At 72.3% G+C, this 109,899-nt stretch carries 113 protein-coding genes (2 of these 113 only partly in view); 49 read left to right on the forward strand and 64 right to left on the reverse strand.

The window, feature by feature from the left end; all coding sequences use genetic code 11:
• On the forward strand, window positions 1-232 hold the end of the coding sequence (locus tag SHK17_RS16980; protein WP_322920087.1) for an ABC transporter permease. Its footprint begins 461 nt before the window's first position; only the last 232 of its 693 coding nucleotides appear in the window; its start codon lies off the left edge, out of view; the stop codon is at window positions 230-232.
• Here SHK17_RS16980 and SHK17_RS16985 read toward each other — a convergent pair.
• The 6 genes from SHK17_RS16985 to SHK17_RS17010 form a co-directional block, all read right to left on the reverse strand.
• Window positions 229-1,227, reverse strand: a complete 999-nt coding sequence (locus SHK17_RS16985; RefSeq protein WP_322920088.1) for an IS481 family transposase — start codon at window positions 1,225-1,227, stop codon at window positions 229-231. The two genes, SHK17_RS16980 and SHK17_RS16985, sit on opposite strands and share 4 nt — an antisense overlap.
• 124 nt (window positions 1,228-1,351) lie before the next feature.
• Complete coding sequence (locus SHK17_RS16990; RefSeq protein ID WP_322920089.1) at window positions 1,352-1,741, reverse strand: hypothetical protein; 390 nt, start codon at window positions 1,739-1,741, stop codon at window positions 1,352-1,354.
• Complete coding sequence (locus SHK17_RS16995; protein WP_322423065.1) at window positions 1,729-2,997, reverse strand: hypothetical protein; 1,269 nt, start codon at window positions 2,995-2,997, stop codon at window positions 1,729-1,731. Before SHK17_RS16995 ends, SHK17_RS16990 begins: the two co-directional genes overlap by 13 nt.
• Window positions 2,994-3,290 (reverse strand): hypothetical protein, encoded by a 297-nt coding sequence (locus tag SHK17_RS17000; RefSeq protein WP_172266284.1) that lies wholly within the window; start codon window positions 3,288-3,290, stop codon window positions 2,994-2,996. The genes SHK17_RS16995 and SHK17_RS17000 overlap by 4 nt, the downstream gene beginning before the upstream one ends.
• Window positions 3,287-3,637 (reverse strand): SAV_915 family protein, encoded by a 351-nt coding sequence (locus SHK17_RS17005; protein ID WP_172266287.1) that lies wholly within the window; start codon window positions 3,635-3,637, stop codon window positions 3,287-3,289. The genes SHK17_RS17000 and SHK17_RS17005 overlap by 4 nt, the downstream gene beginning before the upstream one ends.
• The gene (locus tag SHK17_RS17010) at window positions 3,612-4,460 is read right to left on the reverse strand and encodes a hypothetical protein (RefSeq protein ID WP_322423066.1); all 849 of its coding nucleotides are present in this window, start codon (window positions 4,458-4,460) and stop codon (window positions 3,612-3,614) included. The genes SHK17_RS17005 and SHK17_RS17010 overlap by 26 nt, the downstream gene beginning before the upstream one ends.
• 40 nt (window positions 4,461-4,500) lie before the next feature.
• Here SHK17_RS17010 and SHK17_RS17015 point away from each other — a divergent pair, with 40 nt between their 5' ends.
• Complete coding sequence (locus tag SHK17_RS17015; protein ID WP_322423067.1) at window positions 4,501-5,622, forward strand: ATP-dependent DNA ligase; 1,122 nt, start codon at window positions 4,501-4,503, stop codon at window positions 5,620-5,622.
• Window positions 5,619-6,221: a hypothetical protein gene (locus SHK17_RS17020; protein ID WP_253943014.1), complete on the forward strand. Its 603-nt coding sequence runs from the start codon at window positions 5,619-5,621 to the stop codon at window positions 6,219-6,221. Before SHK17_RS17015 ends, SHK17_RS17020 begins: the two co-directional genes overlap by 4 nt.
• 39 nt (window positions 6,222-6,260) lie before the next feature.
• Here SHK17_RS17020 and SHK17_RS17025 read toward each other — a convergent pair whose 3' ends face one another.
• Window positions 6,261-7,373, reverse strand: coding sequence for a sulfotransferase family protein (locus tag SHK17_RS17025; RefSeq protein ID WP_322423068.1), 1,113 nt, complete (start codon window positions 7,371-7,373; stop codon window positions 6,261-6,263).
• A gap of 87 nt (window positions 7,374-7,460) precedes the next feature.
• On the opposite strand from SHK17_RS17025, the gene SHK17_RS17030 reads away from it, so the two are divergent.
• Window positions 7,461-10,214 (forward strand): stealth conserved region 3 domain-containing protein, encoded by a 2,754-nt coding sequence (locus tag SHK17_RS17030; protein WP_322920093.1) that lies wholly within the window; start codon window positions 7,461-7,463, stop codon window positions 10,212-10,214.
• Window positions 10,215-10,236: 22 nt separating this feature from the next.
• Here SHK17_RS17030 and SHK17_RS17035 read toward each other — a convergent pair whose 3' ends face one another.
• Complete coding sequence (locus SHK17_RS17035) at window positions 10,237-11,319, reverse strand: DNA polymerase domain-containing protein (protein ID WP_322920094.1); 1,083 nt, start codon at window positions 11,317-11,319, stop codon at window positions 10,237-10,239.
• Window positions 11,320-11,370: 51 nt separating this feature from the next.
• Between SHK17_RS17035 and msrB the strand changes: the two genes are divergently transcribed.
• The gene (gene msrB, locus SHK17_RS17040; protein WP_172266305.1) at window positions 11,371-11,766 is read left to right on the forward strand and encodes a peptide-methionine (R)-S-oxide reductase MsrB; all 396 of its coding nucleotides are present in this window, start codon (window positions 11,371-11,373) and stop codon (window positions 11,764-11,766) included.
• Here msrB and SHK17_RS17045 read toward each other — a convergent pair whose 3' ends face one another.
• The 5 genes from SHK17_RS17045 to hemG form a co-directional block, all read right to left on the reverse strand.
• Window positions 11,767-12,624 carry a hypothetical protein gene (locus SHK17_RS17045; protein WP_322920095.1) on the reverse strand — a complete coding sequence of 286 codons (858 nt, stop codon included), beginning with the start codon at window positions 12,622-12,624 and terminating at the stop codon, window positions 11,767-11,769. It abuts the gene before it with no gap.
• A 38-nt stretch (window positions 12,625-12,662) separates the two neighbouring features.
• A complete protein-coding gene (locus SHK17_RS17050) occupies window positions 12,663-13,094 on the reverse strand; it encodes a rhodanese-like domain-containing protein (RefSeq protein WP_322920096.1) in 432 nt (143 codons plus the stop codon).
• Window positions 13,091-13,615 carry a cysteine dioxygenase gene (locus SHK17_RS17055; protein WP_322920097.1) on the reverse strand — a complete coding sequence of 175 codons (525 nt, stop codon included), beginning with the start codon at window positions 13,613-13,615 and terminating at the stop codon, window positions 13,091-13,093. Before SHK17_RS17055 ends, SHK17_RS17050 begins: the two co-directional genes overlap by 4 nt.
• Before the next feature lie 151 nt (window positions 13,616-13,766).
• Window positions 13,767-14,474, reverse strand: coding sequence for a hydrogen peroxide-dependent heme synthase (hemQ, locus tag SHK17_RS17060; RefSeq protein WP_172266313.1), 708 nt, complete (start codon window positions 14,472-14,474; stop codon window positions 13,767-13,769).
• A 5-nt stretch (window positions 14,475-14,479) separates the two neighbouring features.
• Window positions 14,480-15,829: a protoporphyrinogen oxidase gene (gene hemG / locus SHK17_RS17065; RefSeq protein ID WP_322920098.1), complete on the reverse strand. Its 1,350-nt coding sequence runs from the start codon at window positions 15,827-15,829 to the stop codon at window positions 14,480-14,482.
• 55 nt (window positions 15,830-15,884) lie between these two features.
• Here hemG and SHK17_RS17070 point away from each other — a divergent pair, with 55 nt between their 5' ends.
• Together SHK17_RS17070 and SHK17_RS17075 are read left to right on the forward strand one after the other, a co-directional pair.
• Window positions 15,885-16,811: an NYN domain-containing protein gene (locus SHK17_RS17070; RefSeq protein ID WP_322920099.1), complete on the forward strand. Its 927-nt coding sequence runs from the start codon at window positions 15,885-15,887 to the stop codon at window positions 16,809-16,811.
• Between the two features lie 57 nt (window positions 16,812-16,868).
• Complete coding sequence (locus SHK17_RS17075; protein WP_322920100.1) at window positions 16,869-17,858, forward strand: DUF4349 domain-containing protein; 990 nt, start codon at window positions 16,869-16,871, stop codon at window positions 17,856-17,858.
• A gap of 84 nt (window positions 17,859-17,942) precedes the next feature.
• Here the strand turns inward: SHK17_RS17075 and SHK17_RS17080 are convergent, their stop codons facing one another.
• The 4 genes from SHK17_RS17080 to SHK17_RS17095 are packed head-to-tail and all read right to left on the reverse strand — an operon-like array spanning window position 17,943 to window position 21,608.
• Window positions 17,943-19,286 carry an MFS transporter gene (locus tag SHK17_RS17080; RefSeq protein WP_172266321.1) on the reverse strand — a complete coding sequence of 448 codons (1,344 nt, stop codon included), beginning with the start codon at window positions 19,284-19,286 and terminating at the stop codon, window positions 17,943-17,945.
• Window positions 19,283-19,942: a flavin reductase family protein gene (locus SHK17_RS17085; protein ID WP_322920101.1), complete on the reverse strand. Its 660-nt coding sequence runs from the start codon at window positions 19,940-19,942 to the stop codon at window positions 19,283-19,285. Before SHK17_RS17085 ends, SHK17_RS17080 begins: the two co-directional genes overlap by 4 nt.
• Window positions 19,939-20,469, reverse strand: a complete 531-nt coding sequence (locus SHK17_RS17090) for an NADPH-dependent FMN reductase (protein ID WP_322920102.1) — start codon at window positions 20,467-20,469, stop codon at window positions 19,939-19,941. Before SHK17_RS17090 ends, SHK17_RS17085 begins: the two co-directional genes overlap by 4 nt.
• The gene (locus SHK17_RS17095; protein WP_322920103.1) at window positions 20,466-21,608 is read right to left on the reverse strand and encodes an LLM class flavin-dependent oxidoreductase; all 1,143 of its coding nucleotides are present in this window, start codon (window positions 21,606-21,608) and stop codon (window positions 20,466-20,468) included. The genes SHK17_RS17090 and SHK17_RS17095 overlap by 4 nt, the downstream gene beginning before the upstream one ends.
• Window positions 21,609-21,933: 325 nt before the next feature.
• Between SHK17_RS17095 and SHK17_RS17100 the strand changes: the two genes are divergently transcribed.
• A complete protein-coding gene (locus tag SHK17_RS17100; protein ID WP_172266330.1) occupies window positions 21,934-22,920 on the forward strand; it encodes a LysR substrate-binding domain-containing protein in 987 nt (328 codons plus the stop codon).
• Here SHK17_RS17100 and hemE read toward each other — a convergent pair.
• A complete protein-coding gene (gene hemE, locus SHK17_RS17105) occupies window positions 22,895-23,941 on the reverse strand; it encodes a uroporphyrinogen decarboxylase (protein WP_322920104.1) in 1,047 nt (348 codons plus the stop codon). The genes SHK17_RS17100 and hemE overlap by 26 nt on opposite strands.
• A gap of 71 nt (window positions 23,942-24,012) precedes the next feature.
• Between hemE and SHK17_RS17110 the strand changes: the two genes are divergently transcribed.
• Window positions 24,013-24,633: a DUF3000 domain-containing protein gene (locus SHK17_RS17110; protein ID WP_172266333.1), complete on the forward strand. Its 621-nt coding sequence runs from the start codon at window positions 24,013-24,015 to the stop codon at window positions 24,631-24,633.
• Between the two features lie 3 nt (window positions 24,634-24,636).
• Entirely contained in the window at window positions 24,637-26,007 is a 1,371-nt protein-coding gene (locus SHK17_RS17115; RefSeq protein WP_322920105.1) for an HRDC domain-containing protein, read from the forward strand.
• Window positions 26,008-26,010: 3 nt separating this feature from the next.
• Here SHK17_RS17115 and SHK17_RS17120 read toward each other — a convergent pair whose 3' ends face one another.
• The 5 genes from SHK17_RS17120 to SHK17_RS17140 all read right to left on the reverse strand — a co-directional run bounded on the left by SHK17_RS17120 (window position 26,011) and on the right by SHK17_RS17140 (window position 33,001).
• Window positions 26,011-27,426 (reverse strand): extracellular solute-binding protein, encoded by a 1,416-nt coding sequence (locus SHK17_RS17120; protein WP_172266339.1) that lies wholly within the window; start codon window positions 27,424-27,426, stop codon window positions 26,011-26,013.
• Between the two features lie 10 nt (window positions 27,427-27,436).
• Window positions 27,437-27,826 (reverse strand): type II toxin-antitoxin system PemK/MazF family toxin, encoded by a 390-nt coding sequence (locus SHK17_RS17125; RefSeq protein WP_172266342.1) that lies wholly within the window; start codon window positions 27,824-27,826, stop codon window positions 27,437-27,439.
• Window positions 27,827-28,030: 204 nt separating this feature from the next.
• On the reverse strand, window positions 28,031-28,627 hold the full coding sequence (locus SHK17_RS17130) for a hypothetical protein (protein ID WP_253943016.1): 597 nt from the start codon (window positions 28,625-28,627) through the stop codon (window positions 28,031-28,033).
• Window positions 28,628-28,647: 20 nt separating this feature from the next.
• Window positions 28,648-32,541 (reverse strand): ATP-dependent RNA helicase HrpA, encoded by a 3,894-nt coding sequence (gene hrpA, locus SHK17_RS17135; RefSeq protein ID WP_322920106.1) that lies wholly within the window; start codon window positions 32,539-32,541, stop codon window positions 28,648-28,650.
• Between the two features lie 28 nt (window positions 32,542-32,569).
• Window positions 32,570-33,001: a hypothetical protein gene (locus SHK17_RS17140; RefSeq protein WP_172266348.1), complete on the reverse strand. Its 432-nt coding sequence runs from the start codon at window positions 32,999-33,001 to the stop codon at window positions 32,570-32,572.
• Window positions 33,002-33,155: 154 nt separating this feature from the next.
• Here SHK17_RS17140 and SHK17_RS17145 point away from each other — a divergent pair, with 154 nt between their 5' ends.
• From SHK17_RS17145 to SHK17_RS17170, 6 genes are read left to right on the forward strand one after another with little or no spacing between them, the layout of a single operon-like run.
• Complete coding sequence (locus SHK17_RS17145) at window positions 33,156-33,563, forward strand: YciI family protein (protein WP_172266351.1); 408 nt, start codon at window positions 33,156-33,158, stop codon at window positions 33,561-33,563.
• Window positions 33,564-33,585: 22 nt separating this feature from the next.
• On the forward strand, window positions 33,586-34,806 hold the full coding sequence (locus SHK17_RS17150; protein WP_322920107.1) for an RNA polymerase sigma factor: 1,221 nt from the start codon (window positions 33,586-33,588) through the stop codon (window positions 34,804-34,806).
• 43 nt (window positions 34,807-34,849) lie between these two features.
• Entirely contained in the window at window positions 34,850-35,587 is a 738-nt protein-coding gene (locus SHK17_RS17155) for a response regulator transcription factor (protein WP_172266357.1), read from the forward strand.
• 14 nt (window positions 35,588-35,601) lie between these two features.
• Window positions 35,602-37,044 carry a sensor histidine kinase gene (locus tag SHK17_RS17160; protein WP_322920108.1) on the forward strand — a complete coding sequence of 481 codons (1,443 nt, stop codon included), beginning with the start codon at window positions 35,602-35,604 and terminating at the stop codon, window positions 37,042-37,044.
• A gap of 21 nt (window positions 37,045-37,065) precedes the next feature.
• Window positions 37,066-37,899, forward strand: coding sequence for an SDR family NAD(P)-dependent oxidoreductase (locus SHK17_RS17165; protein ID WP_322920109.1), 834 nt, complete (start codon window positions 37,066-37,068; stop codon window positions 37,897-37,899).
• Between the two features lie 43 nt (window positions 37,900-37,942).
• Window positions 37,943-38,521 carry a DUF402 domain-containing protein gene (locus tag SHK17_RS17170; protein WP_322920110.1) on the forward strand — a complete coding sequence of 193 codons (579 nt, stop codon included), beginning with the start codon at window positions 37,943-37,945 and terminating at the stop codon, window positions 38,519-38,521.
• Here the strand turns inward: SHK17_RS17170 and SHK17_RS17175 are convergent.
• The gene (locus SHK17_RS17175) at window positions 38,499-39,908 is read right to left on the reverse strand and encodes a threonine/serine exporter family protein (protein WP_322920111.1); all 1,410 of its coding nucleotides are present in this window, start codon (window positions 39,906-39,908) and stop codon (window positions 38,499-38,501) included. The two genes, SHK17_RS17170 and SHK17_RS17175, sit on opposite strands and share 23 nt — an antisense overlap.
• 79 nt (window positions 39,909-39,987) lie before the next feature.
• Between SHK17_RS17175 and SHK17_RS17180 the strand changes: the two genes are divergently transcribed.
• Entirely contained in the window at window positions 39,988-41,121 is a 1,134-nt protein-coding gene (locus SHK17_RS17180; protein WP_172266369.1) for a glutamate--cysteine ligase, read from the forward strand.
• Window positions 41,122-41,245: 124 nt separating this feature from the next.
• A complete protein-coding gene (locus tag SHK17_RS17185) occupies window positions 41,246-42,646 on the forward strand; it encodes a WS/DGAT/MGAT family O-acyltransferase (protein WP_322920112.1) in 1,401 nt (466 codons plus the stop codon).
• 21 nt (window positions 42,647-42,667) lie between these two features.
• Here SHK17_RS17185 and SHK17_RS17190 read toward each other — a convergent pair whose 3' ends face one another.
• Window positions 42,668-43,882 (reverse strand): site-specific DNA-methyltransferase, encoded by a 1,215-nt coding sequence (locus SHK17_RS17190; RefSeq protein WP_322920113.1) that lies wholly within the window; start codon window positions 43,880-43,882, stop codon window positions 42,668-42,670.
• Window positions 43,883-44,018: 136 nt separating this feature from the next.
• Here SHK17_RS17190 and SHK17_RS17195 point away from each other — a divergent pair, with 136 nt between their 5' ends.
• The gene (locus SHK17_RS17195; protein ID WP_322423089.1) at window positions 44,019-45,431 is read left to right on the forward strand and encodes a phosphodiester glycosidase family protein; all 1,413 of its coding nucleotides are present in this window, start codon (window positions 44,019-44,021) and stop codon (window positions 45,429-45,431) included.
• A 6-nt stretch (window positions 45,432-45,437) separates the two neighbouring features.
• Here the strand turns inward: SHK17_RS17195 and SHK17_RS17200 are convergent, their stop codons facing one another.
• Complete coding sequence (locus tag SHK17_RS17200; protein WP_322920114.1) at window positions 45,438-46,055, reverse strand: hypothetical protein; 618 nt, start codon at window positions 46,053-46,055, stop codon at window positions 45,438-45,440.
• A gap of 107 nt (window positions 46,056-46,162) precedes the next feature.
• On the opposite strand from SHK17_RS17200, the gene SHK17_RS17205 reads away from it, so the two are divergent.
• A complete protein-coding gene (locus SHK17_RS17205; RefSeq protein WP_172266382.1) occupies window positions 46,163-47,197 on the forward strand; it encodes a GTP pyrophosphokinase in 1,035 nt (344 codons plus the stop codon).
• 34 nt (window positions 47,198-47,231) lie between these two features.
• Window positions 47,232-48,368 carry a calcium:proton antiporter gene (locus tag SHK17_RS17210; protein ID WP_322423091.1) on the forward strand — a complete coding sequence of 379 codons (1,137 nt, stop codon included), beginning with the start codon at window positions 47,232-47,234 and terminating at the stop codon, window positions 48,366-48,368.
• Window positions 48,369-48,436: 68 nt separating this feature from the next.
• On the opposite strand, the gene SHK17_RS17215 is transcribed toward SHK17_RS17210, so the two are convergent.
• From SHK17_RS17215 to SHK17_RS17235, 5 genes are read right to left on the reverse strand one after another with little or no spacing between them, the layout of a single operon-like run.
• The gene (locus tag SHK17_RS17215) at window positions 48,437-49,252 is read right to left on the reverse strand and encodes an ABC transporter substrate-binding protein (RefSeq protein WP_322423092.1); all 816 of its coding nucleotides are present in this window, start codon (window positions 49,250-49,252) and stop codon (window positions 48,437-48,439) included.
• A gap of 4 nt (window positions 49,253-49,256) precedes the next feature.
• Window positions 49,257-49,853, reverse strand: coding sequence for a GTP-binding protein (locus tag SHK17_RS17220; RefSeq protein ID WP_322423093.1), 597 nt, complete (start codon window positions 49,851-49,853; stop codon window positions 49,257-49,259).
• The gene (locus SHK17_RS17225; RefSeq protein ID WP_172266394.1) at window positions 49,834-50,202 is read right to left on the reverse strand and encodes a DUF742 domain-containing protein; all 369 of its coding nucleotides are present in this window, start codon (window positions 50,200-50,202) and stop codon (window positions 49,834-49,836) included. Before SHK17_RS17225 ends, SHK17_RS17220 begins: the two co-directional genes overlap by 20 nt.
• Before the next feature lie 14 nt (window positions 50,203-50,216).
• Window positions 50,217-50,651 (reverse strand): roadblock/LC7 domain-containing protein, encoded by a 435-nt coding sequence (locus tag SHK17_RS17230; RefSeq protein ID WP_172266397.1) that lies wholly within the window; start codon window positions 50,649-50,651, stop codon window positions 50,217-50,219.
• Window positions 50,648-53,917 (reverse strand): sensor histidine kinase, encoded by a 3,270-nt coding sequence (locus SHK17_RS17235; protein WP_322920115.1) that lies wholly within the window; start codon window positions 53,915-53,917, stop codon window positions 50,648-50,650. Before SHK17_RS17235 ends, SHK17_RS17230 begins: the two co-directional genes overlap by 4 nt.
• Window positions 53,918-54,245: 328 nt before the next feature.
• On the opposite strand from SHK17_RS17235, the gene SHK17_RS17240 reads away from it, so the two are divergent.
• A complete protein-coding gene (locus SHK17_RS17240) occupies window positions 54,246-55,178 on the forward strand; it encodes an acyl-ACP desaturase (protein ID WP_172266403.1) in 933 nt (310 codons plus the stop codon).
• Here the strand turns inward: SHK17_RS17240 and SHK17_RS17245 are convergent.
• From SHK17_RS17245 to SHK17_RS17255, 3 genes are read right to left on the reverse strand one after another with little or no spacing between them, the layout of a single operon-like run.
• The gene (locus SHK17_RS17245; RefSeq protein WP_322920116.1) at window positions 55,175-56,677 is read right to left on the reverse strand and encodes a cryptochrome/photolyase family protein; all 1,503 of its coding nucleotides are present in this window, start codon (window positions 56,675-56,677) and stop codon (window positions 55,175-55,177) included. The two genes, SHK17_RS17240 and SHK17_RS17245, sit on opposite strands and share 4 nt — an antisense overlap.
• A gap of 40 nt (window positions 56,678-56,717) precedes the next feature.
• Entirely contained in the window at window positions 56,718-56,930 is a 213-nt protein-coding gene (locus SHK17_RS17250) for a hypervirulence associated TUDOR domain-containing protein (RefSeq protein WP_172266409.1), read from the reverse strand.
• Between the two features lie 41 nt (window positions 56,931-56,971).
• Window positions 56,972-57,532, reverse strand: a complete 561-nt coding sequence (locus SHK17_RS17255; RefSeq protein WP_172266412.1) for a helix-turn-helix domain-containing protein — start codon at window positions 57,530-57,532, stop codon at window positions 56,972-56,974.
• Between the two features lie 79 nt (window positions 57,533-57,611).
• Here SHK17_RS17255 and SHK17_RS17260 point away from each other — a divergent pair, with 79 nt between their 5' ends.
• Window positions 57,612-59,222 (forward strand): bifunctional NAD(P)/FAD-dependent oxidoreductase/class I SAM-dependent methyltransferase, encoded by a 1,611-nt coding sequence (locus SHK17_RS17260; RefSeq protein ID WP_322920117.1) that lies wholly within the window; start codon window positions 57,612-57,614, stop codon window positions 59,220-59,222.
• Window positions 59,219-59,707: a TspO/MBR family protein gene (locus SHK17_RS17265; protein WP_253943017.1), complete on the forward strand. Its 489-nt coding sequence runs from the start codon at window positions 59,219-59,221 to the stop codon at window positions 59,705-59,707. The genes SHK17_RS17260 and SHK17_RS17265 overlap by 4 nt, the downstream gene beginning before the upstream one ends.
• A 59-nt stretch (window positions 59,708-59,766) precedes the next feature.
• Here SHK17_RS17265 and SHK17_RS17270 read toward each other — a convergent pair whose 3' ends face one another.
• From SHK17_RS17270 to SHK17_RS17280, 3 genes are all read right to left on the reverse strand, one after another.
• Window positions 59,767-60,315 (reverse strand): gluconokinase, encoded by a 549-nt coding sequence (locus SHK17_RS17270; RefSeq protein ID WP_322920118.1) that lies wholly within the window; start codon window positions 60,313-60,315, stop codon window positions 59,767-59,769.
• On the reverse strand, window positions 60,312-61,679 hold the full coding sequence (locus SHK17_RS17275) for a GntP family permease (RefSeq protein ID WP_253943134.1): 1,368 nt from the start codon (window positions 61,677-61,679) through the stop codon (window positions 60,312-60,314). The genes SHK17_RS17270 and SHK17_RS17275 overlap by 4 nt, the downstream gene beginning before the upstream one ends.
• A gap of 81 nt (window positions 61,680-61,760) precedes the next feature.
• Window positions 61,761-62,276 carry a hypothetical protein gene (locus SHK17_RS17280; RefSeq protein WP_322920119.1) on the reverse strand — a complete coding sequence of 172 codons (516 nt, stop codon included), beginning with the start codon at window positions 62,274-62,276 and terminating at the stop codon, window positions 61,761-61,763.
• A 153-nt stretch (window positions 62,277-62,429) separates the two neighbouring features.
• Here SHK17_RS17280 and SHK17_RS17285 point away from each other — a divergent pair, with 153 nt between their 5' ends.
• Both SHK17_RS17285 and SHK17_RS17290 read left to right on the forward strand, forming a co-directional pair.
• Entirely contained in the window at window positions 62,430-62,747 is a 318-nt protein-coding gene (locus SHK17_RS17285; RefSeq protein WP_172266427.1) for a WXG100 family type VII secretion target, read from the forward strand.
• Window positions 62,744-63,043 carry a WXG100 family type VII secretion target gene (locus SHK17_RS17290; protein WP_322920120.1) on the forward strand — a complete coding sequence of 100 codons (300 nt, stop codon included), beginning with the start codon at window positions 62,744-62,746 and terminating at the stop codon, window positions 63,041-63,043. The genes SHK17_RS17285 and SHK17_RS17290 overlap by 4 nt, the downstream gene beginning before the upstream one ends.
• A 44-nt stretch (window positions 63,044-63,087) precedes the next feature.
• Here SHK17_RS17290 and SHK17_RS17295 read toward each other — a convergent pair whose 3' ends face one another.
• A complete protein-coding gene (locus SHK17_RS17295; protein WP_322920121.1) occupies window positions 63,088-64,320 on the reverse strand; it encodes an HNH endonuclease signature motif containing protein in 1,233 nt (410 codons plus the stop codon).
• 319 nt (window positions 64,321-64,639) lie between these two features.
• Here SHK17_RS17295 and SHK17_RS17300 point away from each other — a divergent pair, with 319 nt between their 5' ends.
• The 4 genes from SHK17_RS17300 (at window position 64,640) to SHK17_RS17315 (ending at window position 67,100) form a co-directional block, all read left to right on the forward strand.
• Window positions 64,640-66,019 (forward strand): RNase A-like domain-containing protein, encoded by a 1,380-nt coding sequence (locus SHK17_RS17300; RefSeq protein WP_322920122.1) that lies wholly within the window; start codon window positions 64,640-64,642, stop codon window positions 66,017-66,019.
• An 8-nt stretch (window positions 66,020-66,027) separates the two neighbouring features.
• Complete coding sequence (locus SHK17_RS17305; RefSeq protein WP_322920123.1) at window positions 66,028-66,309, forward strand: contact-dependent growth inhibition system immunity protein; 282 nt, start codon at window positions 66,028-66,030, stop codon at window positions 66,307-66,309.
• A 144-nt stretch (window positions 66,310-66,453) separates the two neighbouring features.
• Window positions 66,454-66,738, forward strand: a complete 285-nt coding sequence (locus SHK17_RS17310) for a contact-dependent growth inhibition system immunity protein (RefSeq protein WP_322920124.1) — start codon at window positions 66,454-66,456, stop codon at window positions 66,736-66,738.
• Entirely contained in the window at window positions 66,738-67,100 is a 363-nt protein-coding gene (locus SHK17_RS17315) for a DUF7674 family protein (RefSeq protein ID WP_449867039.1), read from the forward strand. Before SHK17_RS17310 ends, SHK17_RS17315 begins: the two co-directional genes overlap by 1 nt.
• Here SHK17_RS17315 and SHK17_RS17320 read toward each other — a convergent pair.
• Genes SHK17_RS17320 through SHK17_RS17330 form a run of 3 tightly spaced genes read right to left on the reverse strand, consistent with a single transcriptional unit; the run spans window position 67,078 to window position 70,603 of the window.
• On the reverse strand, window positions 67,078-68,619 hold the full coding sequence (locus tag SHK17_RS17320; RefSeq protein ID WP_322920126.1) for an acyl-CoA synthetase: 1,542 nt from the start codon (window positions 68,617-68,619) through the stop codon (window positions 67,078-67,080). The genes SHK17_RS17315 and SHK17_RS17320 overlap by 23 nt on opposite strands.
• Before the next feature lie 9 nt (window positions 68,620-68,628).
• Complete coding sequence (locus SHK17_RS17325) at window positions 68,629-69,756, reverse strand: DUF5938 domain-containing protein (protein WP_322920127.1); 1,128 nt, start codon at window positions 69,754-69,756, stop codon at window positions 68,629-68,631.
• A 55-nt stretch (window positions 69,757-69,811) separates the two neighbouring features.
• Window positions 69,812-70,603, reverse strand: a complete 792-nt coding sequence (locus tag SHK17_RS17330; RefSeq protein WP_322920128.1) for an SDR family NAD(P)-dependent oxidoreductase — start codon at window positions 70,601-70,603, stop codon at window positions 69,812-69,814.
• Window positions 70,604-70,723: 120 nt separating this feature from the next.
• On the opposite strand from SHK17_RS17330, the gene SHK17_RS17335 reads away from it, so the two are divergent.
• Both SHK17_RS17335 and SHK17_RS17340 read left to right on the forward strand, forming a co-directional pair.
• A complete protein-coding gene (locus tag SHK17_RS17335; protein ID WP_322920129.1) occupies window positions 70,724-71,374 on the forward strand; it encodes a TetR/AcrR family transcriptional regulator in 651 nt (216 codons plus the stop codon).
• Between the two features lie 46 nt (window positions 71,375-71,420).
• Complete coding sequence (locus SHK17_RS17340) at window positions 71,421-72,158, forward strand: hypothetical protein (RefSeq protein ID WP_322423109.1); 738 nt, start codon at window positions 71,421-71,423, stop codon at window positions 72,156-72,158.
• 62 nt (window positions 72,159-72,220) lie between these two features.
• Here SHK17_RS17340 and SHK17_RS17345 read toward each other — a convergent pair whose 3' ends face one another.
• The 10 genes from SHK17_RS17345 to SHK17_RS17390 all read right to left on the reverse strand — a co-directional run bounded on the left by SHK17_RS17345 (window position 72,221) and on the right by SHK17_RS17390 (window position 78,538).
• Window positions 72,221-72,751, reverse strand: a complete 531-nt coding sequence (locus tag SHK17_RS17345) for a Dps family protein (RefSeq protein ID WP_322920130.1) — start codon at window positions 72,749-72,751, stop codon at window positions 72,221-72,223.
• 127 nt (window positions 72,752-72,878) lie between these two features.
• Window positions 72,879-73,649 carry an MOSC domain-containing protein gene (locus SHK17_RS17350; RefSeq protein ID WP_322920131.1) on the reverse strand — a complete coding sequence of 257 codons (771 nt, stop codon included), beginning with the start codon at window positions 73,647-73,649 and terminating at the stop codon, window positions 72,879-72,881.
• 22 nt (window positions 73,650-73,671) lie between these two features.
• Complete coding sequence (locus SHK17_RS17355; RefSeq protein WP_322920132.1) at window positions 73,672-74,313, reverse strand: PepSY domain-containing protein; 642 nt, start codon at window positions 74,311-74,313, stop codon at window positions 73,672-73,674.
• Window positions 74,314-74,326: 13 nt separating this feature from the next.
• Complete coding sequence (locus SHK17_RS17360) at window positions 74,327-74,827, reverse strand: mycothiol transferase (protein ID WP_322920133.1); 501 nt, start codon at window positions 74,825-74,827, stop codon at window positions 74,327-74,329.
• A 7-nt stretch (window positions 74,828-74,834) separates the two neighbouring features.
• A complete protein-coding gene (locus tag SHK17_RS17365; RefSeq protein WP_322920134.1) occupies window positions 74,835-75,074 on the reverse strand; it encodes a hypothetical protein in 240 nt (79 codons plus the stop codon).
• A gap of 74 nt (window positions 75,075-75,148) precedes the next feature.
• Window positions 75,149-76,285 (reverse strand): serine hydrolase domain-containing protein, encoded by a 1,137-nt coding sequence (locus SHK17_RS17370; protein WP_322920135.1) that lies wholly within the window; start codon window positions 76,283-76,285, stop codon window positions 75,149-75,151.
• Between the two features lie 18 nt (window positions 76,286-76,303).
• Window positions 76,304-76,924, reverse strand: a complete 621-nt coding sequence (locus SHK17_RS17375) for a VC0807 family protein (RefSeq protein WP_322920136.1) — start codon at window positions 76,922-76,924, stop codon at window positions 76,304-76,306.
• The gene (locus tag SHK17_RS17380; protein ID WP_172266477.1) at window positions 76,921-77,511 is read right to left on the reverse strand and encodes a TetR family transcriptional regulator; all 591 of its coding nucleotides are present in this window, start codon (window positions 77,509-77,511) and stop codon (window positions 76,921-76,923) included. Before SHK17_RS17380 ends, SHK17_RS17375 begins: the two co-directional genes overlap by 4 nt.
• A 94-nt stretch (window positions 77,512-77,605) precedes the next feature.
• Window positions 77,606-77,827, reverse strand: a complete 222-nt coding sequence (locus SHK17_RS17385; RefSeq protein ID WP_216652038.1) for a hypothetical protein — start codon at window positions 77,825-77,827, stop codon at window positions 77,606-77,608.
• Window positions 77,828-77,872: 45 nt separating this feature from the next.
• Window positions 77,873-78,538 (reverse strand): hypothetical protein, encoded by a 666-nt coding sequence (locus SHK17_RS17390; protein WP_322920137.1) that lies wholly within the window; start codon window positions 78,536-78,538, stop codon window positions 77,873-77,875.
• A 58-nt stretch (window positions 78,539-78,596) separates the two neighbouring features.
• On the opposite strand from SHK17_RS17390, the gene SHK17_RS17395 reads away from it, so the two are divergent.
• Complete coding sequence (locus SHK17_RS17395; protein WP_322920138.1) at window positions 78,597-79,436, forward strand: oxidoreductase; 840 nt, start codon at window positions 78,597-78,599, stop codon at window positions 79,434-79,436.
• Window positions 79,437-79,451: 15 nt separating this feature from the next.
• Entirely contained in the window at window positions 79,452-80,096 is a 645-nt protein-coding gene (locus tag SHK17_RS17400) for a nucleoside/nucleotide kinase family protein (RefSeq protein WP_322920139.1), read from the forward strand.
• 31 nt (window positions 80,097-80,127) lie between these two features.
• Here the strand turns inward: SHK17_RS17400 and SHK17_RS17405 are convergent, their stop codons facing one another.
• On the reverse strand, window positions 80,128-80,790 hold the full coding sequence (locus SHK17_RS17405) for a response regulator transcription factor (RefSeq protein ID WP_322920140.1): 663 nt from the start codon (window positions 80,788-80,790) through the stop codon (window positions 80,128-80,130).
• Window positions 80,787-81,932: a sensor histidine kinase gene (locus SHK17_RS17410; RefSeq protein ID WP_322920141.1), complete on the reverse strand. Its 1,146-nt coding sequence runs from the start codon at window positions 81,930-81,932 to the stop codon at window positions 80,787-80,789. The genes SHK17_RS17405 and SHK17_RS17410 overlap by 4 nt, the downstream gene beginning before the upstream one ends.
• Window positions 81,933-82,067: 135 nt before the next feature.
• Between SHK17_RS17410 and SHK17_RS17415 the strand changes: the two genes are divergently transcribed.
• The 6 genes from SHK17_RS17415 (at window position 82,068) to SHK17_RS17440 (ending at window position 86,668) form a co-directional block, all read left to right on the forward strand.
• Complete coding sequence (locus SHK17_RS17415; RefSeq protein ID WP_322920142.1) at window positions 82,068-82,772, forward strand: hypothetical protein; 705 nt, start codon at window positions 82,068-82,070, stop codon at window positions 82,770-82,772.
• Window positions 82,773-82,862: 90 nt separating this feature from the next.
• The gene (locus tag SHK17_RS17420) at window positions 82,863-83,435 is read left to right on the forward strand and encodes an RNA polymerase sigma factor (RefSeq protein WP_322920143.1); all 573 of its coding nucleotides are present in this window, start codon (window positions 82,863-82,865) and stop codon (window positions 83,433-83,435) included.
• Complete coding sequence (locus SHK17_RS17425) at window positions 83,432-84,256, forward strand: zf-HC2 domain-containing protein (RefSeq protein WP_322920144.1); 825 nt, start codon at window positions 83,432-83,434, stop codon at window positions 84,254-84,256. Before SHK17_RS17420 ends, SHK17_RS17425 begins: the two co-directional genes overlap by 4 nt.
• Complete coding sequence (locus SHK17_RS17430; protein WP_322920145.1) at window positions 84,253-85,122, forward strand: ATP-binding cassette domain-containing protein; 870 nt, start codon at window positions 84,253-84,255, stop codon at window positions 85,120-85,122. Before SHK17_RS17425 ends, SHK17_RS17430 begins: the two co-directional genes overlap by 4 nt.
• A 59-nt stretch (window positions 85,123-85,181) precedes the next feature.
• Window positions 85,182-86,078 (forward strand): hypothetical protein, encoded by an 897-nt coding sequence (locus tag SHK17_RS17435; protein ID WP_322920146.1) that lies wholly within the window; start codon window positions 85,182-85,184, stop codon window positions 86,076-86,078.
• A complete protein-coding gene (locus tag SHK17_RS17440) occupies window positions 86,078-86,668 on the forward strand; it encodes a hypothetical protein (protein ID WP_322920147.1) in 591 nt (196 codons plus the stop codon). Before SHK17_RS17435 ends, SHK17_RS17440 begins: the two co-directional genes overlap by 1 nt.
• Window positions 86,669-86,675: 7 nt before the next feature.
• Here SHK17_RS17440 and SHK17_RS17445 read toward each other — a convergent pair whose 3' ends face one another.
• Both SHK17_RS17445 and SHK17_RS17450 read right to left on the reverse strand, forming a co-directional pair.
• The gene (locus tag SHK17_RS17445) at window positions 86,676-86,933 is read right to left on the reverse strand and encodes a toxin-antitoxin system HicB family antitoxin (RefSeq protein WP_322920148.1); all 258 of its coding nucleotides are present in this window, start codon (window positions 86,931-86,933) and stop codon (window positions 86,676-86,678) included.
• Window positions 86,934-86,946: 13 nt separating this feature from the next.
• On the reverse strand, window positions 86,947-87,927 hold the full coding sequence (locus SHK17_RS17450; RefSeq protein ID WP_172266505.1) for an SPFH domain-containing protein: 981 nt from the start codon (window positions 87,925-87,927) through the stop codon (window positions 86,947-86,949).
• Between the two features lie 100 nt (window positions 87,928-88,027).
• On the opposite strand from SHK17_RS17450, the gene SHK17_RS17455 reads away from it, so the two are divergent.
• The 5 genes from SHK17_RS17455 to SHK17_RS17475 all read left to right on the forward strand — a co-directional run bounded on the left by SHK17_RS17455 (window position 88,028) and on the right by SHK17_RS17475 (window position 93,137).
• Window positions 88,028-88,414 carry a DUF2237 family protein gene (locus SHK17_RS17455; protein ID WP_322920149.1) on the forward strand — a complete coding sequence of 129 codons (387 nt, stop codon included), beginning with the start codon at window positions 88,028-88,030 and terminating at the stop codon, window positions 88,412-88,414.
• Between the two features lie 4 nt (window positions 88,415-88,418).
• Entirely contained in the window at window positions 88,419-89,252 is an 834-nt protein-coding gene (locus tag SHK17_RS17460) for an alpha/beta hydrolase (RefSeq protein ID WP_322920150.1), read from the forward strand.
• Window positions 89,253-89,502: 250 nt separating this feature from the next.
• A complete protein-coding gene (locus SHK17_RS17465; protein ID WP_322920151.1) occupies window positions 89,503-89,973 on the forward strand; it encodes a (deoxy)nucleoside triphosphate pyrophosphohydrolase in 471 nt (156 codons plus the stop codon).
• A gap of 72 nt (window positions 89,974-90,045) precedes the next feature.
• Entirely contained in the window at window positions 90,046-91,296 is a 1,251-nt protein-coding gene (locus tag SHK17_RS17470; RefSeq protein WP_322920152.1) for a DEAD/DEAH box helicase family protein, read from the forward strand.
• Window positions 91,272-93,137: a DUF3427 domain-containing protein gene (locus SHK17_RS17475; protein ID WP_322920153.1), complete on the forward strand. Its 1,866-nt coding sequence runs from the start codon at window positions 91,272-91,274 to the stop codon at window positions 93,135-93,137. Before SHK17_RS17470 ends, SHK17_RS17475 begins: the two co-directional genes overlap by 25 nt.
• 113 nt (window positions 93,138-93,250) lie before the next feature.
• Here the strand turns inward: SHK17_RS17475 and SHK17_RS17480 are convergent, their stop codons facing one another.
• Together SHK17_RS17480 and nrdR are read right to left on the reverse strand one after the other, a co-directional pair.
• A complete protein-coding gene (locus SHK17_RS17480; protein ID WP_322920154.1) occupies window positions 93,251-96,160 on the reverse strand; it encodes a vitamin B12-dependent ribonucleotide reductase in 2,910 nt (969 codons plus the stop codon).
• Window positions 96,161-96,296: 136 nt separating this feature from the next.
• Window positions 96,297-96,773 carry a transcriptional regulator NrdR gene (gene nrdR, locus SHK17_RS17485; protein WP_172266526.1) on the reverse strand — a complete coding sequence of 159 codons (477 nt, stop codon included), beginning with the start codon at window positions 96,771-96,773 and terminating at the stop codon, window positions 96,297-96,299.
• Between the two features lie 347 nt (window positions 96,774-97,120).
• On the opposite strand from nrdR, the gene SHK17_RS17490 reads away from it, so the two are divergent.
• Complete coding sequence (locus SHK17_RS17490; protein ID WP_322920155.1) at window positions 97,121-97,453, forward strand: hypothetical protein; 333 nt, start codon at window positions 97,121-97,123, stop codon at window positions 97,451-97,453.
• Window positions 97,454-97,499: 46 nt separating this feature from the next.
• Here SHK17_RS17490 and SHK17_RS17495 read toward each other — a convergent pair whose 3' ends face one another.
• From SHK17_RS17495 to SHK17_RS17505, 3 genes are all read right to left on the reverse strand, one after another.
• Window positions 97,500-98,177, reverse strand: a complete 678-nt coding sequence (locus SHK17_RS17495) for a hypothetical protein (protein WP_322920156.1) — start codon at window positions 98,175-98,177, stop codon at window positions 97,500-97,502.
• Between the two features lie 95 nt (window positions 98,178-98,272).
• Window positions 98,273-98,854 (reverse strand): hypothetical protein, encoded by a 582-nt coding sequence (locus tag SHK17_RS17500; protein WP_322920157.1) that lies wholly within the window; start codon window positions 98,852-98,854, stop codon window positions 98,273-98,275.
• A 255-nt stretch (window positions 98,855-99,109) separates the two neighbouring features.
• Entirely contained in the window at window positions 99,110-99,463 is a 354-nt protein-coding gene (locus SHK17_RS17505; RefSeq protein ID WP_322920158.1) for a LysM peptidoglycan-binding domain-containing protein, read from the reverse strand.
• Between the two features lie 331 nt (window positions 99,464-99,794).
• Between SHK17_RS17505 and lexA the strand changes: the two genes are divergently transcribed.
• Both lexA and SHK17_RS17515 read left to right on the forward strand, forming a co-directional pair.
• Window positions 99,795-100,517, forward strand: a complete 723-nt coding sequence (lexA, locus tag SHK17_RS17510) for a transcriptional repressor LexA (protein WP_322920159.1) — start codon at window positions 99,795-99,797, stop codon at window positions 100,515-100,517.
• Window positions 100,518-100,554: 37 nt separating this feature from the next.
• On the forward strand, window positions 100,555-101,286 hold the full coding sequence (locus tag SHK17_RS17515) for a sulfotransferase family 2 domain-containing protein (protein ID WP_322920160.1): 732 nt from the start codon (window positions 100,555-100,557) through the stop codon (window positions 101,284-101,286).
• Window positions 101,287-101,467: 181 nt separating this feature from the next.
• On the opposite strand, the gene SHK17_RS17520 is transcribed toward SHK17_RS17515, so the two are convergent.
• The 3 genes from SHK17_RS17520 to secD all read right to left on the reverse strand — a co-directional run bounded on the left by SHK17_RS17520 (window position 101,468) and on the right by secD (window position 106,098).
• The gene (locus tag SHK17_RS17520; RefSeq protein ID WP_322920161.1) at window positions 101,468-103,474 is read right to left on the reverse strand and encodes an ATP-dependent DNA helicase; all 2,007 of its coding nucleotides are present in this window, start codon (window positions 103,472-103,474) and stop codon (window positions 101,468-101,470) included.
• 68 nt (window positions 103,475-103,542) lie between these two features.
• A complete protein-coding gene (locus SHK17_RS17525) occupies window positions 103,543-103,674 on the reverse strand; it encodes a hypothetical protein (protein WP_301539399.1) in 132 nt (43 codons plus the stop codon).
• A 138-nt stretch (window positions 103,675-103,812) separates the two neighbouring features.
• Complete coding sequence (gene secD, locus SHK17_RS17530) at window positions 103,813-106,098, reverse strand: protein translocase subunit SecD (RefSeq protein WP_322920162.1); 2,286 nt, start codon at window positions 106,096-106,098, stop codon at window positions 103,813-103,815.
• A gap of 190 nt (window positions 106,099-106,288) precedes the next feature.
• On the opposite strand from secD, the gene SHK17_RS17535 reads away from it, so the two are divergent.
• Entirely contained in the window at window positions 106,289-108,439 is a 2,151-nt protein-coding gene (locus tag SHK17_RS17535; RefSeq protein ID WP_322920163.1) for a M14 family zinc carboxypeptidase, read from the forward strand.
• A gap of 24 nt (window positions 108,440-108,463) precedes the next feature.
• Here the strand turns inward: SHK17_RS17535 and hflX are convergent, their stop codons facing one another.
• A protein-coding gene (hflX, locus tag SHK17_RS17540) for a GTPase HflX (RefSeq protein WP_322423137.1) crosses the window boundary here: on the reverse strand, window positions 108,464-109,899 show its 3' portion. Its footprint extends 91 nt past the window's final position; only the last 1,436 of its 1,527 coding nucleotides appear in the window; the start codon falls outside the window, past its right edge; the stop codon is at window positions 108,464-108,466.

The raw sequence follows: 109,899 nt of genomic DNA on the forward strand, positions 1-109,899 counted from the left end.
GTCGCTGATGTTCGTGCTGATCTGGGAGAGCCTGCTCGGCAACCTCTTCTCCGGCATCGCCTGGCTGAGCATCGGCCAGTGGGGCCTGCGGGTCGGCCACGAGATCTCCGACCAGCTGCCCGACCCCGCCAACCTCCCCTACGCGATCATCGCCAGCCTCGTCGTCACGGTGGTCGGCGTGTGGTTCGCGGGCGACCGGCTGCGCTCGTTCTCCCTCCGCGGCGAGGACTAGCTGTACTGATCGGTGAGGTTGGTCAACCTGGTGATGGGGGCTGACCCGCCGATCGCGGTGTGGGGCCGGTGGTGGTTGTACTCGTGGAGCCATGCTGGCAGAGCTGCTCTGCGGGCTGACTCGGAGTTGTAGAACTTCTTGAAGGCCCAGCCGTCGGCCATGGTGCGGTGGAAGCGTTCGATCTTGCCGTTGGTCTGTGGTCGGTAGGGACGCGTCTTCTTTGCGGTGATGGCGAGATCGGCGCAGGTCTCGCGCCACAAGTGGCTGCGATAGGCGCTGCCGTTGTCGGACAGGACGCGTTCGACCACGACGCCGCGCGCGGCGAACCAGGCGACGGCTCGGCAGAGCACCCCGGCCGCGGTGGCGGCCGTCTCGTCGTCGTGGACTTCGGCGTAGGCGATGCGGGAGTGGTCGTCGATGACGGTGTGCACGAACGCGGTTCCGACCTTCGGCTGCCGGTAGGCGTTGCTGATCCCGGTGCGGTTGCGGGTCGCGATCCGGTTCTGATCGCCTTGGTGTCGTCCCAGGTAGCGCCAGCCGCCGCCGTCGGGGATGTTGCCGAGCTTCTTCACGTCGACGTGGATCAGCGATCCGGGGTGATCGTGCTCGTAGCGCCGGGTCGGTTCACCGGTCGCGCGGTCGACATGGGTGAGTCGGTTGAGTCGGCACCGGACCAGCACCTTGTGGACCGTTGACGGTGCCAGACCGACGCGGTCCGCGATCTGCACCGGCCCGAGCCGGTGCTTCCACCGCAGGTGCACGATCTTGCGCACCACCGGCTGCGGCACCTGGTTCGGGGAGCGGTGCGGGCGCGACGAGGCGTCGTTCATGCCAGCCGGCCCGAGCCGGCGATAGCGGTCGGCCCATCGCTTCGCGGTAGGCCATGACACGTCGTATCGCTCGGCGGCTCGAGCGATGGGCCAACTGTGATCGACGGCCAGGCGCGCGAGCCGAAGACGGGCGCGAGGGGTGAGTGCGGCGTTAGCGTGGGACACGAAGACCTCCAGGGTGGGGAGCGGTTCCTAGACAGCTCCACTCCACGCCCGGAGGTCTTCGCCTTCCAAGCTCATTCAGATCGTGTCGTCACACGATCTGGACCAACGTGCCCGATCAGTACAACTAGCGGGGCTGAGGGCCGCTGCGCGTCAGACGTACGGCGGCCCCGAAGAGGTACGCGGCCGCGGCGCCGAGGAGCACGCCCCACAGCCAGCTCTCCTCGACCGCGCCGACCACGGCGGTGACGGCTGCCCAGGTGCCGAGCAGCACGAAGGTGGCCAGCCCGACGGCCCGTCCCGTCGGCGATCCGGGCTCGGGGGGCCGGGTGCCGACGACGGCCCCGATGAGGGACACCACCCCGAACACGATGAACGCGGACGCCCACGCCCGACCGAACGCACTGTCGGCCTCGAGGACGAGTCCGACCCCCAGGGCGACGGCCAGCACCCCGGTGCCGCCCGCGAGCACGGCCGAGACGGTCCCGAGCCTGCGCCGCGCGGTCAGCTGAACCACCCACCGATCGTGTCGCCGACGCTCGAGACGCCGTCAGCGATGGCCTCGCCGGTGTCCTCCAGCGCGTCGACACCTTCGTCCCAGGCCTTGCCGACGTCGGGACCGTTCTCGAAGAAGGAGTCGATGGCGCCGTCGGCGAAGATGGCGATGCCGGCGCCGACCACGGTCCCGACCACGGCACCGACCGCGGTGCCCACCCCGGGCACCACGGAGCCGGCGGTGGCGCCGATGAGCGCCGCGGTGCCGACGCTGGCGCCGAAGCCTGCTGCCGCACCGAGGCCCGCGGAGACCCCTTGCGAGACGATGATCTGCTCGGTCGTCTCCCCCTCCTGCCAGTCGTTGTAGGCGCCGAGGCCCAGGCCGAGCGGCCCCAGGATCTTGCCGGCACGCCCGAGGTAGCGCAGGGTTCGGGACTCTGCCAGCTCGCCCGACTGGCGCAGCAGGTCCTCGGCCTCGTCGAGCTTGCCCTGGATGGCGAGCCGGTCCGCCTCCAGCCGAGCCTCGTCCAGGGTCTGGAAGAAGAACCACTTGCGCTTCATGTAGCGCTCGGGGTGGGCCTGGAGGTCGTCGATGGCGCGGGTGGCCTCGTCGACGAGGTCCTCGGCGGACGTCAGCAGCTTGGACTGGTTCAGCGAGATGCTGACGCCGATGACACCGGCCGCCGCGTCGCCGACGATGTCGCCCAGCGTGAGGATCCAGGCCGCGTGCGTGCCGGGGAGGTAGTCGTCCTGCAGCTCGCGGCACGCGGCGGCGTAGTAGCGGTCGATGCGCGCCGCCTCGGTCTCGGCGTCGTAGTAGGCCTGCAGCAGCTCCTGGTGGGCGTTGTAGGCCTCCACCCGCGTGTTGTGCTCCGCGACCTCCTCGGGTGTCCCCTCGAAGCCGACCGGGGGCCGCGCGGGACCCGCGCCGGGGTGCTCCACCACGAAGCCCGCCACGGTGAGCCCCTTGCCGCGCGCGGTGGACCGGACGTCGCCCATCTGGTCCTGGGCACGGCGGAGCTTCTCGGCGAAGTCGTCGAGGTCACCGGCCATCTTCTTCGTCGCCGCCGCCAGGTCGTCGGACTTGTCGCGGATGCGTCGGGCGATGTCCGCGAACTCCTCGCCGGCCACGGAGTCCCACCCCGCCTCGGCGTCGCGGCGTGAGCCGTTGGCGGCATCGGCGGCCGCCGTGAGCTTCGGCTCCAGGCTGCCCCGGAGCCACGTGGCGGCCCCCTCGATGCCGCCGGGCGACCCGAGGATCTCCGTCTCGATGCTCACTGCTCCATCACCTGGCGGATCCGACCCATGCCGGCAGAGGCGTCGGCGTCGGCGCGCTGGTAGTAGCCGCGCGCGAGCCGGACGCCCTCGGCCGTCCCGGTGAGCCCCTGGGAGACGTTGCCCGCGCTGGTCACGACCTGGCTGAGCATGCTCGCCACCACGGCCGTCATCGGGCCCGCGTCGACCCCGCGCGGAACGCTCCCCGCCAGGCCCTCGAGCCCCTCGGCCGCACCTTCGAGGTCGCCCGCGATCGTGTCGAGGGTGGCGAGGTCGACATCGATGCCGCCGCTCATCCGTGCACCTCCCGCAGCTCGTCGCCGCTCGCGGCCGGGTCGTCGCGCAGGCCCGGGTCGACGTCGAGGAACAGCAGGTCGTAGGGCGTCTGGTCGTGGATGCGCTGGAGCGCGGCGACATCGCAGAGCAGCCAGGGGGTGTCCGGGAGGTACCACCGGTGGAGCCGGTCGATGGCCGAGTAGGTGTAGAGGGCGGTGCGGCCGTCGGCGACGTGGTGGAGAAGGACGCGGCGCGAGGCCACCTCCGCCTCCGCGGTCGTGGGCACGTAGACCACCGGCGGCAGCTGCGGCCGCTGCGGCCGGTCGTCGGTCCGGTCCCTGTCAGGGGTGGTCGGGAGGTCGGTCACGGAAGCAGTCACTCCTGGACGTGGTGATGATGGGGGGACGGGGCGTGGCCCGCTGTCCACCTTCCCCCGTACGGCTCGTCCCAATCCTGCCGATCCGGTCGGCGAGGTCGAGCTCCGACCGTAGCCAGTCCGCGACCTCGGCGGGGCGGTGGCCGACGTCCTTGGCATCGAGCACGAGCACACGGACGCTGGGCGCCCGCCGCCGCCACGGGCGGGGGCAGGCGATCCACGTGGCGTCGTCGTCGAGGTCGACGACGACCCGCCGGCCGCTGCTGCGGACCCGGCGCACGGACCCGCGGGCGGCGCGGGCGCGCCCGACGGGCGAGTCGACCACCACCTCGTCGGGGGTGAGCCACAGCGCCGGCCGACGGCGCCTGCCGAGCACGACCAGCGCGACGCGCGCCGCGAACCAGAGCCCGACCAGGCCCGGGACCGCTCCGACCACGGCCCACGACCCGCCCTCGGCGAGACCCGCCGCGAGCAGCGCCAGTCCCGTGGCGGCGAGGCCCAGGTCGAGGGCGTTCGCGTGCCACCACGGTGCCGCCCACGACCGCAGGCCGGCCGCCGGGCGGCCCGCCACGGTGCCCTCGCCGATCGTCGGCAGCCGCGAGGTGGTGGCGACCACCACCGCGAGCAGCACGGTCGCCGCGACGGCGAAGGCGGTGTAGAGCACGACCAGCCAGAGGGCGAGAGGTGCGCCTGCTGACGGCTCGGGTGCGGCGACCGCGACGAGCAGTCCACCGAGCCCGGCGAGCACCAGGTCGACGAGGACCTCCCCCCACTTCTCGCGGCCGGCGAAGCCGACGACGGCAGGGCGTGTCATGCGGGCAGTCTAGGAGGGCGACCAGCACTAGGCTTGAGCCGTGGACCTCCCCGTGATGCCGCCCGTGCAGCCGATGCTCGCCAAGAGCGTGAGCGGCGTGCCGGACCCGGCCAAGCACGGCGGACTCAGCTTCGAGCCCAAGTGGGACGGCTTCCGCTGCCTGGTCTTCAAGGACGGCGACGAGGTCGAGCTGGCCAGCCGCAACACCAAGCCGCTGACCCGCTACTTCCCCGAGGTCGTCGAGGCCGTACGACGCCAGCTGCCGGACCGCATCGTGCTGGACGGCGAGATCTTCGTGGGGCTGCAGGGTGCCGAGGGCTGGCGCCTGGAGTTCGAGACGCTGCAGGAGCGCATCCACCCCGCGGCCAGCCGCGTCGACAAGCTGGCCGTCGAGACGCCCGCGGGCTTCGTCGCCTTCGACCTGCTCGCGCTGGGCGACGAGTCCTACCTCCACCGTCCGCTGTCCGAGCGCCGCGCCGCGCTGGTCGAGGCGCTCGCGCACCTCGACGGCGAGGGGCCGTGCTTCCTCACCCGCACCACCGAGGACGCCGCCGAGGCCGAGCGGTGGTTCGAGGAGTTCGAGGGCGCCGGCCTGGACGGCGTCGTCGCCAAGCCGCTCGGCTCGCCCTACGAGCCCAACAAGCGCACCATGCTCAAGATCAAGCACGAACGCACCGCCGACGTCGTCCTGGCCGGCTACCGCGAGCACAAGACCTCGACCCCGGAGCAGCCGCTCATCGGGTCGCTGCTGCTCGGGCTCTACGACGACGACGGCGAGCTGCAGCACATCGGCGTCTCGGCCAGCTTCACCGCGGCGCGGCGGGCCGAGCTGTGGCAGGAGCTCCAGCCGCTCGTGTGCGACATCGCCGACCACCCGTGGGGCAGGTGGAACGAGTTCCTCACCGCCAACCCCGACCGCGTCCCCGGCACGCAGAGCCGCTGGAGCGCGGGCAAGGACCTCGGCTTCACGGCGCTGCGCCCCGAGCGGGTGCTCGAGGTGAAGTACGACCACATGGAGGGCCGGCGCTTCCGGCACACCGCCCACTTCAAGCGCTGGCGCACCGACCGCGACCCGGAGAGCTGCGGCTACGCCCAGCTCGACGAGCCGGCCGGCTACGACCTCAGCAGGATCCTCAGCACCGAACCCGGAGGCGAGTCATGACCGAGACGACCGACAACATCCCCGACGACGGCACCACCGGCGACTCCATCCACGACGGGCGGGGCACCTACGACGTCGTGCTGCTCGTCGAGCAGGCGCTCACCGCCGCCGACGCCCAGCAGGTCCGGTCCCTCCACACCGAGATCGCGGACCCGGTGGTCTACCACGTCCTCCTGCCGCTCGAGGACGCCGCGGCCCGGATCGAGGCGTCCCTCGGGACGATCGGCGCCGGGGACCTCATGGCGGCACCAGCCATGGCGATGAACGACGTCGACATCGAGGCCTTGCGGCGCGAGTGCGAGGAGAGCTCCTCCTCCGACCTCCACAAGACCCTCGCCGCGATCCATGCCGCCGGGGGCCAGGCCACCGGCAAGGTGACGTCCGAGCCGCCGGTCGACGCCCTCGCCGCGCTGGTCACGGCCGTCGACGCCCGCGAGGCGATCATCCTCACCCGCCCGCACGTCGTGGCTGAGTTCTTCCACATCGACTGGACCTCGCGGGCGCGCCGCAAGCTCGGCGTGCCGGTGCTGCACCTCATCGAGCACGAGAACTTCGACGAGCAGGCCTCCGGGTCCGGCGAGGGCATCAGCGGCGTCTGAGCCCCGGGGTCGAGGGCCCGACCCCGGCGCAGCGGCAGCTCAGCCCCGGCGGGTGACCCTGCGCACGACCGCCTTGCGCAGGATCGCCGCGGCCTCACGACCGCCGACCGCCGGCGGCTGGGCACGACGGGCGCGCTCGAGGTCGCGTCGCAGCTGGTGCACGGTCGCCCGCTGCGCCTCACGCGCCTCGCGTCCGGCGAGCGTCGCCTCGGCCCGGGTGTGGTCGAACGTCAGCGCCACCGCGTCGGCGTACCGCGCGGTGTAGTCCGCGTGGATCTCGTCGAGGCGCTGCTGGGTCGCCGCGTCGTGGGGCTTGTCGGTGAGCACGCCGAGGAGCTGCCAGACCTCCTCGGCCATCTCGCGCAGCCAGTCGGGCGTGCGGACGTCGTCCCAGGTGAGCTGTGACTTGCGCATCGTCGGCTCGATGAAGTCGTCGACCGGGTGGTGGGCCGTCGAGGACAGGTCGGCGTCGAGGTCGAGGTCCAGCTGCTCCTGCACCGGCGTCAGGGCGGAGCGCCAGTCGGCGAGCAGGTCGGCGTAGCGCACGAAGGCGCGCCGGGTGTCGCGTCCGGCGAGCTCGGTCAGCAGCGCCGCGTGGACCCAGCCGGCGACGTTGGAGGTCTCCTTGGTCAGCCGCAGGTCCTCGGACTGGCTGGAGAGGTAGGCGATGTCGCGCGAGCCGACGACCTCGGCGGGGTGGCGCAGCGCGGTCAGCCACCGCAGGTCGGCCCCGACCTCGGCGCTGACCCGCTCCCACACCTCGGCGAACCAGAAGGCGTGCGGGTCCTTGACGACGATCTGGTCGCCCCCCGACCGCGGCAGGGCAAGCTGGCCCGCGAGCCACTCGCGCAGCTCGGCGGTCGGCACCCCGGACGCGACGTGCGCGGCCACGAGGTCGACGGCGGCGGGCCGGCTGTCGATGTTGAAGAGCGCGAGCTCCTTGAGGTGCCGCTTGTGGAAGTCGATGACCCACTGCGGCTCGTAGAACCCGCGCGGGTTGGTCTCCGACGCCTCGACCTCCGGCTGCGGCACGTGCAGGCCGAGCCGCTTCAGCGTGCCGGCCAGGGAGCTCGTGCCACTGCGACCGGAACCGGAGACCAGGACGAGCGGGGTGCCCGGCTGCACATCCGGTCGGGAGGAGGACGTCGGCATGCCGGTCACCCTATCCGCCGACGCCCGGCATCTAGGATCGTGGCGATCCGATCGGGGACCGCTCACACGGACAGGACTGAGGCACACGTGGCACTCACCGACAGGCTCGGGGGGAAGGTGCGCTCGGCGATGCGCCGCACGCGCCGCGACGGCCCGCTCGACATCGTCTTTGTCCTCTTCAACGCCGACGGGATGGGCGGCACCGCCCGGTCCGGCATCGAGCAGGCCAACGCCCTGGTCCGGCTGGGCGAGGGCCACCGCGTGCGCATCCTCAGCGTGACGCGCAGCGGCGCCACGACCCACTACCCGCTGGCCGACGGGGTCGAGGTCACCTACCTCGTCGACGTGCGCGGCGAGCGGCCCGCCGCGGTCAGCGGTCGCCACCCGGCGGAGCTCGCGCAGCGCGAGTCGGTCATCGTCCCGCGCAGCTGGGACGCCCTCTACAACGGCCTCACCGACGCCACGATGCGGGAGGCGCTGGGCAGCGTCGAGGCCGACGTGCTCGTCACCACCACGCCCGAGCTGCTGGCCGTGGTGGCCCAGCTCGCCCCCGCCGACGTGGCGCTCGTCCACCAGGAGCACCGCGCGTCCTCGAGCCGCGTCAACGACCTCGGCGCCCTGCTGGAGTTCGCGCCCCGCGCCGACGTCGTCGTCTCGCTGACCGAGTCGATGTCGCGGTGGCTGGCCGGGCGGCTCGGTGGGGCCGCCCCGGAGCTCCTCGTCATCCCCAACCCGCTGCCGTCCCACCCCCAGCCCCGCTCGGCGCTGGACCAGAGGGCGTTCGTGACCGCCGGCCGGCTGGCCCCGGAGAAGCAGTTCGAGCACGTCGTCGACGCCTTCTGGCGCATCCACGAGCAGGTGCCGGGCTGGACGCTGCGGATCTGGGGCGACGGACCGCGTGCGGAGAACCTCGCGGCCCAGGTGCGCAAGCTCGGCCTCGAGGACCGCGTCGAGCTGCCCGGCGCCACCGACGACCTCGCGGCGGAGTGGGCACGGGCCAGCGTGGCCGTGCTCGCCTCGCGCGGCGAGGGCTACCCCCTCGTGCTGCAGGAGGCCATGTCGGCCGGCGTCCCACCGGTGTCGTACGACTGCCCGTCCGGGCCGCGCGAGATGATCACCCACGACGTCGACGGCCTGCTCGTGCCGCCCGGCTCCAAGGCCGCGCTCGCCGCCGCGATGCTGAGGGTCGCCACCGACGACGACCTCCGCAGCCGCCTCGGCGCGGCCGCACTCGAGCGGTCGGCCGGCTGGGACGGCCCGACCCTCGCCCGCCGGTGGGTGGAGACGTTCCGCGGCGCGGTGGCCCGCCGGGCCGATCCGCTCGCGCCGCGACGGGTGCTGCACGGGCTGCGGCCGGGCCCGCTGGGCGACCTGCCCGAGACCACCGGGGCCGCGGGCACCACACCCGCCCAGGCGCGTACGACGGCCCTGCGGGCGCTCACCTCCGCCGCCGCGGCGACCGGGGACGGCTGGTTCGTGGTGCCCGCCCACGGCCTCGACCCGCACCCGGTCGTGGTCGTGCCCGCCTCGCGACGCGGCGCCTTCCTCGCCGCCCTCGCCGCCGCCCCGGTCCCCGACTGGCTCTCGGTGCGCGACCCCGCTGAGCGCGGCTGGCACGAGCGCCGCGGCACCGTCGCGGCGATGACCGAGGACCTCGCGCGCACCCGCACCGCCTCGCTCTTCCTCGAGCCGTGGCCGATGCGCGGTGGGCACGGCGGCCTGCTCGGCGAGGGCGTCGAGGTCGGCGTGCAGTTCTGGGAGGAGTCGCCGGACGGCGACCTGCTGGCGCCCGGCCCGAACCGCTACGGCGACCGCGTCCCGGCGGGCACCCCGCGCACCACCGTCACGGTCGAGGACGTCAGCGTGCCGACGCTCGAGCTGATGGCGCTGCCGACGCTCGACGACTGCCGCTTCGACGTCGACGTCGTCTACACCTGGGTCGACGGCGACGACGAGGAGTGGCTGGCCGCCCGGGACGCCCGGATCACCGCCCTCGGCGGCACCCCGAGCGCGCGGGCCGGCGGCGCCTCGCGCTACCGCAGCCGCGACGAGCTGCGCTGGTCGATGCGCAGCATCCACCTCTTCGCGCCCTGGGTGCGCCGGATCCACCTCGTCACCGCCGGCCAGGTGCCGTCGTGGCTCGACACCGGCCACGCGTCGGTGCGGGTCGTCGACCACCGGGAGATCCTGCCGGAGTCGGCGCTGCCGACGTTCAGCTCGCACGCCATCGAGACTCGGCTGCACTGCGTCCCCGACCTCGCCGACCACTTCGTCTACGTCAACGACGACGTCTTCCTCGGACTGCCCCGGCGTCCCGAGCACTTCTTCTCCCCCGGCGGTCAGTACGCCGCCTTCGTGGCCGACCACCGCGCCGTCGGCCTCCCGGGCACCGACGACCGGCCCTACCTGACCGCCGCGCAGAACAACCGCCGCGTGCTGGCCGACGCCTTCGGCGTCGCGCTGACCCACACGATGATGCACAGCCCGCACCCGCAGCGGCGTACGGTCCTGGAGGAGATCGCGGCCCGCTTCCCCGACGAGGTCGCGGCCACCACCGAGGCGCCCTTCCGCTCGGCGACCGACCTGTCGCTGCTGTCGTCCTTCGCGCAGGGCTACGGCCTCATCACCGGGCAGGCGTTCCGGGCCGGCGCGCACCACGGCTACGTCGACCTCGGCCACCAGCAGCTGCCCGCCCAGCTGCGGGCGATGCTGCGGCGCGACCGCGACTTCTTCTGCATCGCCGACAACCTGCTCTCGGCCTTCGACGAGGAGCGGGCCGACGCGCTGCTGCACGACTTCCTCGAGGAGTACTTCCCGGTCCCGGCGCCCTGGGAGAAGTGAGGACGACGCAGCCCGGACGTCCTCAGTCGGGGATCCGGTTGCCCTCCGCGTCCCAGTGGGACTCGACCTTCTTCGACGGCTGCACCCGGGGCGGCTCGCCGGGCATCTTGGGGTGGTCGGGCGGGAAGTTGAGCTCGACGGGGTGCTCGTCCCACAGGTCGAGGAGCGGCTGGAGCGAGTGGTGCTCGTCGTCGATGGCCGCCCAGGGGTCGCCGTCGGCGGCGAGGCGCTCCGGCACGGTGAAGAGGTTGAACGCGGCGGGCGAGGCGAGCGAGGCCAGCTCGTCCCACGACACCGGCGTGGAGACCGGCGCCCCGGCGATCGGGCGCAGCGAGTAGGCGGAGGCGATGGTGCGGTCCCGGGTGTTCTGGTTGTAGTCGACGAAGATCCGCTCGCCGCGCTCCTCCTTCCACCACGCCGTCGTGACCCCGTCGTCGCGCTTCTCAAGCTCGCGCCCGAAGGCGATCGCCGCGTGGCGGACCGCCGCGAAGTCCCACTGCGGTGCGATCCGGACGTAGATGTGGATCCCGCGGTTGCCCGAGGTCTTCGCGAAGCCCGTCATCCCGAGGTCGGCGAGCAGCTCCCGCGCGACCCCGGCGACCCGGACCGCGTCCGCGAACGTCGTACCGGGCTGCGGGTCGAGGTCGATGCGCAGCTCGTCGGGGTGGTCCACGTCGTCGCGGCGCACCGGCCACGGGTGGAAGGTCAGCGTGCCCATGTGGGCGCACCAGACCGGCACGGCGATCTCGGTCGGGCAGATCTCGTCGGCGGTCCGGCCGGAGGGGAAGGTGATCTCGACCGACTCGAGGTAGTCGGGAGCGCCCTTGGGGACCCGCTTCTGGTAGAACGCGTCGGCGTTGCGGTCCTGCGGACCGGTCGCCAGCTTCATGCCCTCCCGGACCCCCGACGTCCAGCGCTCCAGCGCCGTCGGCCGGTCGCGCAGCGCGCGCATCAGGCCGTCCTCGACGCTGGCGACGTACTCCGCCACCATCAGCTTGGTGACCTCGGGCGTCGTGTCGGTCGCCTCGTAGATCACCCGCTCCGGCGAGGAGATGCGCACCTCGCGCTCCCCCGCCCGGACGTACGCCTCCGACGCCTTCGCCATGACCCGACCCTAGCCGGGAGTCCGGCTGGCGTGCCGCCGTAAACTCGGGGCATGGCCTACGACGTGCAGAAGACCGATGAGCAGTGGCGCGAGGAGCTCACCCCCGAGGAGTACGCCGTGCTCCGGCAGGCCGGCACCGAGCGTGCCTTCACCGGCGAGTACACCGACACCGAGACCGAGGGCACCTACTCGTGCAAGGCCTGCGGCTCGGAGCTGTTCACCAGCGACACCAAGTTCCACTCCGGCTGCGGCTGGCCGAGCTTCTACCAGCCGATGACCGACACGGTGGAGTACATCGAGGACGTCTCCCACGGCATGAAGCGGGTGGAGGTCCGCTGCGCCACGTGCGGCTCGCACCTCGGCCACGTCTTCCCCGACGGCTTTGGCACCCCCACCGGCGACCGCTACTGCATCAACTCGATCAGCATCACGCTCAACGAGAAGTAGTCACTCCACGGGCGTCAGGGCCGAGCTGACCCGCACCAGCCCGGCGCCGTACGTCGCGTCGGCCCACTCCTGGATCGAGCCGTCGTCGAAGACGACCTGGGCGTCGAGCGAGTCGGGCGCGAACGAGCCGCTGGTCAGCAGCTGCTCGCCGAGCGCGGCCTGGAGCTCTTGGTTGACCTCGTTGAGGTCGGCGTCGGTCTTCTCCACCGTCGTGACGCACAGCGGACCGCCCCACGTCTCGCGGAGCGCCGCCTCGGCACCGGCCGCGTCCTCGGTGACGGCGACGTTGATCGTGCTGCCGCTCAACCAGGCCGTGGCGTAGCCGGGCAGCGCGGCGGCGGCGGCCAGCGTCGCGTCGAGGTCCTCCGGCGTGGCCTTCGCCGTGTCGGTCGTGCCGGGCGTCTCGCAGGCGGCACCGAGCGGCTGCTCCTCGGGCTCGGCCATGGCGTCGTAGAGCGCCGCGGGGACGGCGTCGGAGGCGGTGAACGCGGTGCCGTCGAAGGTGCCGGTCAGGGCGTACGACCCCCACCGCACCCCCGAGGCCTCCTCGAACCCGACCTCGCCCCACTCGAAGCCCTCGACGGCCGGCCCGCCGCACTGGGGCGGGTACGACGCGGCGACCGCGCCGAGGCACATCTGCGGCCCCTCGCCGGCGTCGAGGACGGTGACGAGGCCGTTGGTCCGGACCTCGCCCGCCGGGACGGGGGTCGGCACGGCGTCGGACGGAGCGCTACTCGCGGAGTCCTCCGCCACGGCCGGGTCGACGGCCTTCATCTCCTCCTCGGTCGAGCACGCGGTGAGGGCGGCGAGGCCGAGCAGCGATCCGGTGAGCGCGACGGCGGTGCGTGAGAACGTCATGGTGCTCTGACGCTACTGCGCCGCGCCCCGTTCCCGGCTCAGGACTCCCCTGCGGCGCAGGCGACGGGCAGCCGCGCCTCGCGCCACGCCCGGAAGCCGCCCACCACGTCCGTGGCGTCGAGGCCGAGGCTGCGCAGCGCGTCCGCGGCCAGGCTGGAGGTGTAGCCCTCCTGGCACAGCACCAGGATGCGCGCGTCGTACGCCGCCTCCGGCAGGCGGGCGTCCGAGCGCGGGTCGAGCCGCCACTCGAGCACGTTGCGCTCGATGACCAGGGTGCCCAGGGCGGGGTGGACCTCGCCCTCCACCCCGCGCTGCGCGACCGGGCGGATGTCGACGAGGAGCGCCCCGTCGAGCGCCTCCCGGTAGGCCGTCTCGACGTCGACGCGCTCGAGCCTCGAGCGTGCGTCGGCCAGCATCGCGTCGATGCCGTCGTGCCGCGGCGCGGCGGTCGTCGCGGCCGGCCCGGTCACCACATCTCCCCGCGCTGCTCGACGCCGGCCACCTGGAGCCGACCGCGGACCAGCTCGTAGCGGGTCATGGCGGCGAGCGACGGGGCGTAGGCGTGCAGCGACACCGCCGTCGCCGTGCCGTGGTTGACCACGTCGTGGATGTGGCTGCCGCCGAACTCCCGCACGGACGCCGAGGGCAGGGTGCTCGCGGTGACGACGCCGGTCCAGACGTACTCGGTGAGCGAGCCCTGCAGGACGACGAACGCCCCGCCGGCCGAGCCGTGGTCGTGCCAGCCGGTGCTGGACCCGGGCGGCCAGGTGATGAGCCAGAGGTCGGCACCGGCGCGGGCCCCGACGTGCACCCACGTCCGCTCCGGGACGGTCAGGTCGACGGACCGCAGCGGGTCGTGGGAACCGAGGTGCTCGGCCAGCGCGGCGCGCGCGACCTGCTGGCGGCTGGCGGGCGCGGGGACGGTGGGCGTCGGCCGGGTCGGCGTGGACGAGGTGCGCTGCTGGGTCGGCGAGGGGAAGGTGGCGGTCACGGGCTGCTCCTTTGAACAATGTCGAGTGACTTACTCTACATTGACCGACCGCCGAACACTCCCGTTCCGCCGCGGTCCCGCGAACGGGATCTCCGTCAGGGCCGGAAGGTCAGGCCAGCCGGCTCAGGGCAGAGGGCTCAGGGCCGCCGGCTCAAGGCAGCCGGGCGAGCAGCTCGGTGGGCGAGACCCGGGCGCCGGTGTAGAACGGCACCTCCTCGCGCACGTGGCGGCGGGCGTCGGAGGCGCGCAGGTCGCGCATCAGGTCGACGATGCGGTGCAGCTCGTCGGCCTCGAAGGCCAGCATCCACTCGTAGTCGCCGAGCGCGAACGACGCGACCGTGTTGGCGCGCACGTCGGCGTAGCCGCGGGCCTGCTGCCCGTGCTGGGCGAGCATGCGGCGGCGCTCGGCGTCGTCGAGGAGGTACCACTCGTAGGACCGGACGAAGGGGTAGACGCAGATGTGGGCGCGGGGCTCCTCGTCGGCCAGGAACGCCGGGATGTGCGACTTGTTGAACTCGGCGGGGCGGTGCAGCGCCATCTGCGACCAGACCGGGTCGAGCCGCCGGCCGAACGCGGTGCGGCGGAAGGCGTTGTAGGCGGCCTGCAGCTGCTCGGAGTCGGCGGCGTGCCACCAGACCATGAGGTCGGCGTCGGCGCGGAGGCCGCTGACGTCGTAGAGGCCGCGGACCACCACGTCCTGCTCGGCGAGCACCTCGAAGAGCGCCTCGACGTCGGTGGCCTCGGCGTCGCGGTCGGCGTCGCCGATGAGGTCGCGGAGCCGGAAGACCGACCACATGGTGTAGCGGATGGTGTCGTTGAGCTCCCTGGTCCGCGCCGCGTTGGTCTTCTCGCTCGTCATGCTCCTCATTCTGCCCGGGTGACCGAGGCCACAGCACGCCGGGCGGACCCGATGACGGCGGGGACGCCGACCCCGTCGAACGCCGCCCCGCAGACCGCGAGGCCGGGCAGCGCCTCGACCTCGGCGCGGACCCGCGCGACCCGGTCGAGGTGGCCGACGGCGTACTGCGGCAGCGCACCGCCCCACCGCTGCACGTGCGTGTCGACCGGGCGTGCCGTGACGCCTGCCATCGCCGTCAGGTCGGCGAGCGAGACCCGCACCAGTCCTTCGTCGCCGGCCTGCAGGGTCGTCTCCTCGCGGTGGCGGCCCAGGGAGGTGCGCAGCACGACCAGGTCGGGGTCGAGGGCCCGCACCCAGTCCCACTTGGCGAAGGAGAAGGTGGAGGCCTTGATGGTGCGCTGCTCGACCGGCGGCACGAGGAAGCCGGACCGCTCGAAGAGCGCGTCCGGCACGTCCTGCGCCCGGAGGGCGAGCGTCACCACGGCGACGCTGGCGGTCTCGACCGCCGCGAGGTCGGCGGCGGCCGCGGGCGCGACGTCGCCGAGCAGCCGCGCGGCGGGTGCGGCGGGGGTGGCGAGGACGACCGCGGCCGCCTCGACGGTCTCGGGCCGGGTGGTCGGTCCGACGGTCAGCGCCCACCCCGACGTCGTACGTCGCAGGGCGCGCACCGTGGCCGAGGTCCGGACCTCGAAGCCACCGGTCGACGCGAGCAGGCCCGGCATCCGTCCCATGCCGCCGGGCAGGGAGGCGAAGACGGGACCGGCGGACACCGGGACACCGGCGGCCAGCTCGAGGAGGCTGCCGCGGCGCGCCATGGCGAGCAGCTGCGGCACGGCGGCCGCGGCCGAGAGCTGCCGGGCGTGGCCGGCGTACACGCCGCCGAGCAGGGGCTCGACGAGCCGGTCGACGACCTCGTCGCCGAGGCGGGCGCCCACCAGGTCACCGACGGAGACGTCGCCGTCGACCGGGGTGCTCGTCTCGGTGCTCGCGCGGGCCAGGCCCTCGGCGCTGAGCACCCCGCTGGCGGCGAGCTGGTCGAGGTCGAGGGGCACACCCATGAGCGACCGCGGGAGCGCGCGCAGCGCCCCGCGCGACCACACGCCGGACGTGGCGCTGGTGGGGTGGACCAGCTCGGCGCCCAGCTCGGCCGCCAGGGCGACGCCCTCGGGGCGGCGGGCCAGCATCGCCTCCGCGCCGACGTCGACGACCACACCGGCCACCTCGGCGCTGCGCAGCTTGCCGCCGACCTGCGGCGACCCCTCGAGCAGGAGCACGTCCCGCCCGGTGGCGGCCAGGTCCCGAGCGGCCACCAGCCCGGCGATGCCGCCGCCCACGACCACCACGTCACGCCTCACCCCTCCAGCGTGCCAGAGGCGGGGAACCGGCCCGGCGCCGCTCTAGGGTGGGCACGTGGACGCCAACACGAGCACGGCCCGGATCGCGGTGCTGATCGACGCCGACAACACCTCGCACCGCTACGCGGAGGCGCTGCTCGACGAGATCGCGAAGTACGGCGACCCGACGATCAAGCGTGCCTACGGGGACTGGTCGTCGCCACGGCTGGGCGGCTGGACCACCGAGCTCAACACACGCGCGATCCGCGGGATGCACCAGGGGGCGTTCACCCGCGGCAAGAACTCCACCGACTCGGCCCTGATTATCGACGCCATGGACCTGCTCTACGCCGGCAACGTCGAGGCCTTCGCCCTGGTGACGAGCGACAGCGACTTCACCAGCCTGGCGCTGCGGCTGCGCGAGTCGGGCAAGGTCGTCTACGGCCTCGGCGGCGCCAGGACGCCCGCCTCCCTGCAGAACGCCTGCAACAAGTTCATCCGGCTCGAGTCGCTGGGCGAGCCGGACGCGGAGCCGGACGCGGAGCCCGAGCCGGAGTCGGAGCGGGAGGCCCCCGAGCCGGAGGTCCGCGAGGCGGCCGGGACCGCGCCGGCGGTCGCCGAGCCGGACCCGGTGCCGGAGGTCAACCTGCCCAGCGCGCTGACGAAGGCCGTCAACGCCGTCGCGGGCGACGACGGCTGGGCGGCGCCCGGTGCGATCGGCCAGCACCTGAGCCGCACCCATCCCTCCCTCGACCCGCGCAACTACGGGCACCGCGGGCTGCAGGGCCTGCTGGCCGCCCAGCCCTACCTCGAGACCAGCAGCGACGAGGCGCCGATGCGGGTCCGGGTGAAGGGCGGGGCGACGCCCACCGCGACGCCGACGCGCAGGCGGTCCACGACCAAGAAGGCCGCAGCCCAGCAGCCCACGGCCCAGAAGGCAGCGAGCACGAAGACAGCGAGCACGAAGGCAGCGAGCAAGAAGACTGCCGGCACGACGTCCTGACGGTCACGGTTGCATCACGGCCGGAACCGGCAGCGGTCACACCGGCGTCGGACCCGCATGACCACTCGTACCCGCGCCGCCGGCGTCCTCACCGCCCTCACCATGTCGGTCCTGATGGCCGCCTGCTCGACCAGCGACGGAGGCGGCGACGCCCTGGGCGAGTCGTCGTCCGGGGCCGACCGGTCGACCGGACAGGACCTCGCCGGGTCGGACGGGGCCGGGGGCGGGACGAGCCGGGAGCTCGCCGCGGCTGAGGACGCCACCTCCTCCGAGTCCTCCGGCTCGTCCGGGCCCGCGCGGCCCTCCGGCTCCGGCTCGCAGGTGGCCACCACTCCCGAGCTGGAGCGGGCGGTCATCTCCACCGGCACGGTCTCGTTGTCGAGCAAGGACGTCGCGGGGGCCCGGCAGGACGTGCAGCGGATCGTCGACGCCCAGGGCGGTGACGTGACCGAGGAGAGCACGGAGACCGACGAGGACGGCGAGGCGTCGTACGCACGCCTCGTGGTCCGGGTGCCGAGCGGGAGGTTCAGCGAGGCCATGGCGGCGCTCGAGGGAGTCGACGGCGTCGTCGCCTCCAACCGCGGGTCCGAGGACGTCACCACGCAGGTCATCGACAACGACGTCCGGGTGCGGGCGCAGGAGGCCAGCCTGAAGCGGGTCGAGCGGCTGCTGGCGGAGGCGACGTCCCTGCGCAACCTCATCTGGATCGAGTCCCAGCTCACCACCCGCCAGGCCGAGCTCGACTCGCTGAAGTCGCAGCAGTCGTGGCTCACCGACCAGACCTCCCTGTCCACCATCACCATCGACATCTCCGCCGACAGGGCGAAGCCGGTGAAGAAGGACGAGGCCGACGAGCCCGCCGGGTTCGTGGCCGGCCTGTCCGGCGGCATGGACGCGCTGACGAGCGTGCTCGGCGCCGCCGCCACGGTCATCGGCGCGCTGCTGCCGTTCGCGGTCCTCGGCCTCGTCGTCGGCGTGCCGGTCTGGGTCGTCGTACGCCGCCGGCGTGCGACCACGCCCGCCGCGGCCGAGACGCCGGCCGCGTAGACGCGCGGACAGAGCTCCCGTCACCCGGCGCGGCCCGGCGTGGGCCGACCGCCAGGACGAAGGTTCTGTCCGCGCGTCCTCGGGTCAGACGGTGACGCGCTCCCGGGCGTCCGGCTCGTCGGCGTCCTCGCGGTCGAGGGAACGGCCGCGCGTCTCGGGCAGGAAGTGGGCGCACACCAGCGAGATGACCCCCACCGCGACGTTGTAGGCCGCGACCCACCAGAGCGTCCCCTCGCCCCGGGTGACCAGCCAGGCCGCGATCAGCGGCGTGAGGCCGGAGGCGAGGATGCCGGAGACCTGGTAGAGCGTGCTCAGCGCGGTGTAGCGGTAGCGGGTGTCGAACAGCTCCGACCAGAACGCCGCCAGGGGGCCGTAGACGGTGCCGTAGACGACGCCCAGCCCGACCACGAAGACCAGCGAGATCGCCCACCGCTCCTCGGTGTGGACGAGCGCGGCGGCCGGGAAGGCGAACAGCAGGCCGATCCAGGCGCCGACCCGGTAGACCGGCTTGCGCCCGACGCGGTCGGACAGGGCGCCGGCGATCGGCACCAGCACGACTCCGAGCGCGGCGCCGACCATGATCGCGTCGAGCGCCCAGCTGCGCGGCAGCTCGAGGTTGGTCGCGACGTAGGCGAGCAGGTAGACCGAGAACAGGTTGAAGGTGAAGCCCTCGATGAAGCGGGTGCCCATGCCGAGGAGCAGCGGCCGCGGCTGCTGCGCCAGCAGGTCGCGCAGCGGGAGCTGGGAGATCTCCTTGCGCTCCTGGACCTTGGCGAACTCCGGCGTCTCCATCACCGAGAGCCGGATGTAGGCGCCGATGCCGAGCAGGAGGATGCTCACGAGGAAGCAGGCGCGCCAGCCCCAGGCGAGGAACGACTCCTCGGGCAGCAGGCCTGCGAGCGAGAACGCACCCGCCGCGAGGACCAGCCCGCCCGGCACGCCGATGTGGGCGAAGCTGCCGTAGAAGCCGCGGCGCCCGGCCGGGGCGTACTCGACGGCCAGCAGCACCGCGCCGCCGTACTCGCCTCCCACGCCGATGCCCTGCAGCACCCGCAGCAGCACCAGTGCGACCGGTGCCCAGACGCCGATCTGGTCGTAGGTCGGCAGCAGGCCGATGAGGGCGGTGCCGACGCCCATGATGACGAGCGTCAGCAGCAGCATCTGCTTGCGACCGATCCGGTCGCCGAAGTGGCCGAAGACCAGGCCGCCGACGGGCCGGGCGAAGAACCCGACCGCGAAGGTGGCGAATGCCGCGAACTGGGCGGCGGGCCCGTCGAGGCCGTTGAAGTAGAGCTTGTCGAACACCACGGCGGCGGCCGTGCCGTAGAGGAAGAAGTCGTACCACTCGATGGTGGCGCCGACGGCCGAGGCGAGGGCGACGCGGCGCGCGGTCGGCGGGGTCGTCGAGGTCGGTGCCGTCTGCGTCATGCCGCGTCCTCCGTCCCGGCGCTGTCGAGGTCCTCGTCGGCCGGACCGGCGGCCGCGGTCGCGGCGCCCCGGTCGACGTCGGCGCCGTTGATGCGGCCGTCGAGACGCGAGGGGTCGAGGTCGTCGCGGTGCAGCTTGGCGAAGGCCGAGCGGTGGAAGACGAGCGGGTGCTGGCCGTCGCCGGCGCCGACCTCGTGGACCTTGAGCAGCACGATGACGTGGTCGCCGGCGACGACCTCCTCGTGCACCGAGCAGTCGTAGGTCGCGAGGGCCTCGTCGAGGAGGACGGCACCGTTGCCGGTGACCCGGAACGGGAGGCCGGAGAACCGCTCCTCGCGCGGCCCGGCGAGCTGCCGGCACACGGCGTCGTGGTGGTCGGCCAGCACGCTGATGCCGAGGCGGTCGGCCTCGCGCAGCAGCGGCCAGGTCGAGCTGGTCGCGGCGATGGAGAACGACACCAGCGGCGGGTCGATGCTCACCGAGGTGAACGAGGACGCGGCGATGCCGGTGAGCTGGCCCTTCACGGACGCCGCCACGGCGACGACGCCCGACGGGAACGCGCCGAAGGCGTCGCGGAGGGTGCGCTGGTCGATGGAACCTGACGGGGACGCCGGGGAGGCCGAGGAGGCCGGTGAGCTGGGGGTCGTGAGGGTCATGCGGGCACCGCCTGACTGGTCGGGGAGGAGGGCGTGGACGGGGCGGGCAGCGCGGGGAGGGCGTGCTGCGCGGTGGCGAACCAGGCGTCGTAGGGCTCCGGGTCCGAGTGCTGGGCGTCGACGACGTAGAGGCCCTTCGTGGGCACCGAGGCCCCCAGCTCGACGAGCAGCGGCCGCAGGCCGTGGTCCACGGCGAGGGTGTGGGCGGGCGAGGCGCCCAGCATCAGCGGGATCGCGGTCACGCCGCCGAGACCCTGGTGCGGGAACCGGTCGAGGAACGCCTTGAGCAGGCCGGTGTAGGTGCCCTTGTAGGTCGGGCTGGCGACGATGACGACGAGGCTGGAGGCGACGTCCTCGACGAGGCCGCCCACCGTCTCGGAGCCCCAGTCGAAGAGCTCGCCGGCGTGGTCCGCGAGGTCGACGACGAGGTCCGCGCCGCCGAGCCGGTCGGCGAGGGTGAGGGCGGCCTCGTAGGTCCGCGAGCGTGGCTTGGGGTTGCCGACCACGACGGCGACGCGGGTGCTCACGAGGCGGCCTTCGACGAGCCGAACGGGACGGACGCGCGGGCCGCCGTGGGCGCCGGGTGCGTCCAGAGGCCGCGCTGCTCGAGCACGGGCAGGACGCCCTCGCCGAAGTGGTACGCACCCTCGAGGTGGGGGTAGGCCGAGAGGACGAACTCCTCGATGCCCACCGCGACGTACTGCTCGATCAGGTCGGCCACCTCCTCGTGGCTGCCCACGAGCGCGGTGCCGGCACCGCCGCGCACCAGGCCGACACCGGCCCACAGGTTGGGGTGGATCTCGAGGCCGTCGCGGTTGCCCTGGTTGAGCGCGAGCATGTTGTGCTGGCCCACCGACTCCGAGCGCTTGAGCCCCTCCTGGACCCGCCGGATGTCCTCGTCGGAGATCCCGGCCAGCAGCCGGTCCGCCTCGGCCCACGCCTCCTCGGAGGTGTCGCGGGTGATGGTGTGCACGCGGAGCCCGAAGGTCATCTCGCGACCCTGCTTCTCGGCGAGCTCACGGATCCAGGCGACCTTCTTCGCCACGGCCGACGGCGGCTCGCCCCAGGTCAGGTAGACGTCGGCGTGCTCGGCCGCGACCAGGCCGGCCGCGGGCGAGGAGCCGCCGAAGTAGATCTGCGGGATCGGGTCGGGCAGCTGCTGCAGCCGCGCCTGGTCGACGCGCAGGTGGCGCCCGGCGAAGGTGACCTCCTCCCCCGCCCAGAGCCGGCGCACGATGCTCAGGAACTCGCCGCAGCGCTCGTAGCGGGCGTCCTTGTCGAGGAAGTCGCCGTAGGCGCGCTGCTCGTGCGACTCACCGCCGGTGACGACGTTGAGCAGCAGCCGTCCGCCCGAGAGGTTCTGGAAGGTGGCGGCCATCTGCGCGGCCAGCGTCGGGGACGTGAGCCCGGGACGGAAGGCGACCAGGAACTGCAGCCGCTCGGACAGCGGGGCGAGCATCGCCGTGGTCAGCCACGCGTCCTCGCACCAGGCACCGGTCGGCGTGAGGGCGGCCTCGAAGCCGAGCTGCTCGGCGCTGCGGGCGATCTGGCCGAGGTAGGGGACGCTGGCCGGCCGGCCGGCCGCGCCGTGCTCGACGCCGTGCCCCCCGCTCACGACCTGTCGGCCGTCGCCTCCGTTGGTGGGCAGGAACCAGTGGAACTTCATCTCAGTCCTCTCGCTGTCGGTCCGGGTCGGCCAGGGAGCCGCCCGGCGGGGACGACCGCCGCGCACCGGGCGTACATCGCTATCTCTATCGATCTTGTAGACAAAGGTAGCAGCCGGATGCTCCGCTGCTGCGGCACCGGCCGGGCGGGGATGTCGAGGGGGTGGCAGGCGTCGCCTTGCAGGCAGAACGGACCACCGCGGGGCCCCGCCCACGCACGGCGCGCCGTGCACCGTTTTGTATAGTTTGTCAGTAGACTTTGGAAACCGAGGCGCCACCCCGGGTCGGGACTTGCCAGGGCACCACCATCGAGAGCAGGAGCACCGCGTGCGGATCGAACAGCTGGAGTACCTCGCGGCCGTGACGGAGCACGGGTCGCTGCGCCGCGCGAGCGAGGCCATGCACATCTCCCAGCCGGCGCTCAGCGAGGCCGTGACCAAGCTGGAGAAGGAGCTCGGCGCGACACTGCTCGACCGTCGGCGCACCGGCTCCCGGATCAGCCGGCAGGGCCTCGACCTGTTGCAGAACATGACCGAGGTCCTCGAGGCGGTCGACCGGCTGCGCCAGGCCGCCGGCCAGCAGTCCGTACGCCGCCGCGACCTGCGCATCGGCACCGTCAACACCGCCTCGTCCAGCCTGCTCGCGCCCGCCCTGCGCGACCTCCACGCACGCCACGGGTCGGGCGGCGTCGAGGTGGTCCACGGGCGGCAGGCCGACATCCAGCAGGGCCTCGCCGAGGGGACGCTCGACCTCGGGCTCGTCAACGTGCTGCCCGGCGACGAGGTGCCGCCGACGCTCGTGGCCGACCGGCTGATCGAGGGGACCCCGGTCGCCTGCCTGCCCGCCGACCACCCGCTGGCCGCGAAGGAGCGGGTGAGCGTCGACGACCTCCGCGCCGAGCCGCACGTGCTCATGCGCCCGGGCTTCGTGATGCACCGCTACGCCCACCGCGTCTTCGCCGGGGTGCTGCCCGGGACGACCTACGCCACCGACGGGGCGGAGATGGGCAAGGCGATGGTGGCGGCGGGGCTCGGGCTCTCGATCCTGCCGGACTTCTCGATCACCGCCGACCCGCTCGTGAGCGCCGGGGTGCTCACCACCCGGCCGATCCAGACCGACCAGACCACCGTGACGCTGCTGATGCTGCGCCGCCGGGCCGAGCGGACCTCGGAGCCGCTGCGCGACCTGCAGGCCGCGCTGGTGCGCCAGGCGCGGGCCTACCTCGCCTCGCTCGAGCTGCCGCCCACCGCTTCCGACGCCGCGCCGGAGCTCACACCGGTGACGCCGATCAGTAGTCGTGCACGAACTCCGTGAGCGCCTTGAGCTGATCGGGGTCCGTCGAGGGGATCACGCCGTGGCCGAGGTTGAAGATGTGGCCCTTGGCCGCGCGCCCGGCATCGATGATCTCGGCCGCCCGCTGCGTCATCACCTCGGTGGGAGCGAAGACCAGGGTGGGGTCGAGGTTGCCCTGCACCGCGCGGTCGCCGACGAGCGGGATGGCCTGCTCGAGGGGCGTACGCCAGTCCACGCCGACCACGTCCGCGCCGGCCTCCCCCATCAGCCCGAGGAGGTTGGAGGTCCCGACGCCGAAGTGGATCCGCGGCACGCCGAGCTCCCCCGCCGCCGCGAGCACCCGCTCCGAGTGGGGCATCACCGACGCGCGGTAGTCGGCCGGGGTCAGCGCACCCGCCCACGAGTCGAAGAGCTGGACGGCCGACGCGCCGGCCTCGACCTGGATGCGGAGGTAGGCCGCGGCGATGCCGGCGATCTTGCGCATCAGCGCGTCCCACACGTCCGGGGCGCCGAACATCATCGCCTTGGTGCGGGCGTGCTCCTTGGACGGACCGCCCTCGACGAGGTAGGACGCGACCGTGAACGGGGCGCCGGCGAAGCCGATCAGCGGCGTCGCGCCGAGCTCGGCGACGAGCTGGTGCACCGCCCGGGAGATGAAGGGCACGTGGTCGGGCGTGAGGTCGGGGATCGCCTCGACGTCGGCCAAGGTCCGCACCGGTGACGCGACGACGGGGCCGACGCCCGGCTTGATGTCGAGGTCGACGCCGACCGCCTTGAGCGGCAGCACGATGTCGGAGAAGAAGATCGCCGCGTCGACGCCGTAGCGGCGCACGGGCTGCAGGGTGATCTCGGTGACCAGGTCGGCGTCCATGCAGGACTCGAGCATGCCGATGCCCTCGCGCACCTTGAGGTACTCCGGCAGCGAGCGCCCGGCCTGGCGCATGAACCACACCGGGGTGTGCGACGGCTGCTCGCCCCGCGCGGCCCGCAGGAACGGGCTCTCGGCCAGACCGGGGTGGGGCGTGCGTACGGCGTGGTTCACCCCCGAATCTTCGCAGGTCAGGCGGCGTGGCGGCACATCGGCGAGGCGGATGGCTGGCCTACTCTGGCCACATGGTGGCCCGTCACGAGACCCACCCCGGCAGCGCTGCCGCGGCTGGGCCCGCGGAGTTCCGCGCGGCTGTGGAGTCCATGCGTCGGGCCTCGCTGCGCCCGGAGGTCCTCTGCGAGGAGATGCCGGCGCCCCAGCGCATCGCGCCGTGGTCGTCCGCGCTGAGCGGCGACGTGACGGTCGACGACGAGGACCTCGGCACCGGCCGGTTGATCCTGCTGCACGACCCGGCGGGCAACGACGCCTGGGACGGCACCTTCCGCTGCGTGGCCTACGCCCGCGCCGACCTCGACCCCGAGCTCGGCGCCGACCCGATGCTGGCCGCCGTCGGCTGGTCGTGGCTCACCGAGGCGCTCGAGGCGCACCGCGCCGACTTCCACGCCGCGTCGGGCACGGTCACCTGCGTGACCACCGAGAGCTTCGGCGGGATGGCCGACGAGCCCGGCACGGCCCAGGTCGAGATCCGCGCGTCGTGGACGCCGGGCGTCGACGAGGACGGCCGCCTCGACATGACGCCGCACGTCGAGGCGTGGGGCGAGCTGATGTGCACCGCCGTCGGGCTGCCGCCGGTGCCCGAGGGCGTCACGGCCATGCCGAGCCGGCGCGGACAGCGCGGCACCTGAGCGATGTCCGAGACCGCCGAGACGCCCGACCTGGAGCCGGACCTGGAGCCCGACGTGCAGCCTGACGTCGAGTCCGACGTCGAGTCCGACGCCGAGCCGGACGCCGGGATCGACGCAGCTCCCGAGCCCGAGGCTCCCCCGGCGCCGCTGCTCGAGCTCCGTGACGGCCTGCCCGAGATCGTCGAGACCGACGAGCGGCTGGCCGAGGCCTGCGCCGCCCTGGCGGCGGCGAGCGGTCCGGTCGCCATCGACGCCGAGCGCGCCTCCGGCTACCGCTACTCCAACCGCGCCTACCTCATCCAGCTGCGCCGCGAGGGCGCCGGCACCTGGCTCGTCGACCCGATCGCCGTGAGCACGCTCGCGCCGCTCCAGGAGGCGCTCGAGGGCGTCGAGTGGATCCTGCACGCGGCCACCCAGGACCTCCCGTGCCTCCGTGAGGTCGGCCTCACCCCCACCAGCCTCTTCGACACCGAGCTCGCGGGCCGCCTGCTGGGCTACCCGCGCGTCGGCCTGGCGACCCTCGTCGAGACGGTCCTCGGGCAGCGGATGCGCAAGGAGCACTCGGCCGCCGACTGGTCCACCCGCCCGCTGCCGAAGCCGTGGCTGGAGTACGCCGCGCTCGACGTGGAGGTGCTCGTCGAGCTGCGCGACCACATGGCCACCGAGCTCGAGAAGGCCGGCAAGGCCGAGTGGGCGCGCCAGGAGTTCGAGCACCTGCTGGACTTCGAGCCGGCCGTCCGCGTCGACGCGTGGCGGCGTACGTCCGGCGTGCACCGCCTCCGCGGACGCCGGGCCCTCGGCGCGGCGCGGGCCCTGTGGGAGGCGCGCGACCGGATCGCCGCCGAGCGCGACGTCACCCCCGGGCGGATCCTCCCCGACTCGGCCATCGTGGTGGCGGCCACCGTCATGCCGGCCGACCGCCGAGCCCTGCTGTCCACCTCGGGCTTCCACGGTCGCGGTGCCAGCCGCTACGCCTCCGCCTGGGTGGACGCGCTGGAGCAGGTCCGCGAGATGGGCGAGGACGAGCTGCCCACCCGGGCCCCGCGCGGCGACGGCCCCCCGCACCCGCGCACGTGGGCCGAGCGCGACGCGGTGGCCGACCGCCGCTTCAAGGCGGCGCGCGAGGCGATGCTCAACCTCGCCGAGGTGCACCACCTGCCCGTCGAGAACCTGCTCACCCCCGACTACCTCCGCCGGCTGATGTGGGCGCCCCCGGCGACCAGGGAGCCGGCCGCCCTCGCGGACGCCGTACGCACCCAGCTCGCGTCCTACGGCGCGCGGCCGTGGCAGGCCGGACTGGTCACCGGCGCCCTGGTGGGCGCGATCCTCGGCGCCGAGGCCGAGCCGGACCGGACCGAGCGGCCCGACGAGTAGGACCTACTCCGACGGCGTCTCGGTCGGCTCGTCCGTCGGCGACTCCGACTCCTCGGGGTCCTCGGTCTCCTCCGGCGACAGCACCGCCTGCGACGCGGTGTCGATCTCCTCGGTGACCTGGTCGAGGTCGAGCACGCCCGGCGCCGTCACCAGCCGCTCGAGCAGCGGCGTGACGGCGTCGACCAGCTCGTCACGCTGGTCGATGAACGGCGGCACGACCATGTAGCGGATGCCTTGGTTGAACACGTCGGACTGCGCGGGCTCCTCGCCGGGCGCCAGGAACGCGTCGGACGAGGCCACCTCGGTGTTGGCGGGCACGATGTAGCCCGTCGAGGCGACCGTGGCGATGGCGGCGTCGGAGACGGCGTAGGCGATGAAGTCCGCGGCGTCGCCGATGCTCTCGGAGTCGGCGGACAGGCACAGGCCGCTGATGTCGCCGACGGTCGCGCGGTCGTCGATGATCGGCATCGGGAGGACGTCGAACTCGAGGTCCTCGGCCTCGCGCAGCTCGGGCACGAGGTTGCGGAAGCCCGCGACCATCGCCAGCTCGCCGCGCTTGAAGAGCTGCACCGGCGTCGCACGCGCCAGCTGGGCGTTGGTCGGCGTCAGCGTCGGGTCGCGCAGGGTGAACAGGGTCTCGTTGAGCGCCTCGCGGGTGGAGTCGTCGGAGAAGGCCAGCGACGTGGGCTCGCGGTCGTCGTCGAAGACCTGGCCGCCGCCGGAGTAGATGAACGGCGCCAGCCCCTCGAGCGTCGGGTCGATCCACACCCCGCGCGGGTCGCCGCGCCGGGAGGCGAACCGCGCCGCGGCGTCGAACTCGGCGAGCGACCAGCGCTCGCGCACGCCCTCGGAGGTGAGCGTCGGGACGTCGAGGCCCCGGCGCTCCATCTTGTCGAAGTCGATGATGTCGGTGTTGTAGTAGATGACCATCGGGGAAACCGAGTAGGCCATGCACTGGAGCTCGTCGTCCATGGCGAAGGCGTCGACCGCGTCACGGGAGAACCGGTCGCCGAAGTCCACGCCGCGCTCGTCGAGGAGCAGGCTCACCGGCTGCAGCGCCTCGGCGTCGACCAGCTGGTCGAGGTCGATGCGGGAGGTGAGGAACGCGTCCGGGGCGTTGCCGGCGAGCACGTCCTCGAGCGCGGACTCGTGGTCGGGCCAAGACTTCAGCGTGACCTGCCGCGTGGTCGAGCTGGCGTTGAAGGAGTCGACCACGCGCTGGTAGGCCGCCACCTCCTCCTCGGTGCCGTAGACGCCGAAGACGAGCTCGCGCGGCTCGCTGGAGCCGGACGTCGTCGGCGACGGAGACGGCTCGGGGGTGGGCTCCGCGTCGTCGGTGCAGGCAGCGGTGGACAGCGCGACGGCCATGGCGCAGGCGGCCAGGGCGCCACGGCGCAGGGACGGGCGGCGGTGGAGCACGGGTCGAACCCTAACGGGACAGTCCACGGCGGGCCTCGACGACGGCGTGGAAGACCACGGCGTCGAGCACCGCACCCTCGCGTCGTACGCCGTCGCGCCTCAGGGGGACGAGCCGGTCGAGCCGCACCTCGCTGGGCCGGCCCTGGGCGTCCCAGCCGCCGGAGCCGACGTCCATCCAGTGCCGGCCGTGGCGCGCCTCGTCCTCCGCGTCGCGGTCGTGGTCCTGGCTGCTGAGCATCAGCCCCACCCAGCCGTCGCCGTCGGTGCCCAGCACGAGGACCGGCCGGTCCTTGCCCTGGGCTGGGTCGTCCTCGTAGGGCACCCACGCCCACACGACCTCGCCCGGGTCGGGCTCGCCGTCGAGCTCGGGTGCGTAGCGGGCGATCGGGTCGTCGGGCACGCGGCGAGCCTAGGGCCTCGCCACCGGGACCGCGCCCCGACGGAGCGGGGCCGGAGCGGGGCCGGAGCGGGGCCGGAGCGGGGCCGGGAGGAATGAGCGAGTGCGCCGGACCGGGAGCGCCTCACGGCGCGTGGCCGCTCGTAGCGGCTTATTTCGGGACCCGGGGCTGCCACAGCCCGACGCACTCAGGACCATTGTAAAACCTCAGCCCAGCGTGTGCCTGATTTCGGCGTGACCGGACGACTCCAGCTGCTCGGAGAGCGTCAGCATCCGGGTGATCTCGTCGTGCGACGACTCCCCGAGGCTCGCGCGACCGGCCGCGACGATGCGGGCGAAGGCGGCCGCCCGGAACAGCGTCACCGCGAAGTCCCCGCGGGCGATCCCGCGGAGCACGTCGTCGACCATCCGCCGGAGCTCGTCGGGCCCGGGCGGGTCGGCGACGCCGGCGACCACGCGGGCCACGTCGACGCGGCGCTGGCCGGCCTCGTACTCCGTGGCGACCCGCTCGGGGTCGGCGTAGACCCACGAGCGCAGCAGGAACAGCCGCCACAGGCTGCCGGCCAGGGTGTCGGCGGGCGCGCCGGACCACACCTCGGCGAGCGTCTCGAGCCCCTCGCTCTCGGCGAGGTGCACGACGCGCTCGGCGAGGGCCGGGTCCTGCGACTCGCGGGCTCCGCGCACGAGCACGGTGGCGGCGAGGTCGCCGGCCTCGCGCAGCATGGCCGGGTCCGCGCCCCCGGCGAGGTCGGCGAAGAACGCGTCGCCGGGGGTCATCGGGCGGTGGTGGGGGCGCTCCGTCATGCCACCCAGCGTAGGAGCCGTCAGGCGGCGCGGCCCAGCACCTTGCGGATCCGCTGGTCGCTCACCTTCACCGAGGTGCCGAGGTGCTGCGCGAACAGCGAGACGCGGTACTCCTCGAGCAGCCACCTGGCCTCGCGCAGGTGCTGGGGCAGCGGCAGGCCCGCGGGCAGCGCGGCGACCGCGTGCAGCCAGGACTCCTGCAGGTCCGAGACCTGGTCCATCAGCTGGCGGTCACGGGCCACCTGCCCGTCGAGGCGCTCGCGCCGGTGGGTGACGGCACCGAGGTAGCGCGGGTAGTCGCGCAGCCGCCCGGCGCCGGCCTCGCCGACGAAGCCGTCGACCATCAGCCGGCCGACCTGGGCGCGCATGTCGGTCATGGCCGGGAGCGTCATCAGGTCGGCGCGACCGGAGATGGCCTTGTCAGTGGCGCGCCAGGCCTCCAGCACCCGCATCACGTCGAGCACCGCGGCAGGAAGCCCGCCGGCGACGGCCTCGCGGGCTGCCGCCACCAGGGCGTCGTACGCCGCCTCGTCCCGCACGGTGGGCCGGGCGTCGACCACGTCGCCGACGAGGCCCGCGCGCAGGTCCTCGAGCAGCGCACCCACCGACGGGTACGGCGAGCCGACCAGCGCGAGCTTGGCGCGCTGGTCCAGCCCGGCGGCGGCCAGCACGTCGTCGACCGGCGTGGGCGGTCCGAGCGCGAGCAGGACCAGCCGCCGTACGCCGAGCCGGTGGTGGGCGGCGGCCTCCTCGGGCGTGGCGAGGACCTGCAGGCCCACCGACGAGCCCTCGTCGACCAGGGCGGGGAACCCGCGCACCTCGTGGCCGGCGCGGCGCTGGACGAAGGACTCCTCGACGGTGCCGAAGGTCCACGACGTCCGCCCGCTCGTGGTGACGCCGGAGTCGGCCGCGACGTCGGCCATCGCCTGCTCGAACGTCGGGCGCAGCGGCTCCTTGAGCGCGTCGAGGTCCTTGCCGCGCGCGGCCTCGGTGCCCTCCTCGGTCACGACGCGGTAGGTCGGTCGCAGGTGCGCGGGCACCTTGGACCAGTCCCACGCGTCGCGGTCGATCACCAGGCTGCGGGTGCTGCGGGCGAACCGCTCGAGCGCGTCGAGCAGCGGCTCCGCACCCGGCGGTGTCGCGGCGAGGAACTCCCGCGCGGTGTTGGGCGCCGGCACCATCGCCACGCGCAGGTTCTTGGGCAGCGAGCGGATCAGCTCGGTGACCAGCTCCTCGCGCAGGCCGGGGACCAGCCAGGAGAAGTCGTCGGCCTCGACCCGGTTGAGGGTGGCGACGGGCACGTCGATGGTGATGCCGTCGTCGGCGGCGCCCGGCTCGAAGTGGTAGCTGATCGGGAAGGTCAGCCCTGCCTCGTCGCTGTCGTGCCACTCGGTGGGGAAGTCGTGGGCGCGCACCTGCCCGGCGGTATCGTGGGTGAGCATCGCCGGGTCGAAGGTGAGCAGGTCGGGCTCCTTCTGGCGCGCCCGCTTCCACCACTGGTCGAAGTGCTGCCCGCTCACCACGTCCTCGCCGACGCGGGCGTCGTAGAACTCGAACAGGGTGTGCTCGTCGACGACGATGTCGCGACGCCGGGCGCGGTGCTCGAGCTCCTCGGCCTCCTCGAGGAGTCGCGCGTTCTCGGCCAGGAACCGGTGCCTCGAGTCCCACTCCCCCTGCACCAGCGCGTGGCGGATGAACAGCTCGCGGGCCAGCGGTGGGTCGACCTTGCCGTAGGACACCAGCCGGTCCGCGACCAGCGGCACGCCGTAGAGCGTCACCCGCTCGCGCGCCATCACCGACGCCCGCTTCCGGGACCAGTGCGGCTCGGAGTAGGTCCGCTTGACCAGGTGGGCGGCCAGCCGCTCGGCCCACTCGGGCTTGATGGCGGCGTTCTGCCGGGCCCAGAGCCGCGAGGTCTCGACGAGCTCGGCACTCATCACGAAGTCGGGGTTGCGGCCCTTGAGCACGCTGCCGGGGAAGATCGCGAAGCGCGCGTTGCGCGCGCCGACGTACTCCCGCATCGGGCGGCGCTCGCCGGGCCGCGCCTTCTCGCGCTCCTCCAGCGCCCCCACGTGGCTGAGGAGCCCGGAGAGCAGTGCCTGGTGGATGCCGTCCTCGTCGTACGGTGCTCCGCCGGCCGCGCCGTTCTCGGTGGTCGAGTGCGCGGTGAGGGACGAGCCGCGTGCATCGAGGCCCATCTCCTTCGCCACCTGTCGCAGCTGGGACTCGTAGTCCTGCCACTCGCGGATGCGCAGGTAGTTGAGGAACTCGCGCCTGCACATGCGGCGGAAGGCGCTGGAGGAGAGCTCGCGCTGCTGCTCCTTGACGTGGCGCCACAGGTTGAGCCAGGTGAGGAAGTCGCTCGACTCGTGCTTGAAGCGCGCGTGCAGCTGGTCGGCCTGCGCCCGCTGCTCCTCCGGGCGCTCGCGCGGGTCCTGGATGGACAGCGCGGCGGCGATGACCAGGACGTCGCGCAGGCAGCCGAGCCGCTCGGCCTCGAGGATCATCCGGCCGAGCCGCGGGTCGATGGGAAGCCGGGCCAGCCGCTTGCCGACGGCGGTCAGGCGTACGCCCGGCCGGGACGTCGTGGCCGGCGGTCGCCCGGACGACCGCTCCCCCTGACGTTGTCGCTCGGCCTCGGTCGTGAGGGCACCGAGCTCCTCGAGCAGGTCGGTGCCGGCCTTGATGTTGCGCCGGTCGGGGGGCTCCACGAACGGGAACCGGGCGATGTCGCCGAGCCGCAGCGAGGCCATCTGGAGGATGACGCTGGCGAGGTTGGTGCGCAGGATCTCGGGGTCGGTGAACTCCGGGCGGGCCTCGAAGTCCTCCTCGGAGTAGAGCCGGATGGCGATGCCCTCCGCGACGCGGCCGCACCGCCCGGAGCGCTGGTTGGCCGAGGCCTGGCTGATCGGCTCGATCGGCAGCCGCTGCACCTTGGTGCGCACGGAGTAGCGGCTGATCCGCGCCACGCCGGTGTCGACGACGTAGCGGATGCCGGGGACTGTCAGCGACGTCTCGGCGACGTTGGTGGCCAGCACGACGCGACGTACGACCGAGGAGTGCCTGGAGAAGACCTTGTGCTGGTCGGCCGCACTGAGCCGCGAGTAGAGCGGCACGATCTCGAGCCGGTCGCTCCCGAGGGCGTCGAACGCATCGGCGGTGTCGCGGATCTCGCGCTCGCCGGGCAGGAAGACCAGGACGTCACCCGGGCCCTCCGCCGAGAGCTCGCGCACGGCGTCGAGGATCGCCTCGGTCTGGTCGCGCTGGACGGCCTCGCCCTCCTCGTCGGACTCGGGCAGCTCGAGGAGCGGTCGGTAGCGGACCTCGACCGGGAACGTACGACCCGACACCTCGACGACGGGGGCGTCGAAGTGCGCGGCGAAGCGGTCGACGTCGATGGTGGCGCTGGTGATGACGACCTTGAGGTCCGGGCGGCGCGGCAGCAGCCGCTTGAGGTAGCCCAGGAGGAAGTCGATGTTGAGGCTCCGCTCATGGGCCTCGTCGATGATGATCGTGTCGTACTTGCGGAGGTCGCGGTCGCGCTGCAGCTCGGCGAGCAGGATGCCGTCGGTCATCAGCTTGACCCGGCTGGCGCGGCTGGTCCGGTCGGTGAACCGCACCTGGTAGCCGACGACGTCGCCGAGCTCGGTGCCGAGCTCGTCGGCGATCCGCTCGGCCACCGACCGCGCCGCGATCCGGCGGGGCTGGGTGTGCCCGATCAGCTTGCCGCCGCCCGCCGCGCCGGCGCCGCGGCCCAGCTCCAGGCAGATCTTGGGCAGCTGGGTGGTCTTCCCCGAGCCGGTCTCGCCCGCGACGATCACGACCTGGTGGTCGCGGATCGCCGCGGCGATGTCGTCGCGCCGAGCGGAGACCGGGAGCTCGGGCGGATAGATGATCTTCACAACGGGCGCCATTCTCGCCCACGGCAGCAACCGGGTTTGCTCAGGAGGTCGAGCCCTCGTCCTCCGGGGGCGTGGTCGGGGGGAGCTGACCCGGTACGCCGCGCGGGCCGCCGGGCATGCCACCGCGGCCGGGACCCCGGTCGTCCGCCTCGCGCTGCTGCATCCAGCCGCCACGGTCCCGGCCGCCGTCGTCGCCGATGGCGTGCACGGCCGCGAAGCCGAGGCCGCCGACGATGATGCCCGCCAGCGCCGAGGCGATCAGCGCGGCCAACCCGTAGGACCGGTCGCCGCCCTCGGTCCGACGCAGGCGGCCCAGCCGCTCGCGAAAGCCGCGGCGGGTCACGGGGTCGGTGGCGTGCGCCTCGGTCGCCGCCGGCGTGGGTGCGGGCGCGGCCGGGTCGGGGGGCGTGCGGAGGGGTGCCGCTCCCTCGGGGCGTACGGGCTGGGTCTCGTCGTTGCGGTCGTCGCTCATGGCACCGAGCCTCCCGCCGGTTGCTGTGCGGCACCTGTGCCGGGCCCGTGAGGAGCCTCCGGAGATCTCGCGGGCCATGTCGAGGACCCGCCGACGGCTCCGTCCCCGGGGTGGACGCGGCCACAATGGGCCGCGACGGACAAGGAGAACAGAGATGCCCCGATACCTGCTGCTCAAGCACTACCGCGGCGCCCCCGCCGCCGGCAACGACGTCCCGATGGACCAGTGGGCCCCCGAGGAGGTCGACGCGCACATGACGTTCATGGACGACTTCGCCAAGCACCTCGAGGAGAACGGCGAGTACGTCGACGGCCAGGCGCTCGCCCCCGAGGGCGCGTGGGTCCGGAGCGAGGGCCCCGGCAAGCCGCCGGTCACCGACGGTCCCTTCGCCGAGACCAAGGACCTCATCGCCGGCTGGTTCGTCATCGACGTCGACGGCTGGGACCGTGCTGTCGAGCTCGCCGGCGAGCTGTCCCTCGCGCCCGGCAAGGACGGCAAGCCGATCCACGAGTGGCTCGAGGTCCGGCCCTTCTACGGCTCACCCACGGCCACCGGCGACTGACCGCGCCGAGGACCCTCCCGCCATGGATGCCTTCGACGAGGCGACGCTGCGGCCGCTCGTGCCCGCGGTGATCGGTGTCCTCGTCCGCCGCGGAGCCGACTTCGCGGCGGCCGAGGACGCTGTCCAGGAGGCCCTGGTCGAGGCATGGCGCACCTTCGGGGGCGGGGACGACGGACCCGGCGGGGACGGCGGGGACGACGGAGCCGGTGCCACGGCCGGGCCGCGGGACCTCAAGGGCTGGCTGGTCACGGTCGCGTGGCGGCGGTTCCTCGACGCCGTGCGCTCCGAGTCCGCTCGCCAGCGGCGTGAGGTCGTCGTGGACGGGCGTCCCGGACCGGGACCCACCGAGGACGCCGACGACACGCTGCACGTGTTCTTCCTCTGCGCCCACCCTGCCCTCACGCCGGCCTCGGCGGTCGCGCTCACGCTGCGGGCGGTCGCGGGGCTGACGACGCGGCAGGTCGCGGAGGCCTACCTGGTCCCCGAGGCCACGATGGCGCAGCGCATCAGCCGCGCGAAGCGGACGGTGTCGGGCGAGTCGTTCGACCGGCCCGGCGACCTCGCGACCGTGCGGCGCGTGCTCTACCTCGTCTTCAACGAGGGCTACTCCGGCGACGTGGACCTCGCCGCCGAGGCGATCCGGCTCACCCGGCAGCTCGTCGAGCTCGCCGGCCCGCACGGCGAGGACCCCGAGACCGACGGCCTGCTCGCGCTGATGCTGCTGCACCATGCCCGGCGCCCGGCACGCACCCGCGCCGACGGGACCCTCGTGCCGCTGGCCGAGCAGGACCGCGGCCTGTGGGACACCACCCTGGTCGAGGAGGGCGTGACGGTGCTGCAGTCGGCCCTGTCGCGGCAGCGGCGCGGCGAGTACCAGCTGCAGGCGGCCATCGCCGCCCTGCACGCGGACGCCCCGACCACGGCCGAGACCGACTGGGTGCAGGTCGTGCAGTGGTACGACGAGCTGCTCGCGCTGACCGGGAGCCCGGTCGTCCGGCTCAACCGGGCGGTGGCCGTCGGCGAGGCCGACGGGCCCCGCGCGGGCCTCGCCGCCCTGGCCGAGGTCGACCCGGACGTGCCGCGGCACCGCGCCGCGTCGGCGTACCTGCACGAGAGGGCCGGCGACCTCGCGACGGCCGCCCGGCTCTACGCCGAGGCCGCGGGGCTGGCGACGAACGTCCCCGAGCGCACGCACCTCACCCGGCAGGCCGCGCGGCTCAACCAGGCCTCCGCCGCGGACTAGGCGACAGGCGCCTCACAGCAACCGCACAGGAACGGGCGGCAGGATGCTGTCCGTGCAGCAGCTCACCCGACCCGACGGCTCGCCGGTGCGGGTGCTCGTCGTCGACGACGAGGTCAACATCGCCGAGCTGCTCGCGATGGCGCTGCGCTACGAGGGCTGGGACCTCGCGATGGCCCACACCGGCACCGACGCCGTCTCGACCGCGCGCGACTTCCGGCCCGACGCGGTGGTGCTCGACATCATGCTGCCCGACTTCGACGGCCTCGAGGTGCTGCGGCGGATGCGGGCCGACGGCAGCGACGTGCCCGTCCTGTTCCTCACCGCCAAGGACGCGGTCGAGGACCGCATCGCGGGCCTCACCGCCGGTGGCGACGACTACGTCACCAAGCCGTTCTCGCTGGAGGAGGTGGTCGCCCGGCTGCGCGGCCTCATCCGCCGGGGCGGCACCGCCGCGCAGGCCGAGGCCGGCAACCTGCTCGCCGTCGGCGACCTCACCCTCGACGAGGACAGCCACGAGGTGCACCGCGGCGGCGACGAGCTCGCCCTGACGGCGACCGAGTTCGAGCTGCTGCGGTTCCTCATGCGCAACCCCCGCCGGGTGCTGAGCAAGGCGCAGATCCTCGACCGGGTCTGGCAGTACGACTTCGGTGGCCAGGCCAACGTCGTGGAGCTCTACATCTCCTACCTCCGCAAGAAGGTCGACGCCGGCCGCGAGCCGATGATCCACACCATGCGAGGCGCGGGCTACGTCCTCAAGCCGGCCGCCCGGGCGGGCCCGTGAGGCTCTCCGCCACGATGCCCCGCACCCTCACCGCCCGGCTCGTCGCCGTGGCGGTGCTGCTGGTCGCGGTGACGGCGCTCCTCATCGGCACCGCCACCACGCTGGCGATGAAGCGCAACCTCGACGCCCAGCTCGACGCCCAGGCGACCGAGTCGCTCGTGCGGACGGTCAATGCACCGCGCGGTGGGCCGGGCGACGACGGCGGGCCGGACGGTGACGGCGACGGCTTCGACCCCTTCCGCGACATCCTGCGCCAGGACGAGGGCGCCCTGGTCGCCGTGGTGCCCGAGGAGGGCGAGCTCACCGGCGCCGTGCGGTCGGAGGGCGACGGGGAGAGCTACGGCGTCGCCGAGCCGCTGTCCGAGCGCCAGCTGGAGTCCCTCCACGACGACATGCCCTACGCCGAGTACGAGCCGGCCACCGTCCGCATCCCCGAGCTGGGCAGCTACCGCGTGGTGTGCCACGAGGGCGAGGGCGGCTGGGTGGTCGTCGGGCTGCCCACGGCGGACGTCTCGCGGACGATCTCCGACCTGGTCCGGTTCGAGCTGCTGGCCACCCTCCTGGGCGTCGCCGCCGCCGCCGTCGCCGGCACGGTCGTCGTACGCCGCCAGCTCGCGCCGCTGCGCGAGGTCTCGGCCACCGCCCACCGGGTCGCCGAGCTCCCGCTGGCCTCCGGGGAGATCGACATGGCCGACCGGGTGCCCGAGCGGCTCACCGACGAGCGGACCGAGATCGGCCAGGTCGGGGCCGCGCTCAACACGATGCTCGACCACGTCGAGGCGGCGCTGGGCCAGCGCCACCGCAGCGAGCAGCAGGTCCGGCAGTTCGTCGCCGACGCCTCGCACGAGCTGCGTACGCCGCTGGCGACGATCGCGGGCTACACCGAGCTGGCCCGCCGCCGGCCCGAGGCCACCGGCACCGCACTGGCCAAGGTCGAGACCGAGTCGGCGCGGATGACGGCCCTCGTCGAGGACCTGCTCCTCCTCGCCCGGCTCGACGCCGGCCGGCCCCTGGCCCGCGAGCCGGTCGACCTGTCCCGGCTGCTGCTCGAGGCGGTCGACGACGCGCGCGTGGTGGACCCGGAGCGCTCCTGGCGGCTGGTCCTGCCCGACGCGCCGCTCACGGTGGTGGGTGACGGGGCGCGGCTGCACCAGGTGGTGAGCAACCTGCTGACCAACGCCCGCAAGTACACCCCTCCCGGCAGCACGGTCACCGTGACCGGCACGGCCGCGGGCTTCACCGTCCACGACGACGGCCCGGGGTTCCCGCCGGACCTCGCGCCGCGCGCCTTCGAGCGGTTCGTCCGGGGCGACGCCGCACGCCACCGCGCCGGCGGGGCCGGGCTCGGGCTGTCGTTGGTCGAGGCGATCGTCGCCTCGCACGGCGGCTCGGTCGCGCTGTCCAGCCGGCCAGGTGGCACGACCCTGACCGTCCGGCTCCCCTCCCCGAGCGGGTAACCCCGAGTTACAGTTGCCGGCATGAGCCTGACCACCCTCACCGACAAGGTCGTCGTCATCACCGGAGCCGGCTCCGGCATCGGCCGCGCGCTGGCCACGCGGGCCGCTCGCGGCGGCGCACTGCTCGCGCTGTCCGACTGGAACGTCGACGGCCTCGCCGAGACAGTGCGGCTGGCCGAGCAGGCCGGCGCCACCAAGGTGCGCCACGACGTGGTCGACGTCTCCGACCGCGCCGCCGTGCAGGCCTGGGCGGCCGGGGTGGTCGAGGAGTTCGGTCGGGTGAACCTGGTGGTCAACAACGCCGGCGTCACCCTCACCGGGGACTTCACCGACCTCGCCTACGAGGACCTCGACTGGATCCTCGGTGTGAACTTCCACGGCGTCGTCCACGGCTCCAAGGAGTTCCTGCCCCACCTCATCGCCAGCGGCAACGGCGCGCTGGTCAACATCTCCTCGCTCTTCGGGCTCGTCTCCGTGCCCGGCCAGTCGGCCTACAACGCCACCAAGTACGCCGTCCGCGGGCTCACCGAGGCGCTGCGCGAGGAGATGCTGGTGGCGGGCCACCCGGTCACCGTCACCTGCGTGCACCCCGGTGGCATCCGCACCGGGATCAGCCGCAACGGGCGCAAGGCCGCCGGCCTCGACGGCGCGTCCATCGACGACCTCTTCGACAAGAAGCTCGCCAAGATGACCCCCGACCGGGCGGCCGAGATCATCCTCGGCGGCGCGCTGGCCGGGAAGGCGCGGGTCCTCGTCGGCCTCGACGCCCACCTCATCCACCACTTCGCCAAGCTCGCGGGCTCGCGCTACCAGGACGTGGTGGCCCGGGTGACCTCCCGCATGCCCCTGCGCTGAGCCCTCACCGGGCACTTCGTGCCCGGTCACCTAGGGTCGGGACGTGAGCAGCCACGCCCCCGGGACCCCGATCCGCTGCGAGATGACCAAGTGGGGCGACCGCCCGCACTGGCGCTTCGACGGGGTCCACCTCGGCTCGGACGAGCACGGCGAGTGGATCGGCTTCCCGCGGGGCACGCACAACCAGCGCCCGGGCCACGAGTTCCGCGCCGCGGTCGACGCGGTGACGCTTGTGCGGTCGGACGCCTGGTACCTCGCGACGTTCCAGGCGCCGGGCATCTGGTGCGACCTCTACGTCGACGTCACCACCCCGCCCGTCTGGGACGGCGACGTGCTCCGGGCCGTCGACCTCGACCTCGACGTCATCCGGCTCTCCGACCCGCTCCCCTCCGGGGTCGTCGGCCAGCCCGGCTACGCCGGCCGCGCGCCGGGCGAGATCTTCGTCGACGACGAGGACGAGTTCGCCGAGCACCAGGTGTCGCTCGGCTACCCCTCCGACGTCGTCGCCGCGGCGCAGGCCAGCAGCGACGAGCTCGTCGCGGCGGTCCGCGCCGGCCTGCCGCCGTACGACGGCGCGCACCTGCGCTGGCTGGCCGAGCTCACTCGTCTGTCGATCGCCTGAGCGCCCGCCGCTCGGCGCGGGTCATGGCGCGGTAGGGCCCGACCAGGCGAGGCCCGGCGAGCCGGTTCTCCAGCCGACGCGCCTCGCGCTTGAGCGGCTGGGCGACGTACTCGCCCAGGATGACGCCGGAGGCCAGCGCGATCGCGACCGTGATCGCGGTCATCAGCGCGAAGATGCCCTGCGAGACGAAGTAGCCGCCGTCGGCCAGGAACGTCAGGCCGCGGTAGATCGAGAGCCCCGGCAGGAACGGCACGATCGCCGGCACGGCGACCACCAGCGGCGGCACCCGCACGCGGCCGGCGACGGCGTAGGCGACGAGTCCGATGAAGAAGGCGGCGGCGCCGGCCGCCGCCGCCCGCCCGAAGCCGCTCGCGGTGACCGCCTGCGAGACGAGGGCGGCCGCCGCGGTCGTCAGCCCGACGGGCAGCACCGCCCGGCGAGGGGCGTACGACGCGACGCTGAACGCGGCCGCCGACACGGCCGCCCCGCCGAGGACGGCCGGGAGGTCGGAGGCCCGGACCTTGCCGGGCACCAGCTGGCCGAGCTCGAGGCCGAGGCCCTCGGCGACGGAGATGCCGAGCGCGACGCCCGCGATGATCCCCGCGGTGGCCATCATCGCCTCGATCAGCCGCGCGCTCGCGGTGAGGTAGAAGCCGGTGAGCGCGTCCTGCACCGCACCCATCAGCCCGATGCCGGCGAGCAGCAGGATGATGTTGGCGGTCACGACGACCGAGGGGTCGACCTCCACCGGGGAGGCGGCGACGGCGGCGGCGAGGAGGGTCGCGATGGCCCCGCCGGCCACCTGGAGGTAGAAGAACGGCAGCCGCCGACGGGCCATCACCAGCTGGACCCGGTCGATGAGGACGGCGGCCACCGCGGCGACGACGGCGACCACCGCGCCGCCGCCGAGGAACACGCCGACCGCCGCCGCCATCACGGCCCACGCGATGGTCACCGCCCAGCGCGGGAACGCGTGGCCGAGGGAGACGATCGTCGCCATCCGGGACCGGGCGAGGTAGAGGTCGGCGCGGTCGGTGAGGATGTCGCGGACGAGGTGGTCGACCGCGGTCAGGTCCTCGTAGTCGATGTCGCGCTGCGTCACGTGGCGGATCATCAGCGTCGGTACGTCGTCGGGCGAGCGCTGGTGGCTCATCGACAGCGAGATGAAGGTGACGTCGATGTCGGCCGTGCGCAGGCCGAAGTGGTCGGCCACGGACCGCATGGTGGCCGTCACGTCGGCGGCACCGGCGCCCGAGGACAGCAGCATCTCGCCGATCCGCAGGCACAGGTCCATCGTCAGGTTGATCTCGCGGGCCCGCTCCGCGGCGGCGCGCGCCTCCTCCTGCTGGCTGCCCCCCTCGTGGGAGGGCCCGTCGTCGTCACGCACCGGGCCATGGTGGCACCGGCGGGTGTCGGGCCGTCGGAGGGGTGAGCCTCGCCGCGGCGAGGCTCCCTAGAGTGGAGGCATGCGCATCGACTTCCACGCGTCGGCGCGGCCGACGCTCGGGGTGGAGTGGGAGCTCGCGCTCGTCGACCGGGTCAGCCGCGACCTCGTGAGCGTCGCCTCCGACCTGCACGAGCTGGCCGGCGGCCGGCTCGACGAGCCCGAACGCCTGCACAAGGAGCTGCTGCGCAACACCATCGAGGTGGTGACCGGCATCTGCGACACCGTCGGGGAGGCCGTGACCGACCTGCGCGACACGCTGTCCGTGGTCGCACCGGCCGCCGGCGAGCTCGGCGTCGACCTGCTCGGCGCCGGCTCGCACCCGTTCGCCGACTGGTCCCACCAGCAGCTCACCGAGGGCCACCGCTACGCCGAGCTCATCAACCGCACCCAGTGGTGGGGCCGCCAGATGCTCATCTGGGGAGTCCACGTGCACGTCGGCATGCCCGAGCGTGACCGCGTGATGCCGGTCCTGGCGTCGATGCTGACGACGTACCCCCACCTCCTCGCCCTGTCGGCGAGCTCGCCGATCTGGGCCGGCCAGGACACCGGCTACGCCTCCAACCGGGCGCTGATGTTCCAGCAGCTGCCGACGGCGGGACTGCCGTTCGCGTTCGACACGTGGGCCGAGTTCGAGAAGTGCATCTCCGACCAGACCACCACCGGCATCATCGACTCGATGTCCGACGTCCGGTGGGACCTGCGGCCGGCCCCGCACCTGGGCACCCTCGAGCACCGCGTCTGCGACGGGATGTCGGACCTGCGCGAGCTGGCCGCCCTGACCGCGCTCGTGCACTGCCTCGTCGTCGACCTCGACACCCGGCTCGCCGCCGGCGAGGAGCTGCCGACGATGCCGCCGTGGCAGGTCCAGGAGAACAAGTGGCGCGCCGCGCGCTACGGCCTCGAGGCGATCGTCATCGTCGACGACCGCAACCGCGAGCGGCTCGTCACCGAGGACCTCGACGACCTGCTCGAGCGGCTGACCCCGGTCGCCAAGCGGCTGGGCTGCGAGGACGAGCTGCGCAGCGTCGCGGACATCCCGACCCGCGGGGCGTCCTACCAGCGCCAGCGCGCGGTCGCGCACGAGTCCGGCGGCGACCTGGTCGCGGTCGTCGACGCCCTGGTCGACGAGCTGGCCCACTCGCTCACCGACTGAGCCGCCTCCCCCGGCCGCCTTCAGCACAACGACGTACGGTCGGGGCGCGCCCTTGTGGCGCCCGTCACGGGGCGAGAGGATGCGCGGGCGCCCCACCTCGGGGTGAGGGGCAGAGGAGGACCGAGTGCTCGATCCGATCGACCCGACGGGGACCGGCTTCCTGCTCGCCGAGAACCGCAACATGCCGATGCACGTCGGCGGCCTCCAGCTCTTCGAGAAGCCGGCGGGCGCCGGGCGCGGCTACGCCCGCGAGATGTACGAGCAGATGCGCGCCGTCGAGCAGGTGTCGCCCCTCTTCCTCAAGCACCCGCACCGCTCCGTCCGCACGGCCGGGCAGCTGGTCTGGCAGCCCGACGAGCAGTTCGACATCGAGCACCACGTCCGCCACAGCGCCCTGCCCAAGCCCGGCCGCGTCCGCGAGCTGCTGGAGCTGTGCTCGCGCCTGCACAGCTCGCGGCTGGCCTGGGAGCGCCCGCTGTGGGAGGCCACCGTGATCGAGGGCCTGCGCGACGGACGGGTCGCGCTCTACACCAAGACCCACCACGCCCTCGTCGACGGCGTCTCGGCGATGCGGCTGCTGGCCAGCGTGCTCTCGACCGACCCCGACGAGCGCGACATGCCCGCCCCCTGGGCGCAGCGCCCGCGCCCGCCGCGCGAACGGCCGGCCACCGCCAGCGCCTCGCTGTCGGACGTCTCGGCCGCCACCGTGCGTACGGCGCTCGCGCTCGCGACCGAGGCCGCCGGGATGCCCGGCGCGCTGGTGCGCACGCTCAACCGGGGTGTGCGCAACGAGACCTCCGCGCTGTCGCTCTACGCCCCGCGCACGATCCTCAACCAGAGCATCACCGGCTCGCGCCGGTTCGCCGCCCAGGACTGGCCGGTCGAGCGGCTGCGCGCCGTCGGCCGGGCGAGCGGCACCACGATCAACGACGTCGTGCTGGCGATGGTCAGCGGCGCGATGCGGACCTACCTCGCCGAGCTCGACGCGCTGCCGGACACCACGCTGGTGTCGATGGTCCCGGTCGGGCTCAACGCCAAGCAGTCCCAGCTCGCCTCCACCGACGGCGGCAACGCCGTCGGCTCCGTCATGGTGCAGCTCGGCACCCACCTCGACGACCCGGCCGACCGCCTCGCCGCGATCCACCGCTCGATGAAGGACGGCAAGGAGGCGCTGTCGGCGATGACCCCGGCGCAGATCGTGGCGATGAGCGCGCTCGGCCAGGCGCCCGCCATCCTCGGCCCGGTGCTGCGGATGCAGGGCATCGTCCGACCGCCCTACAACCTCATCGTCAGCAACGTCCCGGGCCCGCGCACCACCCACTACTGGAACGGCGCCCGGCTGACCGGGATGTATCCGCTGTCCATCCCGATCAACGGGATGGCGCTCAACATCACCTGCACGTCCTACGACGGAAAGATGTGCTTCGGGCTCACCGGCTGTCGGCGCACGGTCCCGCACCTGCAGGTGCTGCTGCAGTACCTCGACGACGAGCTCGTCGCGCTCGAGCGGGCGGCGGGGGTGTAGGTGCGGAGGAAGCACCCGCCGCTACCCGATCACCGGGGCGATCTCGAGCCCCCCGCCCACCTGCTCCGCGACCGCCGCCAGCCGAGCGACGGTGATGTCGGCGACGGTCGCCAGCCCGGCGAGCTGGGCGTTGGACCCCGGCCGGGTCGGCTCGGCGGAGTTGATGCTGATGCAGCGGCGGGTGCCGCCGTCGGCGCGGTTGGCCAGCGCCACCGCGTGCCCGGTGGTGCCGCTCCCCGCGAAGGGGTCGAGGACCACGACGTCGTCCGGCAGGGTCGCGAGGATCCGGCGGACGAGCCCGGTCGGCTTGGGCGACTCGAAGACGTGGCCGACCAGGGCCTTGAGCTCGGCGACGGCGGTGTCGGTGGAGCCGATCTCCTCGGAGAGCCAGATGGTGCGCAGCTTCTTGCGGCGGCCGCCCTCGCGCTCGAGCCAGTCGCGCTGGAAGATGTCGACCCGCTCGCCGGCGCGGCCGCGGATCACCCGGCACTCGAGGTCGTCGGGCCGCTCGTCGACCCGGGGCCGCGACCAGCGCCACACCGCTGGCCGGCCGTCGCCGAAGACCGGGGTCAACGGCTGGCTGCCCGGGAACTCGGCGGTCGCCACGCGGCCGCTCACCGGGTCGCCGTGGAGCGCGAAGTGGAGGGTGGGCGCGGTGAGCGGGTTGAATTTCTTGTTGGTGTTGCGCAGCGGCAGGTAGCGGAACCGCCGGCCGTCGTCCGTGCGGAGCGGGAAGTCCGCCTCGTCCACCGACTCGGTCGTGCTGGCGTCCACCGCGCAGGCCGGCAGGTGCCGGGCGTACGCCAGGACGTACTCGTGGCTGGTCGCGAACCCGCGGCCGAGCTGGCGGCCCTTCGGGTTGAGGCTGACCACGACCTGCGCCAGGAAGTTGGCCTCCCCGAACACCTCGTCCATCAGCAGCCGGAGGTGGGCCACCTCGTTGTCGTCGATGCTGACGAACACGGCCCCGTGCTGGGCGAGGACCTCGCGGACGGCGAGGAGGCGCGGGCGCATCATGGCGGTCCACGCGGCGTGCCGGCCGGCGTACGGGTCGGCGTGCGAGCCGTCGCGGAAGCGGTCGGCGTAGGCGAAGTCGTTGCCGGTGTTGTAGGGCGGATCGGTGTAGACGACGTCGACGGACCCGGGCTCGAGCCGCGGCAGCACGTCGAGGTTGTCCCCGGCGTGGAAGGCGTTCCACGGGAGCGCCGGCACGGGAGGCACGGGCTCGTCGGGCACGAGGCGCAGCCTAGGCGTTCGGGACCGCTGCCAGCGGTGACCCGGCCGCGACCGGCGTACGCCGCCCGACCGCCCGCCGCGGACCGCTCGTCCCAATTTTCCCACCAGTCCCACGTCGTCCTTTACTCTGGATCGCGTGTCACTCTTCGCGCGCCGCCCCGTGCCCTCCGCCCCCGCCCGCACCCGTGTCCTGACGATCGCCACCGCCGGCGTCCTCGTCGCCGGTCTCGGCGTGGGCCTCGGCACCCCGTCGGTCGCCGACGACGGCCGCAGCGGCTCCGCCTCCGGCCGCGACGGCCTGTCCGGCGCGGCCAGCGGCTACCGCGGCCGCAACCAGACCTCGGACGGCAGGCCGGGCCTGGTCGTCGGCCCGGAGGTCAGCCGGCGTGGCCGCACGCCGGTGATCGCCAACGAGGCGACGTACGAGATCGCGCCCGGCGTGACGCTGCGTGAGTGGGACCAGATCGACGGTCGCCAGCCGATCGGCCAGGTGCGGATGAACCTCGTCACCGTCAACCTCGACGCCGCCAACATCAGCTTCGGCGCGCTCACCCCCAGCTTCGTCACCAGCCGCCGCACCGTGAGCCAGCTGGGCCGGTGGAGCTCCGCGCTGACGGCGGTCAACGGCGACTTCTTCGACATCGGCCAGACCGACGCGCCGCTCGGCGTGACGGTCGAGGACGGCGGCGTCCTCACCGGCTCGCGCGAGGGGTGGATCCCCGGGGTCAACTCCAGCCTGTGGTTCGACGCGTCGGGCCCCCACGTGAGCCCGCTGAGCGTGCAGTACTCCATCCGCCAGGCGCGCGACTGGGTCGTCAGCGGCTTCAACCACCCGCGGGTGCCGCAGGGCCAGATCGGCGTGTTCACCCACGCCTTCAACCGCACCAAGGGCTACACCGTCACCGACGGCAAGAAGTACGTCCGCGAGGTCGTGCTGCGCAAGAACCGCGTGGTGTCGAACCGCTCCACGCTCTCCCTCGGCCAGAAGATCCGCAAGAAGGACCGCGTGCTGATCGGCGTCGGCCGGGGCGCCAAGCAGCTCAAGACGCTCAAGCCCCGCCAGCGCGTGACGCTCGCGCAGCGCATCGAGGGCGGCCGCCCGACCGCCGCCATCAGCGGTGACCGGCCGCTGCTGGTCAACGGCGTGCGCACCGTCATCAACAACACGATCGCCCACCCGCGCACCGCGGTCGGCATCGACGCCGACGGACGTCGCCTGCACGTCCTCGTCGTCGACGGTCGCTCCGCCGCGAGCCGCGGCTACACGATGGTCGAGCTCGCAGACTTCATGACCGCCCTCGGCGCCGAGAACGCCATCAACCTCGACGGCGGCGGCTCCTCCGCGATGTACACCCGCAACGGCACCGGGGCGATGGCGGTCGTCAACGAGCCGTCCGACGGCAGCGAGCGCCGGGTGCCCAACGGCTTCGGCGTGTTCTACAACGCGCCCCTGCCGCCCGTCGTGCCGATCCTGCCGACCCCGACCACCACGCCGACCCCGACGCCGACCCCGACCGTCACCCCGACGGTCCCGCCGCCGCCGGGCTGACCCGCGTCAGGCGTCAGGCGCCGCGAACACCACGACGTACGTCACCGGCGCCAGGCACTGGACGGTCGCCTTGGGCAGCTGCGGGACGACCTCGAAGCCGGCCTCGCCCGCCTCGATCGTCACGCCCGTGGGCGCCTCGCACCCGACCGCGACGACCGCGCCGTAGGGCGTCGCGTCCGGCGTCTGCTGCGCGAGGTCGCGCACCGTGGCGGCCACGGTGTCGGGGAGCCCCGCCCCGAGCCCGGTGACGAAGTCCGCCACCGCCTGGTCGCCGTCCAGCGCGAACGCCATCGTCGACGTGGCGCCCCCGCCCTCCGTGGCGCTCACGAGCGAGGCCTCGGTCACCCCCGCCGAGCCGGTGGCGGGGATCGTGGCCGCGGCCCCACCGCCCGCGTCGGTCGGGGTGCTCTCGGTCGGCTCGTCGGTCGGGGACTCCGTCTGTGCGGGAGTCTCCGTGGGTGTCTCCGACGGCGTCGGGGAGCTCGACGACCCGGCCGGGTCGGTGGCCGTGTCGTCCCCCTCGGCCCCGCAGGCGGTGAGCCCGGCGGCCAGGGCCAGGCCGGCGAGCAGGGCGGCGGTCCGGCCGCTCGAGCGGTGGGACGAGGGCGACGTCAGGGTGGTCATGGTGCTTGGACGATAACCAACCCCGGACCGCTCCCCCGCCAGGCGCGACGCGGCTCCGGCCGGTGGCGACGTCGACGGCGTAGCCGTCCCACTGGCAGGCTGGCGCCATGACCAGCGGTATCCAGACCGAGCCGGTGCGCGAGGCCGTGCGCGCGTACGCCGCCCGCCAGCCGCAGCTGACGGCGGCCACGGCCGGCTACGTGACCCTGATCCGCACCCTGCTCGACGACGCGGGGATCGACTACCTGAGCGTCACCGGCCGGACCAAGAGCGTCGCGTCGTTCTCGGCCAAGGCCAACCGCACCGAGGCGGGGGTGCCGCTCTACCCCGAGCCGCTCGAGCAGATCACCGACCAGATCGGCGTGCGGGTCATCACCTACGTCCACAACGACGTGGCCGCGGTGGCCGAGCTCCTGGCCGACCAGCTCACCATCCTCGACGACCGCGACCTCGGCGAGGAGACGGCGCGGTCCGGTCGCTTCGGCTACGCCAGCCGCCACCTGCTCGTCCGGGTCGACGGCGACCACGACGCGGAGGACGCGGGGGACGACGCTGGCGACGAGGCGGACGACCTCGCCCTGGCCGGCGAGCGCGCGAGCGTCCAGGTGCGGACCGTGCTGCAGCACGCGTGGGCGGAGTTCGAGCACGACATCCGCTACAAGGGCAACGTGCCGGAGGACGCCGCCGCCGACCTCGACCGCCGCTTCACGCTGGCCGCTGGGCTCATCGAGCTCGCCGACCGCGAGTTCGCCACGATCCGCGAGCGCATCCAGGCGGCGGCGCCCGGCAGCACGACCGAGCCCGAGGCCGACCACATCGTCGGTCAGGACCTCGCCACCTTCCTCGCCGGCCACTACAGCGACGCGGGCTGGTCGCACACCGACCACTACGACTGGATCGCCGGGCTGCTCACCGAGCTCGGCATCGACACCGTCGACGACCTCGCCGACCTCCTGACGTCCGTGGACGCCGACGCGGTCATCCGGCGGATGGGCTACCGCTACCCCGCCGGCGCCGTACGCCGCCTCGACGACGCCCTGCTGGCGATCTTCGGCGAGCAGTACGTCACCCTCGCGGGCAACAGCCACCGCGTCCCGCTGCTGCGTGCGCGGCTGGAGAAGCTCAGCACTCCTGAGACCTGAGTGCCTGCTGGGGCGTCGCCCCTAGGGTGAAGGCATGCAGCGGCCATCCTGGACGACCCTCGCCCCCGTGTTGGCCGTCGTGGCGCTGGTGCCGGCCTGGCTCGCACACCCGAAGGGCCTCGTGCTGGGCGCCCTGGCCGTGCTGCTGGTCGCGGCCGTGCTCGCGGCGGTCCACCACGCCGAGGTGGTGGCGCACCGCGTGGGTGAGCCCTACGGCTCGCTCGTCCTCGCGGTGGCGGTCACGATCATCGAGGTCGGCCTGATCGTCACCCTGATGGTGACCGCCGACAAGGACGCATCCGGCCTGGCGCGCGACACCGTCTTCGCGGCGGTGATGATCACCCTCAACGGCATCGTCGGCATCTCGCTGCTCGTGGGGGCGCTCAAGCACCACCTCGCCGTCTTCAACCCCGAGGGCACGGGCGCCGCCCTCGGCACGGTGATCGCCCTGGCCGTGCTGTGCCTCGTGGTGCCGTCCGTCACGACGTCGGAGCCGGGACCGGAGTTCACCGGTGCGCAGCTCGCGTTCGCGGCGGTCGCGTCCCTGGCGCTCTACGGGATGTTCGTGTTCACCCAGACCATCCGGCACCGCGACTTCTTCCTGCCGGTGACCCAGGGCCAGCACTCGCCCGTGGTCACCTCCGCGGGCGGTGGTGACTCGTTCGAGCACGAGCGGCTCGACCTCGACGACGACGGCCACGCCGACCCGCCGACCAACCGTGCCTCCTTCGTCAGCCTCGGTCTGCTGGTCGTGTCGCTGGTCGCGGTCGTCGGGCTGGCGAAGATCGAGTCCCCCGCCATCGAGTCCGGGGTCGCGGCGCTGGGCTTCCCGCAGGCGGTCGTGGGTGTCGTGATCGCGCTGCTCGTGCTCGCTCCCGAGACGATCGCCGCGGTGCGGGCCGCGGCCCGCAACCGTGTCCAGGTGAGCCTCAACCTCGCGCTCGGCTCGGCGATGGCGTCCATCGGGCTGACGATCCCGGCCATCGCGGTCGCCAGCATCTGGCTCGACGGTCCGCTGGCGCTCGGCCTCAACCAGCTGCAGAGCGTCCTGCTGCTGCTCACCGCCGCGGTCGCGATCCTCACCGTGGTGCCCGGCCGGGCCAAGCCGCTCCAGGGCGGCGTCCACCTCGTCCTGCTGGCGTCGTTCCTGTTCCTGACGATCGCGCCCTGACGTCGTACGCCCCCGAGATGCCGACGACGCCGACCGGGCAGCAGCCCGGCCGGCGTCGCGGCTCGTGATCAGCCGAAGTACTGGTCGTAGATCTTGTCGTAGGTGCCGTCCTCGCGGAGGTCCGCGAGGGTGCCGTTGATCGTGCGGAGGAGCGGGATGTTGCCGTCCTTCTTCACCGCCATGCCGTACTGCTCACCGGTCTCGAACTCCCGCGACAGCTTCAGGTTGGGGTTCTCGGCGACGAACGCGCCGGACACGGTGTTGTCCAGCAGCGCCGCGTCGAGCTCACCGGCGCCCAGCGCAGCCTGCAGGGCCGCCGCGTCGTCGTAGGCCGTCACCTTGGTGGACTCAGGGGCGTAGTCGCTCACGTAGGTCTCGCCGGTGGTGTCCTTCTGGACGCCGACCCGCTGGCCGCCGAGCTCGGAGATCTCGTCCAGGCCCGAGCCACGCGGCACGACGAGCGCCTGCCTGGCGTCGAAGTAGGGGCTGGAGAAGTCGAGCACGCGCGCCCGCTCGCCGGTGATCGTCATGGCCGAGATGGCCACGTCGCACACGTCGTTGTTGAGCGAGTCGCCCGAGGTGATGTCGTCGAAGGCGACGTCGAGGACGTCGAGGTCGACCTTCAGCGCCTCGGCGATCTCCTTGCCGAGGTCGACGTCGAAGCCGACCAGCTTGCCCTTCTCCTCGTAGACGAACGGGGCGTACGGGCTGTCGGTGCACACCGTCAGCGCGCCGTTGAAGGCGAGCTGGACGTCGGTGAGCGCGTCGGCGGACTCGCCGCTGGCGGCACCACCGCAGGCGCCCAGCGTGGCCAGGAGGGCCACGGAGGAGAGGGCGGCTGCCGCGGTGCGGGCGGGACGGGAGCGTCGGATCGGCTGGGCCATGGGTCTAGTTCGCATTCGCGGTGAGCGACTCACGAAGTCGCATGAGGGAGTATTCGGTGATCTTCACGAGCGCACCCTTGGCCTGCTCGCGGTCGCGAGCGTCGAGGCTGATGATCGGCACGTCGGCGGGCAGGGCCAGCGCGGCGGCGATCTCCTCGGCGGGGTAGCGCGGCACGCCGTCGAACTCGTTGACGGCCACGATGAAGGGGATGCCCTTGGACTCGAAGTAGTCCAGGGGCGAGAACGACTCGTCGAGCCGCGCCACGTCGACCAGCACGATGGCGCCGATGGCGCCGCGGCACAGGTCGTCCCACATGAACCAGAACCGTCGCTGGCCCGGCGTACCGAAGAGGTACAGGACCAGGTCCTCGGCCAGGGTCAGTCGGCCGAAGTCCATCGCGACCGTGGTGGTCGCCTTGGTGGGCACGGCAGCGAGATCGTCGACGCCCTCGGACTCGTTGGTGACGAGTGCCTCGGTGCGCAGCGGATCGATCTCCGAGACGGCGCCGACGAGCGTCGACTTGCCGACGCCGAAGCCGCCAGCAATGACGATCTTCGTCGACGCAGCCGCTCGCTGTGCCTTAGTAGTTTCGAAGTCCACGGAGGGTCCTTTCGATGAGCTCGAGTCGCTCATCTGTCGACGTCTTCTCGGTGATGGTGGCCTGGATGCGGACCAGGCCCTGCTCGATCAGGTCACCCAGCAGCACCCGGGTGACGCCGATCGGCATCTTGGTCAGAGCCGACACCTCGGCCACGGATCGCCGGTCGCAGACCTCGAGAACCTGCGCGGCAGAGGGGGTGAGGACGGGCGCCTCAGCACCAGCCTGGAGACGAAGTGTCGCCTCCATGGCCAGATCGACCTTGGTGGCCGTCCGACCAGCGGTGATGGTGTAGGAGCGGATGAGGCGTGGGCGGTAGCCCTCGTCCTCCGGCTCGACAGGCGGCGTCATCGCACGGGGCCGGCTCAGCCGCCCGTACCGACGCGGGCCTGGGCCTCGACGGTACGTCCCACGCGGTCGACCAGCAGGGCCATCTCGTAGCCCACCTGGCCGATGTCGGCCTCCTCGGTCGTGAGGACCGTGAGGTTGGAGCCGTCGCCGACGCTCATGAGCATCAGGAAGCCCATCTCCATCTCCACGATGGTCTGCATGACAGACCCGCCCTCGAACAGGCGCGCGGCTCCCACCGCGAGGCTGGCGAGACCGGAGGAGACGGCGGCGACCTGCTCGGCGCGCTCACCGGGGATGCTGGTGCTCGAGGCCATGAGGAGGCCGTCGGCCGAGACGAGGATGGCGTGCGCGGCGTCGGGGACCTCCTCGACGAAGCGCGACATCACCCAGTCGAGGTCGCGGTCGTCACCAGCGGAGCTGGCGGCGGGGGCGGCGGATTCGTACGTCATGCGGGGCCTGCTTCCGTGTGCTGAGGGGGACTTTGGGCTGCTCGTCGACCACGGGAGACTCCCGCGGTGTGTGCCTGGAGCCGGCGACGGATGGCCTCGGGGTCACGCGTCTTGGCTGCCGTGGGCGGGGTAACGCTACCGGGGACGAGACGCTCCCCGGGGGCGCGGCGCGGGAGTCCGGTGACGGTCGACTCCACGACCGGGGACTCCTCGGCGACCTGCTCGGCGATCTCCCAGCCGCGGTCGACCTCGGTCTCGTGGAACTCGCCGGCCTCACCGGTCAGCCAGCCCGAGCGCATCGACTTGAAGATCGGCGAGTCGCCACTGACGCGCGCCGGCTCGGCGCCGTCGTGGAGCAGGCCGTTGCCGTTCTGGGCCTCGAGGTGGCCGTCGAGCCCGTCGTGGCCGTTCAGCTCACCGTTGCGGTGACCGTTCAGGTGACCGTTGAGCGAGTCGCCGGCGAACGCGGCGGGCGCCTCGTACGGCGTCGGGAACGGCGCCTCGTACGCGGCCGGGGCGGGCTCGGGCTCGACCACGGGCTCGTGGACCGGCTGGGCCGGCTCGGCCTCCGGCTCAGCGACGGCCTGGACCGGCTCGGGCTCGCGGGCGGGAGTGCCCAGGCCCAGCGGGTCGCTGGCGTCGACGTGCAGGTCGTCCGCGGCGGCCGGCTCCTGGGAGGAGACGGGCTCGGGCTCGGGCTCGGTGACCGGCTCGGGCTCGGGCTCGGTCTCTGCCTCGGCAGCCGGGCGGTCGTCGCCCAAGGCGTCGACGGGCAGCGGGTCCGACAGGGGGTCGGAGAGCGGGTCGGACAGCGGGTCCGAGACGCGGGCGGGCTCCTCGGCGACCGGGGTCGGCTCGGACACCTGCTCCGCGACCGGCTCGGGCTCGACCACCGGCTCGGAGACCTGCTCGGGCTCGGGCTCGGCGACGGGCTCGGCGGCCCGGGCCTCCTCGACGGCCTGGCGCTGGCGCGAGGCGAGGGCGGTGATCGGGACGACCGGCGCGACCTTCTCGGGCGTGGTCGGCTCGGCCGGCTCGACGTCGGGCGTCAGGTCGGCGGCGGCGTCCGTCGAGGCGGCATCGGTCGTGGCAGCCGGGGTCGAGGCGGCGGGCGCGGCGGGCTCGCTGCGCTTGCCGAAGAGCGGACCGGTGGCCCCGGATGTCTCCGGAGGCAGGAACGCCTCGGCGCCGGTGCGCGGCATGTTGGCGCCGGGCTCGCGCCGCGGGAGCAGGCTCTCGAGGGAGGGCCGGTCCGGGGTGACGGCAGGAGCAGCGGCGGCCGCGGCTGCAGCGGGCTGCGGCTCGAGCTCGGCCTCCTTCTCGGCCTCCCTCTTCGCGGCCTTCGCCTCGGCGGCGGCGGCGCGCTCCGCGGCCTTGGCCTCGGCCTTCTGGGCGCGGGAGCGGGAGCGGGACTCGCGCTTGGACTCGGCAGCGGCGGCGGGGGCGGCGACCGAGGCGGTCTCGAGGACCTCCGGGGTCGTCGCGGCAGCGGCGGCCGGGGCGGCGGGAGCCGCGACCTGCGGGAGGTCGGGCAGCACCGACGGCGGGAGCAGCACGGTGGCCGTCATGCCGCCACCGGGGTTGCGCGCCAGGCGGGCCTGGATGTCGTGGCGCTCGGCGAGGCGGGAGACCACGAACAGGCCCATCCGTCGGGCGGTGTCGGGCGTCGCCTCGGCACCGTGCTGGAGGTCGCTGTTGAGCTGCTCCAGCTCGGCCTGCGGCACGCCGAGGCCCGAGTCGGTGATCGTGATGGTGACGCCGTCGGGGCCGAGCTTGGCGGCGAGGCGGACCGGCTCGACGGGCGGGGAGTAGGTCAGGGCGTTGTCGACCAGCTCGGTGAGCAGGTGGACCACGTCGGCCGCGGCCTCGTCGCCCACCCGGGTGTTGAGGTGCGAGAGGATCTGCACGCGCTGGTAGTCCTGCACGCCGGAGGTCGCGGCCTGGAGGGCCTCGCCCACGGTGAGGCTGAACTGGCCGGCCGCGCGGTTCGGGGCGTCGGCGAGGATCAGCAGCGAGTCGGCCGTACGACGCATCCGCGAGGCGAGGTGGTCGAGGCGGAAGAGCGACTCCAGGCGCTTCGGGTCCTCCTCGTCGTGCTCGAGGCGCTCGATCTGCGCGAGCTGCTGGTTGACCAGCGAGGTGGAGCGGCGCGACAGCGTCACGAACATCGCGTTCACGGTCTGGCGGAGCTGGGCCTCACCCGAGGCGAGGTGGATGGCCTGGCGGTGGAGGTCGTCGACCGCTCGCGCGACCTGGCCGATCTCCTCGTTGGTGTGGACGTCGATCGTCTTGATCGGCTCCGGCTCCTGGCCGGCACGGATCCGGGCGACCGCGTCGGGCAGCCGGTGACGGGCCACGGCGAGCGCGCCCTCACGGACCTTGCCGATGGGCTCGAGGAGGCTGCGGGCGATGAAGAGGGCGAGCAGGACGGCCGCGGTGAGCGCGAGCAGCGTGAAGAGCGCGCCGATGAGGGCGTTGCGCTGGGCGTCGGAGGCCGCCTCGTCGAGGGTGGCGGTCACGCCGCTGACCAGCGAGGACGTGATCTCGTCGTAGGGGGCGTACGCGTCGCGTCCGCCGAGGTCGGTGGCCGCGTCGTCGCGGATCTCCCCGGCGTGGCGGGTGTTCTGCGTACGCAGCAGGGCGGTCTGCTCGTCCGAGCCCTCGACGGAGCCGGCGAGACGGTCGATGGCGGCCGCCTCCACACCGATCTCCGAGAAGAGGTCCTGCGAGCTGGACTGCGCGAGCGTGGTGGCGATGAGGCCCTGCTGGAGGGCGAGGGAGAGCCGGCCGCTCATGGCCTGCGAGATCTGCTCGAGGCGGGGCTCGGGCGTCTCCTGCGCGGCGTTGACGCTGGTGACGAGCTGGGAGACGCTCGACTCGAGCTGGCGGACCAGGGCGATCCAGGTGGCGGGGCCGAGGTTCTCGGCACCCTCGGCGCGCATCGCCTGGCTGAGGTCGAGCAGTGCGTCGATCTGCTCGGACTGGCGGTCGTTGAGGTCGGCCTCGCCGCGCGACTGCACCAGCGCCTCGGAGGTGGTCGCGATGTCGTCGATGGCGTCGATCAGGTCGCCCTGGCTCGCCGCGTCGTCGGACTGCGCCGCGACCATCGCCGACTCGGCGGCGGTCAGGTAGTCGATCGCGGGGGCGATGACGGTGACCTGCTTGGCGCTGCTGGCGGCCTGGCGCGAGTCGGTGTAGTCGCCGACCACGCGCAGCGCACCGAGGACCGCCGCGAGCAGCAGCGGGATCGCCAGGGCCAGGGCCATCTTGCGGCCCAGTGGCCAACCGGCGACCGTGTTCCCAGCGCCCTTCCGGGGCCGGGCTGCATCCTGAGTCATGTGTGCCTCGCGTGTGGTGAGCGGCTCTGACGACGAAACCGCCCCGGTCGGGGGACCGGAGCGAGACTCAACCTAAAGAGTCGCGCGACATTCCGTGGCGTTTTCGCAGAACTGGGGTGGCGCCGGTGTAAGGGCGTCTGGACCACTTCCGCCTCAGGCTTGCTGCCGGATGGGACGGCCCTCTGGTCAGGCCGGTCGGACGGGTGTAGGCAGGGACCCGAGGACACCGCTCCTCACGACCTGAGGAGATGGATCCATGGCCGCTCTCGACACCACCCAGCTGATGGCCGAGCTCGAGCCGACGGTGGAGGAGAACCTCAACCGCCACCTCGGGCTCGCGGACGAGTGGATGCCGCACGAGTACGTGCCGTGGAGCCTGGGGCGCGACTTCGCCGACCTGGGCGGCGATCCCTGGGAGGTCGCGCAGTCGCAGCTCTCGCCGATCGCACGGACCGCGCTCGAGGTCAACCTGCTCACCGAGGACAACCTGCCGAGCTACCACCGCGAGATCGACCGCGCCTTCGGCCGCGACAGCGCGTGGGGCACCTGGGTCAACCGGTGGACCGCCGAGGAGGGCCGGCACGCCTTCTGCATCCGCGACTACCTGCTCGTCACCCGCGGCGTCGACCCCGTCGAGCTCGAGCGGGCCCGGATGGAGACGATGGAGACGGGCTACGAGGCGCTCGACAAGTCGCTGCTCAACGTGTGCGCGTACGTCTCGTTCCAGGAGCTCGCCACCCGCATCTCGCACCGCAACACCGGCCGCTACACCGAGGAGCCGATCGCCGAGAAGCTGCTCAGCCGGGTCGCGAAGGACGAGAACCTCCACATGATCTTCTACCGCAACATCGTCTCCGCCGCGCTGCAGGTGGCGCCCAGCCAGACGATGCGGGCGATCACCGAGGAGGTCGTCGACTTCCAGATGCCCGGCAGCGTGATCCCCGGCTTCGCGCGCAAGGCGGTGCAGATGGCCAAGGCCGGGATCTACGACCTGCGCATCCACCACGACGACATCGTCACGCCGCTGCTGCGGCAGTGGGGCGTGTGGGACCTCGAGCACCTCGACGAGGACGGCGAGAAGGCCCGCGACGAGCTCGCCGCCGCGGTGGCCGCCCTCGACGGCGAGGCGACGCGCTTCGTCGAGCGCCGTGCCGAGGCCGAGGCCAAGAAGGCCGCGCGCCGGGGCTAGTCCGTCTGGTCGCTGACGCGGGGTGCCCGGTTGCCGCGCCGCTCCTCCTGCTCCACGAGGAGCGGGAGGTCCTTGAGCCGGTCCAGGCCCTGCAGCGCGCGGCCCATCCGGTGGTTGCCGGCGAACGTCTCGCGGTGCCGGTCGAGGAACCACCAGTAGCCGGCGGTGAAGGGGCAGGCGTCGTCCCCGACGCGGACCTTGGGGTCGAAGCGGCAGGAGCCGCAGTGGTCCGACATCTTGTTGATGTAGGCACCGCCCGACGTGTAGGGCTTGGTCATCATCACCCCGCCGTCGGCGTGCTGCGACATGCCGACGACGTTGGCCACCATCACCCAGTCGTAGCCGTCCACGAACGCCCGGTGGAACCAGTCGGTGAGCTGCTGCGGCGACCAGCCGCGCTGCAGGGCGTACGACCCCAGCACCATCAGCCGCGGGATGTGGTGCACCCAGCCGTGCTCGGAGAGACGACCGAGCGTGTGCGAGAGGCAGCGCGCGTCCGTGGCGTCCGCGTCGAGCTCGGCGAACCACTGCGGCAGCCGCTGCCGCGCGCCGAGCGCGTTCTCGTGGCGGTAGTCGTCGCCCTGGTTCCAGTAGGTGTGCCACACGTAGTCGCGCCAGCCGATCACCTGCCGCACGAACCCCTCGACGCTCGCGATGGGCGCCGCGCCGCTGCGGTACGCCTGTTCGGCGCGCTCGACGACCTCGAGCGGGTCGAGGAGGCCGAGGTTCATCGAGGCGCTGATGAGGCTGTGCGCCATCCACGGGTCGCCCTCGAGGATCGCGTCCTCGTAGGCACCGAACTCGGGCAGCCGGTGCTCGACGAAGTGCTCCAGCGCGGCCAGCGCCTCCGCCCGGGTGGCGGCGAAGAGGCGCGGGCCGTCGCTGCCGATGGTCCGGACGGTCCCGTCGCGCTCCCACCGGTCGAGGTCCTCGCGCACCTCGGCGTCGATCTCGTCCTCGGTCGGCCACCACGGGTCGGTGACGCCGAGCGTCTCGGCGCCCTTCGGCGGTGGCAGCCGGTTGTCGTGGTCGAAGTTCCACCTGCCGCCGACCGGCTCCCCGCCGTCGACCAGCACGCCGTGCGCCAGCCGGGCGCGCCGGTAGAAGTCCTCCATCAGGAGCCGCCTGCTCCCCCGCCCCTCGGCCCAGCGCTCGAAGTCCTCGCGCGCCGTCGCGTAGCCGCGGGCCGGCAGCACCGTCACGCCGAGCCGCTCGACCAGCCCCAGCGCGGCGTACGACGTCGGGTGCAGGACCTCGACGTCACCGGCATCCTGGTGCTGCGCGACCACCTCGGTGTAGGTGTCCGCCTGCACGTAGGTCATCCGCTCGCCCGCCTCGGCGGCCCGGTGGCGCATCGCGCTCAGCACCAGATGGGCCTTGGCGCGGTGGAACCGGCGCCGGCGCAGCACGCCGATCGACTCCACCATCAGCAGCGGGCCCTGGTGGTCGTCGGCGAAGTGGGGGCCCAGCTGGTCGCCGAAGAGCCATCGCGTGGTCATGGCCGGCGCCCGGTGCGTCGGGTCCGTCGAAGTGGAGTGGTCAGGCCCGCTCGACCTCGCTCTGCAGCTTGAGGACGACCGTGCCGTCCTCCTGCTCGATGACGTAGGCGGGGTCGTCGTCGCTGCCGTGGCGCGTGATCTCCGCCCCCTTCGTCGTGCGGGACACGTCGCCGTGGTGCACCTCGGTGACCTTGCCCTCCGCCCACGAGCGGCCCCACTTCCACTTCACGGTCGTGCCGGTGCGGATCGCCATGGGCCCACGGTGCCACGCGGCCCCCAGCCGCGGACCACCCCTCAGGAGCGGACGTGCATCCGCTCACCCTGGGGCCCGAAGATCGCCAGCACCTCGGCCGGCGTCGGCCCGGGGTTGCCCACCCAGTGCGGCGTGCGCGTGTCGAACTCGACGACCTCGCCCGGCTCGAGGGTGATGTCGCGGTTGCCGAGGAGCAGACGCACCTTGCCGCTGAGGACGTAGAGCCACTCGTAGCCCTCGTGGGTCTGCAGGGTCGGCGGCGGGGTGTTGTCGACCGGCAGCACCATCTTGAAGGACTGCAGCCCGCCCGGTCGCCGGGTCAGGGAGATGAAGGTGCGGCCGTGCCGCACGACCGGCTTCGAGCGGATCCGCGGGTCCCCCGTCTCCGGCGCGTCCACCAGCTCGTCGAGCGCGACGCGGTGGGCGCGCGCGAGCGGCAGCAGCAGCTCGAGGGTGGGCTTGCGCTGGCCCGCCTCGAGCCGGGAGAGGGTGCTCACCGAGATGCCGGTCTCCTCAGCCAGGTCGGTCAGCGTGGCCTCGCGCTCGAGCCGCAGCTGACGCAACCGGGGACCGACCCCGCGCAGCACTCCTTCGTCGTCCATGCGCTCCAGTGTGCACACGCTTTGCCGATCCAGCAAGGATGTTTGTCATAGTGGCGATCACCTGCGCACCATGGACGACATGAGCGAGAACACGGACAGCAGGAGCACGGACATGTACGACGTGGTGGTGGTCGGCGGTGGCGCAGCCGGCCTGAGTGGTGCGATGGCCCTGGGCCGCTCCAGGCGGTCGGTGGTGGTCGTCGACGCGGGCGAGCCCCGCAACGCACCCGCCGACCACGCCCACAACTACCTGGGGCGCGAGGGGGTCCCTCCCCTGGAGCTGCTCGAGACGGGCCGCGCCGAGGTGGCGGCGTACGGCGTCGAGGTGGTGCGCGACCGCGTCGTCGGCCTCTCGGGCGCGGCCGACGACTTCCTCGTCACCACCGAGGGCGGCCGGCGCTTCCGCGGACGCCGCGTGCTGGTGACCGGCGGGGTGGTGGACGAGCTGCCCGACGTGCCCGGCCTCGCCGAGCGGTGGGGCGTCGACGTGCTGCACTGCCCCTACTGCCACGGCTGGGAGGTGCGCGACAAGGCGATCGCGGTCCTCGCCACCTCGCCGATGGCCGGCCACCAGGGCCTGCTCTTCCGCCAGCTGTCCGACGACGTGGTGCTGGTCGTCCACGACGGCGTCGAGCTGCCCGACGAGGAGCTCGAGAAGATGGGCGCCATCGGCGTCCGCGTCGCGCACGGCACCCCGCAGGAGGTCGTGACCGACGGCGACACCCTCGTCGGGCTGCGGCTGGCCGACGGGTCGGTCCTCGAGCGGCAGGCCATCGTGGTGGCCTCCAAGCCCCACGTGCGGGCCGACTGGCTCGCGCCGCTCGGCATCGAGCCGCAGCCCTTCGAGATGAACGGTGTCCCCTTCGGGACCGTCCTCGCCGTCGAGCCGACCGGCGCCACGGTGGTGCCGGGCGTCTTCGCGACCGGCAACGCCACCGACATCTCGATGACGCTGATGGCCTCGGCCGCCCACGGCATGCGCGTCGGCGCCTTCGTCAACGCCGAGCTCGCGTCCGCGGACGCCACCCGGGCCGTCGCCGAGCGGCGCGCCGAGCACTTCGAGCGCCCCGCGTGGGAGGAGCGCTACTCCGGCGACAAGGTGTGGAGCGGCCGGGCCAACGCCCAGCTCGTGGCCGAGGTCACCGGCCTGCCGCCGGGTCGGGCGCTCGAGGTCGGGTGCGGCGAGGGCGGCGACGCGATCTGGCTCGCCTCCCAGGGCTGGGACGTGACGGCCGTGGACTTCGCGGATGCCGCGCTCGCCCGGACGGCCGAGCACGCCCGGGAGGCCGGCGTCGGCGAGCGGATCACCACCCGCCGCGTCGACGTACGCACCTTCGAGCCCGACGGCGAGACCTGGGACCTGGTCACCTCCCACTTCGTCCACCTCCCCGACGGCGCGATCACCGACCTCGTACGCCGGCTCGGCTCGGCGGTCGCCCCGGGCGGCACGCTGCTCGTGGTGGGCCACCACCCCGAGGACCTCGCCACCGGGTTGCGGCACGGCCACCACTCCTACCTCTTCACCGCCGAGCAGCTGCTGCCGGCGCTCGACGACGAGTGGGAGGTCGAGGTCTGCGAGTCGCGTCCCCGCACGCAGGCGCACCCGCACACCGGCGAGGAGATCGCCCTGGCCGACGCGGTGCTCCGCGCGCGGCGCCGGTCGGTGCCGGTCGGCATGATGGAGGCATGACCTCTCGGGACATGCCCCTCGTGCCGCCGGCCCGTCAGTGGTGGACGCTGATCCCGTTCCTCGCCGCGGTGACCGCGGTGGCGGGGCTCGGCGGGCTGGCGGCGGCCGGCTCGCAGGCGACGTACCGCGCGCTCGACCTGCCGCCGTACGCCCCGCCGTCGTGGCTCTTCGGGCCGGTGTGGTCGGTGCTCTACCTCGGCATCGGCGTCGCGGGCTGGCTGCTGTGGCGCGCCGGCGGCTGGGACCGGGTCATGTGGCTGTGGGTGGCGCAGCTGCTGCTCAACCTCGCGTGGACGCCGCTGTTCTTCGCCGCCGACCTCTACACCGTGGCGCTGGTCGAGATCGTCGTGCTGGCGGCCGCCGTCGTGCTGCTGATCGCGTGGTCGTGGCACCGCTCGCGCGCGGCGGCGTGGCTGCTGGTGCCCTACCTGGCGTGGGTGTGCTTCGCGACGGCCCTCACCGCGGGGATCGTCGTCCTCAACTGACGGCGGGTCAGGTCGGTCGGCGGGTCAGGCCGGTCGGCGGGTCAGTCCGGTCGGCCGGGTCAGTCCGGTCGGCCGGACAGGTCGAGCCGCGCCAGGACCAGCGCCGCGAGCCGGTCGACCGGGAGAGCGGGATCGACGTCCATCCCCTGCTCGTCGCGCTGGAGCGGCTCGAGGGTGTCGAGCTGCGACTCGAGCAGGCTCGGCGGCATGAAGTGGTCGCGGGAGCTCATCCGCTCGAGGAACATGTGCTTGTCGCCGGTGCAGTGCACGAAGAACGTCGCCTCGCCGCCGCGGCGCAGCACGTCGCGGTAGGCCTTGCGCAGGGCGCTGCACGTGATGATCGTCGGCTCGCCACGCCCGTCGCGCTCCGCGGTCCAGTCGGCCAGCGACTCGAGCCAGCCCCAGCGGTCGGAGTCGGTGAGCGGCCGGCCCTCGCGCATCTTCGCGACGTTCGCCGGGGGGTGGAAGTCGTCGCCCTCGGCGAACTCCCAGCCCAGCCGCTCGCGGACCGCCTGGGCGACGGTGGACTTCCCCGAGCCGGACACGCCCATGAAGACGAGGTGCAGCGGTCGGTCCGCGCCACCGTCGGCCGACGCGTCCTCAGTCATCCGACGGCCCAGATGCCGAGGGCCAGCACGAAGATCGAGACACCGAGCGTGGTCTCCATGACCGTCCACGTGCGCAGCGTGGTCTTCACGTCCATCCCGAAGAACCGGCCGACCAGCCAGAAGCCCGAGTCGTTGACGTGCGAGAGGACAGTGGCACCCGCGGCGATCGCCAGGACCAGCGCGACCAGCTGCAGCGACGACGGGTCGGCGTCGGCGACACCGGCGGAGATGAGCCCTGCCGTGGTCGTCAGCGCCACGGTCGCGGAGCCCTGGGCGACGCGGAGGATCGTCGCGATCACGAAGGCCGACACGATCAGCGGCAGGCCGAGGTCGGCGAGGGAGTCCGACAGCGCCTCGCCGATCCCGCTGTAGCGCAGCACGCCGCCGAACATCCCGCCGGCGCCGGTGATGAGGATGATCGCGCAGATAGGGCCGAGGGAGTCGTTGAGCAGCGTCTCGATCTCGCCGCGGGAGTATCGCCGGATGGCGAGCGTGTAGGTCGCCACGAGGAGCGCGATGAGCAGGGCGACCGGCGTCTGGCCGACGAAGACCAGGATGTCGACGAAGGTGCCCTCCTCGGCGATCGAGCCGTTGGTGCGCAGCGTGGTCAGGATGGTGTTGGCGCCGATCAGCACCAGCGGCAGCAGCAGGATCGCGAGCACGTGCCAGAAGGCCGGCGGGTTGTCGTGGTCGGCCTGCTGCCCACCGGTCAGCACCGAGTCGTCGATCGGGACCTGGACCTTGCCCAGCCACGTGATGGTCACGAGGTAGACACCCACGAACCACGCGACGACGGCCACCACGACGCCCACGAGCAGCGTCAGGCCGATGCTGGCGCCAAGCTCGGTCGCGGCGGTGACCGGTCCCGGGTGAGGCGGAACGATGGCGTGCATGGCCGCGAACGCTCCGGCGGCCGGGAGGGCGTACATCAGCACGGAGCCGCCGAAGCGCTTGGCGACGGCGAAGATGATCGGCAGGAACACCACGAGGCCCGCGTCGAAGAAGATCGGCAGGCCGAACAGCAGGGCGGCGACACCCAGCGCCATCGGGGCGCGCTTCTCGCCGAAACGGCTGATCAGCGTGTCGGCCAGGACCTGGGCGCCGCCCGTCGCCTCGAGCAGCCGGCCGATCATCACGCCGAGCGCGACCAGCAACGCGACCGTCCCGAGCGTGGTGCTGAACGCGGCTATGGCGACCACCGGCACCTCGGCGACCGGCACGCCGGCCGCGACCGCGGTGCCGAAGCTGACCAGGACGAGCGCGATGAACGCGTGCATCCGGAGGACGATGATGAGGACGAGCAGGATGGCGACGGCGGCCGCGGCGATCAGCAGCAGGGTGCCCGAGCTGTAGACGGGCGTCATGGTGTCCACGTGTACCTCCGAGGTGGGGTTGCCTCACCCTAGGGCGTCGCGGCGACAGAGCTGAACACCCTCGCTGCCGCCTCAGGCGCGGCGCGGCCGGAAGGCGATGACGTTGGCGGCGAGCGTCGGCATCGCGGACGGCGACGCGTCCGCGTCGTCCTCGTCGGCTTCCTCGCCGCACGGCGCGCGCAGCGTACGACCTGACGTCCGGTTGCCCGTGACCTCCACGAGCCAGGGCTCCGCGTCGTCGTACGACCGACCGACCACCGCCCCGTCGAGGACGTGGTCGAAGGTGAAGTCCTCGAACCGCGGGCGGCCCTTGCCGAGGGCGCCCGGGGCCAGCAGGTGCTCGACGAGGAACTCGAGGGACGGCGCCATCCACCGCGTCGCCTCGGACCCGTCCCACTCCAGGCAGCACCCGCGCAGGCAGGCGACCCAGGCGAGCCGGGCGAACGGCACGGCGTCGTCGCCCCGCCCCGTCGGCGTGCTGCGCAGCGTGCGTCCCGAGTCCGTGAGCGCGCGGAGGAAGCCGGTCTCCGCCGGGTTGAGCGGCGGTGCGACCCGGACGGAGCCGGTGAAGCCGAGTGCGTCGAGCATGGGTACTCCTCGTCGTCGAACGTGGCCAGCCTCTGCCCGTCGCGGGCGGACGGAAACCCGTCCACCCAGACCTGTGGAGAGGGACGACGACGTTCTCCACAGATCGCACGGAGGGGGTGTCGCCGGCACGCCGCCCCGGGTCAGGGTCGGTACGTGATCCTCTCGGGAAGCCTCGCCTACGACCTCGCCGCGCACGACGCGGCCACACCCCGCCTCGCCGCGCGCCTGGCCGAGCTCGACGAGCGGCGCCACGCCGCCGAGCGCACCGTCGACGCGCTCCTCGCCTCCTGGCGCGGCGACGCCGCTACCCATTTCGCCACTCGGTGGCGGGAGTGGGACGACGCCGCCGCGGAGGTGGTCGACTCGCTGTCCGCACTGCTCGGCGCCATCGACCTCGCCCGCCGCGACGTCGAGACGGCCGAGTCCCACGGCGCCGACCGGGCGACCGACCTCGGCGGGCGGCTCGGATGACCGCCTTCGACGTGGACCTCGACGAGCTGCGCCGTGCCGTGAGCGAGCTGGCCTCCTGCCACCGCGGCCTCCTCGCCCTCGCCTACGACGTCGACCAGGCCCACGACCAGCTGCAGGCCGGGTGGTCCGGGCAGGCGAGCGCGGCGGAGGAAGCGTCGTACGACGCCTGGCGCAGCCGGCGCGCCGACATGGTGGCAGCCCTCGCCGCGCTGACGGCGATCGCCACGGCAGCCGACGAGCACTACTCGCGGGCCGTCGACGCCAACCTCGCCCGGTGGGCGCAGGTCACGGCCTGAGTCCCGCGCCCGATCCCTGTTGTTCACCTCCCGCCACGGTCGGCCTATCTGCGTCTGACGTAGGTCACGGAGTTGTCCGCATGGACCTCCATCTCGTAGCGGGCGTCGTGCGCGAGCCGGTGGTGGCGGGGACAGAGCAACCGTCCGTTGGTGAGGTCCGTCAGTCCCCGGCGCGACCACGGGGCGTCGTGGTGGGCGTGGCAGCCGGATGCCGTGGTGTCGCAACCGCGGGCGGTGCAGCCGCGGTCGCGTAGGCCGAGAGCGACGCGTTGCGCCTTGGTGAAGAGGCGGGCCGTACGGCCGAGGTCGAGGGGCTGCGACGCCGTGCCGAGGACGGCCGGGATGATGCCTGCCTCACAGGCCAGCCGGCGCGCCTCGCCGGCGCTCATCCGGCTGCCGTCGTCGAGGAGGGCCGTCGCGTGCTCGCCCATGAGCTGCTCGAGCGTCATGGTGACCACCACGGTGGCGTTGACCCCGGCCGTCTGCGGCGTGTGGTCGACGGGGTAGCGCTCGACGTACTCGACGAACGCCTCGCCGAGTCGCCGGTCCAGGGGCTTCCACGCGCCGCCCTCGTCCGTGAGCTCCTCCGGCGTGTGGCGGGCGGGGTTGGCCAGCGCCAGCAGGTGCCGTCGGAGCATCGCGCCGACGTGGGAGGGCACCGTGAACCGGCCGCGGCACCGACCCTCGCCGTCGTCGACGAGCGACAGCTCGACGGTGGCGGCCGCCCGGGCCTCCTCCTCGGCGAGCAGCCTCGCCTCGTGGCACTCCCCCACCTCGGGCGCCACGACGTCGAGGATCCGCTTGCCGATCTGGCGCAGGTCGTGGGCGTCGTGGTGGGCAGCCAGCCCGAGCATCGTGTCGCGGGCCAGCTCACGTGTCTGCGTGGTGACCGAGCGCGGCAGCGCGTCGACGGCGCCGACGATCGATCGGGCCTGCTCCGTGCGCAGGACACCCGAGGCCAGGGCGTCGGCCACCTCGCCGTGCTGCTCGAGTGCGCGCGCCAGCGCCAGGTCGGCGCGCGTCGCCCGTCGGGTCGAGCGGCTCTTCACGGCGAGCCAGGCAGCAGCGTCCTTGAGCCCGTGCGCCTCCCCGACATCGTCGGATGCGGCCAGCACCCGCAACGCGAGGGCGTCGAGGCGGGACCGCGCCTCCGCGAGCGCCAGGAGCGCCGCTTCCTTGTCAGCGGTGGCGAGGAACATCGGCTCGAGGTGGGCGACGCCCTTGATGGCCGCGGCGATGTCGTCGGCACACGCGACGTAGGCGTTCACTGCTTCCATCGGGGTCACCTCCTCGACACACTCCACGGACTCCACCCGGTCTCCGGGGTGGGCGGTGAGGCATGTCGGCTCGGCTGCCAGCTCGTCGTCCGTGAGCCAGGTGGCGTCTCCGGAGCACCAACCGGAGTTCTCTGGACGACTGTCCCGACCCTCAGCCCGACCTTCTCCTCGAGGAGCCGGGACTGCCGGACGCTCTGGACCGGGTGGATCGACGTGCTTCTCCCATCGTACCTGTGTTCGAATAGAGTCGCAACCGTTCCTCTCCACAAATTGCGACAGAGGGATGGCGGGAGCCCGCCGACCGCATCAAGGTGGAGGGGTGCAGATCAGTGTGGAGTGCGGCGGGTTCACCCGGGCTGCGGACGCCTGCCTGACCGCCAACCAGACCGCGGCAGTGCTCACGCAGGCGCTCGCCGCGCGCCTCGGCCACCACGGCGGCATGGCCGGCAACGACGCGACGTCCGCCACCTTCGCCCGTGCGTACGACTCGGGTGCCCATGAGTCGCTCGCCGCACTCGCCGACCTCACCCACGCCTTCATCGGTGCCGGCCGGCTGCTCGAGGCGACCGGCGCCGAGCACGCGGCCGCGGAGTCGGCCTCGGCCGGGGTGCGCACCGCTGCCTACGTCGGCGGCGGACTGGCCGACTCCTACGTCCGGGTGCAGCCGCCACAGCTGCCCCCGAGCGTCGGCGGCCAGGAACCCTCCCTCGGCACCGTGGACGCCTGGATCCTCGACCAGGTCGAGGGCTTCGTCTGGCCCTCCGCCGACGTGGACGGACTGAGGTCGGCGGCTGCCGAGTGGCGGCGGGCCGCGGCGGCGACCGCCGGGCTGGTCGACCACCTCGAGGCCGCCGTGGCGCTCGTCGAGCTGCAACGCTCCCCCGAGGTGCCGCTCGCGGTCGACGCGCTGACCGACCTCGGATCACTCGTGGGCGACACCGCCTGGGAGCTGTCGTCCGTGGCGACTGCGTGCGAGGAGTACGCCGACGCGGTCGAGGCCGTACGGGAACGCACCCGAGCCCTGCTGGCGGAGATCGCCCAGATGATCGTCGAGGGCGCGGCCGTGTCGGCGACCGTCACCGGCCTGACCGGCGGCCTGGCCGGCGGGGCGGCACTCGGCGCCGCGGCGGCCCGGGTCCGTGCGCAGGCGCCTCGCTTCCACGCCCTCCTCACAGCGCTCCGCGCCGGCGTGACGACGGCCGCCGCCCGCCTCGACCGGGCCGTCGACGACCTCGTTGTCATCAGGTCACGCGTCGAGAGGTTCGTCCGCTTGCCGGCGCGAGGTGAGCGCGGCAGCATGAAGCACCCGACCAGCTGGCTGGGGCGGGACCGCAGACCGGGCTGGCTGAAGGAGCACGAGGTGCCGCCCGGACACACGATCGAGCGCCATGTCGGCAAGAGCGCAGAGGAACTTGCTGAGCGGCTGGCAGACACCACCCGTCGGCAGGCCTCGTCGTTCGTCGACCAAGCGACGGCCGAGCGGAGCATCGACCGGGTGCTGGATCACTACGCCGACAGGATCCGCGCGTGGGTAGATCCGGGCGGATCGGACAAGCTGGTGCTTCGGCTGGATCTGGGAGAGTCGACCGGCACTGTGCTGCTTGCCGATGGCACGACACTCACTCCCACTGCGGTGAAGGTCGTCCTCATCCCGAGCAACCGCGGCGGCTGGCACCTCCTGACCGCCTACCCAGACTAGGAGACACGATGGACGACGCAGCACACCTGTTCAGCGCCTACTTCTACGAGGACTGGGACGAGGCCGAGTACTCCTCGTGGGAGGCAGCCGTCGACGACTTCGCCCTTCGATCGCCTGGGCGGGTCGCCGGCGCCGCCCACGACATCCGGACCCTCCTGTCACTGCAGCTGGCCGACGCAGAGCTCGGACTCGAGCTCCGGGAGCTGGGGTGCTCCTACAGCCCGCCGGAGGGCGATCAGCTCTGGCTCGAACTCGTGCGAGATCGGCTCGAGAGGATCGCGACCCGGTGACGCCGGGCACATCGTCAGCGGCGGTCGACGACCTCGAGGAGGAGCGTTCATCGGCAGCCGTCTCGATCACCCCGACGAAGTCCTGCGCCTCGCGGGCGAGGCCTACGACCGGCTCACGAGGAGACCAGGACTGAGGAAGGAACCATGGAATCCCTGCCCTACCTGCTGTCCACCTACTTCCACCAGGACTGGGACAGCGACGGCGGCCGGTCATCGGACACGGTCGCAGTCTTCCTCCAGGAGCGGCCCGAGGTGACGGCCGCCTGCGCTGACGAGATCGACCTCCTCCTGTCCGAGGATCTTCCGGAGGGTGCGCTGCAACGCCGGCTGGACGAGTGGGGACCGGACTACTGGGCCGGCGAGCGCGATGACGACTACCGGCGCTGGCTCATGGAGGTGCGGGACCAGATACGAGCCGGTACTGCGTGATGACAGCCGAAGCCGACTTCACGCACCGCCTCGTCGAGCACGCTTCGGCGCTCAAGCCGCTGCTCGATGAGCACCTCGCGGACCAGGAGGGCGAGCTCCTCGCCTACCTGTTCATGGGCGACGTCGCCGCATGGCTGCACCAGCACAGCGCGACAGAGGCCGACGCCGTCAGAGACGTGCTCGACTGGCTGGAGGTGGAGTTCGAGGAGGGCGACTTCGACACCCGCAACCTGATCGACGTCGGGATGGTCGAAATGCTGCCCGCTCTGCCGGAAGGTGCGGCGGTGCTCGACATGCTGGGCCCGGGCCTGCACTCGCGAGCCGAGATCGCGGGTCTGATCACCCCACCAGCTCCCGCTTGATCTCCGTCTTCAACACCTTCCCCACCTTCGACCGGGGCAGGTCGGACCAGACGTGGACCTCCTTGGGCGCCTTCACCGACCCGATCCGCTGCTTCACGAAGGCGGTCAGCTCGTCGGTGTCCACGGACGCCCCCGGGTGGGCCTGGACGACGACCACCACGCGCTCGCCCCACTTGTCGTCGGGCAGCCCGATGACGGCGCAGTCCTGGACGGCGGCGTGGGCGAGGACCGCCTGCTCGACCTCGGTCGAGTACACGTTGAACCCGCCAGTGATGATCATGTCCTTCGCGCGGTCGACGATGTGGAGGAAGCCCTCCTCGTCGAGGAACCCGATGTCGCCGGTGTGCAGCCAGCCGTTGCGGAGCGTGGTCGCGGTCTCGACCGGGTCCTTCCAGTAGCCCGCCATCACCAGCGACGACCGCGCGCAGATCTCGCCGCGCTCGCCGGTCGCGACCGGCCGGTCGGACGGGTCGAGGATCGCGACGGTCACGAGGGGCGCGGGACGACCGGCGCTGGTGAGCCGCTCGACGGCGATCGTCCCGTCGGCGCGGAAGTGGTCGGCCGGCGGCATCATCGAGATCATCATCGGCGCCTCGGTCTGGCCGAACAGCTGCGCCATGACCGGCCCGATCCGCACCAGCGCCTCCTCGAGCCGCGACGCCGACATGGGCGCGGCGCCGTACCAGAAGCACTGCAGGCTGCTGAGGTCCGTCGAGTCCAGCGACGGGCTGCCGAGCACCATGTAGATCAGCGTCGGCGGCAGGAACGTGTGGGTGACGCCGTGCGCCTCCACCAGCCGCAGGAAGCCCTCGACATCGGGCGTGCGCATGATGACGACCTCGCCGCCGAGCGCCAGCACCGGGAAGCACAGCACGCCGGCCGCGTGGGTGAGCGGCGCCAGCGCGAGGTAGACCGGCCGCCCGTCGAACGGGTAGCCCATCAGCGTGAGCGCGGTCATCGTCTCCAGGTTGGTCGGCGTCAGCATGACGCCCTTCGGCCGACCTGTGGTGCCCCCGGTGCCGACCAGCATTGCTTGCCCGTCGACACCGGGGAGCTGGGGGTGGTCGGCCACGACGATGGACGTGCCGTGGTCGAGGAAGGCCTGCCACGTGAGCGCGCCGGCGTCCGGCGCGTCGAGGCAGACCCACGTGTGCACGCCGGGCAGGTCGTCGCGGATCCCGGCGACGAGCGGGGCGAAGCCCGACGCGTAGACGACGACCTCGGCGTCGAAGAGCGCGAGCAGCTCCCGGTTCTCCGCCGCCTCGTTGCGCGGGTTGATGGGGCACCACACGCCACCGGCGCGGCTGATCCCGAAGACGCAGGTGAACGCCACCGGGTCGTTGGCCGAGAGGATCGCGACCCGACCGCCGTCGCCCAGGCCGCGCGCCACCAGCGCGGCCGCGACCCGGTGCGACAGCGCCACCACCTCGGCGTAGGACGACGAGGTGCCGTCGGTGGTCAGGCAGGGGCGGTCCGCGCCGAGGCTGGCGCCCTTGTCGAGGTAATCGTGCAGCCGCATCGGGCCGGCTCAGTCCTGCGTGGTGAGCACGGGCGCGGACACCAGGCCGAACGAGCGCAGCACCCCGAGCAGCTCGTGGTGGCCGAACGCCTGGCAGCCCGAGGCGAAGCCGACCCGCCGCGGCGGCTGCTGCAGCAGCGCGTAGGCGGCGTAGGCCTGCAGGAGGCCGGTCTGCTTGTAGTTGGAGTTGCCGTGGATGACGCAGTGCGCGCGGCCGAGCGGACCCGACGCGTGCACCGAGTCGAGCGACTTGTTGACCCGCGGGTTCTCGCGCGGCGGCATCTGGTCCATCACCTGGCGCGCCGTGGCGGTCAGTGCGGCCGCGCGGTCGTCGGCATTCATGTCCTTGGTCGCCTCGACCGCGCCGGCGACGATCTGCGGCACGCCGTTCATCAGCGCCGCGTTGAAGACGCCTCCCTGCGCCTTGCAGGTGGCCACCCGCGGGTCTCGGCGGAACCACACCGGGTGCGAGGTGCCGCCCCACGGCAGGGACTGGGCGAGCTCGTGCTGGCCGGGGACGACCAGCGGCACCAGCCCCTGCGCGGGGTCGAAGGGGACGTACGCGTTCTGCTCGAGGTAGTGCGCGGCCGACGAGGCGGCGTTGACGAGGATCGTCTCGGTCGAGGCGATCGTCGGGGAGCCGCCCCAGAAGACGGCGATGTCGAGGGTGTCCAGGCCCGGCTTCTCGAGGCAGAGCTGCGCGGCGATCTCGCCGGTGGTGTACATCTGCGCGATCCCGGGCGACAGCAGCAGCCCCGCCTCGGCGTACCGCTCGCCCCACTGCTCGTCGCACGCCATCAGCCAGTCCTGCTCGCCGGTGGTGTCGGTGTAGTGCACCCCCGCCCGCAGCGCCGCCTCGACGACGGTGGGGCCGAGCGTGCTGAACGGACCCACCGTGTTGAGCACGACGGAGGCGCCGTCGAGGAGCTCGGCGATGCTCTCGACGTCGTGCTCGACCGTCCTCACCTCGTAGTCGGCCGTCTCGACGCCGGCGACGTTGTGGGCCAGCGAGGACTCGAGCTTCTCCTGGCTCCGCCCGGCCGCGACGAACGGGACGTGGTGCTCGCGCAGGTACTCGCAGATCAGGCGACCGGTGTAGCCGGACGCTCCGTAGACGACGACCTTCTTCTCGCTCATGACTGTGCCTCTCGGGCGGTGGGGACGGCGGACGGACGGAGGGGACGAGGGCTGGTCACATGCCCATCCCGCCGTCGACGGGGATGCCGGCGCCGTTGATGAAGCGGGCCGCGTCGGAGGCGAGGAACACGACGGCGTCGGCCATGTCCTGCACCTCTCCGAGCCGCCCGGACGGCGTGAGCTCGATGACGGCGCCCACCGCCTCCTCGGCGCTGCCGTAGAGCCCTAGCCGCGCCATGTCGTCGGCGAGGCCCGCGCCCATCGCGGTCGGCACGAGTCCGGGATAGACGCAGTTGACGCGTACGCCGTAGCCGAGCTTGCCGGACTCCATCGCGGCGACGCGGGTGAGCCGGTCGACCGCCGACTTGGTGCCGCTGTAGACCGAGATCGCCGGGAAGGCGATGGTCGCGGCCACCGAGGAGATGTTGATGATGGTGCCGCCCTTGCCGGCGGCCCCGTCCGGGCGCATCGTGCGGAGGCCGTGCTTGAGCCCGAGGGTGGTGCCGAGCACGTTGACCTCGAGCATCCTGCGGATGTCGTCGACCTCGACCTCGGTGATGAGGCTGCTGATCTCGATGCCTGCGTTGTTGACCAGGACGTCGAGTCCGCCGAGCCGGTCGACGCAGGCGCTGGCCGCCGCCTCCCAGCCGGCCTCGTCGGTCACGTCGAGGTGCACGAACCCGTGTCCGTCGCCCAGGCTCGCGGCCGTCTCCGAGCCCGCCTCGTTGACGTCGGCGATCATCACGCGGGCCCCGGCGGCGGCCAGCGCGCGGGCCATGCCCTCGCCCAGCCCCTGCGCGCCTCCCGTCACGAGTGCGACGCGTCCGGTCAGGTCGGTTCCGCTCATCGAGGTCTCCTCAGGAGGCTGGTGGGTGATGGCCGTCACACTGCTCCTGTGTCTTGACAAGTGTCAAGGAAATCTTTGGTCACATGTCAAGACGCGGCCCGTGTGCGTAGGATCAGCCGCATGGCCGCCCGCTCCGCCTCCTCCGTCGCCGATCCCGTGGCGTCGGCGGCCGCGCGCGTGAGCAAGCACGACAACCGCCGCGACCAGCTCGCGGAGTCCGCGCTGGTGACGCTCGGCAAGCTGGGCTACGCCCGGACCTCGCTGCGCGAGATCGCCCAGCACTCCCCCTTCTCGCACGGCGTCGTGCACTACTACTTCGCCGACAAGCAGGAGCTCATCACCTACTGCGTGCGCTACTACAAGCGCAGCTGCGTGACCCGCTACGACGAGATCGTCGAGACCTCGACGTCGGCCGACGAGCTCCGGACGCGCTTCGCCGCCAAGCTCGCCGAGACCATCCGCGAGGAGGGTCCGATGCACCAGCTCTGGTACGACCTGCGCAACCAGTCGATGTTCGAGCCGGCGCTCCGCGAGGTGGTCCTCGAGATCGACGGCCAGCTCGAGGCCATGATCTGGCGGGTCGTCTCCCGCTACGCCGCGCTCGCCGACCAGCAGCCCGCCGTCGACTCCTCGACCTGCTACGGCATGCTCGACGGGCTCTTCGCCCAGACCCTGCTCGCCTGGGCGGCCGGTCCCGCCGATGCCCGCGAGGACGCGCTCGCGGTGCTCACCGGCCGGGTCGACGGCCTGCTCCCGGCACTGCTGCGCTGAGCCGGTTCCGCCCCGCCCCCCAGGGGTCCCGGGCGATACTCGTCGGGTGCCCCGACCGACGACCTCGACCGTGCTGTCGTTCGTCGTGACCGCGGCGCTCCTGGCCGCGGTCGTCGTCTTCCACCCCTCCGCCCAGATGGGCTCCGTGCGCCGCCTCGTCGGCATCGGCGGCGAGCGCATCCTCCCGGCGCCGCCCATCGAGGCCTCCCGGGGGGCGTACGCCTTCGCGGCCACGCAGCGCGGCTCGGACCAGCCGGTCGCCTGGGACCCGTGCTCGCCGGTGCCGTACGCCGTCAACCCGGCCGGGATGCCCGAGGGCGCGCGGGCGCTCGTCGACCGCGCCGTCAGCCGGATCTCGGCGGCCACCGGCCTGGCCTTCGAGGACGACGGCGACACCGACCGCCGGCCCTTCACCGGATCGTTCGTCCCGCTCGGCGGGAGCCGGCCGGTCGTCATCGGCTGGGCCGACGACGTCGAGTTCCCCCAGCTCGAGGGAGCGGTCGCCGGCATCGGTGGCGCGGCCTCGGAGGAGGGCGGTCGCGGCCGTCGCTACTACGTGACCGGTGGCGTCGTGCTCGACGTCGACGTGTTCACCGACGCCTCCGTCGACCAGGTGCCGCGGCTGATGGAGGCGATCGTGCTCCACGAGCTGGCCCACGTGGTCGGGCTCGACCACGTCGAGGAGCCGTTGGAGCTCATGTTCGCCGACAGCACCGGCCAGGTGGAGCTGGGGCCGGGCGACCGCGAGGGACTGGCCCGCCTGGGCTCGGTGCCCTGCGGCTGACCCGGACGTGCCGAGGGGGCCGGCTCACCGAGCCGACCCCCTCCGACGCGCTGCTGCGCTGCTCACTCGCTCCAGGAGCGGGGCAGGCTGCTGTTGGCGACGCGGTTCTCCGCGTCGATCATCCACGCGAGCTGCTCGAGGCGCTCGAGGATCGCGTGGATCATGTCGGCGGACGTCGGGTCCTCGGCGTCCACCTCGTCGTGGATGCGGCGACCCGTGCGCGCGACGGCGTAGAGCGCGGCGACGATGAGGTCGACGCAGTCGCCGGTGTTGACCTCGTCGGAGGGGAACTCCGGCAGCGAGGTCTGGGCCGCCACGGACTTCGCCCGGGCGTCGGGGGTGACGTAGACGGCGCGCATGCGCTCGGCGACGTCGTCGGAGAACCCGCGTGCGGCCTCGACGACCTCGTCGAGGACGAGGTGGAGGTCGCGGAAGTTCTTGCCGACCACGTTCCAGTGGGCCTGCTTGCCCTGGATGTGGAGGTCGGTCAGGTCGACGAGCAGCTGCTGCAGGTGTCCGGCGAGACGCTCGGAGGCCTGGAAGGCAGGGTGGGAGGTGTGGGTCGCGGAGGTCCGGTTGGCCGTCTGGGTCATGGGAGCTTCCTCTCTGTCGGCTCTGTCGGTCGGCGCCTACTCAACACCCTTTTCTTGAACGATTCCAGTAAGGAGAGGCTGACCTACGCCTCTCTGCTCAGCCGACCGCTGCTCAGCCGACCGCTGCTCAGCCGACTGCTGCTCTGCCGACCGGCACGACGCCGGGCGCCACGCACGCGGCGTACATCCCGAGCATCGGCTCCCCCGCCGCGTTGGTCGGCCGTGACCCGGCCATCGCCCTGAGCAGCCGGACGTCCTTCTCGCCCGTCACGGGATGGCTGTCCACCACGGCGCACCGCGGGACCGGCCCGCCGATGCGCAGGCGTGCCTGTCCGACGGCGACCTCCGTGCCGAGCCACGTGTCCTCGACGAAGGGCTGGTCGGTCTCCACCACGAGCGTGGCGCGGAACCGCCCCGCCTCGTGGACCAGGGCCGGGTGACCGGTGGTACGCGCGAGGTGCTCGATCGAGGCGGTGCCGACGAGCGTCACGGGCGCGTTGAAGACGACGCCGCCCCGCGGCGCGGCTGCGAGGCGTACGTCGCGCCCGAGATGGTCGGACACGAGGCCGGCGTGCGGGCCGTCCGTCAGCGCCAGGTCGACCGGTCGGCCCCAGTAGTCGCAGGTCACGGTCTCGCCGGTGGCCACCGGCTCCGCGGCGACCGAGTCCCCCGAGGGCAGCGTCATCGACAGCACCGGTCCCTCGGTGCGTGCCACGACCCCGATCAGCGACGGGTGCTGGACCGTGCGCAGCACGCGCCGCGCGACGACGTCGACCAGGCACCACTGCCGGTCCCCGACCGGGCCCTGCTCGTCGAGCCGGACGTGGTCGAGGCCGAGGTGGCGCATGCCCTTGACCGGCGCGAAGCCGACCGCGCGGACGACCAGCTCGGGAGGCACGGTCCTCAGTCTGGCAGCGGGCTCAGTCGTCGCGCTCGGTCCGCAGCACCTCGCCGGTGCGGGCGTCGACCTCGACCGTGGTCTCGCCGGGCCGGTCCTCGTCGAGCACGACCTCCCAGACCGCGGCGCCGTCGTCCTCGGACAGCTCGACGGTCGACACCGAGCCGCGCACCGCGGCGAGGGCGGCCTCGATCGCCGCCAGGTGGTCGACGGGCACGTCGAGGAGGCGCTCGCGCTCGGCGGCCTCCTGCGGGTCGTCGCCGGACTCGGCCACCGGGTCGCCGACGACGGTCGTGGCGTCGGCGGCGAGCTCCACCTCGTTCTCGACGCCGTCGGGCGTCACGACCGTGACGGACCAGGCACCGTCGTCGAGCTCGATCGCGAAGACCGTCCCGTCGACCTCGCCGAGCGCGGTCCGGGCCGCCAGCCCGGCCTTCGTGTCACCCGCCGGAGTGCCGGCGCCGATGCCGCCGTCCTCCTGGCCCGACCCGCCGTCACCCGGCTCGTCCTGCGGGTCCTCGGCCTCACCTCCGTCGTCCGCTGCAGGCGCGTCGGGCTGGTCCGCCGGAGGCTCGTCGTCGTCGCTGCACGCAGCCAGGCCGAGCGAGAGCGCGAGGAGCAGCGGGCCCGTCGCGACGACGGACGCGCGGCGGCTGCGGTTCACGGCGGACCTCCGGTCAGGACCGGAGCAGGCCCTTGACGTACGCCGCCTGCCCGAGGTGCTGGAGGCAGTCGCCCTGGATGCTGATCAACCGCTGGCCGGCGGTCACGGGCGGGTCCCAGCTCTGGTCGACCTCGCGCTCGAGCTCCGCCTCGTCGACGGTCTGCAGGTAGCGCGCGGTCGCCAGGGTGACCTCGTGGTGGTAGTCCACAAGCAGTGCGGAGTCCTCGATGCGGATGGCGTCGACCTGCTCGCTGCTGTGCCCGTAGCCGATGTCGTCGGTGCCGTTGGGCAGGCCGAAGCGGTTCTGGAACCTCTGCCACACCTGCGACTCACCGGCCAGGTGGGCGACGTGGTCGTCCTGGACCCGTGCGAGGTGCCACAGCAGCCAGCCGACCGGGTTGCCGGTGCCGCCCGGGCGGTGGTGCAGGGTCTCGTCGTCGAGGTCCTCGGCCACGCTCGCGTAGAGCTCGGCGATGCGGCCGAAGCCCTCGGTCAGCACGCCGCGGACATCCATGGCCGCGTCACTCCACCGGCGTCGCGGACCGGACGTGCGGTGCGCTCGACTGCTCGTCCTTCATGCCGTCGATCTCGGCGAGGATGCGCTCGCGCTCGTCGTCGTCGAGGCGTACGCCGGCCTTCTGCAGGCCGTCGTCGAGCTGCCGGGCGATGGTGCCGTCCTCGGCGCTGTACTCCCAGGAGCTCACCTCCTCGACCACGCGCTGAGCTGCCTCGATCGCTGCCTGCTGCACTTCGTCGGTCATGCGCTCCACCGTAACGAGGGCACTGGCACGCACCACGCCCGTCGGGGTGTCCCACCTCCCGGACCCGGCCCCGCTCAGCCCGCCGACGCCCTCCAGAACGCCTGCAACAGCTCGAGCACGGACCCGTCGAGCCCGGCTTGGGTGAGCAGGACCGCGACGACGCCCTCGCGCGGGTGGACGTACGCCGACGTGCCCGTGCCGCCGACCCAGCCGTAGCGGCCGACGACGTTCCACGGGTCGATGAGCTCGGTGTCGACGCCGCCGCCGAACCCCCAGCCCTGGCCGTCGAGGAAGAAGCCGCCCATCTCGCGGTGCTGCGCACTGACCTGGTCGGTCGTCATCCGGCGCACCGACTCCGCCGACAGCACGCGGCCGTCCGGGCCCTCGCCCTCGGCGAGCAGCATCCGGCCGAAGGCGAGCCAGTCGTCGACAGTGGTCACCAGGCCGCCGCTGCCGGACGGGAAGGGAGGCATCGTGGTGAAGACGCCGTCGGGCTCGTCGCTGACCTGCAGCACGCCGGCGTCGTCGTGGCTGTAGAGCGTGGTGAAGCGGTCGAGGCTCTCGGGCGGCACGGAGAAGCCGGTGTCGACCATCCCGAGGGGCTCGAGCAGGCGCGCGGCCATGAGGTCCGGGAGGTCCTGGCCGGCGGCGCGGGCGAGCAGGACGCCGAGGACGTCGTAGGACGCGTTGTAGGTCCAGCCGTCGCCGGGCTGGTGCATGAGCGGAATCTCCGCGAGCCGGCGCATCCACTCGTCGGGGGGCGGCACCTCGCCGATGTCGTCGGAGGCCTGGCCCAGCCGCTCGAGCAGGAGCGGCACGACGGTGGAGTCCCAGGTGGCGAAGCCGTGGCCGGCCGTCCCGGTGAGCAGGTGCCGGGCGGTGATCGGGCGCTCGCACGCGACCGTGTCGTCCAGGTCGCTCCCCGGCGTCCGCAGCACCCGCGGCTCGGCGAGCTCGGGCAGCAGGTCGGCGACCGGGGCGTCGAGGTCGAGCCGCTCCTCGTCGACCAGCACCATCGCCAGGGCGGCGGTGACGGGCTTGGTGATCGAGGCGCCGCGGAAGATCGAGCCGCGCTCCATCGGCCTGCCGCTCGTGCCCTGCCGGCCGAGGGCCACGACCTCCTCCTCGTCATGACGTGCCACGAGGGCCACGAGCCCCGGGATCGCGCCGGAGTCGACGTGCGGGCGGAGGGCAGCCTCGAGGTCAGCCATAGTCCGACCGTACGCCGGTCAGGCCGGGGTCCGCTCGCGTCGGCGGCCGACCGCCCCCGCGCGGACGTACACCACCGTCGTGACGACGTTGAGCAGCACGGCGGTGCCGACGTAGAGCGCGAGGTTGAGCCCCGGCACGGCGTCGGGCGGGAGGGTGTAGGCCATCACGACCCGCGCCGCGGCGTCGACCAGGGTGCCGACCGCCCAGAGGATGCTCGAGGTCCGCCACATCCGGCGCCACCACGCCTCGCGCTGCCACAGGCCCTCCCAGTCCCCCGGCCAGCCGAGGCGCCCCTCGACCATCGGCCGGGCGAACTGGTAGGCCAGCGGGCGGTCCGCCCACCGCAGGCTGGCGAGGAACCAGGCGCCGACACCCCCGGTGACCAGCGCGTCCTTGGCGAGCAGGAACCGCTCGTCGCCCGGCACGAGCGAGATCGCGAAGCTCGCGAACAGCAGGACGGTGAAGAACGCCTCGAGCCCGCCCGGCCGGCTGCCCCGCACCAGCGCGACGCAGGCCGGCACCAGCGAGAGGACCGCGCCGACGACGAGCGCCGCGTAGACGCTGACCCCGAGGTGGCGCAACAGGTAGTAGAGCGCGGTCGACCCGACGATGCCGACGACCGGCCGCAGCAGCGTCACGGGTCCGCCCGGGTCGCGCGGTCGAACAGCTCGACCAGCTCGGCGGCGTACGCCGCGCAGTCCAGGCCCGGGTCGGCCTGCAGCTGCAGCGGCACCCCCTCGACGGCCCGCTGGACGGTCGCCGCCACCACGCGGACGTCGAAGTCCCGCAGCTCGCCTGCCTCCTGCCCCTGCCGCAGGATCCGCTCGAGGTGGCTGGCGTCGCTCGGTCCGACCGGGCCGCCGGCGCCCCACGCCCCGGACAGCACGACCTGCAGGAGGGCGCTCATCTGCGCGCGGTGGCTGTCGGCGTGGCCCACGACCCCCTCGACGTACGCCCGCAGCCGACCGCGCGCCGTCGTCTCGGCGCCCACCAGGGCGCCGACGTGCTCGCCGATCCCGCTGACCACGTGCTCCACCAGGGCTGCGACGAGCTCGTCCTTGCCGGCGAAGTGGTAGGAGATCAGCCGGGTGCTCGACAGACCTGCACGCTCGGCGATGCGGGCGAAGCTCGCCCGGGCGAAGCCCTCCTCGGCGATGACCTCGATGGTCGCGTCGAGGATCTGCGCACGCCGTGCCGCGGAGGTGGCGGAGCGAGTTACTGACACGAGTAAAAAGTACGTCGGTCAGGTAAGACTGTCCAGCGACGACGGTCGGACGCCCGAGTGCGTCCGCGTCGCCTGCCGGGTCAGGAGAGTCGGGTCAGAGGTGCTGCATCTTGGCGAAGGGCGGCTTGATCCGCACCGCCTGGGAGCCGAAGTCGACGGTCACGGCGTGACTGTCGACCTTGGTCACCGTGCCGAGACCGTAGAGGTCATGGGACACCCGGTCGCCGATGTCGTAGTTCTCCACGACGACCTCGGGGGCGGGAGCGAAGGGGCTGCTCTTCAGGTGTTTCGGCCGCGAGCCGCTCGGGTTGCTCATCTGACCCAGTATGCGCCCTTACGGGTGGGATCGGCACCTTCTTGACTAACCCGAGACGAGCCGGACGGGGCCGTGCGTGAACTTCGCCTCCCAGTCGGCGACCTTCCAGCCGCCGCCGACGGGCACCAGGACGTACGTCGCGTCGCGGGTCACCGGGAGCAGCGAGTGGCGGCCCGTGTCGTCGCCTCGCTCCTCCAGCACCAGGCCCGTCTCGAGCGCGAACGACAGGCTCAGCGCGTCACCCTCGAGCCGCGCGGTCGCCGGTCCGACGGTGGTCCCGTAGACGAAGGGGCCGTCGTCCGCGCGCTGGTAGCCGCGCGGCACCCGGCGTACGTCGTGGAGCGTGAGGCCGTCGACGTCCGCGCGCTCGCGCCACCGCTCCAGCGCGGACGTCGTCAGGACCGCGCGCACGCTGCGGAGGTCGCGCTCGTCCTGCTCGGGCACCGGCAGCGCCAGCGAGGTCCTCTCCTGCGCGAAGGCGAGGTCGGCGAGCATGCAGTAGGCCGCCATCACCTGCTCGGCGCCGAACTCGTCGGCGGCCGGGCCGGTGAACGGCTCGGCGCCCGGGACGCAGGGCAGCGGCTCGTCGACGGCCTCGGTGGTGGCGGGGCCGGCGCTGGGCGTCGGCTCCGGCTCGGCCCTCTGCTCCGGCTCGCCGCCGCACGCGGCGAGGGCGACGACCAGCGCGGCGCCCAGGACTGCTCCTCGCACGAGGCACCTCCCTTCCTCGACACGCAGGCTAGTCGCGATGCCGCACTACGCTCGCGGCATGGACACACGTGTCGGGGCCCCCGTCGCCCTGGTGACCGGAGGCTCGTCCGGGATCGGCGAGAGCACCGCCCTCGCCCTCCTGGACCGGGGCTTCACGGTCTACGCCGTAGCCCGCCGCGTCGACCGGATGGTCCCGCTCGCCGAGGCAGGCGCACACACCTTCGCCATGGACGTCACCGACGACGACTCGATGGTCGCCGGCATCGCCCGCATCATCGAGGAGCAGGGACGCATCGACGTCCTGGTCAACAACGCCGGCTACGGGTCCTACGGCGCCGTCGAGGACGTGCCGATCGAGGAGGCGCGGCGGCAGTTCGAGGTCAACGTCTTCGGCCTCGCCCGCCTGGTCCAGCTCGTCACGCCGCACATGCGCGCGCGACGCTCGGGCCGGATCGTCAACATCTCCTCGATCGGCGGGAAGTTCTACGAGCCGTTCGGCGCCTGGTACCACGCGACCAAGTTCGCGGTGGAGGGCTTCAGCGACAGCCTGCGCATGGAGCTGCGGCCCTTCGGCATCCAGGTCGTGCTCATCGAGCCCGGGCCGATCCTCACCGAGTGGAACGAGATCGCCCGCGACTCCCTGCTCGAGCGCTCGGGGGCCGGGGCGTACGCCACCCACGCCCGCAAGGCGCACGCGGTGCTCACCGAGTTCGACAGGCCCGGCCGCGCCTCGACGCCCGAGGAGGTGGCGGACAAGATCGTCAAGGCTGCGACCACGCGGCGACCGGCCGCCCGCTACCCGGTCGGCAAGGGCGCCCGGCTGATCACCACCTCGCGCGACCTGCTGCCGGACCGGGTGTTCGACCAGGTCGTGGGGCGGACGTTCGGGGTGCGCTAGGTGCCGGCGCCGTCCGTGCCTGTGCCGTCCCTGCCCGCCCTGGTCGACCGCGCCGCGGGCCTGGTGGACCGGCCGGGTCGGGTCGTGCTCGGCATCACCGGGCCGCCCGGTGCCGGCAAGTCCACGCTGGCCTCGCTGTTGCTCGACTCGCTGCGATCACACTTGGGGCCCGACGCCGTCGGCCATCTGCCGATGGACGGCTTCCACCTCGCCGACGTCCAGCTCGAGCGGCTCGGCCGGCGCGACCGCAAGGGGGCGCCGGACACCTTCGACGTGGACGGCTACGTCGCGGCACTGCGCCGGCTCCACGACGAGCCCGACGGGACGCTCTACGTCCCGGGGTTCGAGCGCGACCTCGAGCAGCCCATCGCCGCGGCGATCGCGATCGAGCCGTCCGCGCGGCTGGTGATGACTGAGGGCAACTACCTCCTGCTCACCGGCGACGGCTGGGAGCGCGTACGCCCCCTGCTCGCCGAGGCGTGGTTCGTCGACGTCGACCCCGACGTACGACGCGAGCGGCTGGTCCGCCGCCACGAGCAGTTCGGCAAGTCGCCCGACGCCGCTCGGGCGTGGGTCGAGGCCGTCGACGAGCCGAACGCCGCGCTGGTCGCGGCGACGCGGGACGCCGCGGACGTCGTCGTGCCGCTCGACCGCTTCTGACGGCCGCCGGGGCGCGCCGGTCGACCGAGGGCTACGGCGCCGTCCGCTTCCCGGGCACCACGAGACCGTGCTCGTAGCACAGGACCACGGCCTGCACCCTGCTCGTGATGCCGAGCTTGGCGAAGACACGGTTGACGTGCGACTTCACCGTCGCGCGGGACACGAACAGCGTCGCCGCGATCTCGTCGTTCGAACGACCCTCGCCAACCAGCACGAGGACCTCGCGCTCGCGTCGGGTCAGCCCAGTCGTGAGACGGTCCGCGCTGCCCGGCGCCGGACGCGCGACGTGCTGCTCGATCAGCCGCCGGGTCAGCTCCGGCGCGAGCAGCGCCTCGCCGCGAGCCACGGTGTCCACGCCCTCGACCAGCCGGGCCGCGGGGGTGGTCTTGAGCAGGAAGCCCGCCGCACCGTGCCGCAGGGCGGCGTGGACGAGCTCGTCGAGGTCGTACGTCGTCAGCACCAGCACGCGGGTCGGGGTGCCCTCGGCCACGAGGAGCCGCGTCGCCTCGATGCCGTCGAGGACCGGCATCCGGATGTCCATCAGGCACACGTCGGGGCCCAGTCGTCGTACGGCCTCGATGCCGGCTCGTCCGTCGGCGGCCTCTCCGGCGACGGTGACGCCGCGTGACTCGAGCATGACCCGGAGGCCGGCGCGGACCATCTCCTGGTCGTCCACGACCACCACGCTCGTCACACCGACTCCTCGAGAGGCAGTGCAGCTCGGACGGAGAAGCCGCCACCCGGAGCGGGGCCTGCTGACAGCGAACCGCCGAAGACCGCGACGCGTTCGCGCATCCCCACGAGCCCGTGCCCGTGGCCGCCCGGGACCAGCACCGGAGTGCCTCCGGAGGTGCTCGTGAGCGCCACCTCGACGCCGCCTGCCGAGCGCCGGTAGCAGACCTGCACGCGAGCGCCCGGCGCGTGCTTGAGCGCGTTCGTGAGCCCCTCCTCGACGATCCGGTAGAGCGAGAGGTCGACGCCGGCCGGCAGTCCGTCCGTGCTTCCCTCCATCGCGAGCGCCACGTCGAGCCCCGAGCCGCGGTAGGCGTCGACGAGGCGCGGGAGGTCGGCAGCAGCGGGTTGCGGCGACACGTCCGAGTCGTCCTCGTCACGCAGGAGCCCGAGCAGCCGGCCGGTCTCGGCCAGCGCTTCCCGGCCCGCCCGTTGGATCTCCTCGAGCGACGCGTCGACCGCCCGCTCGTCGCGTCCGAGGAGTGACTGGGCCGCCCCCGCCTGCACCACCATCACGCTGATCGAGTGGGCGATCACGTCGTGGAGCTCGCGGGCAATGCGGCGGCGCTCGGCGGCGACGGCGTGCTCGGCGACGTGCCGCTGCTCCTCGACCAGCCGGACGGCTTGGTCGGCGAGGAGGTCACGCTGGTGGACGTGGGCGAGCACGAGGCGCCCGAAGAACCAGGGGACGAACGTCAGCGCCGCCACCCAGAGCACGTCCCCCAGCGCCGGGATCGCGAGACCTCCGGCCACGTGGCGCGCGGCGTCCAGGGCGGCGACCGCTGCGGCACCTCGCCACACCGACGGCTCGTAGCGTCCGAGCGCGAAGCACGCGGCGAACAGGATGGGCAGCGGCGACGTCAGCGCGTCCCCCTCGATCCCGAGCGGCGCCGCCCCCAGCGTCACGACCGCGGCGGCGCCCGTGGCGAAGAGGAGCGGCAGGTCCCGGCGTCCCAGGAGCACGACGCAGGGCACGAGGACGTACGCGATCGCCGGCGCCGCTGCCAGTCCGCTGACGCTCAGCACCTCGACCGCGCCGACGACCGCGAGCGCGGCGGGCAGCAGCCAGTCCTCGCGGCTGATCGACCAGCGGGGCCAGTCCATCCTGGGAGGTTAGCCCCGCAGTGGCCGCCCCGGGGTCAACCCAGGGGTGGAGATGCGGTCGCCTCGGGGCCGACGCGCGGGGCGTGCTCACGCGCCTAGCGTCCGGAGCCCGCACCCGACGAGGAGGTCACCCCGATGAAGCGTCCCGACCTGTCCGAGACGACCGTACGGCGCTGCGGTCTGGCCGCCGTCGTGCTCGCGGTGGCCAGCGTCCCCCTGGCCCCCCTGAACTCGCTGGCCCGCATGAGGACACCGGACGGCCGCAGCGACCTCGAGAACCCGATGGCGGCCTGGTGGGCCGAGCCCGCGATGGACGCCGTCGGTCCGCGGCTGCTCGACTTCGCGGACGCCTCGACCGTCTACCTGACCTACGGCAAGTTCAACCTGCTGGCGGTGCTCGCGGTCCTGGCGTGTGCGGTCGCGGCACTCAGCCGACGTCCGGGGCGGGTGGGCCGGATCGAGCGCTGGGGTTGGCGCCTGACGCTGACCAGCCTCGCGGTCATGTGCGCGGGGCAGCTCGTCGTCTACTGGCTCGGCGTGGTCGACGAGGGGTACCTCGTCGTGCTGCTGGCGATGCTCGTGGGGATCTTCGGCAACGCGCTGCTGGGCCTGGGCCTGGTGCGGTCGGGCTTCCGACCACGGCTGGCGGCATGGGCGGTCCTGCTCAACCTGCCTCTCAGCGTCGCGCTGGTGTCGGTGGCGACGCAGGCGACCGGCATGTGGCCGATGATGCTGGCCTGGGGGCTCATCGGGTGGTCGCTGTGGCGCGATCCCGCGCGGCGCCCGGCACGGACGACGGTCAGGGGTACGGCGCCGGTCGGGGCGACCCGGCCCGCGTAGCGCAGGGCCGATCGGACCGCGCGCACCACCAGCGGAAACTCGTCGACCCGGACGGGAACCATGTGGCCCGTCCGGTGCGACAGTGCTGGTATGGGCAGCAGCGCGGCACCCGCGGACCAGGACGACACCGTCCTGGTGGCGCTCGTGGCCGACGGTGACACCGCAGCGCTCGAGGAGCTCTACGGCCGCCACGCGGCCTGGCTCGTCGCGCGGCTGATGCGCCGCTGCCACGACTCCGACGTCGTCCTCGACGTCGTGCAGGACACCTTCGTCACGGTGTGGAGGGACGCCCGGCGCTACCGCGGCACAGGGGAGGTCGCGGGCTGGCTGTGGGGCATCGCCTTCCGACGGATGGTGTCGCGGCTCCGGTCGCGCAAGGACGTCGTGCTCCTCCCCGAGTGGGACACCGTCGGCCGGGGGCAGGTCCCCGCGGCCGAGGACCAGGTGCTGCTCGGGGTGGAGTACGGCGACCTGGCCGGGGCGCTCGCCGGCCTGTCCCCCGAGTTCCGCTCCGTCGTCCAGGCGTGCGTGCTGGACGGGCTGACCACCAGGGAGGCCGGCCGGCTGCTCGGCGTCCGGGAGAACACGGTGAAGACGCGCCTGCATCGGGCCAAGGCCCAGCTGCGGGGATCCCTCGCCCTGGCACAGGAGGAATGGCGATGACCACCACCTGGCACGTCCACGACGACCTGCTCGCGGCGTACGTCGACGGCCGCCTGGACGCGATCGTCGGCGCCTCGGTCGAGCAGCACCTGTCTCGGTGCGCCGACTGCCGCGCGTCCACGACGCCGCTCGTCGACCCCCAGCTGCTGGCCCGCGGGTGGGCCGGCGTCCGCGCCGCCGTCGAGTCGCCGCCGCTGCCGCTGCCCGCGCGACTGGCCCGACGCTGTGGCGTCCCCGAGCCCACCGCCGTGCTGCTCGCGGCGACCACCTCGCTGCGCACGGCGTGGCTGGTCGCGGCGTTCCTGGCCCTGTCGTTCGCCACCCTCGCGACGGTGGTCAGCGGCGAGACGATGCTGGCCCCGTTCCTGCTGGTGGCGCCCCTCGTGCCGGCGATCGGGGTGGCCGCGGCCTACGGCCCCCAGAACGACCCCCTCGAGTCGCTGGTCGTGACGGCTCCCTACGGGCGGACCCGGCTGATCCTCGTCCGCACCCTCGCCGTCCTCGTCTCGGTCCTGCCGGTCACCGCCGCCCTCGGCCTCCTCCTCCCCGGACCCGCGTGGCTGGCCGCGGCGTGGCTCGGGCCGGCGCTCGCGCTCGTACCTGTCCTGCTGGCCCTGTCGAGCTTCGTGGGCCCCCGCGCCGGTGTCGCAGTCGTCGTCCTCGCGTGGAGCGCCCTCGTCGTCTTCTCCCTGCGCGGGTTCCCCGCCACCTGGCCGGTCGAGGCGACCCAGCAGCTCGCCTACCTGTCCCTCGCGGTCGTCGCGGCCGCCGTCCTCCTCGTCAGGTCCCGCCTGGACCGGCGGATCGGAGCCGTGCTGTGAACACCGTCGAGCTCACCGGAGTCACCAAGGCCTACGGCAGCACCCGCGCCCTCGACGCGGTCGACCTGTCCTTCGACCGCGGGATCACCGGGCTGCTCGGCCCCAACGGCGCCGGCAAGACCACGCTGCTGCGCATCGTCGCCACCTCGATCGCCGCCGACGGTGGCGAGGTCCGGCTGCTCGACCGGGATCCGCACGGCTCGCAGGCCGAGGTGACCGCGATCCGCCGCCAGCTGGGCTACCTGCCCCAGGAGCTGGGCTACCCCGCCGACATGACGGCCTTCGGGTTCGTGGAGTACGTCGCCGTGCTCAAGGAGTGGAACGACCGGCGCCGTCGTCACGCCGAGGTACGCCGCGTGCTCGAGCTGGTCGGCCTCGGCGACCTCGCGACGAAGCGCGTCGCCAGGCTGTCCGGCGGCCAGCGGCGCCGCGTCGCACTGGCTCAGGCGCTGCTCGGTGACCCGCGGATCCTCGTGCTCGACGAGCCGACCACGGGGCTCGACCCGACGCAGCGCGCCGACCTGCGGCGCACCCTGTCCGTCATCGCCGGCGGCTGCGCCGTCCTGCTCTCCACGCACCAGACCGAGGACGTGGCCGCGCTGTGCGAGCGCGTCGTCGTCCTCGCCAGTGGCACCGTCCGCTTCGACGGGACGGTCACCGACCTCGTCGCCACCGCCGTCGGCCGGGTCTGGACCTGCGACGAGCCGGGACCCGACGCGCTCGTCAGCTGGCGCACCGGCACCGGTCGCCACCACGTCGTCGGCGGCACGCCACCCCCGGGCGCCGACCCGGCCGAGCCCACGCTCGAGGACGCCTACCTCCTCATGCTCGGCGCCGACGCCCGAGCCGCGCACGTGCCCGCCTGAGCCTTCTCTCGAGCGCTGCTCGAGCCCGTCCACTCGCCGTTACCACCCCAGGAGTCACCATGGCCGACAGCCTTGCCCTGCCCACCACCCGCACCGCCAGCCTCGGCAGCATGGCCGGGATCGAGGCTCGACGCCTGCTCCGCAACCCGATCTTCCTGGTCGGGGTCGCATTGGCCTTCGGTGTCCTCGCTCTCATGGTCGCGACCAACGAGGACCCGGCCTACACGGACCTGCTGCCGATCCCGCTGGTCCCGGCCTTCTTCGTCGGTCTGACCAGCCTGGTCGCGATGGCCCGGCAGACCCGATCCACCGAGGCAGCGGTCGAGGCCGTCGGCACGGCACCCCGCACCGAGGCGCAGCGCACCGTGGCGCTCGTCTCCGTGTGCCTGATCCCGTTCGCCGTCGGGCTGCTGTTCGTGGTGGCCGAGGTGGTCATCGCCCAGTCGGTCGGGGTGGCGGATCAGGAGTGGTGGTTCGCCACGCTGCCCGACTGGCAGGTCTGGAGCATCCTCCTCGCCAGCGGACCCGTGGCGTGCCTCGGCGGCGCCCTGCTGGGCGTCCTGACCGGTCGGTGGCTCCGCTTCCCGGGTGCGCCCGCGGTCGTGGCCGTGGCTGCGGTCCTGCTCAGCTTCGCCGGCTCCGTCCCGATCGCGTACGGCTCTGGGTCCGAGCTGCGCCTGTGGGTGCCGTGGGCCATGTGGCACTCCGGCACGCTGGAGGACGGCACCCAGGAGCTGATGGCCGGCAACCCGGCGGCCTACCTCGGCTACGTCCTCAGCCTGTGCGCCGCAGCCGCCCTCGTCGCCGTCTGGCACGACCGGACTGCGCGCACCCCGCGGCTGCGCACCGCGATCCTCGGCACGGTCGTGGTCGGCCTCGCCTGCCTCGTCCTGTCGATGACCACGGGGCCGTCCGCCAACCGCGTCTCCGAGCCGGTCCCGTTCCGGGTGGAGTGATGGCGCCACGGTGGTGGTACCTCCGGCACGGCGTCGCGTGGTCCGCGCTGCTGGGCTGCTGCGGCGCCGCCCTGGCGGCCGCCGGGGCGCTGGCCCGCTGGCCGTCGACGGCGGTCGTCCTGCTGCCGGCACTTCTCGCCTGCTGCGCCGCGGGAGCCGGGTTCGCCTTCGACGAGCGCGCTGCAGCGGTCGTCGCCGTCACCCCGCGCGGCGCCGGGTGGCGGCGTACGACGCGACTCGTCGCGGCTGCCGTCCCCCTCGTCGTGTGGGTCGCCGTCGTCCTCGTGCGACCGGGCGACCTGCCGCTCGACCGGTGGGCGTGGTGGTCCGTGGGCGCCGCCGCCCTCGTCCTGGTCTCCGGCGCCGCGGCCCTGGCCTCGCGGCGACAGGTGGAGAACCCCGGCTCCCTGCTCGCCTCCGTCGCGGCGCTGGCCGTCATGTCGCCGGTGGTGGTGAGTGGGTTCCTCGGGTGGGAGTCGGCCTACCCGATGGGCGGCTTGACCGCGTCGACGTGGACGTTCTGGTGGATCGTCGCCGCGGCAGGCGCCACAGCGTGGGCCGTCGCGCTGCGGCCGGGCATCCGCGCCTGACCGGCTCTCACTCCTCCGGGTTCTTGGGCGGACGACCGCGCTTGGGGACCGGGCCGGCGTCGCGGGGGGCTCGGCCGGCCTTGCGGAGCGCGTCGCGCAGCACCATCTCGACCTGGGCGTTGACGCTGCGCAGCTCGTCGGCCGCCCACCGTTGAAGGGCGGAGTGCACCGCGGGGTCGAGGCGCAGCAGCACCGCCTTGCGCTCCGGACCCCGTGGGTTGGCCTCCGGCTCCGCGCCCGACTCCGTGCTCGAATCGCTGCCCATGACCCGATGCCGCTCAGGTGTAGAGCGACCCGGCGTTGACCACCGGGGTCGTGCCCCGCTCGGAGCACAGCACCACCAGCAGGTTGGACACCATGGCCGCCTTGCGCTCGGCGTCCAGCTCGACGATGTCCTTGCGCTCGAGCTGGGCCAGCGCGCTCTCGACCATCCCGACCGCTCCGTCGACGATCTTCTCGCGGGCCGCGATGACGGCCGAGGCCTGCTGGCGCTGCAGCATCGCCTGCGCGATCTCGGGGGCGTACGCCAGCGCGGAGATCCGCACCTCGATCACCTCCAGGCCGGCCAGAGCGATGCGGGCCGCGACCTCGGCGGCCAGCTCGGCGGAGATGACCTCGGTGTCGCCGCGGAGGGTGACCTCGGTGACCGCGTTGTCGTAGGGGTGGCTCATCGCCACGTGGCGCAGCGCCGACTCGGCCTGCACGGCCACGAAGTCCTCGTAGTCCTCGACCGCGAACGTCGCCCGCGCGGTGTCGGCGACCTGCCAGACGACGATCGCGGCGATGTTGATCGGGTTGCCGTCGGCGTCGTTGACCTTGAGCTCGTTGGTCTCGAAGTTGTGCACCCGCACCGAGACGTTGCGCCGCGTCGTGAGCGGGACGAGCATCCGCAGGCCGGGCTTGCGGACCGTGCCGACGTAGCGGCCGAAGAACTGCACGACCCGGGTCTGGCCCGGCGCCACGATGGTCAGCGACGCGGAGAGGATCAGTCCGAGCAGGCCGAGGAGCGCGCCACCGACCATCTGGCCGGCGCCGCCGCGGCCCGCGTCGGCGTCGATGACGCCGAGCACGAACAGCCACGTGCCGACCACCAGGAGCGCCAGCGAGACGACGAGCCCGGCGAAGCCGTCGATGGACCAGGCCGTGCGCTCGGTGACGTCGACGCGGGTGCCGTCGTGCCCGACCGGTCGACCGGCGGGCGCCCCGCCCTCCGACTCGTCGGTGTGGCTCGTGTCCTGCACCTGCTGGTCCTCGCTCATGTCTCCCCCTCCTGGAATGTGATGGCAAATGGATATCACATTTGTCGCCGCTCCGCCCGCCGGCCCCGGTCCGCTGGGACGTGCGCGCGATGATCTCCCCATGACGGAGCGCAACGTCCTCGGCGGCGAGCTGGACCCCTGCGGCACCGACCCCCTCACCGGCTTCCACCGCGACGGCACGTGCACGGTCGGCCCGCAGGACGTCGGCCTGCACGCGATCTGCGCGGTCATGACCGAGGAGTTCCTGACCCACCAGGCCCTGGTGGGCAACGACCTCGCCACCCCGCGCCCCGAGTGGCACTTCCCCGGCCTGGTGCCGGGCGACCGGTGGTGCGTGGTCGCCGTCCGTTGGCTGCAGGCGTACGACGCCGGGGTGGCCGCACCGGTCGTGCTGTCGGCGACCTCCGAGCGCGCGCTGGACGTCGTACCCCTCGAGGTGCTGCGGGCGCACTCGGTGGACGTGCCCCCGGACCTCAGCGCACTGTGAGCCGATGGCCCGCCGTCCCGGCAGGAGGATCCTCGTGGCGCTCGCCGTCGTGCTGCTCGTCGCCGGGCTCGCCCTCACTGCCGTGTGGGGCCTGCAGCGGCAGCTGATCTACTTCCCCGACGCGACCGACGTCCCGCCCGCGGCCGAGGCGCTCCCCGGCGCCCGCGACGTGACGCTGCGGACGTCCGACGGGCTCGAGCTGGGTGCGTGGTACCTCCCGGCCGACGGCGCGAACGACATCGGGATGGCCGTGCTGATGGCGCCCGGCAACGGCGGCAACCGCGCCGGGCGGACCGGCCTCGCGCGCCAGCTCTCCGACCGCGGGCTCAGCGTGCTGCTGCTCGACTACCGCGGCTACGGCGGCAACCCCAGCACCCCCACCGAGAAGGGGTTGGCCGCCGACGCCGACGCCGCGGTGCGCGCACTGGCCGAGCTCGGCCACCCCCTCGACCGCACCATCTTCTTCGGGGAGTCGTTGGGCACCGGCGTGGTCGCCGGCCTCCAGCAGCGGCACCGGCCGGCCGGGGTCGTGCTGAGGTCACCGTTCACCGAGCTCGCCGACGTCGGCCGCCACCACTACCCGTGGCTGCCCGTGCGCACGCTGCTCCGCGACCGGTTACCCGTGCTCGGCCCGCTCGCTGCGAGCAACGTTCCTGTCACCGTGATCTACGGCGACCGTGATGGCGTGGTGCCGACCGAGCTGAGTGCGCGGGTCGCCGACGGCGTGCCGTCCCTCGTCGAGCGGGTGGTGCTGCGAGGTGCGGACCACAACGATGCGGTGATGTTCGGGCCGCGGGTGGCCGATGCTGTGGAGCGGCTCGCGCGGGAGGTGGGGTGAACCTGGCCGATCACTTCTGTTGCTTCTGCTGCTTCGCTTTCTTGTTCTTCTTCTCGCGCTCCTGCATAACAGGATGCTTGCAGTCGGCTCCGCGGACACGTCGGGGACGGACTTCTTCGCATCGATCAGTGGCGGTACCGGCTGAGCGCGACGCGACCCAGACCCGGTTCGTCGCCCGCGCTCGCGCGGCACGCGCCGTCTGACACGCCTTGCGTCAATCGGTGGGTCCATCTTCAGTTAAGTTGGCGCAATGGAGGCATCCGCCAGTGGCCCGTGGGCTGACGCGAACCGGCGGGATGCAACAGCCATGGTTAGGCAGATCCACGTCGTTGGCGCGGTCATCATCTCGCGATGCAATGTGTTGTGCGTCCAACGCGGACCGGACGGACCGCTGCCCCTGATGTGGGAGTTCCCCGGAGGCAAGATTGAAGCCGGCGAGACGCCACAAGCGGCATTGAAGCGCGAGATTTACGAGGAGCTCCTTTGCGAGGTCGCCGTGGGTGACGAGGTCACTACGACCAGCTACAAGTACGAGTTCGGCGTCGTGCACCTGACGACGTTCTACTGCGAACTCGTGTACGGCTCGCCGCAACTCGTGGAGCACGCGGCCCTGAAGTGGAGCGATGCACGTCAGTTGCGATCGCTCGAGTGGGCTCCCGCGGACATACCTGCGATCGAGATTATCCAGCATCGACTTGGACCTGCACAGACAAGCAACTGAACCTAATTCCGCACGGGCGTCGTTGGCAGGAAAGCCAGACTTGCCCCATCAATCCTGGCAAGCTCTCACCTCGTGCAGCATCCCCGTCACTTAGCGACCGGTCTCCACGAATCGCTCATCACTGACCAACTGAACGCGACTCTGCAGCTTGAAGAGTCACGACTGGTCGATCTGAGCAAAATTGACGAGGCGGACCAGCCGCACGTACTTGCGCGCCATCTTGGTGACGCCCTTCTGCGACGACTAGCAGCTATTAAGGACCCGGCCGCCCGTCTGGTTGCCGCGAACGAGCTGCTCCAAGCGATTGAGGATCCGTCGGAATCATTGATCGCACCTCTTCAGCAGCTTCATTCGTTGCGCCCCTCTCCGGGCCCGGGCCAAGCCACACGGTTCATCCACCGGCCAAAGACTCCACTCAATGACGCTGCGCTTCTGACGAACGCCCATGGAGAGCCGAGCCTGGCCTCTGAGCTTCGAGCCGAGATTGACTCCGCCGACTCCATCGACCTGTTGTGTGCGTTCGTCATGTGGCACGGTCTGCGTCTGATTGAACGTGAGCTCGCAACTGCCCGCGAAGCGGGCATCCCCATTCGCGTCGTGACCACCACCTACATCGGCGGTACCCAACGCGAGGCGCTGGACCGGCTCGTACGCGACTTCGGCGCCGAGGTCAAGATTCAGTACGACGCCAAGCGCACCCGACTCCACGCCAAGGCCTGGCTGTTCGGACGTGATTCGGGTTTCGACACCGCGTATGTCGGTTCGTCGAACCTCACCACTTCCGCGATGCTCGAGGGCGTCGAGTGGAACGTTCGGTTGAGCAAGGCGGCGACACCCAGCCTGATGGACAAGTTCCGGGCCACCTTTGACGCCTACTGGAACAGCCCAGAATTCGAGCCGTACCATCCCGACCGCGACCGGGACCGGCTTGATGACGCGCTGTTGGAAGCGAAGAACATCAAGAGTTCAGGCCGAGTCACGATCAGCCTGGTTGGCCTCGAAGTACGCCCATATCCCTTCCAGCAGGAGATGCTCGACGCTATCGAGGTCGAGCGTGTGCTCCACGACAGACATCGCAATCTGGTGGTCGCCGCGACGGGCACCGGAAAGACCGTGATCGCAGCGCTGGACTACCGCAATCTCGTCGCAAGGAGTGACGGCGGCCAGCCCAGCCTTCTTTTCGTCGCGCATCGACGAGAGATCCTCGAGCAATCCATGAGGACTTATCGAGAGGTTCTCGCTGACGGCGATTTTGGCGAGCCTACGTGGGGGGCCAACGACCCGAGCGTTGGAGACATGTGTTCGCAAGCGTTCAATCGCTGACGGCCTACGGCGTTGCGAACATCCCGTCCGATGCCTATGAGGTTGTTGTCATCGACGAGTTTCATCACGCTGAAGCCAAGACCTACCGGCGCATCCTTGACCACCTGCAGCCGCGCGAACTTCTCGGGCTAACAGCAACTCCGGAACGCGCCGATGGCACGGACGTTCGTTCCTTCTTCGATGGACGGACTGCCGCCGAGTTGCGGCTGTGGGATGCGCTTGGCGCCGACCTTCTCTGCCCGTTCCACTATTTCGGCATCGCTGATGGCACCGACCTACGACAGATCACGTGGAGCCGCGGACGCTACGACGAGGCACAACTCGCCGACGTCTACACCGGGAACGACGCTCGCGCGCGCATCGTGCTGACTCAGCTACGCGACAAGATTGCAAACGTTGGCGAGATGCGCGCATTGGGCTTCTGCGTCAGTGTGGCCCACGCCGAGTACATGACCCAGGTCTTCAAGAACGCCGGGATACCGGCTCGCACCGTCACGGGGGCAACGCCGAGCAACGAACGGTCAGAGTCTCTGCGGATGCTGAAAGCCGCCGAGGTGAACATCCTCTTCACCGTCGATGTCTTCAACGAAGGCCTCGACATCCCCGACGTCGACACCGTGCTTTTCCTGCGTCCCACCGAGAGTTCCACGATCTTCATGCAGCAGCTCGGACGTGGGTTGCGCCGAACGCAGCGGAAGGCCGTCCTCACGGTGCTCGACTTCGTCGGATACCACCGCAAGGAGTTCAACTTCGCAACTCGGTTCGCGGTCCTCACGGGCATTCACGGCAAGCGTTTGGAGAAGGCAGTGCGGGAGGAGTTCCCCTTCCTGCCGTCTGGGTGCCAGGTGCGTTTGGACAAGCAAACTCAGGACGTCGTGCTGGACAATCTCAAGTCGCAGATAGCAAGTCGTTGGGCGCAGATCGTGGCCCAACTGCGACTCACCAAGGACGACTCGTTGCAGTCATTCCTCGAGTCCTCGGGCCTTGAACTGAGTGACATCCTCCGACGCGGGAGTCATTCCTGGACCAAGTTGCGGCAGGACGCGGGTCTCGAGACGCTGCCAGGCTCGGAGCTGGAGGAGAAGCTGCTGAAGCGAGTGCGCGCCTTCGCTCACGTGGACGACCCGATGCGGGCCACGTCGTACCAGTCGCTGCTCGCCGAAGCCGGACCCGCGTACGACGATCTGTCGCCCGCCGAACAACGGATCGCGCGCATGCTCTTTTACTCATTCTGGTCTGACGGTGGTGGCTTCGCCAGCGTGTCCGAGGGGTTCGAGGCCATGCGTCGCGAGCGGGCAGCGCGCGCCGAGATCTCGACTGTGGTTGATCTGAGTTTCGATGCAGCTCGACATGTCCCGCACGCGCTCGACGGACCTTTGGCGGACGTGCCTCTCCAGGTCCACGCCCGCTACCAGCGTGAGGAGATCCTCGCCGCGCTCGACTTTCCACGCCTGCCGAATAGCTTCAGAGAAGGCGTCTTCTACTTCGCAGACCGCAACGTGGACGCCTTCTTCGTGACTCTCAAGAAGTCCGAAGCCGACTACTCCCCCACCACCATGTACGCCGACTACCCGATCTCGCGTGACCTTTTCCACTGGGAGTCGCAGTCGACCACCTCGGTCAATTCGCCTACGGGTCAGCGCTACGTGAACGGGACTTCAACGGTTCTGCTCTTCGTTCGACAGGAGCAGAAGGACGAGTTCGGCACGTCGCCCTACCTCTTCCTCGGTCCTGCGAGCTACGTGTCGCACACCGGGGACCGACCCATCGCGATCACGTGGAAGCTCCGAACTTTGATGCCAACTGACTTCTTCAACTACGCGTCCGCGTTGGCTCAGTAGCCTGAGGGAGCGCCTCGCCTCTCGGTCTCGAGCGTGTCAGGTAGCGCAGCACGTACAGGAACGGCCCCGACACCTGTGGTGTCGGGGCCGTTCCTGTTACTGAGTGGCTCGGATCAGCTGCAGCCGCTGGTGCTCCCGCAGCCCTCGCACACGTAGCACGAGCCAGCCGGGCGCATCTTCGTCCCGCAGGTCATGCAGAGCGGGGAGTCGACGGCGGTGCCGGTGAGCTGCTCGAAGAGCTCGGCCGTGGTCTTGGCCGTGCCGGTGGACATCTGAGCGGGGACCTCGCGGGCCTCGTTGCCGTGAGTGTCCTTGGTCTCGAGCTCGATGAACTCGGCGCTGGTCTCGACAGGCTCGACCGGCGAAGAGGTCGCGGGCTCGACGAGCTCGGCGGCGGAGCCCGTCTCCTCGACGAGCGGCTCGTAGGAGCCGGTCTCGAGGTGGCGCTGGCGCTCCTCGGCGGAGTAGATGCCGAGGGCGGAGCGGTCCTCGAAGGACAGGTAGTCCAGGGCGAGGCGGCGGAAGATGTAGTCCATGATCGACTGCGACATCCGCACGTCCGGGTCGTCGGTGAGGCCGGCGGGCTCGAAGCGCAGGTTGGTGAACTTCGAGACGTACGTCTCCAGCGGGACGCCGTACTGCAGACCGACCGACACCGCGATCGAGAAAGCGTCCATCACTCCGGCCAGGGTCGAACCCTGCTTGCCGAGCTTGAGGAAGACCTCGCCGAGGGTGCCGTCGTCGTGGGCACCGGAGGTCATGTAGCCCTCGGCACCGCCGACCGTGAACGACGTGGTGCGCGCGGTGCGCGACTTCGGCAGGCGCTTGCGAACCGGGGCGTAGACGACCTTCTCCACGACCTTGGTCTCGGCCGCGGCAGCAGCGTCGGCCTTGTCCGCAGCGTCCTTCTTGGCCTTGCCGCCACCGTCGGACAGGGGCTGGCCGACCTTGCAGTTGTCGCGGTAGATCGCGGTGGCCTTGAGGCCGAGCTTCCACGACTGGAGGTAGACGTCCTCGATCTCCCCGACCGTGGCGTTCTCCGGCAGGTTGACCGTCTTGGAGATCGCACCGGACAGGAACGGCTGCGCGGCGGCCATCATCCGCACGTGGCCCATCGGCTTGAGCGAGCGGGCGCCCATCGCGGTGTCGAAGATCTCGTAGTGCTCGGACTTGAGGCCCGGCGCGTCGACTACGTGGCCGTGCTCGGCGATGTAGGCGACGATCGCCTCGATCTGCTCCTGCTGGTAGCCCAGCTTCTTGAGGGCCCGCGGGATCGTCTGGTTGACGATCTGCATGGAGCCGCCGCCGACGAGCTTCTTGAACTTCACCAGCGAGAAGTCGGGCTCGATGCCGGTGGTGTCGCAGTCCATCATGAAGCCGATGGTGCCGGTCGGCGCGAGGACGGAGGCCTGCGCGTTGCGGAAGCCGTTCCTCTCACCGGTCTTGATCACGTCGGCCCAGGCCTGCGTCGCGAGCTTGTGCACGCGGCCGTCCTCGGTGTGCAGAACACGGACGACGTCGTTGGCCGCCTGGTGCTTGCGCATCACGCGCTTGTGGGCCTCGGCGTTGCGGGCGTAGCCGGCGTAGGGGCCGACGATCCCGGCGAGCTCGGCGCTGCGCTTGTAGGACGTACCGGTCATGAGCGAGGTGATCGCGGCAGCCATGGAGCGGCCGCCCTCGGAGTCGTAGCCGAGGCCCATCGCCATGAGCAGCGCGCCGAGGTTGGCGTAGCCGATGCCGAGCTGGCGGTAGTCGCGGGTCGTGTCGCCGATCGCCTCGGTCGGGAAGTCGGCGAAGCAGATCGAGATGTCCATCGCGGTGATGATGAACTCGACGGCCTTGGCGAACAGGGCCGCGTCGAAGGTGTCGTCGTCCTTGAGGAACTTCAGCAGGTTGAGGCTGGCGAGGTTGCACGACGAGTTGTCGAGCGACATGTACTCCGAGCACGGGTTGGACGCGGTGATGCGGCCGGTCTCCGGGTTGGTGTGCCAGTCGTTGATCGTATCGTCGTACTGCAGGCCCGGGTCGGCACACTCCCACGCGGCCTGGCTGATCTTGCGGAACAGGTCGCGGGCGTCGACGGTCTCGATCACCTCGCCGGTGCCGCGGGCACGCAGGCCGAACTCGGTGCCGTCCTCGACCGCACGCATGAACTCGTCGGTGACGCGGACCGAGTTGTTGGCGTTCTGGTACTGCACCGACGTGATGTCGGCGCCGCCGAGGTCCATGTCGAAGCCGGCGTCACGCAGCGCGCGGATCTTGTCCTCCTCGCGCGCCTTCGTCATCACGAACTCCTCGATGTCGGGGTGGTCGACGTCGAGCACGACCATCTTGGCCGCACGACGCGTCGCGCCGCCCGACTTGATGGTGCCCGCGGACGCGTCGGCGCCGCGCATGAAGGAGACCGGACCCGACGCCGTACCGCCGCTGGAGAGCAGCTCCTTGGACGAGCGGATGCGGGAGAGGTTGAGGCCGGCACCGGAGCCGCCCTTGAAGATGAAGCCCTCCTCCTTGTACCAGTTGAGGATCGAGTCCATCGAGTCGTCAACACTGAGGATGAAGCAGGCGCTGACCTGCTGCGGCGACGGCGTGCCGACGTTGAACCACACCGGGGAGTTGAAGGAGAAGTACTGGTTGACCAGCAGCCAGGTCAGCTCGTGCTCGAACGTCTCGGCGTCGGCGTCGCCGGCGAAGTAGCCGTTGTCGAGGCCGGCCTTGGTGTACGTCTTCACGACCCGGTCGATGAGCTGCTTGAGGCTCCACTCGCGGGCGTCGGTGCCGACGGCGCCGCGGAAGTACTTGGTGGTCACGATCGTCGAGGCGTTGACCGACCAGAAGTCGGGGAACTCCACGCCACGCTGCTCGAAGACGGTCTCGCCGGTCTTCCAGTTCTGCTGAACGACGTCGCGACGCTCCCAGGTGATGGCGTCGTAAGGGTGGGTGCCCTCGGTGCTGAAGACGCGCTCCAGCTTGAGGCCCTTGCCCTTCGCCGCTCCCTTGCGGGTGCTCACCGTCTCGGTCATGCGTTCCTCGATCCGCTCGTTGTTGCAGGTGGTGGGTGGGTCGTGCTGGTGGCGGACCTGGTCCGCGGGGCGTGGCTCGGGGAAGGGTGGTGAGCCCGGCAGGCAGCTTCCCCACTACCTGCCGGGCCGTCTGGGGTCAGCCCGTCTGGACGGGCTGATCGTCCGCGGCTCGCTCGAGCCGCAGCATCTTGATCTCGGCGTCGAAGTCGTCAGCCGACTCGAACGCGCGGTAGACGCTCGCGAAGCGGAGGTAGGCCACCTCGTCGAGCGCGCGGAGCGGGGCCAGGATCGCGAGCCCGACCTCGTTGGCGTCGAACTCGGCCTGTCCGCTGAGTCGCAGGGCGTCCTCGACCTCCTGGCCGAGGCAGGCGAGCTGGGCGTCGGTGACCGGGCGGCCCTTGCAGGCCTTGCGGACGCCGGCGATCGCCTTGTCGCGGTTGAACGGCTCGGTGGCGCCGGAGCGCTTGAGCACCGTGAGCTGCATCTTCTCGACCGTGGTGAAGCGACGGTCGCACGCCGCACAGGTGCGACGCCGGCGGATCGAACCACCGTCGTCGGCGACGCGGGAGTCGAGGACCTTGGTGTCCTCGTTCTTGCAGTAGGGACAGTGCATGGTGGTCCTCCTCTCGCGTGCTCAGGGCGCACCTCGTACACCCTGTACAACAGGGTGGCGCCTGTGGATCTTCCTGTGGACATCTAGGCTGTGCCTGTGCGTAGCCGCCAGCGGCCTGTGCACCAGATGTGGATAACTACAGCGGTGTAACTACTAGATGTAGTGGTAACCGTACGCGCCGACCACAACGCTTGGCAAGCGAATGCCGAACCTCGTCGGATCAATTTCCGACCTCGCACAAAACCGCAGGTCAGTGCTCTGCTGGCCGGTCGCGGAGCGGCGTGTCGGACCTGTCGGGTGGCCTGTTTCGACCACCCACTCAGGCCACATCGGCCACAATGGACCCCGTGTCCACGGGGAAGAGAGCAGGCTCGCGCAGAGGCGCCAGCCCGCCCCGGACGCTGAACAGGACGGCGCTCCTCATCTGCGCCGCGATCACCGTCTGCGTGGTCGCGTGGGGCTACCTCGTCTACGCCGCCATCGACTTCGGTACGGCGGCGCGCGACGGCGGCGACGGCTCCACCTGGCTGTTCATGGCGCTGGCGTGCCTCGGCGCGATCGCCTGCCTGTTCGTGGGGCTGCTGCTGGTCGCGCGCCTGATGCGGGCGCTCGGTATCACCCAGCCGCCGGACACGCCGTCGGAGCCCCGGCCGGTCGGCGGAAAGCGCGCGGCGCGCTGATCGTGGAAGATCCGAGTCACGTGGTGGCTCGGATCTTCCGTGTTGTTCAGCGGATGACGAGCTGCGGGAGGGCCTCGACGATCTGGAGGTCGGAGGCCGCGCCGGCAACGGTCAAGGTCTCTGGGATGGCGAGCCAGTCGCCGTCCCCGATGCGGTACTCCCCCGTGTAGGTCGTGTCGAGGCTGACAGCGACGGTCGCCTTCTGCGTGTAGACGTGCGTGACGTCGAGGTCAGGATGCGGCCGGCCCGGGCTAGCCGTCGTGGTGCTCGACCCGTCGCCGAACTGGAACGTGTAGCTCGTCGGCACCGCGCGGATCGAGACGGCTTGCCGGGCGATGGTGCGGACCTGGGTGATCGCCGCGTTGTCGAGCGTGTAGAAGTTGGTCTCGAAGTTCACCAGCGTCTTGCCGCCGGGAGGCTGCACGACGAGCCTCGAGGCCGGCCACTTGATGCTCTTGAACTCGCGAATGATGAGCTGGGTGATGTTGACCTCGTCGACCTCCTCGGCCGGTACGCAGACGTCGCCGACGTCCGTGCCGTCCATGTAGACGTCGTGGACAAAGCCCTCAGCCCCGTCCTCGTTGCACTCGACTTGCTCAGAACAGATGCCGCCGTTGCCGCACTGGATGGTGACGACCCAGGTGTGGCCGTCGCCGGAGCTGGAACTGGACGAGTACTCCGCGTAAGTCCAATTGCACTCGGCATTCGCCTGCTCCCACCCCACTGAGATGCAAGAAGAAGCGGCGACAGCTGGCGGCTCGCGAAGAGCGGACCCAACAAGAGACGAACTCAGAACCATGACCGCTAGGAGAGCCCGCATCACAGGATTCCGAAATGCGTCACAACCCACTCGCCGCGCTTCTTGCCCAGAGTCACGCGGATCGTTGTGCGGCCGCCCGGAAGCGTCTCCGTCGTCCCATCACCGCGGATGATCCTAGTCTCTGGCAGTTCCTTGGTCAGGTCGAAGGTAGGCGGCTCATCCCCCACGCGCTTGACCTGGACGATCTTGGAACCGGCGAATTTAGCGCTCCCGCCCTCGGCGTAGACGTCAGCAACCGACGCAACAAATGACTGGCAAGCCGCGCAGTCAGGAGTCATTGCGTCGTACTCGTCCGTCTCCCCCGTCACCTGCATCTCGTCCCCGGCCTTCACCCACCTCCGGATGAAGCCCTCCGCACTCTCCGCCTCAGCGGTTTCCGTCTCCGTCGGCTCGTCGGTCGGAGACGTCGACGTGGGCGGCGGGTCGGGCATCTTTGGCTCCGGCTTGTCCTCCGAGCACCCAGCGAGGAGCAGGGGAACGGCGAGAGCGGCGGCGAGCGCGCGGCGTACGTGCATGAGGTGCCTTCCCGAGAACAACGTCAGCAGCCCTGAAACTACCCATTCGGGCGACCGGTCAACCACCCCCGGGGACAAACCTGTGGAGAGACGCCTGAGGGTGGCGGCGGACGACATCGAACAGACGGCCGCGCAAGCAATGTGCCGCCACCCACGTGCATCGCGCGCGATCTGCCGCCACCCACGAGCGCCAGAAGCCATGTGCCGCCACCCACAAGGCAAGGCCCGCAAATGGCGCCGAGGGGCGGGCCACCAGGCCCGCCCCTCGCCTTCCCCTTGGTCCACCAGCCGGGGTCGAAGCGGCTGGTGGAGGCCTCTGCGTCAGTCGGTGACGACCGGGACGCGGAGCTTCTGGCCAGCCGAGAGGCTGGCGGAGTCGAGGGCGTTGAGCCGCTCGATCTCGGTCATCATCGACCGGACGTCGCCGTCGGTCGCGAGGTCGCTGGCGATCCCCCACAGGGTGTCGCCCGGGGTGACCTGGACGATCTCGGTCGGAGCCGCCTGGCCGGCCTCATCGGTGCCGACGGCACCGCCGGCGAGCACGAAGGCGACGGCGAGGACGAGGAACAGCGAGGTCAGGAAGACCACCAGCCGGCCGCGCCGCGACAACCGCACGGTCGAGCGGGTGCGGGTCGGGGCTGCGGCGAAAACGGGGGCAAGGCTGAGGGTGCTCATGGTGGCCTCCTGGGGAAGAATCAGCCGGTCGTGGGTGTCGAAGGAATGTCTAGTCGGAGCCACCGACAGCGGCCTGGGCCACCGGGTGTCGATCAGACGTTCGATCGAACATGTGTACGACGTTAGAGCACGTGTTCGAACAATTCAAGGACCTGTTCGAACAATCGTTCGGGACAACCCCCTCGACCGCCCTGCGTGAGAGCGACACGCGGAGTTCGAACAGGTGTTTGATCCCGCCGGCCCGGGAGGTCTACGGTGTCAGCACCCGCCACCTCCGACCGATCCCGGTCGTCCGTGAGGTGGCCACCACGCCCGGGAGGACCTGACCGAGATGGCCAAGAACGAGGACCACAACGTCGTCGAGATGCCCGACGGACCTCCCGACGCCACCGGACTGACCCCGCGTCAGCAGCGCGTGCTCGCCACCATCAAGGACTCGATCGAGACCAAGGGCTACCCGCCGAGCATGCGCGAGATCGGCCAGGCAGTGGGTCTCACGTCGTCCTCGAGCGTCGCCCACCAGCTGCGCGTCCTCGAGGGCAAGGGCTTCCTCAAGCGCGACCCCAACCGGCCGCGCGCCCTCGAGGTCTTCCTGCCCGAGGTGATGGCCGCGCGTCGCTCGATCTCCAGCGGCGAGGAGTCGAGCGTCGACGAGACCGGCATCGGCGACCTCGCCCCGACCGCCGTCAACATCCCGGTCGTCGGCCGCATCGCCGCCGGTGGCCCGATCCTCGCCGAGGAGCAGGTCACCGACGTCTTCCCGCTGCCCAAGCAGCTCGTCGGCGACGGCACGCTCTTCCTGCTCGAGGTCTCCGGTGACTCGATGGTCGACGCCGCGATCTGCAACGGCGACTACGTCGTCATCCGCCAGGAGCAGACCGCGACCAACGGCCAGATCGTCGCCGCGATGATCGACGGCGAGGCCACCGTGAAGACGTTCCAGCGCAAGGACGGCCACGTGTGGCTCCTCCCCCACAACAACGCCTACGACCCGATCCCCGGTGACAACGCCACCATCCTCGGTGTCGTCACCGCGGTGCTCCGCAGCCTCTGACCGTACGTCGCGCGCGGGGCCGTGTAGCCTCGCGCCGATGTCGCCCACCGGTCCTGACGCCATCCCGGACGCCGGGCTGTTCCGGACGCGCCCGGGCAACCGGCGCCGGCTGACCCCGGCCGGCGAGGCGGAGCTCGCCCGGCTCGCCACCGCGGGCGAGCAGTCCGGCTGGCTCAGCCCGCTGGCGTACAACTTGACCATCAGCCACAGCCACCGGTTCGTCTGGTACCGCGTCGCCAAGGTGGCGACCCGCACGATCCGGCACCATTGCGAGGCGCACGGCGTGGCCCTCGACGTCGACCACGCGATGCGGGTGCACTACCCGCTGGCCGCGTTCGCCGACTACCTCGCCTTCGCGTTCGTGCGCGACCCGCTCGACCGCTTCGTCTCCGCGTGGCACGACAAGGTCGTCGACCACAACTACTACGACTTCGACCCCGCGACGCACGAGCGGATGCAGACGGTCGAGGAGTTCGCCCGCTGGACCGCCGCGCAGGACCTGTCAGCGGTGCCGGGGACCGACCAGCACCTGACGCTGCAGAGCCGGATGATCGACCTCAACCGGGTGGACTTCGTCGGCCGCCTCGAGACGTTCGACCGGGACTTCGCCGAGGTGTGCGAGCGCATCGGTGCGCCCGCCGTACCGACCCGGCCGCAGAACCAGACGGCGCCCGGCGGGCGGGACCGGCAGGCGTCCGCCGAGCTGCGCGAGCTGGTGGCGCGGTTGTACCGCCGGGACTACCAGGTGTTCGGCTACGAGCCGGCTTGATCCGTACGCCGTCACGGCCGGACGTCATGGCCGCTGGTCGTCCCGGTGACCGCACGCCATGACGCTGTCGGCGTACGTCATGGGCGACGGCGGCCGGAGCGACCCCGCGCCATGACGTAGGCCGCCGCGGGCCATGACGTACGCCGCCCGCGCACGGCCGCCGATCACACGAGCGCGACGATCAGGACTGGCCGAGCCGCTTGAGCGCCTGGCGGACGAGGCCGGGGTCGGTCGTCGACCACATCGGCGGGAGCGACGCCTTGAGGAACCGGCCGTAGCGCGCGGTCTCGAGGCGGGGGTCGAGGACGGCGACGATGCCGCGGTCGGTCGTGGTGCGGATCAGCCGCCCAGCGCCTTGGGCAAGCAGGAGCGCGGCGTGGGTGGCGGCGACCTGCATGAAGCCGTTGCCGCCGGCCTGGTCCGCGGCCTTCTGCCGCGCCGACATCAGCGGGTCGTCGGGACGCGGGAACGGGATCCGGTCGATGATCACGAGCTGGCAGGTGTCGCCGGGGACGTCGAGGCCCTGCCACAGCGACAGGGTGCCGAACAGGCAGGTGTGCGGGTCCTCGACGAACTGGTTGGCGAGCTCCGGCAGCTGGGCGTCGCCCTGCGCGAGCGTGGTGAGGTGGGGCAGCCGGGCACGCACCGCCTCGGCCGCGGTCTCGGCGGCGCGGCGCGAGGAGAAGAGGCCGAGGGTGCGGCCGTCGGCGGCGTCGACGAGGTCGCAGATCTCGTCGAGCTGCGCGGGACCGAGGCCGTCGCGGCCGGGCTGCGGCAGGTGGCGGGCGACGTAGAGGATGGACTGCTGGCCGTAGTCGAAGGGCGAGCCGACGTCGATGCCCTTCCACGGCAGCGCCGTCTCGTCGTCGGTGGTGGCGATCTGCGAGCCGACGCGCTCGGTGGGCTTGAGGCCGAGCGAGGTGGCGACCGCGCCGAACTCGCCGCCGAGCATGAGCGTCGCGCTGGTGAAGACGACGGTCTTGTCGGTGAGGAGCTTGTCGCGCATCGGGCCCCACACCTGCAGCGGTGCGACGTGGAGGCGGGCCGGGAACCGGTCGCGGGCCTCGCCGAGCCAGAGCACGTCGGCCTGGGAGCCGGCGGCCATCCGCTCGGCGTTGACGAAGACCTCCTGCACCATGCCCTTGGCCTGGGTCCGGCCGGCATCGCCCTCGCCCTCCCCGCCGGACTCGCGCGGGAAGGCCGACAGCACGCCGCGCGCGGCGTCGCGCACCAGCACGAGGGCGTCGGCGAGCTGGGTGGAGACGTGGTCGATGCGGCCGGGCGGGGTGGCCTCGAACGCCTCAGCGAGCTGGGCGGCGGCGTCCTCGAGGTCGCCGGCCGGGTCGCCGGCGGCGGACTCGGTCCAGCGGCTCGCGCGGCGGGCGGCCCGCTCGATGTCGGAGACGCTGAGCTCGTCGGTGGCGGCCTGGGTGACGCGCGCGGTGAGCTCGTGGGCCTCGTCGATGACGACCGTGTCGTAGTCGGGGATCATCGGCACGTCCTCGATCGCGTCGATCGCGAGGAGGGAGTGGTTGGTGACGATCAGGTGGCTGCGCTGCGCCTTCTCACGGGCGAGCTCGGCGAAGCACTCCTGGCCGAAGGGGCACTTCGCGGCGCCGAGGCACTCGCGGTGGTTGACCGAGACCTGGCGCCACTCGCGGTCGGTGTGGCGGGGCGCGTTGTCGCGCTCGCCGGTGCCGCCGTCCTCGGTCTCCTCCTCCGCCCAGGCGCGCAGCTCGAGGACCTTCTCGGCCATCGAGCCGACGGGCATGTCGACGAGGGCGCCCTGGTCGTCGGGCACCCCGGCGCGGATCCGGTGGAGGCAGGCGTAGTTGGAGCGGCCCTTGAGCACGGCGTACGACGTGTCGACCCCCGGCACGTCCTTGACCGCCTCGACCAGGCGCGGGAGGTCGCGCTCGACGAGCTGGTGCTGGAGGGCGAGGGTCGCGGTGGCGACCACGACGCGCTTGTCGTGGAGCATCGCCGGCACGAGGTAGCCGAGTGACTTGCCGGTGCCGGTGCCGGCCTGGACGAGCAGGTGCCGACCGTCGCGCATGGCGTCGGCGACCTCGCTCGCCATCTCGACCTGGCCGTCGCGCTGCTGTCCGCCGAGGGCCGTGACCGCGGCCGACAGGACCGCCGTGACGGGCGTGCCGGCGGGCGCGGTGGGAGTGGCGGTCTCGGGCACCAGAGAACCCTACGCGGCGGCGCCGACAGGGCGGCGTACGTCATCCACAACGCGCCGCCGGGTGGGCGTCAGTAGTCCTTCTTGCGGCCGATCTGCCGCTGGATGCGGCTCTCGGGCTGGCCGAGGACCTTGGCCATGATCTTGACCCGGTAGCGGTAGGCGATCACGCCCAGGACGATGATGACCAGGAGCCAGAACATGGGACGAGCCTACGCCGCCCCGGCAAGGTCGGACCTCCCCAGCGAGTCTCGAACTTCTGGGGGCGTGCACGCCTGCAGAAGTTCGGGTTTCCCCGCATATGCGGGGAAACCGAAGGGGGCACACGCAGGACGAGCGCGTCAGACGACGGCGCCCGAGTCCTCCGGCGTCCGCTCGACCTTCTCCTTCTTCACCCGGCTGAGCGGCCACTTCTCCTGCATGTAGGTGAGGAGCGGGGTGGCCATGAAGATCGAGGAGTACGTACCGACGATGAGCCCGACGAGCAGCGCGATGGCGAAGTCCTGCAGCGAGTCGCCGCCGAGGACGGCGAGCGCGGCGAGGATGAACATCGAGCCGAGACCGGTGTTGACCGTGCGGGGGATGGTCTCGACGGCCGCCTTGTTGGCGAGCGTGCGGAAGTCGTCCTCCGGCTTGGAGCCGTACCAGCGTTCGCGGACGCGGTCGAAGACGACGACGGTGTCGTTGACCGACAGACCGACGATGGTCATCGCCGCCGCCAGGAAGATGCCGTCGATCGGCTTGTGCAGCCAGGCGAAGAGGCCGACCACCAGCACGACGTCGTGCGCCATGGCGACCACGGCGGAGACGCCGAAGGTCCACTTGAAGCGGATGGCGAGGTAGAGCAGCTGGGCCAGGAACGCCACCCCGAACGCGATGAGGGCGTTGTTGCGCAGCTCCTCACCGAGCGAGGCGCCGATCTGCTGGTCGTCGACCTTGGTGACCTCGCCGCCGACCGCTGCCAGCTCGTCCTCGATCCGCTGCTCCTCCTCGTTGGAGATCTCCCCGGTGCGGACGGTGAAGTCGGCGGTGTCGGCGGTCTGCACGACGGCCTCGGGGAAGCCGGCGTCGGCCACGGCCGTGCGGGCCTGCTCGATGGTGACCGACTCGCTGACGGAGTAGTCGAGCTGGCGCCCGCCGGTGAACTCCACGCCGAGGTTGAGGCCCTGGGTCGCGATGCCGGTCACCGCGATGACCAGCGCGACCGCCGACACGCCGAGCCAGGTCCGGCGGCTGCTCATGATGTCGGGGTCCTTGCGGTCCAGCCAGGTGCGCACCTTGCCGATGTCGCCGAGGCCGCTGATGGCCGGCTTGCGGTTGACCGGCTTGTTGGCCACGGCCAGGTCGCAGAGGACCCGGGCGATGATCAGCGCGGAGACCATGGACGCGACGACACCGATGGACAGCGTGACACCGAAGCCCTTGATCGGGCCGGAGCCGAGGAAGAACAGGAGGCCGGCCGCGAGGAGCGTCGTGACGTTGGAGTCGATGATCGCGGTCCACGCCTTGTTGAAGCCGACCGCCAGTGCCCGACGCAGGCCCGCGGAGGGGTACGCGGCGTACTCCTCCCGGGCTCGCTCGAAGACGAGGACGTTGGCGTCGATCGCCATGCCGATGGCGAGCACGAATCCGGCGAGGCCGGGCAGCGTCAGCGTGGACCCGAGCCCGACGAGCATGGCGTAGGCGAGCAGGGCGTACGACCCCAGCGCGATGGTCGCCATCAGGCCGACGAGGCGGTAGACGACCACGATGAAGAGGCCGGTGAGCAGCAGGCCGATGATGCCGGCCTCGATCGAGGCGTCGATCGCCTCCTCACCGAGCGAGGGGCCGACGAGTCGGTCGGAGATGGCGGTCAGCTCGAGCGGCAGCGCGCCGCCCTGGATGAGGGCGGCGAGGTCCTTGGCCTCGGTGGGCGTGTAGCTGCCGGTGATGTCGGTGGAGCCGCCACGGATGCCGACGTCGCAGCCGACGCCGGTGTTGACCTCGGGCGAGGAGATGATCTCGCCATCGAGCACGATCGCGATGCGGCGCTTGGGGTCGCCGGACGGGTTGCAGGCGGCCGTCCCGGTGATGTCGGCCCAGGTGTCGCCACCCTTGCCGTCGAAGTCGATCGCGACGACCCAGTCGACGCTCTGCTCGCGCTGCACCGCGCTCGCGCCGGTGATCTCCTCGCCCTGGATGACCGTGGGACCGACCTCGAGGGTGTCGCCCTGGTCGGAGGGGAGAACGAGGTTCTTGTTCTTGCTCGGCTCGGCGTCGGGCTCGGCGGTGGCGATGACCTCGTGGATCGTCAGCTTGGCGGTGGTGCCGATCCGGTCCTCGGCCTCCTGCGCCTCCTCGTCGTTCGTGACGCCGGGGAGCTCGACGAGGATGCGGTTCTCGCCCTGGCGCACGAGCGTCGACTCGGCGACACCGAGGGCGTCGACGCGGCCGCGGAGCACCTGCAGGGTCTTGTCGACGTTCTCTGCGGTGGCGGGGGTCTGCTCGGTGCCCTCTGCCTCGAAGACGAACTGCGCGCCGCCCCGGAGGTCGAGGCCGAGGTTGGGCTTGACGTTGATCGCAAGCAGCGCGCACCCGGCCAGGAGGCCGAGCACGAGGATGAAACGGACCCAGACACCACGTGACATGCGCGTCATCCTCCACCACGAGCGTTGATCACCCGAATCCGGGCACGAGTACGTCAACGGGTGGCCGCGCCCGAAGGTTCCGCCCCGTTCCTTGAGCAATCCCTCTCCCGGGACTCTCGACACCGGGCGGCGGCGGGTGTTGTGTGGGCGGCACTGCGACCGACCCCCGGCCGCGCTCTCGGGAGGGCACATGTACAGACGCACGAGACTGAGCAGCACCCGGCTGGTGGCGGTGGGCGGCCTGGTGGCCGCCAGCCTGGCCGCCGGCGCCGGAGTGGCAGCCGGCACGGCAGCACCGGACGACGGCCGGCGCGAGATCGTCCGCACCGCCTCCGACGACACCACCCAGATCGTGATGGTGCGCGCACCCGAGGTCGAGGACCGCAACGAGGTCATCGAGCTCGGCCTCGACGTCACCGAGCACGCCACCGAGCGCGGCATCGAGGTCGTCCTCCACGACGACAAGGACGCCCAGGCGCTGCGGGACGCCGGCTTCACGTGGACCGTCACCGTCGACGACCTCGAGGCCCTCACCGAGACCAACCGCAAGGCCGACAGGGCGTACGACGCCCGCGTGACGCGGTCGGCCCTGCCGAGCGGGCGCACGGCCTACCGCACCTACGACGACTACCTCCGCGACATGAACCGCCTCGCGCGGCTCTACCCCACCCTCACCAAGCCGCTCACCCTCGCGAACCCGACGGTCCTCGGCGAGCGGATCCGCGGGCTCGAGATCAGCGTCGGCGCCACCGACGTGCGCGACGGCAAGCCGGTCTTCCTCCTCATGGGCGCCCACCACGCCCGCGAGTGGCCGAGCGCCGAGCACACGATGGAGTTCGGCTTCGACCTGCTGCAGTCCTACTACTCGAGCGACCGCGCGGTCCGCGACCGCGCCCGGCGGGTGCTGTCCGAGTCACGGGTCATCGTCGTGCCCGTGGTCAACGTCGACGGGTTCAAGATCTCCCGCGGCGCGGAGCCGCTCGGCGACCTCAGCCAGTTCGACTACGAGATGAAGCGCAAGAACTGCTCGATCTCCGCGGCCACGCCCGCGCAGTACCTCGGCGGCACCTGCGACGACAACCCCGCCGGCCGCCTGCGCGGGACCGACCTCAACCGCAACTACCCCGGCTTCTGGGGCGGCGGCGGCGCCAGCCCGGTCTGGTCCAGCGACACGTTCCGCGGCGACGCGCCCGGCAGCGAGCCGGAGACCGACTCGGTGCGACAGCTCATCTCCGAGCGCGCGGTGACGGTCATGATCTCCAACCACACCTACAGCAACCTCGTGCTGCGACCCCCGGCCATCGCCGCCACCGGCCTGGCCCCCGACGAGCCGGAGCTCAAGGCGCTCGGCGACGCGATGGCCGCGCAGAACGCCTACACCAGCCAGGCGTCGTACCAGCTCTACGACACCTCCGGCTCGACCGAGGACTGGAGCTACTGGATCACGGGCGGGCTCGGCTACACCTTCGAGATCGGCGACGAGGGCTTCCACCCGGCCTACGAGGAGGCCGTCGTCGGGGAGTACCTCGGCGAGGCGCCGGCCGACAGTGCCGGGCTCGGCGGCAACCAGGAGGCCTACTGGGTGGCGGCCGAGGCGGCGGCCGACGACGCCCTCCACTCCCGGATCAGCGGCAAGGCGCCGGCCGGACGCACGATCACGGTCTCCAAGAGCGTGGTCTCGCCGACGTCGCCGGTCATCCAGGTCGACGGCACCCTGGGTGAGCCGATCCTCTACGCGGACACGCTCGTCAACGAGTACGCCACCGACCGCGGCGGCCGGTTCGTGATCGACGTGAACCCCTCGACGCGCCCGCTGGTGGCGGGGCGCTACGGGCGCCTCCCGCAGGCACCGCCGCAGGCTCCGCTCACGCTGGTCAACCCGCCGGGCGTGCCCGCGGTCGGAAGCAGCGAGTCGACGACCTTCGAGGTGCAGGGGCTGCCGCAGGCCGACAACGGCTTCGCCGTGGTGTCGATCTCGTGGCCGTCGACCGACCCCGAGGACTTCGACTGGGACTTCACCCTGCTCGGCCCCGACGGTACGCCGGTCGGCTCGGGCGCGACGCTCGCCAACCCCGAGGTGATCCGGATCCCCGACCCGCAGCCGGGGACCTACACCATCGTGGCCGACAACTACGCCGGCGGCTCGGCGGCCAACGACTGGTCCGGGCAGGTGACCTTCGAGAGCCCGACCCCGCCGATCGAGACCGGCGTCAAGGAGTCGTGGATCGTCTCCTGCGCCGACCGTCGCGGTCGGGTCTTCGGCACCCGCGAGGTGGTCGTGGACCGCGGCGAGCTCGCCGGGGTCGGCGACATCTGCCGGCCGGGGAGCGCCAAGCGCTGAGGTGGGTGGCGTGCGCCCGCTGCGTCAGCGGGCGTACGCCTCCAGCTCGCCGGCGAGGTCCGCGTTGGCCCGGCCCACCACGTGGGTGCCGTCGCCGGTGTGCTCCAGCGAGCCGATCTCGGCCTCCTGGTGGATCCGGTTGACCAGGTCGCCGCGGTCGTAGGGCAGCAGCACGTCGAACTCGACCTGCGGGCGCGGCAGCTCGGACTCGATCGTGCGGAGCGCCTCGTCGATGCCGTCGCCGGTCTTGGCGCTGACCACGACGCTGTGCGGCTCGCGGGCCCGCAGCCGGCTGATGACCAGCGGGTCGGCGGCATCGACCTTGTTGATCACGATGATCTCGGGGACCTTGTTGGCGCCGATCTCGGCGAGCACCTGGCGCACCGCCGCGATCTGGCCCTCGGGGTCGGGGTGCGAGCCGTCGACGACGTGGAGCAGCAGGTCCGAGTCGGCGACCTCCTCCAGTGTCGAGCGGAACGCCTCGACGAGCCCGTGCGGGAGGTGGCGGACGAAGCCGACGGTGTCGGACATCGTGTAGATGCGGCCGTCGCTGGTCGTCGTACGACGCGTGGTCGGGTCGAGCGTCGCGAAGAGCGCGTCCTCCACCAGCACGCCGGCGTCGGTCAGCCGGTTGAGCAGCGAGGACTTGCCGGCGTTGGTGTAGCCGGCGATCGCCACGCTGGGGATGTGGTTGCGGCGGCGCGACTGGCGCTTGACCTCGCGGGTGCCGCGCATCTCCTTGAGCTCGCGACGGAGCTTGGAGATCTTGGTGTTGATCCGGCGGCGGTCGGTCTCGATCTTGGTCTCACCGGGACCGCGGCCACCGATGCCCTCACCGCCCGCGGCGCGACCACCGGCCTGGCGCGACAGGTTGCCGCCCCAGCCGCGGAGGCGCTGCTTCATGTACTGCAGCTGGGCCAGCTCGACCTGCGCCTGGCCCTCCTTGCTCTTCGCGTGCTGGGCGAAGATGTCGAGGATCAGCGCGGTCCGGTCGACGACCTTGACCTTGATCCGGTCCTCGAGGTTGCGCAGCTGGCTGGGCGCGAGCTCGCCGTCGCAGATGACCGTGTCAGCGCCGGTCGCCTGGACGATCTCGCGGATCGCCTCGACCTTGCCGCGACCGATGAAGGTCGCCGGGTCGGGCGACTGACGGCGCTGGAAGACGGCCTCGAGCACCTCGGAGCCGGCGGTCTCGGCCAGCAGCGCGAGCTCGGCCATCGAGTTCTCCGCGTCCGTGACGCTGCCGCCGGTCCACACGCCGACGAGCACGACCTTCTCCAGGCGGAGCTGGCGGTACTCGACCTCGGTGATGTCCTCGAGCTCGGTGCGCAGGCTGGCGACCCGGCGCAGGGCGTGGCGCTCGGCGAGCTCCTGCGCGCCGATCGTCAGCTCCTCGGGGTCGCCCTCGTCGTCGTACGTCGTGTCGTCGGCGTAGCCGGACTCGAAGTCGTCGTCCTCGA

It is taken from the genome of Nocardioides renjunii, assembly GCF_034661175.1.
Classification (GTDB): Bacteria; Actinomycetota; Actinomycetes; order Propionibacteriales; family Nocardioidaceae; genus Nocardioides; species Nocardioides renjunii.

What these genes read in the sequence shown, in the direction of transcription:
- SHK17_RS17265 (WP_253943017.1), top strand. Translation starts at nt 59,219, where the DNA reads ATGACCTCTCGGGACATGCCCCTCGTGCCGCCGGCCCGTCAGTGGTGG.
- SHK17_RS17425 (WP_322920144.1), top strand. Translation starts at nt 83,432, where the DNA reads ATGACCACCACCTGGCACGTCCACGACGACCTGCTCGCGGCGTACGTC.
- SHK17_RS17450 (WP_172266505.1), bottom strand. Translation starts at nt 87,927, where the DNA reads ATGAGCGAGGACCAGCAGGTGCAGGACACGAGCCACACCGACGAGTCG.
- SHK17_RS17410 (WP_322920141.1), bottom strand. Translation starts at nt 81,932, where the DNA reads ATGGACTGGCCCCGCTGGTCGATCAGCCGCGAGGACTGGCTGCTGCCC.
- SHK17_RS17080 (WP_172266321.1), bottom strand. Translation starts at nt 19,286, where the DNA reads ATGACGCAGACGGCACCGACCTCGACGACCCCGCCGACCGCGCGCCGC.
- SHK17_RS17325 (WP_322920127.1), bottom strand. Translation starts at nt 69,756, where the DNA reads ATGAGCGAGAAGAAGGTCGTCGTCTACGGAGCGTCCGGCTACACCGGT.
- SHK17_RS17150 (WP_322920107.1), top strand. Translation starts at nt 33,586, where the DNA reads ATGGATGCCTTCGACGAGGCGACGCTGCGGCCGCTCGTGCCCGCGGTG.
- SHK17_RS17200 (WP_322920114.1), bottom strand. Translation starts at nt 46,055, where the DNA reads ATGACCACCCTGACGTCGCCCTCGTCCCACCGCTCGAGCGGCCGGACC.
- SHK17_RS17000 (WP_172266284.1), bottom strand. Translation starts at nt 3,290, where the DNA reads ATGAGCGGCGGCATCGATGTCGACCTCGCCACCCTCGACACGATCGCG.
- SHK17_RS17085 (WP_322920101.1), bottom strand. Translation starts at nt 19,942, where the DNA reads ATGACCCTCACGACCCCCAGCTCACCGGCCTCCTCGGCCTCCCCGGCG.
- SHK17_RS17110 (WP_172266333.1), top strand. Translation starts at nt 24,013, where the DNA reads ATGGTGGCCCGTCACGAGACCCACCCCGGCAGCGCTGCCGCGGCTGGG.
- SHK17_RS17280 (WP_322920119.1), bottom strand. Translation starts at nt 62,276, where the DNA reads ATGCTCGACGCACTCGGCTTCACCGGCTCCGTCCGGGTCGCACCGCCG.
- SHK17_RS17445 (WP_322920148.1), bottom strand. Translation starts at nt 86,933, where the DNA reads ATGGGCAGCGATTCGAGCACGGAGTCGGGCGCGGAGCCGGAGGCCAAC.
- SHK17_RS17260 (WP_322920117.1), top strand. Translation starts at nt 57,612, where the DNA reads ATGAGCGAGAACACGGACAGCAGGAGCACGGACATGTACGACGTGGTG.
- SHK17_RS17465 (WP_322920151.1), top strand. Translation starts at nt 89,503, where the DNA reads ATGGAGGCATCCGCCAGTGGCCCGTGGGCTGACGCGAACCGGCGGGAT.
- SHK17_RS17360 (WP_322920133.1), bottom strand. Translation starts at nt 74,827, where the DNA reads ATGGATGTCCGCGGCGTGCTGACCGAGGGCTTCGGCCGCATCGCCGAG.
- SHK17_RS17255 (WP_172266412.1), bottom strand. Translation starts at nt 57,532, where the DNA reads ATGGACGACGAAGGAGTGCTGCGCGGGGTCGGTCCCCGGTTGCGTCAG.
- SHK17_RS17235 (WP_322920115.1), bottom strand. Translation starts at nt 53,917, where the DNA reads ATGGCCCTGGCCCTGGCGATCCCGCTGCTGCTCGCGGCGGTCCTCGGT.
- SHK17_RS17365 (WP_322920134.1), bottom strand. Translation starts at nt 75,074, where the DNA reads ATGACCGACGAAGTGCAGCAGGCAGCGATCGAGGCAGCTCAGCGCGTG.
- SHK17_RS17435 (WP_322920146.1), top strand. Translation starts at nt 85,182, where the DNA reads ATGGCCGACAGCCTTGCCCTGCCCACCACCCGCACCGCCAGCCTCGGC.
- SHK17_RS17270 (WP_322920118.1), bottom strand. Translation starts at nt 60,315, where the DNA reads ATGACTGAGGACGCGTCGGCCGACGGTGGCGCGGACCGACCGCTGCAC.
- hemQ (WP_172266313.1), bottom strand. Translation starts at nt 14,474, where the DNA reads ATGACGAGCGAGAAGACCAACGCGGCGCGGACCAGGGAGCTCAACGAC.
- SHK17_RS17455 (WP_322920149.1), top strand. Translation starts at nt 88,028, where the DNA reads ATGACGGAGCGCAACGTCCTCGGCGGCGAGCTGGACCCCTGCGGCACC.
- SHK17_RS17145 (WP_172266351.1), top strand. Translation starts at nt 33,156, where the DNA reads ATGCCCCGATACCTGCTGCTCAAGCACTACCGCGGCGCCCCCGCCGCC.
- secD (WP_322920162.1), bottom strand. Translation starts at nt 106,098, where the DNA reads ATGTCACGTGGTGTCTGGGTCCGTTTCATCCTCGTGCTCGGCCTCCTG.
- SHK17_RS17335 (WP_322920129.1), top strand. Translation starts at nt 70,724, where the DNA reads ATGGCCGCCCGCTCCGCCTCCTCCGTCGCCGATCCCGTGGCGTCGGCG.
- SHK17_RS17205 (WP_172266382.1), top strand. Translation starts at nt 46,163, where the DNA reads ATGACCAGCGGTATCCAGACCGAGCCGGTGCGCGAGGCCGTGCGCGCG.
- SHK17_RS17020 (WP_253943014.1), top strand. Translation starts at nt 5,619, where the DNA reads ATGACCGAGACGACCGACAACATCCCCGACGACGGCACCACCGGCGAC.
- SHK17_RS17480 (WP_322920154.1), bottom strand. Translation starts at nt 96,160, where the DNA reads ATGACCGAGACGGTGAGCACCCGCAAGGGAGCGGCGAAGGGCAAGGGC.
- SHK17_RS17515 (WP_322920160.1), top strand. Translation starts at nt 100,555, where the DNA reads ATGTCGCCCACCGGTCCTGACGCCATCCCGGACGCCGGGCTGTTCCGG.
- SHK17_RS17245 (WP_322920116.1), bottom strand. Translation starts at nt 56,677, where the DNA reads ATGACCACGCGATGGCTCTTCGGCGACCAGCTGGGCCCCCACTTCGCC.
- SHK17_RS17155 (WP_172266357.1), top strand. Translation starts at nt 34,850, where the DNA reads ATGCTGTCCGTGCAGCAGCTCACCCGACCCGACGGCTCGCCGGTGCGG.
- SHK17_RS17310 (WP_322920124.1), top strand. Translation starts at nt 66,454, where the DNA reads ATGGAATCCCTGCCCTACCTGCTGTCCACCTACTTCCACCAGGACTGG.
- SHK17_RS17225 (WP_172266394.1), bottom strand. Translation starts at nt 50,202, where the DNA reads ATGACGCCGCCTGTCGAGCCGGAGGACGAGGGCTACCGCCCACGCCTC.
- SHK17_RS17420 (WP_322920143.1), top strand. Translation starts at nt 82,863, where the DNA reads ATGGGCAGCAGCGCGGCACCCGCGGACCAGGACGACACCGTCCTGGTG.
- SHK17_RS17215 (WP_322423092.1), bottom strand. Translation starts at nt 49,252, where the DNA reads ATGGCCCAGCCGATCCGACGCTCCCGTCCCGCCCGCACCGCGGCAGCC.
- SHK17_RS17330 (WP_322920128.1), bottom strand. Translation starts at nt 70,603, where the DNA reads ATGAGCGGAACCGACCTGACCGGACGCGTCGCACTCGTGACGGGAGGC.
- SHK17_RS17275 (WP_253943134.1), bottom strand. Translation starts at nt 61,679, where the DNA reads ATGACGCCCGTCTACAGCTCGGGCACCCTGCTGCTGATCGCCGCGGCC.
- SHK17_RS17290 (WP_322920120.1), top strand. Translation starts at nt 62,744, where the DNA reads ATGACCGCCTTCGACGTGGACCTCGACGAGCTGCGCCGTGCCGTGAGC.
- SHK17_RS17045 (WP_322920095.1), bottom strand. Translation starts at nt 12,624, where the DNA reads ATGACGTTCTCACGCACCGCCGTCGCGCTCACCGGATCGCTGCTCGGC.
- msrB (WP_172266305.1), top strand. Translation starts at nt 11,371, where the DNA reads ATGGCCTACGACGTGCAGAAGACCGATGAGCAGTGGCGCGAGGAGCTC.
- SHK17_RS17535 (WP_322920163.1), top strand. Translation starts at nt 106,289, where the DNA reads ATGTACAGACGCACGAGACTGAGCAGCACCCGGCTGGTGGCGGTGGGC.
- SHK17_RS17505 (WP_322920158.1), bottom strand. Translation starts at nt 99,463, where the DNA reads ATGAGCACCCTCAGCCTTGCCCCCGTTTTCGCCGCAGCCCCGACCCGC.
- SHK17_RS17385 (WP_216652038.1), bottom strand. Translation starts at nt 77,827, where the DNA reads ATGAGCAACCCGAGCGGCTCGCGGCCGAAACACCTGAAGAGCAGCCCC.
- SHK17_RS17295 (WP_322920121.1), bottom strand. Translation starts at nt 64,320, where the DNA reads ATGGAAGCAGTGAACGCCTACGTCGCGTGTGCCGACGACATCGCCGCG.
- SHK17_RS17320 (WP_322920126.1), bottom strand. Translation starts at nt 68,619, where the DNA reads ATGCGGCTGCACGATTACCTCGACAAGGGCGCCAGCCTCGGCGCGGAC.
- SHK17_RS17075 (WP_322920100.1), top strand. Translation starts at nt 16,869, where the DNA reads ATGACCACTCGTACCCGCGCCGCCGGCGTCCTCACCGCCCTCACCATG.
- SHK17_RS17115 (WP_322920105.1), top strand. Translation starts at nt 24,637, where the DNA reads ATGTCCGAGACCGCCGAGACGCCCGACCTGGAGCCGGACCTGGAGCCC.
- SHK17_RS17230 (WP_172266397.1), bottom strand. Translation starts at nt 50,651, where the DNA reads ATGACGTACGAATCCGCCGCCCCCGCCGCCAGCTCCGCTGGTGACGAC.
- SHK17_RS17140 (WP_172266348.1), bottom strand. Translation starts at nt 33,001, where the DNA reads ATGAGCGACGACCGCAACGACGAGACCCAGCCCGTACGCCCCGAGGGA.
- SHK17_RS17010 (WP_322423066.1), bottom strand. Translation starts at nt 4,460, where the DNA reads ATGACACGCCCTGCCGTCGTCGGCTTCGCCGGCCGCGAGAAGTGGGGG.
- SHK17_RS17315 (WP_449867039.1), top strand. Translation starts at nt 66,738, where the DNA reads ATGACAGCCGAAGCCGACTTCACGCACCGCCTCGTCGAGCACGCTTCG.
- SHK17_RS17250 (WP_172266409.1), bottom strand. Translation starts at nt 56,930, where the DNA reads ATGGCGATCCGCACCGGCACGACCGTGAAGTGGAAGTGGGGCCGCTCG.
- SHK17_RS17345 (WP_322920130.1), bottom strand. Translation starts at nt 72,751, where the DNA reads ATGACCCAGACGGCCAACCGGACCTCCGCGACCCACACCTCCCACCCT.
- SHK17_RS17525 (WP_301539399.1), bottom strand. Translation starts at nt 103,674, where the DNA reads ATGTTCTGGCTCCTGGTCATCATCGTCCTGGGCGTGATCGCCTACCGC.
- SHK17_RS17165 (WP_322920109.1), top strand. Translation starts at nt 37,066, where the DNA reads ATGAGCCTGACCACCCTCACCGACAAGGTCGTCGTCATCACCGGAGCC.
- SHK17_RS17160 (WP_322920108.1), top strand. Translation starts at nt 35,602, where the DNA reads ATGCCCCGCACCCTCACCGCCCGGCTCGTCGCCGTGGCGGTGCTGCTG.
- SHK17_RS17095 (WP_322920103.1), bottom strand. Translation starts at nt 21,608, where the DNA reads ATGAAGTTCCACTGGTTCCTGCCCACCAACGGAGGCGACGGCCGACAG.
- SHK17_RS17415 (WP_322920142.1), top strand. Translation starts at nt 82,068, where the DNA reads ATGAAGCGTCCCGACCTGTCCGAGACGACCGTACGGCGCTGCGGTCTG.
- SHK17_RS17130 (WP_253943016.1), bottom strand. Translation starts at nt 28,627, where the DNA reads ATGACGGAGCGCCCCCACCACCGCCCGATGACCCCCGGCGACGCGTTC.
- SHK17_RS17025 (WP_322423068.1), bottom strand. Translation starts at nt 7,373, where the DNA reads ATGCCGACGTCCTCCTCCCGACCGGATGTGCAGCCGGGCACCCCGCTC.
- SHK17_RS17035 (WP_322920094.1), bottom strand. Translation starts at nt 11,319, where the DNA reads ATGGCGAAGGCGTCGGAGGCGTACGTCCGGGCGGGGGAGCGCGAGGTG.
- SHK17_RS17440 (WP_322920147.1), top strand. Translation starts at nt 86,078, where the DNA reads ATGGCGCCACGGTGGTGGTACCTCCGGCACGGCGTCGCGTGGTCCGCG.
- SHK17_RS17305 (WP_322920123.1), top strand. Translation starts at nt 66,028, where the DNA reads ATGGACGACGCAGCACACCTGTTCAGCGCCTACTTCTACGAGGACTGG.
- SHK17_RS17395 (WP_322920138.1), top strand. Translation starts at nt 78,597, where the DNA reads ATGGACACACGTGTCGGGGCCCCCGTCGCCCTGGTGACCGGAGGCTCG.
- hrpA (WP_322920106.1), bottom strand. Translation starts at nt 32,541, where the DNA reads ATGGCGCCCGTTGTGAAGATCATCTATCCGCCCGAGCTCCCGGTCTCC.
- SHK17_RS17210 (WP_322423091.1), top strand. Translation starts at nt 47,232, where the DNA reads ATGCAGCGGCCATCCTGGACGACCCTCGCCCCCGTGTTGGCCGTCGTG.
- SHK17_RS17460 (WP_322920150.1), top strand. Translation starts at nt 88,419, where the DNA reads ATGGCCCGCCGTCCCGGCAGGAGGATCCTCGTGGCGCTCGCCGTCGTG.
- SHK17_RS17370 (WP_322920135.1), bottom strand. Translation starts at nt 76,285, where the DNA reads ATGGCTGACCTCGAGGCTGCCCTCCGCCCGCACGTCGACTCCGGCGCG.
- nrdR (WP_172266526.1), bottom strand. Translation starts at nt 96,773, where the DNA reads ATGCACTGTCCCTACTGCAAGAACGAGGACACCAAGGTCCTCGACTCC.
- SHK17_RS17180 (WP_172266369.1), top strand. Translation starts at nt 39,988, where the DNA reads ATGCGCATCGACTTCCACGCGTCGGCGCGGCCGACGCTCGGGGTGGAG.
- SHK17_RS17240 (WP_172266403.1), top strand. Translation starts at nt 54,246, where the DNA reads ATGGCCGCTCTCGACACCACCCAGCTGATGGCCGAGCTCGAGCCGACG.
- lexA (WP_322920159.1), top strand. Translation starts at nt 99,795, where the DNA reads ATGGCCAAGAACGAGGACCACAACGTCGTCGAGATGCCCGACGGACCT.